We start from the raw sequence: 114404 nt of genomic DNA on the forward strand, positions 1-114404 counted from the left end.
TGATGCGGACGACGGGGTCGAAGGCGCCGGGTTCGGCGGGGTTGGCGGTGCCGAGGAGGCAGACCTCCGGGGCGCGGCTGATGACCAGCTCGGCGGCGCCGGCCGCCGGGGCCGCGGCCGCCAGGACCCGGTGGCCGCGCAGTTTCAGGGCAGAGGCCAGCGCCTCGGCCAGCAGCCGGTGGTCGTCGACCACCACGACGCGTACGCCCATTGAGGAACCCACCCCCCACCCTTCTGCCCCGGCAAGCTACACGCTTGTTCGACGGCGCGAGGGGGATACCGCGCAGAAGCCCCCGATCGGTACGGACCGTTCGGGGGCTCCGGGTGGTGCTGTGCGAATCAGCTCGCGGTGAACGAGACGAACAGGTACTCCGGGTCGGTCGAGTACGGCTTGCTGACGTTCTGCTTGGACATGAAGAGCTTGCCGTTGTGATAGCGCAGCTCGGAGGAGAACTCGGGCGAGAAGGAGGTCTCGGCGCGCCGGACGTCCTTGTCGGCCGGGTTCTCCATGAGGAGGGTCTCCTTCATCGTCTTGCCGTCGATGCTGACGACCTGGCCGCCCTTGTCGTACGGGGGGATCTTGTAGGCGATGATGTTCGACCCGTCCATGCGCAGCGGGTACATGGTGTACCGCTCGCCCGCGTCGGCGCGGTCGGTGGTCTGCTTGCCGGTCTCCAGGTCGAAGGAGAGCAGCTCGTTGGTGCGGCCGGTGGCGGACTGGCCCTGGTGTTCCGCGGAGGGCACGTAGATCTTGCCGTTGCCGACGACCATGTGCGAGCACTTCTCGACGTCGGTCGAGGCGCACTTGGCGGCGAAGTTGCCCGCGGCGAGCGCGATGCGGGCCTTCAGTTCGCCCTTGGGGTCGACGACGAAGAGGTCGCTGACGCCCTTGCCGCCCTTGGCGTTGTCGCCGACGTCGGCCGCGACGACGAACGGCTTGGTGGAGACGATGTGCGCGTACTCGATGCCCTGGGAGAGCTTGTAGGAGGCCGTGGGCGCGCCGGTGGCCGGGTCGAGGATCTGCGCGTTCAGGGTGTAGTTGGGGTGCTGGCCGCACTTGCGGATGACGCCGAGGGCCTCGCCGCCCGCGTAGCCGGTGTCGCGGCAGCTTTCGCCGTCGACCTTGGGCTGCCACAGGTTCTTGCCGTCGGCGAGGTTCCAGGCGGCGCCGCCGCTGGAGACGCCGCCCGCGGCGACGGTCTTGCCGCTGATGGTGATCTCGGAGAACTGGACGGGCTTGTCGCCGCCGTTGGCGCTCTTGACGTTGCCGGACCAGGCGAGCTTGCCGGCCTCCAGGTCGATGACGCCGACCTCGGTGCACGGCGGGTACTTGTTCTCGGCCGACGGCTGGGCGGGCCTGAAGATGACGGCGGTCTTGTTCTCGCTGACGTGGTGGGTGGCGCCGCAGATCTCGCCCGTGAGGGGGACCTCCCACTTCTTGGCGCCGTCGACGAGGTTGTAGCCGACGACCTTGGACACGTCGGACTTGACGTAGGTGGTGTCGGTCAGCCAGGAGCCGTTGACGGAGACCAGGTCGGTGACCGTGGGGGCCGGCTGGTTGTAGAGCGTCTTCGACTTGGGGTTGCCGGGGACCTTCTCGGTGCCGGGCGTGGAGGCCTGGTTCTTGTCGCCGCCCGGGGAGGCGCTGGGGTCGCTCTGCGCGGTGGTCCCGCCGCCACCGCCGTCGCCGGAGGCGTACCAGAGGCCGCCGCCGACGATCAGGACGATGGCCAGGAGGGCCGCGCCGACGATCGTCAGCTGGGTGCGCTTGTCACCGCCGCCGCCACCGCCGGTGGCTGCCGGGGGCTGGGCAGGGGGCGCGGGCGCGCCGTACGGAGAGGGCGCCGGGGGCTGCTGCGGGTAGCCGTAGCCGGGGTCGGCCTGCGGGTAGCCGTACGCGGGCTGGGCGGCCGGCGGCTGCGGGGCGGCCGCGGGCGGTCCGGGCGGCGGCGAGGGCGGCCCGGCGGGGGGCTTGGGCGCTCCGAACCCGCCCGGCGGGGGATCCTGCGGCGCTCCGAAGCCGCCGGACGGCGGCTGGCTGGGGGGCGGCGGGGTACTCATCGGTTGCTGTTGCCTCTCGCTGGGCGGCTCGTTGGGCGGCTCGTCGGGCGGGTCGTTGGACGGGGCGTCGGACGGGGTGTCACTTGCCGAAGACCATCAGGAGCTTCTCGTCGTTCTCCTGGGCGAGCAGGCGGGACGTGGAGATGAAGAAGCGCCCGTCCACGTAGTCGACCTTCGGGGAGAAGAAGGAGCTCTCGATCCGTGGGGAGAGGCCCGACGGGTGGCGCAGGAGTGCGGTGGGGGTGCTGCCGTCGGCCGGGATCGAGAGGACCTCGCCGCCCATGGCGGGCTCGGCCTGGCGGTAGGCGATCAGCTGGCCGTTCGCGGCCTTGACCGGAATGACGGTGCGGCCCTCGCCCGCCGGGACGCGCCACTTGGCCTTGCCGGTGGCGAGGTCGAAGGCGACGATCTCGTTGGCCTTGCCGATGTCCACCGTCGTGGGCAGGTAGAGGGTGCCCGCGTCGACGACGGCGGTGGCGCAGCCCTGCAGGCTGTCGTCGTGGCTCATGCTGCAGTCGACGGAGAAGTTGCCCTCGCCGGAGAGCGTGGTGCGCTGCTTGCCGTCGGGTCCGAGGACCACGATGGAGCTCTCCTTGGTGGTGGCGTTCTTGAGGTGGAGGACGATCGGGTCGAGCGAGTAGACGCGGGCGACCTTCCAGTCCTTGGGGAGCCGGTAGGCCCAGGTCCTCTTGCCGGTGACCGGGTCGGCGTCCTGGACCTCGACGGTCCTGTCGGCGTCGTTGCAGCTGGCGACGCCGATCATCTTGCCGCTGCCGGCGGCGTAGGCGCCGGGCTTGCAGCCCTCGTTGGGGGTGGCGAAGAGCTTGTCACCGGTGCTGATCCGGAAGACGGTGGCGCGGGTGAGCCGGTTGACGGTGACGACGTCCCCGGTCATGGCCAGGCTGGGGTCGACGAAGAGGTCGAAGTCGCTCTCCTTGGTGACCTCCTTCGTCCAGCCCTCCTTGCCCGCCTTGAGGTCGATCATCTTGATCTGGTTGCAGGTGGCGGATTCCGACGTGCCGTCGCGGAACATGACGATGGTCTTGCCGTCGTCTGTGGTCCGGTCGGTGAAGCCGCAGACCTCCGCGGGGAGGGTGATCGTCCACTTGTCCTTGCCGTCGGTGACGGCGTAGCCCTTGATCGTCTTGCCGACGGTCTTGGCCACGGTGTCGCCGAAGACCCACTGCCCCTTGGCGGGCACCCCTGAGCCGGGGCCGTCGATCTTGGTGGTCTTGAGCCAGAGGACCTTGTCCTCGCCCTGCTTGCGGCCGGCGTTGAGGTCGATCTGCTGGTTGCCGCCGGGGCCGCTGCCGTCGCCGACGTCCACGGACGGCGAGGCGGAGGGCTTGGCGTCGCCGGACTCCTGGGCCACGGGCTCCTTGGGGTCCCCGTCGTCCCCGCCCAAGGCGACGTATCCGACGCCCCCGAGGACGAGGAGGGCGGCGACCGAGGCGGCGACGAGCAGCGTCAGCTTCTTCTTCGGCGGCATGCCGGACGCGCCGGGCGCGGGCGGCTGCAGGCCGTGGGCCGGGTACGCCGGGACGGTGGGCGGCTGCTGCGGGTACGGCGGCTGCTGCCCGTACGCGGGCTGCTGCGCGTAGGGGTTCTCGCCGTGCTGCGGGTATCCGTAGCCCTGCTGCGGCGGGCCCGGCAGGTGTCCGTAACCGGAAGGTGTCGGCGGCTGGTTCGGCGGCTGGGGCGGCTCGGTCATCAGCGCACTTTCGGCTTCGGGGGGTCGGGGAGAATGACCTTTCTATCACTGACGCTGTTCATACAACGGACCGGTCCGCCCCCTGTTCCCAAGGGAGGACCGGCCCGTGACGCCCTCGTTATCCGGTCAGTTGACCCCGGGGACCCGCGGAATCTAGGACTCTTCGGCCAGCTCCAGCCAGCGCATCTCCAAGTCGTCACGGTCGGAGAGCAGTTCGCGCAGCTCCGCGTCGAGCTTGGCGACCTTGTCGTAGTCGGTGGAGTGCTCGGCGATCTGGGCGTGCAGGTTCCCCTCGCGGTCGGCGAGCTTGTTCAGCTGCCGCTCGATCTTCTGGAGCTCCTTCTTCGCGGCGCGCGAGTCCCCCGAGGAGCTGGACTTCGCCGCGGCGGAGGCCGGGGCGGGTGCCGGGGCGGCCGCCTCGATCATCCGCTGCCGGCGCTCCAGGTACTCGTCCAGGCCGCGCGGCAGCATCCGCAGGCTCGCGTCGCCGAGCAGCGCCATCACGGTGTCGGTGGTGCGCTCGATGAAGAACCGGTCGTGGGAGATCACGATCATCGAGCCGGGCCAGCCGTCGAGGAGGTCCTCCAGCTGGGTCAGGGTCTCGATGTCGAGGTCGTTGGTGGGCTCGTCGAGGAAGAGGACGTTGGGCTCGTCCATCAGCAGGCGCAGGATCTGCAGCCGGCGGCGCTCGCCGCCGGAGAGGTCGCCGACCGGCGTCCACTGCTTCTCCTTGGTGAAGCCGAACTGCTCGCACAGCTGGCCCGCCGTCATCTCACGGCCCTTGCCGAGGTCGACGCGGTCGCGGACGCGCTGGACGGCCTCCAGGACCCGCAGGGACGGGTCGAGTTCGCCGACCTCCTGGGAGAGGTAGGCCAGCTTGACGGTCTTGCCGACGATGACCTTGCCCGCGGCGGGCTGGGCCTCGCCCTGGGTGCGGGCGGCCTCGGCGAGGGCGCGCAGCAGGGAGGTCTTGCCGGCGCCGTTGACGCCGACGAGGCCGACGCGGTCGCCGGGGCCCAGGTGCCAGGTGAGGTGCTTGAGGAGGGTCTTGGGGCCGGCCTGGACGGTGACGTCTTCCAGGTCGAAGACGGTCTTGCCGAGGCGGGCGTTGGCGAAGCGCATCAGCTCCGACTTGTCGCGCGGCGGCGGGACGTCGGCGATGAGTTCGTTGGCGGCCTCGATGCGGTAGCGCGGCTTGGAGGTGCGGGCGGGGGCGCCGCGGCGCAGCCAGGCGAGCTCCTTGCGCATCAGGTTCTGCCGCTTGACCTCTTCGGTGGCGGCGATGCGTTCGCGTTCGGCGCGGGCGAAGACGTAGTCGCTGTAGCCGCCCTCGTACTCGAAGACCTCGCCGCGCTGGACGTCCCACATGCGGGTGCAGACCTGGTCGAGGAACCAGCGGTCGTGGGTGACGCAGACGAGGGCGGAGCGGCGCGTCTGGAGGTGGCCGGCGAGCCAGGAGATGCCCTCGACGTCGAGGTGGTTGGTGGGCTCGTCGAGGATCAGGAGGTCCTGGTCGGCGATGAGCAGCTTGGCGAGGGCGATGCGCCGGCGCTCGCCGCCGGAGAGCGGGCCGATGACGGTGTCGAGGCCCTGGTTGAAGCCGGGCAGGTCGAGGCCGCCGAAGAGTCCGGTGAGGACGTCGCGGATCTTGGAGTTGCCGGCCCACTCGTGGTCGGCCATGTCGCCGATGATCTCGTGGCGGATGGTCGCGGCGGGGTCGAGGGAGTCGTGCTGGGTGAGGACGCCCATGCGCAGGCCGCCGGACTGGGTGACCCGGCCGCTGTCGGGCTCCTCCAGCTTGGCGAGCATGCGGATGAGGGTGGTCTTGCCGTCGCCGTTGCGGCCGACGACGCCGATCCGGTCTCCCTCGGACACGCCGAGGGAGATACCGTCCAGCAGGGTACGTGTGCCGTACACCTTGCTGACTGCCTCGACATTGACCAGATTGACGGCCATCAGACGCGCTCCAGGGAAAGGGTGTGGATCAGCCCCTCAGCCTAACCCTCCGGGCCGGGGCTGACCGTTCCACCAGCAAGGCGCCTCCCAACGCCATGGCGATCGCGGCGGGTGCGGTGACCGGGAAGGCGATGAGGGTGGCGCTGTGGCCGTCGAGGAGGCCGCCGAGGCCGGTCATGGACAGGCCCAGGACGCCGAGCAGGCACAGGGTGATCCCGAGGGCGGCGACAGGTCCGGCGGCGGCTCCCGCCGGTTCGGCCGGGCGGGCGGGAGCGGGCGCCTCGAAGCGGCGCAGGAGGACGACGAACACGCCGGTCAGCGCGGCCGCGGCCAGGATCCGTACGGGGACCTGCGCCCACCAGGCGGCGGTGGCGGGAGCGGGGAGGTCCATGCCGAGGGCGAGCTGGGCCCCGTACACGGCGAGCATCGCGGTGAGGTGCCAGAGGAAGGCGGTCATGGCGACCCCGTTGGCGGCGACGACCGTACGCCACACGCGCGGGCGCTCCAGCCAGGCGCCGGCGGGCCGGGCGGCGAGCTGTACGGCGCCGACGAGCCACAGGCCGTGGCAGAGCAGGGCCAGGGTGGGCGGGGCCATGTTGGAGACCTTCTCGCCGGGCATCCCGACCATGGACAGCGGGTACGGGCCGCAGGCGACCAGCAGCGCGGCCCCGGCGAGGCCGGCGGCGGCGAGGACGGCGGGCCGGCGGATCCGGCCGTCGGCGCGCAGGAAGCCGAGCTGGTGGACGGCGAGCCAGACGAGGGCGAAGTTCAGGAACTCCACGTACGGCACGCCGAACGCGAAGCGCAGTACGTCGACCAGCGCGGCGGCGCCGGCCAGCGCGGCGAAGGCCGCCCAGCCGTGGCGTTCGTGCAGCTTCAGCAGCGGCGGAGTGAAGGCGACCATGGCCAGGTAGATCCCGATGAACCACAGCGGCTGGGTGACCAGCCGCAGGGCGGCGCCGGTCAGCGTTCCACCGCCGTGGCCGGCGAGCTGCACGGCGAGCGCGACCGCGGCCCACACCAGGACGAAGGCGAGGGTGGGCCGCAGCAGCCGGCGCAACCGGGCCCGCAGGAAGGCGGCGTAGACGGAGCCTTCGCCGCGGCGGGCCAGGGAACGGTAGGAGAGGGCGTGCGAGAAGCCGCCGACGAAGAAGAAGACGGGCATGATCTGCAGCGCCCAGGTGAGCACCTGCAGGGCGGGCACGAGGGCGAGCAGGTTCCCTATGCCGTCCCCGCTGACCGCGGCCATCAGCCAGTGCCCGGCGATGACGGTGCCGAGCGAGGCGACGCGCAACAGGTCGACGTACCGGTCGCGGTCGGCGGGGGTGGCGGCGGCGATGTCGCGTGCGCTGGCTGTCATGGCCCCACGATGTCCGCCGCCCCGCCCCCGCCGACAGGGTGCGGGTACTCAACTCCGGTCTGAGTACGGGCGAGCCGCAGGGTCAGAGCGGCAGGACCGTGGCTCCCGGGGCGGGGGACGAGGCCGTGTGGGTGGCGCGGCAGGTGCCGGAGGCGTCGAGGACGGACGCGACCTTGGCCGCGGCCTCCTCGTCGGCGACCAGGAAGGCCGTCGTCGGGCCCGAGCCGGAGACCAGCGCGGCCAGGGCGCCGGCTCCGAGCCCCGCGTCCAGGGTCGCCCGCAGCGCGGGCCGCAGGGAGAGGGCGGCCGGCTGGAGGTCGTTGGCCAGGGTGACGGCCAGCGCGCCCGGGTCGCCGGAGGCGAGGGCGGCGAGGAGGGCCGGGGAGGCCGTGGGCTCGGGGATCTGCGCGCCCTCGGCGAGGCGGTCGAACTCGCGGAACACCGCCGGCGTGGACAGGCCGCCGTCGGCCACCGCGAACACCCAGTGGAAGGAGCCGGCGGGAACCGGGGTGAGGACCTCGCCGCGGCCGGTGCCGAGCGCGGCGCCGCCGACGAGGCTGAAGGGGACGTCGCTGCCCAGTTCGGCGCAGATGTCGAGGAGTTCCTCGCGCGGGGTGTTCAGGCCCCACAGGGTGTCGCAGGCCAGGAGGGCCGCCGCGCCGTCGGCGCTGCCGCCCGCCATGCCGCCCGCGACCGGGATGTTCTTGGCGATGTGCAGGTGCACCAGCGGGGACAGGCCGTTGCGGGCCGCGAGGATCTCGGCGGCCCGCGCCGCCAGGTTGGTGCGGTCCAGCGGGACCTTGTCGGCGTCCGGGCCCTCGCACGTCACCGTCAGCGCGTCGGCCGCGGTCGCCGTCACCTCGTCGAACAGGGAGACGGCGAGGAAGACGTTGGCCAGGTCGTGGAAGCCGTCGGGGCGGGCCGCGCCCACCGCCAGCCGGACGTTGACCTTCGCGGGGACCCGTACGGTGACGGGCGTCGTGCGCGGGCTCACAGGGCGGGCCTCTCCGGGGCGGGCTTGTGCTCGGCGATCGCGGCGAACTGCTCCACCGTCAGGGACTCCCCGCGGGCCTGCGGGGAGACGCCCGCGGCGACCAGCGCGGCCTCCGCGCCGGCCGCGGAGCCGGCCCAGCCGGCCAGCGCGGCGCGCAGGGTCTTGCGGCGCTGCGCGAACGCCGCGTCGACGACCGCGAACACTTCTTCCTTCGAGGCGCTGGTCCTGATCGGCTCGGTGCGGCGCACGAGGGAGACGAGCCCGGAGTCGACGTTCGGGGCGGGCCAGAAGACCTTGCGGCCGATGGCTCCGGCGCGCTTGACGTGCGCGTACCAGTTGGCCTTGACGGAGGGCACCCCGTAGACCTTGTTGCCGGGCTCGGCGGCCAGCCGGTCGGCGACCTCCGCCTGGACCATGACGAGGGTCCGCTCGATGCTCGGGAAGCGGTCGAGCATGGTCAGCAGGACGGGCACGGCCACGTTGTACGGCAGGTTCGCGACCAGCGCGGTCGGCGGCGGGCCGGGCAGCTCGGTGACCAGCATCGCGTCGGAGTGGACCAGCGCGAAGCGGTCCTTCTTCGCCGGCATGCGGGCCTCGATGGTGGCGGGCAGGGCGGCCGCGAGGATGTCGTCGATCTCGACGGCGACGACCCGGTCCGCGGCCTCCAGCAGCGCGAGCGTCAGCGAGCCGAGGCCGGGGCCGACCTCGACGACCACGTCGTCCGGGCGGACCTCTGCGGTGCGCACGATCCGGCGCACCGTGTTGGCGTCGATGACGAAGTTCTGCCCCTTCTGCTTCGTCGGGCGTACGCCGAGGGCGGCGGCCAGCTCCCGGACGTCGGCGGGGCCGAGGAGGGCGTCGGGGGTGCTGGGGGCGGGGTTATCGGGCTGCTGCTCTGCGGTGCTCACCGGTAAAGCGTCTCAGATCGGCCGAGTGGTCCTGACGACGACGTGAGCCCGCGGTGGAAGACGTGGGGCGGCGGCCTACGAGGTGAGCCTGCGTCCGCAGTGGGGCCACGGGCTCGCGCCCCGCTGCACGTAGAGCTTCTTCGCCCGGTAGGTCTGTTCCGCGGCCGGGGCGTCCTGGGGGCGGCCGCTTCCGCCGAGGCCCTGCCAGGTGCGGACGTCGAACTGGTACAGGCCGCCGTACGTCCCCGACGCGTCGGTGGCGGAGGCCCGGCCGCCGGACTCGCACTGGGCGAGGGCCCCCCAGTTGAGGCCGTCGGCGCCGGAGACGCTGCTCGGCAGCGACCTGGTGCCGACCCGGACGAGCTGGGTGACGGGCTCGCGCACCACCTCGTCGGCGATGGCGCGGGGCCTCTGCCGGACCCCGTTGACGGTGCGCAGGCTGTAGGTGACCCTGCGCGCACCGGGCCGGCCGGCGCGCTCGACGACCTCGGTCCCGGCGAACAGGTCGCCGTCTTTGACCTTCTCGGTCTCGAAGGGGATGCGCTCCTCGCGGACCTCGCGGGTGCCGGTGATCCGGAGCACGGTGACGGTCTGGCCGTCGCGCGGGAAGGCGGTGGGCGGCACGGAGGTGGTGTCCTGCCCCTGGAGGGTGATGCCGGCCTGGTCGAGGGCTTCCTGGACGGTGGCCGCGTTGGTGCGGATGGTGCGTTCGCGGCCGTCGGCCATGAAGGTGACGCTGCGCTCGGTGCGGACGCTGAGGGTCAGGCCGGCGCGCGGTACGGGGGCGGTGCGCGGCGCGGAGAGGTAGGCGCCCTCGGCGCGGATGCCGAACTGGCGCAGGGCGCCGTCGACGGTCCGGGCGGTGGTCCACACCTGGCGCTGCTGTCCGTCGAGGGTGAGTCTCAGGGGGCGGCCGTAGCGGACGACGATCTCCTCGCCGTCGTCGAGGGGTTCACCGGGGGCGGGGGCGACGAGGTCGTGGGGGCCGACGTCGAGGCCTTCCGCGGCGAGCAGTTCCTCGACGTCGCCGGCGAAGGTGTGCAGCTCCCGGGGGACTCCGTCCACGGTGAGGCGTACCGATTTGTCGGCGGCGACGAAGGCGGTCGTGCCGCCGGCGAGGAAGGCGACGACCAGGGCCTGCGGCACGATGCGCCGCCAGTTCCCGCCGGGGGTGCCGGGCGCGGCGGGGCCGAGGAGCACCGGTCCCGCGGCCCGGCGGCGGCCGTGCCCCGCCCCTGCGGGCACGGCGGCGGGGGCGGCGGGCCCGCGGCGCCGGCCGGTGCCGGCCGGGGGCTCCTCGACGGCGGTCCGGCCGCGGGCCCGGCGGCCCGGGGCGGCCGCGTCGGCGATGGTCGGGGTCGGGGTCGGGGTCGGTACGGGGGCGCGGCGGCGGCCGGTTCCCGGGGTCGGGGCCGGTCCGGGCCGTTCGCCGTCCCCGCCGTCGGCGTCCGCCCGGGCACCGGGTTCGGCGGCGCGCCGGCGGCGTCCGGCCCGCCGGTCCTCGGCGCGCGGGGCGGGGAGGGGCACGGCGGGTTCGGTGTCCCAGGAGGAGGGCCCTGCATCGGCCGGCACGAGGTCCCCGGGCCCCGGATCCCCGGTCCCGGGGTCGCCGGGCCGGGCATCGACGGCCGCGGGGTCACCGGCCCCGGGGTCGCCGGACCAGGGATCGGCGGCCCCGGCATCGCCGGACCAGGGATCGGCGGGCCAGGACGGCCAGGCCGGGGTCTCACCCCCGTACGCCTCCGGGAGGGGAGCGCCTCGGCGGTGACTGCCCTGCGTATCGCTCACGACGCTCGCTCCACTGGTGGTCCGGCACCCGCTGGTTGGGGCACGGCACCCTAGCGGAGGAGTCGTCACGGAACAAAGTCGTACGACTACCCTACGTGTCGACCGGGTGGAGGCGGTCAGTAGTCGAAGGCGCGGGCGGTGTTGGCGGCCAGGGCGGTGGCCATCGCGTCCTCGTCGATCCCGCGGACCGCGGCCATCGCCCGCACCGTCAGCGGAATGAGGTACGGCGCGTTGGGCCGTCCGCGGTACGGCGCGGGGGTCAGGTACGGCGCGTCGGTCTCGACGAGGACCAGCTCCAGCGGGGCCACGGCCAGCGCCTCGCGCAGCGGCGCGGCGTTCTTGAAGGTGACGGTCCCGGCGAAGGACATGTAGTAGCCGGCGGCGGCGCACTCGCGGGCCATGTCGGCGTCCCCGGAGTAGCAGTGGAAGACGGTCCGCTCGGGGGCGCCCTCCTCGCGCAGTACGCGCAGCACGTCGGCGTGGGCGTCGCGGTCGTGGATGACGAGGGCCTTGCCCTGCCGCTTGGCGATCTCGATGTGGGCGCGGAAGGAACGCTCCTGCGCGGCCATGCCCTCCGGCCCGGTGCGGAAGTGGTCGAGGCCGGTCTCGCCGACCGCCTTGACGTGGCCGAGGGCGGCGAGCGCCTCGATCTCCGCGAGGGCCTCGTCGAGGGCGGATTCGCCGCCGCCGGCCCGGGCGCCCTGGCGGGACCAGCCGTCGGGGTCCCCGTGCACGATGCGGGGGGCTTCGTTGGGGTGCAGGGCGACGGCGGCGTGGACGTTGTCGTACGCGGCCGCCGTCTCGGCGGCCCACCGGGAGCCCTTCACGTCGCAGCCGACCTGGACGACGGTGGTCACGCCGACCGAGGCGGCCCTGGCGAGGCCCTCCTCGACGGTCCCCGACTGCATGTCCAGATGGGTGTGCGAGTCAGCGACCGCCACCCGCAGGGGTTCGGGCAGCGGCGGCGGTGCGTCCTTGGAGGTGGAGGAAGGGCTCATGGGGCCGATCTTATGACCGGCGGAAGAACCCCATCAGCCGGGAGAACAGGCCCCCGCGCTTCTCGGCCTCGCTGATGGCGACGGGTCCGGGGGCGTCGTGGAGCCCGGCCATCCTGCGGGGCCCGGGGGTGCGGGGGACGTTCGCTCCGGCCGGCACCGGTCCGGCGATGCCGGGGGCGATGCGGTGGTGGTAGAGGTGGTCGATCATTCCGAGCACCGAGGAGACCTGCCCCGCCCGCATGATCCGTACGACGTGTCCGCCGCAGTTCATGCAGGTCGGGTTGGACAGCGGGGAGGGCACCCGCTCGCCGTCGACCGTGTACATGATGAACGGCTCGCCCCGGCCGTCGACGTGGTGCTCGATCCTGTAGTCCTGCTCCCAGCCGTACCCGCACCGCATGCAGGCGAAGGAGTAGGCCTCGTGCACGGTCTGCACGTCGGGGCTGGAAAAACGCGCGGGGGCCGAGGCCTGGACCGGTACCGGGGTGTCTGCGATCTCACTCATGCCAGCTCCTCTTGTTCCACTGGTGCCTCTGCCAGTGGACGCCTCTTCGGGCGGGAGCGCATCAGGTCCTGTCCAGTGTTGGACGGCCTTTGGGCGACTCATGCCCAAAGCGCCCGGCGCACGGTCTGAGCTTTGCTTTTCAGGTTAGCTCTTTACCGGTTTATGGCGCCTTTTGTGCCGCATTCTTTGCCGCCACGACAGCGTCGAAGACGTCGCGCTTGGGTACGCCGGCCTCGGCCGCGACCGCCGCGATGGCCTCCTTGCGGCGCTCCCCCGCCTCCTCGCGCACCCGTACGCGGCGCACCAGCTCCTCGTCGTCCACGTCGCCGGGGCCGGCCGCCGGGGCACCCTCCACCACGACGGTGATCTCCCCGCGCACGCCCTCGGCGGCCCAGGCGGCGAGTTCGCCGAGCCCGCCGCGCTTGACCTCCTCGTACGTCTTCGTCAGCTCGCGGCAGACCGCGGCCCGCCGCTCGGCGCCGAAGACCTCGGCCATCGCCGCCAGGGTGGCGTCGAGCCGGTGCGGGGCCTCGAAGTAGACGAGGGTGCGCCGCTCGGCCTCGACCTCGCGCAGCCGGCCGAGGCGCTCGCCGGCCTTGCGCGGCAGGAAGCCCTCGAAGCAGAACCGGTCCACGGGCAGCCCGGACAGCGCCAGCGCGGTGAGCACGGCGGACGGCCCGGGGACGGCGGTGACCTTGATGTCCTTCTCCACGGCGGCGGCGACCAGCCGGTAGCCGGGGTCGGAGACCGACGGCATGCCGGCGTCCGTCACCAGCAGCACGCGCGCCCCGCCGGCCAGGGCCTCGACCAGCTCGGGGGTGCGGGCCGACTCGTTGCCCTCGAAGTACGACAGGACGCGCCCGGTGGTGTGCACGCCGAGCCCCTGGGTCAGCCGGCGCAGCCGCCGGGTGTCCTCGGCGGCGACGACGTCGGCCCGCTCCAGCTCCGCCGCCAGCCGCGGCGGGGCGTCGGCGAGGTCGCCGATGGGGGTGCCGGCGAGGACGAGCGTGCCCGTCAGGCCTTCGGCCGCGGCGGCTGTGGAGGTGGGCTCGGTGCCGTGGGGCTGGTCAGTTGTCACCCGCCCATCCTCTCAGTCCCACGGCTCGTCACCCCACGCCACTGGGGTGCACACAGATCTCTTCCCTACGATGTGCCGGTGACCAGTACCGCGACGCCGCCGCCCAGCCCCGCGGGGGCCCTGCCCTCCGCAACGGCTGGCGGCGCAGAAGAGCCGTCCACCTGGCTGCGCGACCTGCGCCGCTTCGGCTACGCGCCGCGCGCCGGCGCGGCGCCGCACGTGGACGTCCGCACCCGCCTGGTGCCCCCGTACACGAAGCCGTCCCGGCAGCTGTGGATGACCTTCGGGCTTCCGCCAGAGGTGTGGGGGACCTGGCAGCGCATCGTGTCGTGGGCCGGGCCGCTGCTGGTGGCGCTGGTCGCGGGCGTGCTGCGGTTCGTGCACCTGGGCAGCCCGAAGGCGGTGATATTCGACGAGACGTACTACGCCAAGGACGCCTGGGCCACGATCAAGCAGGGCTACGAGGCGAACTGGCCCAAGGACATCGACAAGTCGATCCTCGCCAACCCGGACGGGGTCGCCCTGCCGGTGGACCCGGGCTACGTCGTGCACCCGCCCGTCGGCAAGTGGGTGATCGGGCTCGGCGAGTGGATGTTCGGCCTCACCCCGTTCGGCTGGCGGTTCATGACCGCCGTGCTCGGCACCCTGTCGGTGCTGATGCTGTGCCGGATCGGCCGGCGTCTGTTCCGCTCGACGTTCCTGGGCTGCCTGGCGGGCGCGCTGCTGGCGGTGGACGGCCTGCACCTGGTGATGAGCCGCACGGCGCTGCTGGACCTGGTGCTGATGTTCTTCGTGCTCGCCGCGTTCGGGGCGCTGCTCATCGACCGGGACCGGACCCGCGCCCGGCTCGCGGACGCGCTGCCGGTGGACGAGGAGGGCCGGACCCGGCCCGACGCGAAGATCGCCGAGACGCTGCGGCTGGGCTGGCGCCCCTACCGGATCCTGGCCGGGGTCTGCCTGGGCCTGGCCGCCGGCACGAAGTGGAACGGCTTCGTCGTCCTGGCCTTCTTCGGCATCCTCACCGTGCTGTGGGACGCGGCCGCCCGCCGCACCGCCGGCGCGGGCGCCCCGTACGCGGCGATGCTGCGCCGCGACGCGCTGCCCGCGTTCGTCTCCACGGTGCCGGTGGCGGTCGTGACGTACGTGGCGTCGTGGTCGGGCTGGATCTTCAGCCCGGACAACGGCAAGGGCGGCTACCTGCGCGACTGGGCGGCCAAGCACGACCAGAACAGCTCGCTGTCGTTCCTGCCGGAATGGGTGCGCAGCCTGTGGCACTACGAGACCGAGGTCTACGACTTCCACGTCGGCCTGACCTCGGGTCACACCTACGAGTCCAACCCGTGGAGCTGGCTGGTGCTGGGCCGGCCCGTCTCGTACTTCTACGAGTCCCCGGAACCGGGCACCGACGGCTGCCCGGCGACGGCGGCCGGCAAGTGCGCCCGCGAGGTCCTGGCCCTGGGTACGCCGCTGCTGTGGTGGGCGGGCTGCTTCGCGCTGCTGTACGTGCTGTGGCGGTGGTTCTTCCGCCGCGACTGGCGGGCGGGCGCGATCGCCTGCGCACTGGGCGCGGGCCTGCTGCCCTGGTTCAACTACCAGGAGCGGACGATCTTCTACTTCTACGCCGTGGTCTTCGTCCCGTACCTGTGCCTGGCGGTGGCGATGATGATCGGCGCCCTGCTGGGCCCGTCGGGCTCGTCGGAACGCCGCCGCGCCCTGGGCGCGATCGGCGCGGGCGTACTGGTCCTGCTGATCGTGTGGAACTTCATCTACTTCTGGCCGATCTACACGGGCCAGACCTTGCCCATGGACTCCTGGCGCGGCCGCATGTGGCTGGACACCTGGGTCTAGCAGCGAAAACGACGGGCCCGGCACCTTCTGGTGCCGGGCCCGTCGGCGTCCGGGTCAGCGGGAGGCCTCGCAGGCGGAGTTCGCGTCGTCCTTGCTCGCGCCGACCGCGACGAGGCTCGAGACGCAGCTGGTCTGGTTGCCGATCTGGCCCTGGTAGCACGCCTCCACGGCGCCGTCCGTGGCCTTGGGGCTGTGCTGGGCGACGTACTGCTCGCAGGCCTTCGCGTCCGCCTGGGCGGACGGGGCGGCGACCACGGCGCCGCCGGCGGCGAGGGCAACGGCGGCGAGGATGCTGGGGATACGAGCCGACGGACGCATGCGGATGCACCTGCTCTCCTGGTCGGTCACGCGATCCGCGGGTGCGCCGGACCACGGGCGGGGCGGCGGCGCGGAGCGGGGGCTCCGGGGGCGGGCGACGGCTCGGCGCACCGGTCGCCCTCGCCCTTCCGACGCTAGAACAGAGCCCCGGCGCATGCATGTCGACCGGTCAGGACGGCTCGTCGTGCCAGGCGGGGGGCGTGGTCGTACCGGTGAGCCAGTCCCGTCGCAGCACGGCGTACCCGACCGCGTCGTGGACCGTGCCGTCGGTGCCGGGCCATCCGTCCCGGTAGTGGGCCTCCTTGACGTAGCCGCACCGCCGGAAGGTGCGGCGCATCGCCGCGTTGTCCTGGCGTGTGGTGCCCTCGATGCGCAGGATCCGCGGGAACTCGGCGAACAGGTACGCCGTCAGCCAGGTCAGGGCGTGGCCGCCGACGCCCCGGCCCCGGTAGCGGGTGCGAATCCGCAGATCGAAGACGGGCGTGCCGTCACCGAGGTCCATCAGGCGGACCAGCCCGAGGGTGTCGTCGCCGTCGCCGATCCAGAAGGTCCTGGTGTCGTCGCCGTCGAAGCGGCCGTCCGCGACCCATTGCCGTGCCTGGTCGGCGTCGACCACGGCCGTGCCGTGGAAGGGCCAGGTGTCCGCGGTGAGGAAGGCGACCAGGGCATCGCCCTCGGAGGGGTCGAACCGTCGGTAAGTGAGCTCCACGGGCGCACCCTAGGGCGAAGACCGGCCGGGCCCAAGCGATTTGGGGCGGGCCCCGGCGGGCGGCCTTCCGCGTATTCCGGTCCGGTAACAACTGCACACCGGGCGACTCCGCAGAGTAAGGTCGGAGCCAAGGGCTCTTTGAACGCGTTCAGGGAGCCGTGACCATGGGGGAGGACGAGAGTGAACGGGGCGGCAAAGGGCGCCATCATCGGCGGGGTGTTCCTCGCGATGGTCGGCGGTGCCGGATACGGGGTGTACGCGCTGGTCGGGGACGGCGGCGGGGACGCGGACGACGTCTCCGCCCTGTCGGAGGGCAGCGGGCCGATCAAGGAGAAGGAGGCCGAGGCGGCCGCGAAGGCCTTCCTCGCCGCGTGGGCGGCCGGGGACGAGCGGGGAGCGGCGGACCTGACCAACAACGCCGCGGCCGCGCAGAGCGCGGTCGGGGAGTTCCGGACGAAGGCCTTCGTCTCCAAGGCCGTGATCACCCCCGGCAGGGCGAACGGCACGACCGTGCCCTTCAAGGTCGAGGCGGAGATCACCTACGAGGGCACGACCAAGCCCCTCGCCTACGACTCCCAGCTCACGGTGGTGCGCGGCCTGACCAGCGGCAAGCCCCTGGTCGACTGGCAGCCCTCGGTGATCCACCCGCAGCTGCAGAAGGACGAGAAGCTGCGCGCCGGCGCGCCCGCGAGCCCGCCCGTCAAGGCCGTGGACCGCAACGGCGAGGAGCTGACCGCGGAGAAGTACCCCTCGCTGCGCCAGGTCCTGGACGAACTGCGCCAGGGCTACGGCAGCAAGGCGGGCGGCAGGGCCGGGGCCGAGGTGTGGATCGAGCCGGCGGCGAAGGACGCTCCCCGGCGGACCCTGCTGACACTGGTCGAGGGCGAGCCGAGCACCCTCAAGACGTACCTGGACGCGAAGGTGCAGGCGGCGGCGGAACAGGCGGTCGCCAAGTTCCCGGAGGCCTCGGTGGTCGCCGTCAAGCCGAGCAACGGGCACATCCTGGCCATCGCGAACAACCGCAAGGACGGCTTCAACGCGGCGATGAGGGGCAACCGGGCCCCCGGATCGACGATGAAGATCGTGACGGCCGCGATGCTGATGGACCGCGGTCTGGTCGCCGCGGACAAGCCGGCGGAGTGCCCGAAGACGGTGACCTGGGACCGCGAGTTCCACAACCTGAAGAACTTCGACCTGCCGCCCGGCACCAGCTTCGCGACCTCGTTCGCCCGGTCGTGCAACACCGCCTTCATCAAGCAGATCAAGCCCGTCGGCGACGACTCCGCCCTGCCGAAGGAGGCCACGGAGGTCTTCGGCATCGGCCTGGACTGGAAGACCGGCATCAAGTCCACCGACGGCAAGGTCCCGCCGGCGACGGGCGCCGCGGCCGCCGCCGCGTACATCGGGCAGGGCCAGATCACCATGAACCCCCTGAACGTCGCGTCGATCACCGCGACCGCCCGCACCGGGGTGTTCCGCCAGCCGTTGCTGGTCTCGCCGGAGCTCGACGGCCGGACGATCGCGACGGCCGAGCGCCGGATGAAGCCCTCCGTGCAGCAGCAGCTCGTCGGCATGATGAAGCTGACGGCGACCAGCGGCACCGCCCGCGAGGCGATGGCCCCGGTCAACGGCTCGGACAAGGGCGCGAAGACCGGCTCGGCGGAGGTCGGCGGCGCCGACGCCAGCCCGGACAGCTGGTTCACCGGCTTCAGCGGCGACGTGGCCGCGGCCGCGATGGTCGAGGGCGGCGGCCACGGCGGCGAGGCGGCCGGCCCGATCGTGGCGACGGTACTGAACGCGGGCTGACGCCCGACCCGAGCCCGGGCGGGCGGCGCCCCGCCCGGGCGACACCCCCCGGCGACACCCGCCCGGGGGGCGCAATCGCCTCGCGGGGCGCGTCCCGGGCGGGCTAACGTCCCGGCATGACGACCACCGCGCACCCCCGTTTCGCCGAGGCGCTGACAGCCCTGGGCATCACCGCCGAGGTACGGGCCTTCCCGGAGGCCACCCGGACCGCCGCCGAGGCCGCGGCCGCGATCGGCTGCGAGCTCGGCCGGATCGTCAAGTCGCTGATCTTCGCTGCGGACGGCGTCCCCGTCCTGGTGCTCATGGACGGTGCCTCCCGCGTGGACGTCGCGGCGGTCGCCCGGGAGCTGGGCGCGGCCCGGGTGACCCGGGCGGACGCGGCCGTGGTCCGGGAGACCACCGGCTACGCCATCGGCGGGGTCCCGCCCTTCGGGCACCGTACGCGGACCCGGGTACTGGCCGACCGGTCACTGCTGGCCCACGAGACGGTCTGGGCGGCGGCCGGTACCCCGCACACGGTGTTCGCGATGGCCCCGGGCGAACTCGTCAGGTACGCCGGCGCCACCGTGGCCGACGTCCGCGAGGGCTCCGGCCCGTCAGAGGGCCCGTCAGAGGGCCCGTCAGAGGGCTGAGCGCAGGGCCCGGACCAGGGCCTGGGCGCGGGGGTCGGCGGTGACCGACTTGGCCAGGGCGTTGGTGACGTAGCCGAAGCCGATGCCGGCCTCGGGGTCGGCGAAGGCCAGGGAGCCGCCGCGGCCGGGGTGGCCGAAGGAGGCGGGCGAGAGCAGCGGCGAGGCGGGGCCGTGCAGCATGTAGCCGGCGCCGAAGCGGGTGTTGACGACCAGGACCCGGTCCGGGCCCGAGGAGTGTTCCCGGGCGGCGAGTCCGGTGGTGGCCGGGGTGAAGATCCGGGCCCCGTCCTCGACCACGCCGATGGTGGCCCCGTAGAAGCGGGCCAGGGCGCGGGCCGTGCCGATGCCGTTGGAGGCGGGCAGTTCAGCGGCCCGGTACGCGGGGGCGTTCTCGTCGGGCAGCGGATCGATGGCGGCGAAGGCGCGGCGGGTGAGGGAGCCGGGGTCGGCGTACGCCTCGGAAACGTTCCTGCGCGGCCTGGTCCGCAGCATCCCGGCGCTCTCCGGCGGGTCGACGGGGGCCACCCGGCCCACCCGGCCGGCCTCGGCCTCCGTCTCCGGCAGGCCGATCCAGAAGTCCAGGCCGAGCGGCTCGGCGATGTCCTCCGCCAGGACGGAGCCCAGCGTGCGCCCCGTCACCCGGAGCACCAGCTCGGACAGCAGCCAGCTGTAGGTCTGCGCGTGGTAGCCGTGGCCGGTGCCGGGCTCCCAGAAGGGGTGCTGTGCGGCGACGGCGCGCGGCCCGGACACCCCGTCCGCGGCCTCGGCGGCGGTCAGTCCGCGGTCCAGGGCCGGTATGCCCGCGCGGTGCGCGAGGAGGTCCCGTACGAGGACCTTCTCCTTGCCGCCCGCCTTGAACTCCGGCCAGTACGTGCCGACCGGCGCGTCCAGGTCCAGCAGCCCGCGCTGGTGCAGGAGCAGCGGGACGGCGGCGGCCACGCCCTTGGTGGCGGAGCGGACGATCTGCGCGGTGTCCTCGGTCCACGGCTCGGTGCCGTCGGCGTCCCGGCTGCCGCCCCACAGGTCGACGACCTTGCGGCCGTCCCGGTAGACGGCCACGGCCGCGCCCCGGTCCCCGAGCACCTCGAAGTTGCGTACGAACGCGTCTCTGACGGGCTCGAAGCCCTCCGCCACCACACCCTGGATGTCCACGTGCGGTCCAACAAACGCGGACGGGTGCTTATGCCACCGATACCGAACGCGGGTCGAAACCGAAGGGCAGCTCCAGCCGGTGGGCCCGCATCAGCTTCTCGTCGCACAGCAGGTCCTGCGTGCGGCCGTCCGCCGCGATGACGCCCTCGCTGAGGATCACCGAGCGCGGGCAGAGCTCCAGCGCGTAGGGCAGGTCGTGGGTGACCATCAGCACGGTCACGTCGAGCGAGCGCAGGATGTCGGCCAGCTCGCGGCGCGAGGCCGGGTCCAGGTTGGACGAGGGCTCGTCCAGGACCAGGATCTCCGGCCGCATGGCCAGTACGGTCGCCACGGCCACCCGGCGGCGCTGCCCGAAGGACAGGTGGTGCGGCGGCCGGTCGGCGAAGTCGGCCATGCCGACCTGGTCGAGGGCGGCCCCGACCCGCTCCTCCAGCTCCGCGCCCCGCATTCCGGCCGCCGCCGGTCCGAAGGCCACGTCCTCCCGGACGGTCGGCATGAACAGCTGGTCGTCGGGGTCCTGGAAGACGATCCCTACCCGGCGCCGGATCTCGGCCAGGTTCCGCTTCTCCACCGGGAGCCCGGCCACGGCCACCGAGCCGACGCCGCCGGCGAGGATGCCGTTGAGGTGCAGCACGAGGGTGGTCTTGCCGGCGCCGTTGGGGCCGAGCAGGGCGACGCGCTCGCCGCGCCCGACGGACAGGTCGACGCCGTACAGGGCCTGGTGGCCGTCCGGATAGGCGTAGGCGAGCCCGGCGACTTCGAGCGAGGGGGTGAGGGCGGGGGTAGCGGTCACAGGGTCCATCCCATCAGACAGACGGCGAGGGCCGTCACCGGGAGCACGGCCGCGTACGCCCACTGGCCGCGCGTGGCCACGGCCTCGTCGATCACCGGCATGGAACCGGCGTAGCCGCGGCTGACCATCGCGAGGTAGACCCGCTCGCCGCGTTCGTAGGAGCGGATGAACAGCGCGCCGGCGGTCTTCGCCAGCACTCCCCAGTGCCGGATTCCGCTCGCCTCGAAGCCGCGCGAGCGGCGGGCGACGGACATCCGGCGCAGCTCGTCGCCGATCACGTCGCCGTAGCGGATCATGAAGGAGGCGATCTGTACGAGCAGGGGCGGCAGCCTGAGCCGCTGGAGGCCCAGCAGCAGGGCCCGCAGCTCGGTGGTCGAGGCGAGCAGGACCGACGCGGCCACGCCGAGGGTTCCCTTGGCGAGGACGTTCCAGGCGCCCCACAGGCCGGAGACGCTGAGCGACATGCCGAGCACCTCGACGCGCTCGCCCTCGGCCACGAAGGGCATGAGCACGGCGAACGCGACGAAGGGGATCTCGATGAGCAGCCTGCGCAGCAGGAGGCCTGCCGGGATCCGGGCCACGGCCGCGACGCCGGCGAGGAGGAGTGCGTACAGGCCGAAGGCCCACACCGCCTCCCGCGGTGTGGACACGACGACCAGGACGAAGCCGAAGGTCGCGGCGAGCTTGCAGTGCGGCGGCAGGGCGTGGACCGGCGAGTGGCCCGGGCGGTAGAGCCTGTGGGCGTGGCCGGCGCCCATGTCAGGCGACCGGGGTGGCGGTGGCGGTGGCGGTCAGGTCGTCGGTGCGGCGGCGGCGCACGACCCAGAAGATCCCGGTGCCGGCGACGACGGTGACGCCGACGCCGATGACGCCGGCGAGTCCGCCGGACAGGCGGGCGTCGTCGACGTCCTTGACGCCGTAGTCGGCGAGCGGCGAGCCGGCGGCGGCGTGCTCCTCGACCTTCTCGTCGATGCCCTTGTCGGCGGCGACCTTCTCCAGGCCGTCGGGGTTGGCGGAGGCGTAGAAGGAGACGAACCCGGCGAGGACGAGGGCGGTGACCAGGCCGGTCACCCACACCTTCTTCGTCGAGCCGGCCGCGGCAGCCGCGGCGGGCGCGGCGGCGGCCGGCGCGTCGACGAGCACGCCGTCGACGCGCAGCTTCAGCGGCGCGGTCAGCCCGCGGGCCCCGTGCACCAGGTCGGGCCGTACGGCGATCACGGCGCCCACGGTCGCGGCGGTGATGAGGGCCTCGCCGATGCCGATGAGGACGTGCACGCCGACCATGGCGGTGAGCACCTTGCCGAGGGGCACGTCGGTGGTGCCGCCGACGGCGTAGAGGGCGGTGAAGGCGGCGGCCGCGGCGGGCACCGAGAGCAGGGCCGCGACGAAGCCGGCGACGGTCACGGAGCGGCGGCCGGCCGGCAGGACGCGGAGCAGGCCGCGGAAGACCAGGTGCGCGGTGACGACGGTGACGACGCCCATGACGGTGATGTTCACGCCGAGGGCGGTCAGGCCGCCGTCGGCGAAGAGGATGCCCTGCATGAGCAGGACGACGGACACGCAGAGCACGCCGGTGTAGGGGCCGACGAGTATCGCCGCGAGCGCGCCGCCCAGCAGGTGGCCGCTGGTGCCCGCGGCGACGGGGAAGTTCAGCATCTGCACGGCGAAGATGAAGGCGGCGACGAGTCCGGCGAGCGGCGCGGTGCGTTCGTCGAGTTCGCGGCGGGCGCCGCGGAGGCTGACGGCGACCGCCGCGGCCGCCGCCACTCCGGCGGCCACCGACACGGGTGCGTTGATGAATCCGTCGGGCACATGCATGGAGTGGGCTCCGCTTCTTATACGGCGGTCTTTAACCGTTCAAGAATAGTGCCCAGTTGCAAACCGTTGGCAAGAGCGAGCGCATCACAAATAGCGTCGCGCGTTTTCGTGGGAATGTGCGAGGCTGGATGGCAAACGGACGGATATGTTCCGATTCGAGGAGTCTGGTCGATGTCAGCCACCGCCGAGAATCTCCCAGCGACCGCGACCGCGGCCCCCGTCGAAGAGCGGGTCCGCGCCCGTGTGATCACGGACGACCCCCTCTACCGGGCGATCCCCGTCGCCCTGCGCTTCGCCCCCGCCGAGCCCCTGGCCGTACGGATCGTGTTCCCCGCCGATCTCTCCCCCGAGGGCACCGACAACGAGTGGGTCTTCCCGCGGGCGCTGCTCGAAGCGGGCCTGCAGGCTCCGACGGGAACCGGGGACGTGCGCGTCTGGCCCTGCGGCCGCGTCCAGGCCGTCGTGGAGTTCCACTCCCCCGAGGGTGTCGCGGTGGTCCAGTTCGACATCGCCGCACTGCGCCGCTTCCTGCGCCGTACGTACGCCGCCACCGCCGCGCGTTAGCCCGCACGGCGCAACCGGCCCGGCCCCGTACTCCCCGGTCGATCGGGGGGTACGGGGCCGGGCCGTGCTGACGCGGTGGTCAGGCGTTGACCAGCTCGCGGTCCTTGTCCGGACCCTCGCCCTGCGCGGACTCGGCGGCGAGGTGCTTGCGCAGGCTCTCGCCCTCCACGTCCACGTTCGGCAGCAGCCGGTCCAGCCACTTGGGCAGCCACCAGGCCTTGTGGCCGAGCAGCGCGAGCACCGCCGGGACGATGGCCATGCGGACCACGAAGGCGTCGAAGAAGACCGCGACGGCCAGGCCGAAGCCGATCATCTTGACCATCTGCTCGCTGGCCCCGATGAAGCCCGCGAAGACCGCGATCATGATGACGGCGGCGGCCACGACGACCCGCGCGCTGTACTGGAAGCCGGTCACGACGGCCTGGCCCGGGCGCTCGCCGTGGACGTACGCCTCGCGCATGCGGGTGACGAGGAAGACCTCGTAGTCCATGGCCAGGCCGAAGACCACGCCGACCATGAAGATCGGCATCATCGACATGATCGGACCGGTCTGCTCCACCCCGAAGACCGAGCCGAGCCAGCCCCACTGGAAGACCGCGACGACCGCACCGAGGGCCGCGACGACCGAGAGCAGGAAGCCGAGGGCCGCCTTGAGCGGGACCAGGATCGAGCGGAAGACGAGCATCAGCAGCAGGAAGGCGAGGCCGACGACGAGTGCCAGGTAGGGCAGCAGCGCGTCGTTCATCTTCTGCGAGAAGTCGATGTTCATCGCGGTGGCGCCGGTGACGAGGACGTCGTCGCCGCTGCCGTCGCGGATCTCGTGGACCAGGTCCTCGGTCTGGGTGGAGGACGGGCGGTCCTTCGGGATGACGGTGATCACCGCGGCGTCGCCGGCCTCGTTGGGGGTCGGCGGGGTGACCGCGGCGACGCCCTCCAGGCCCTTGATCCGGTCGACGGTGGAGTCCGCGAGGGCCTTGTTCCCGTCGACGACCACCATCAGCGGGCCGTTGAAGCCCGGGCCGAAGCCCTCGGACAGCAGGTCGTAGGCCTGGCGCTGGGTGGTGGAGACCGGCTGGGCGCCGTCGTCCGGCAGGCCCATCTCCAGCTTGCTCGCCGGGATGGCGATGACGCCGAGGCCGATCACACCGGCCAGCAGCACCATGACGGGGCGGCGCAGGACGAAGCGGGCCCAGCGGGTGCCGCCGTTGGCCTTCTTCTCGGCGCCGGCGGGCTTGCCCTTGCCGAACAGCTTGCTCTTCTCACCCGCGGGCAGGACCTTCTTGCCGGCGAAGCCGAGGATGGCCGGGACCAGCGTGAGCGCGACGAGCACGGCGATGACCACGGTGCCCGCGGCCGCGACGCCCATCTTGGTCAGCATCGGGATGTTCACGACGGCCAGGCCCACGAGGGCGATGACCACGGTCAGACCGGCGAAGACAACGGCGGAACCAGCGGTTCCGGCGGCCCGGCCGGCGGCCTCGTCCCGCTCGCGGCCCTCGGCGAGCTCCGCGCGGTAGCGGGAGACGATGAAGAGGGCGTAGTCGATGCCGACCGCGAGGCCGATCATCGTGGCGAGGGTGGCGGTGGTGTTGCCGAGGTCCAGCACGTTGGCGAGCGCGGTGATGGAGGAGACGCCGATGCCCACGCCGATGATCGCCGTCAGCAGCGGCAGACCGGCCGCGACCAGCGATCCGAAGGTGATCACGAGGACGATCGCGGCGACGAGGATGCCGATGATCTCGCCGGAACCGGTCTCGGGGGCCACCATCAGCGCGTCACCGCCGATCTGGACGTTCAGGCCCGCGGCCTTGGCGCCGTCGCCGGACTCCTTGAGCGCGTCGCGGGTGGCGTCCTTCAGCTCCATGCCGCTGACGGTGTACTTGGCGCTGATGTAGGTGGTGGAGCCGTCCTGGCTGACCGCCTGCGCCTCGTAGGGGTTGGTCACGGAGGAGATCTGCTCCGCGCCCGGACCGGTCTTCAGCCCGCTCACGATCTTCTCGACCTCGGCCTTGGGGCCGGGGTCGGTGACCTTCGCGCCCTCGGGGGCCTTGACGACGATGCGCGCGGTGGCGCCGTCGGCGGCCATGCCGGGGAACTTCTTGTCCAGCAGGTCGAAGGCCTTCTGGGCCTCCGTGCCGGGTATGGAGAACGATCCGGAGGTGGGGGCGGCGGCGGAGGCCGCGCCGAATCCGGCGGCGAACAGCAGCGCCACCCAGAGGAGGGCGACGAGCCCGCGGCGCCTGAAGGCGCCCCGGCCGAGTCGGTAAAGGAAGGTGGCCACGTCGGTGGTTCTCCCGTTCAGGTCGTGGGATGGATCCGGAGGGATCAGGGCGTGGGGAGCCGGCCCGACGACGAGAGCGGCGTGTCAGGAGCAGCAAGCCGGCAGGGAATGCCGGGGACTGGCAGCGGGGAGGATCAGACGCCGAGGGCGGGGAAGACCACGGCGTCGATGAAGTCACCGAGGAACGCCCGGTCCACCGGCCGGTCCTCGATCAGCGGGAGCGCGATGAACGCCCCGATGAGCATGTGCGGTACGAAGTCCAGGGCCGGGCACCCCGGAGCGATCTCGCCCCGGTCCACCGCGCGCTGCAGCATCACCTGCAGCCCGGTGATCTCCGGGTCGACCAACAGGTCCCGCAGTGCCTTGTGGAGCTCCGGGCTCTCGTGGACGGCATGGGCCAGGCCCCGCATCAGCGCGGTGTCCTTGGCCATCTGCGCGTCGTCCGAGTGCTCCACCATGAGCGCGAAGTCCCCGCGCAGGCTGCCCGTGTCGATTTCGCGCAGCGAGACGGGCTGCGTACATCGCAGGGCCTTGGCGACCAGCTCCGGCTTGCTCCCCCACTGGCGGTAGAGGGTGGCCTTGCTGGACTTCGTACGGGCGGCGACCGCGTCCATGGTCAGCGCCTCGTAGCCGACGTCACGGAGGAGGTCGAGCACCGCCTCGTGCAGTTCGGCCTGCCGTTCGGGGGTGATCCGGCTGCGCCGGGCCGCCATCGCCTCGGTCATCTCCGTGCCTCCATCCGAACGAAACTGTTCCGTACGCTTAAGACGATACCCCTCCGTCAAGCGAAACGAAACCGTTCCGTTTCGCTGAAGGGGGTGGCGTGGATCACCAGTACGAGTTGCCGCGCCCCCCTCACACGGAAAGCATTGGGGGGTGAGTCACGACGTCGCGTACCTCCGGTTCCCGCACCTGCACGACGACCTACTGTGTTTCGCCACCGAGGACGACCTCTGGGTCGCCCCGCTGGTCCCCGACGGGCACACCCCCGGACGTGCCTGGCGGGTCACCGTCGACCGGACCCGGGTCGGCCACCCCCGCTTCTCCCCCGACGGCCGCCACATCGCCTTCACCACCTGGCGCAGCCTCGATCCCGAGATCCACCTGGCACCCGTCGACGGCGGCCCCGCCCGCCGGCTGACCCACTGGGGCGCCACCGACACCCGCGTCTGCGGATGGGACCCCGACGGCAACGTCCTCGCGGTCTCCTCGCACGAACAGCCGTTCTCCTACTTCTCCTGGGCCTACAAACTGCCCACCGACGGCAGCCCCGGCGGGCGCCTGCCCTGGGGGCCGGTGTCGGACATCCAGGTCGCCGACATCGACGGCGAGCACCGCAGCCTGCTGCTCACCGGCAAACCGCCGCACGAGCCCGCCGCCTGGAAGCGCTACCGGGGCGGCGCCACGGGCCGGCTCTGGCTCCACGGGCGCCAGCTCCTGGAAGACCTCGAAGGGCACCTGGACGCCGCGATGTTCGTGGGCGGCCGGATCGCCTTCCTCTCCGACCACGAGGGCATCGGCAACCTCTACTCCTGCCTGCCCGACGGCACCGACCTGCGCCGCCACACCGACCACGACGAGTTCTACGCCCGGCACGCCTCCAGCGACGGCTCCCGGGTCGTCTACCAGTGCGCCGGGGACCTCTGGCTCGTCGACTCCCTGGCCCCCGACGCCACCCCGCGCAAGCTCCAGGTCCGCCTCGGCGGCCCGCGCGCCGGCCGGCGCACCTACCAGGTGCCGGCCGCCAGCCACGTCGACTCGCTCTCCGTGGACGCCACCGGGCGGGCCAGCGCGGTCGTGGTGCGCGGCAGCCTGTACTGGCTGACCCACCGCGACGGGCCGGCCCGGACCATCGCCGACACCCCCGGCGTGCGGGTGCGGCTGCCGGAGATGCTCGGCAGCGGCGGGCAGGTCGCCTACGTCACCGACGCCGAGGGCGAGGACGCGATCGAGATCGCCTACCTGCCCCGGGCCTCCGGGGAGCGGCAGCCGCGCCGGCTGGCGTCGGGCAGGCTGGGCCGCGTGACCGAGCTGCTCTCGGACCCCGACGGGGAGCGCCTCGCCATCGCCTCGAACGACGGGCGGCTGCTGCTCGTCGACGCGACGGAGGAGTCCGACGGCGAGGTCACCGAGCTGATCCGGTCCATCAACGGCCCCGTCACCGACCTGGCCTTCTCCCCCGACGGGGCCTGGCTGACCTGGTCGCACCCGGGCATCGGGCGCTCGCTGCGGCAGATCAAGATGGCCCGCATCTCCGGGCCCGGCGCGCGCGCCGTCGTCGACGTCACCAACGGCCGTTTCGCCGACGAGAACCCGGTCTTCACCCGGGACGGCCGCTACCTGGCCTTCCTGTCCTGGCGCGGTTTCGACCCCGTCTACGACGTGCACACCGGCGACCTGTCCTTCCCGCTGGGCTGCCGCCCGTACCTGGTGCCGCTGTCCTCCGCGACCCCCTCACCCTTCGCGCTCTCGGCCGAGGGACGGCCCGCGGCGGGCGGACTGGACCCGGCCGAGAGCGACGCGGAGAACTCGGGCGAGGGCGGCGCCGTGACGGTGGAGGTGGAGGGACTGGAGAGCCGGGTCACCCCGTTCCCGGTGAGCGCCTCCAAGTACTCGGCCCTGTACCCGGTGAACGGCGGCGGACTGGTCTGGCTGCGCTGGCCGATCTCGGGCGCACTCGGCGAGACCTTCGCCAATCCCAACGACATCAGCGGCAAGCCCACGCTGGAGCACTTCGACCTGACGAAGGCCCGCAAGAGCGAACTGGCTTCGGGACTGGACTGGTTCGCGGTCAGCGGCGACGGCACCCGGCTGGTGATCAACGACGACGGGGACCTGCGCGCGGTCCCCGCCACCGAATCGGGCGACGGCGACTCGACGGTCTACCTGGACCTGCGGCGCATCCTGCACGAGGTGGACCCGGCGGCCGAGTGGCGCCAGGCCTTCGAGGAGGCCGGGCGGATCATCCGCGCGTACTTCTGGGAGCCGAACATGTGCGGCATCGACTGGGACGGCGTACTGCGCCAGTACCGCCCCCTGGTCGAACGGGTCGCCTCCCCCGACGAGTTCGCCGACCTGCTGCGCGAGGTCCTCGGCGAACTCGGCACCTCGCACGCCTACGTCTCCCCCGCCCGCCGCAACGAGGGGCCCCCGCACTACCAGCGGGCGATCGGCCTGCTCGGCGCCAACCTGGTCCCCCGGGACGGGACATGGGTGGTGAGCAAGATCCTGCCCGGTGAGTCCTCCGACTCCAAGGCCCGCTCCCCGCTGGCCGGAACGGGCATCCGGGAGGGCTCGGTGCTCACCCACGTCGACGGCCGGCCCGTGGACCCGGTCGCCGGCCCCTACCCGCTGCTGGCGGGAGCCGGCGGCACCACGGTCGAGCTGACCTTCCAGCCGGCGGAGGACTCGGGCCGCTCCCGCCGGGTCGCCGTCGTCCCGCTGATCGACGAACGGCCGCTGCGCTACCAGGACTGGGTGTCCAAGCGCCGCCAGGTGGTCCGGGAACTCAGCGGCGGCCGGTGCGGCTACCTCCACATCCCCGACATGGGCGGCTCGGGCTGGGCGCAGTTCAACCGCGACCTGCGCATGGAGATGTCCCGGCCCGCGCTGATCGTGGACGTACGCGGCAACGCGGGCGGCCACATCAGCGAGCTGGTGGTGGAGAAGCTCACCCGCTCCATCCTCGGCTGGGACCTGACGCGCGACGCCCAGCCCGTCAGCTACGCCTCCAACGCCCCCCGCGGCCCGATCGTCGCACTGGCCGACGAGGCGACCTCCTCGGACGGAGACATGATCACCGCGGCCTTCAAACTGCTGGGGCTGGGACCGGTGGTGGGCCAGCGCACCTGGGGCGGCGTGGTCGGCATGACGGGCCGGCACACCCTCGGCGACGGCACGGTGATCACGGTGCCGATGAACGCCGCCTGGTTCCCCGAGTACGGGTGGTCGGTGGAGAACCACGGCGTGGAACCGGACTTCGAGATCCTGCGCACCCCGCTCGACTGGGCGGAGGGGCGGCACGCCCAGATGGACGACGCCGTGCACCTGGCGCTGGAGCTGCTCGAACAGGACCCGGCCGCGATGCCGCCCGGCTACACCGACGTACCGGACCGGCGTCGTCCCAAGCTGCCGCCGCGGGAGTGAGCGGCGGACGCGGCGCAAGGGGCGCGGCCGTCCGTGACGGTCGCGCCCCTTGCGGGCGTCAGGTGCCGGTCGGTCAGTGGCTGCGGGTGCGCTCCTGCTCGTCCGCGGCGCCGCCCGCCCCGACGAGTCCCTTGGAGACACCGGACAGCCGGGGCTCGAAGTGCCTCATCTCGCGCTGCCCGACCGTCGCGATGATCCCCGGCAGGTAGCCGCGCACTCCCTGCATCCCGCGCAGCCACCACTGCGCGTACACGTGCGGGGAGCGCCGCTCGATGCCCGCGACGATCCGGTCGACGGCCGGCCCGAGCGGGTAGGTGCGGTTCGAGGGCCACGGCAGCCGCTGGCGCAGCTCCCGCATGACCTCGTCCTGGTCGGCGCCGCGCACCATGTCCGTGTCGGTCCACGAGAGGTAGCCGACTCCGACGCCCACGCCCTTGTGGCGGACCTCGGCGCGCAGGCAGTGCGCGAAGGCCTCGACGCCGGACTTGGAGGCGCAGTAGGCGGTCATCATCGGCGCCGGGGTGATGGCGGCGAGCGAGGCGATCTGGAGGAAGTAGCCGCGGCTCTCCGTCAGCACCGGCAGGAAGGCCCGCGCGGTGACGGCCCCGCCGATCAGGTTGACCTCGATCACCCGGCGCCAGGCGTCGGGGTCCGAGTCCGCGAACGGGCCGCCCGCGGCGACGCCCGCGTTGGCGACGACGATGTCGACCTTCCCGAAGCGCTCCTTGACCTCCTGCGCCACGCGCGCCATCGCCTCGTGGTCGGTGACGTCGGCGTACCAGTGTTCGCTGTCGGTGTGGAGCCGCTCGGAGACCTCCTTGAGGGCCTCCGGCTCCAGGCCGACGAGCGCGATCCGCGCGCCGCGTGCGGACAGTTTGCGGGCGAGCAGCTCGCCGACCCCGCGGGCGGCCCCCGTGACGACGGCGACCTGGCCTTCCAGACTCCTGCGAGCACTCACGGTGTCTTCTCCTTCTCGGTGGTGTCGAGATAGCGCGCGGTCAGCTCCCGCACGGCGCCGGTGACGGCCTCGGGAGCCTCGACGGGGGTCATGTGCCCCATGCCGGTGAGCTCGGTGAGGCCCGCGCAGTCCGGCAGCGCCGCGGCGAGCCCGCGGGCGTGCACGATCGGCGTGAGCCGGTCCGCGGTGCCGCCGATCACGGCGGTGGGGACGTTCAGCCGCGCCACGTCGGCGTCGAGGTCCAGGGCGGCCAGCACCCGGGACCAGGCGTGCCGCACCCCGGTGGGGCAGGCGTGGACGATTGCGGCGCACGCCTCGACCTTGTCGGGCGCGGAACCGGGGCCCATGGTGGCGTACTTCAGGACCGAACGGGCCATGGGCGTGACCGGCCCGAGCGGGGCGCACGATCCGAGGAACGCGCCGGTGACACGGGTCCGGGCGCGCCCGGCGCGCACCGGCAGCACCCGCGCCTGCGCGACCAGGGCGGAACTGCCGGTGCTGCACAGCAGCGCGGCCGCGGCGTGCTCGGTGAACTCCGGCCGGGCCGCGGCCGCCATGATCGTCATGCCGCCCATGGAGTGCCCGGCGACGACCGCGCGCTCCCCCGGGGCGAGGGTGGCGCCGAGCACCGCCACGAGGTCGTCGGCGAGTGCGGTGGTGCTGTGCTCCCGCGCGGCGGGGCTGCGCCCGTGTCCGCGCTGGTCGTAGGCGACGACCCGGTGGGTGGCGGCCAGGGCCCGTATCTGCGCGGCCCAGAACGCGGTGGAGCAGGTCCAGCCGTGGGACAGCACCACGGCCGGCGCCCCCTCGTCCCCGTGCACCTCGACGTGCAGGCGGGACCCGTCGGCGGAGACGGCGACGAGCTCGCGCCGCGCGGCGGGCGGGGCGTAGGGACCGGAGGTGACGTGCGCCGGCCGGCTCACGCGGCGCCCTCCGCCTGCGCGGCGAGCGGTGCCGACTCGGCGGCGGGCAGCGGCGCGGGATCGGCGGCGGGCAGCGGCGCGGCCGCCGCGATCCGGTCGCGCTCGCGCCCCCGTACCCGTACGACCTCGTACTCGGCGAGGTCTACCGTCCGGGTCTCGCGGCGGAACTCACCGGTCGTGCCGGGCCAGACGGTGGTGTTGCGCCCGTTCTCGTCCAGGTACCAGCTGGTGCAGCCGCCGGTGCTCCACACGGTCCGCTCCATCCGCGCCTGCACCTTGCGGTTCCAGGCGTTCACCGCGGAGGGGCGGGCGGCCAGGGCGACCCTCCCGGCCTTGCCCGCCGCGCCGTTCCCGCCGAGCACGGTGAGCTGGCGCAGGTAGTCGGCCATGTAGTTGAGCTGCGACTCGATCATCAGGATCATCGAGGTGTTCCCCAGCCCGGTGTTCGGGCCGATGATCGTCATCCAGTTGGGGAAGCCGGCCGCGGTCGCGCCGCGCAGCGAGGCCATCCCGTCCTTCCAGGTGTCCGCGAGGGAGCGGCCGTCGGCGCCCACGACCCGCTCGGCGATCGGCAGGTCGGTGACGTGGAAGCCGGTGCTGAAGACGATCGCGTCGACCTCGGCCTCGGTCCCGTCGGCGGCGACGAGGACGGAGCCGCGGACCTCCTTCAGCCCGGAGGCGACCAGGTCCACATTGGGCCGGGCCAGCGCCGGATAGAAGGTGCTGGAGAGCAGGATCCGCTTGCAGCCGATCCGGTAGGAGGGCGTCAGCCTGGCGCGCATCGCCGGGTCCTTGATCGACCGGGCCATGTTGGCCTTGGCCAGGGCTTCGACGAAGCCGAGCTGGTTCGGCCGCTTGGTGAAGGCGCCGACCTGGAGGTCCCGGATCGCCCAGGTCAGCCCGCGGCGCGCCGCCTGGGTGAAGGGCAGCTGGCGGTGCATCCAGCGCTCCACCGCCGTGATGGCCCGGTCGGTGCGCGGCATCACCCATGCGGGGGTCCGCTGGAAGAGGGTGAGGCGCTGCACGTCGGGGGCGATGGCGGGCACGATCTGGATGGCGGAGGCGCCCGTACCGATCACGGCGACGCGCTTGCCGCGCAGGTCGTAGTCGTGGTCCCAGCGCGCGGAGTGGAAGACCTTGCCGGGGAAGCCCGCCAGACCCGGGATCTCGGGGAGCTTCGGCTCGGAGAGCGGGCCGGTCGCCGACACCACGACGTCGGCGGTGAGCTCCCCCTGCGCCGTCTCGATCTCCCAGCGCAGTTCGCTCTCGTCCCAGCGCATCATCCGGACCTCGGAGTCGAGCCGGATGTGGGGGCGCAGTCCGAAGGTGTCGGCGACGTGCTCCAGGTACGCCCGGATGTGCGGCTGCCCGGAGAAGGAACGGGGCCAGTCGGGGTTGGGCGCGAAGGAGAAGGAGTACAGGTGCGACGGCACGTCGCAGGCGCACCCGGGATAGCTGTTGTCGCGCCACGTGCCGCCGACCGACCCGGCCCGTTCCAGCACGACGAAGTCGGTGATCCCCTCGCGCCGCAGCCGTACGGCGGCGCCCAGTCCGCTGAACCCGGACCCGATCACCGCCACGCGCACGTGCTCGCGCGCCCGCCCCGTGCCGCCCGTGTCACCCATGTCCGCCGCCTTCCGCTCCATCGCAGTCCCAGCCACGCAACGCCGCACACAACATCGAAACACTGCCAGCAATCACTGGCACAATCGGGAGGGTAGAGCAGCTCCGTACTCATGGGTAGGGGGCGGACCCGGAAAGTTACCGCCGGTACCTCATAGGCTGCATCCGTGGCGAAGGATGAGATGCAAGCGAAGCCGGTGCGCGAGTACCGCACCGAGGAGCTGGCCGAAGCGGCCGGCATACCCGTGCGCACCCTGCGCTTCTACCGCGAGCGCAAACTGCTCCCGCCGCCCCGCCGCGAGGGCCGCATCGCCTGGTACGACGACCACCACCTGGCCCGGCTGCGCACCATCGCCGGCCTGCTGGAGCGCGGCCACACCCTCGGCGGCATCGCCGAGCTGACGGCCGCCTTCGAGAAGGGCCGCGACGTCGGACAACTGGGCGAGCTGCTCGGCATCGGCTGGTCGGAGGAGACCCCGGTCCGGCTCACCCCGGAGGAACTGGCCGACTACTTCGAGGGCGAGGTCACCCCGGAGAACCTGGCGGCCTCCCTCGACCTGGGATACCTCGCCGTCGACGGCGACGCGATCGTGCACGTCAGCCGCCGCCTGCTGGACGTCTCCTCGGCGCTGGTCCGCGGAGGGGTGCCGCTGGCGGCGGTCCTGGAGACGGGGCGCCGCGTCCGCGAGCACGCGGACGCGATGGCGCTGCTGTTCACCGAGCTGATCTCGGACCACATCTCACCGGACGCGCTCACGCGGCTTCGCCCGCTGGCCAAGAGCGTGGTCGAGGCGGAGCTGACGATGGCGATGGACCGCCTGCTGGCTTCCGCGCCGGGTCAGACGCCGAGCTCGTAGACGACCGTGACGGGCGCGTGGTCGGACCAGCGCTCGGGGTGCGTCTCGGCGCGCTCGACGAAGGCCTTCACGGCCTTCGCGGCCAGCCCCGGGGTCGCCACCTGCAGGTCGATCCGCCAGCCGGCGTCGTTGTCGAAGGCGCGGCCGCGGTAGGACCACCAGGAGTACGGCCCCTCGGTGCCGGGGTGCAGCTCGCGCACCACGTCGACGTAGCCGGCCTGCGTGTAGACCTTCCCCAGCCACTCGCGCTCCTCGGGGAGGAAGCCGGCGTTCTTGCGGTTGGTCTTCCAGTTCTTGAGATCGGCCTCCTGGTGACAGATGTTCCAGTCACCACAGACCACGACCTCGCGCCCGTCGGCGGCCGCCCGCACCTTCAGCTCGGCGAGGTAGGTCAGGAACTCCCCCATGAACCGGTACTTCTCGTCCTGCTTCTCCGTCCCCGCCTCACCGGAGGGCAGGTAGAGGCTGGCCACGGTCACGCCGGGCAGGTCGATCTCCAGGTACCGCCCGGAGGCGTCGAACTCCGCGCTGCCGAACCCGACCCGCACCTGCTCGGGCGCGCGCCGCGTGTACAGCGCGACCCCGGCCCGCCCCTTCACGGCGGCCGGAGCGAAGACGGTGTGCCAGCCCTCGGGAGAGCGCACCTCGTCCGGGATCTGCCCTTCCTCGGCCCGTACCTCCTGCAGACAGACCACATCGGCGTCGGATCCCGCGAGCCACGCCCCGAAGCCCTTCTTGGCGGCGGCCCGAATCCCATTCACATTCACGGAGGTCACAGTGAGCATCCCAGCACCATAGCGGGATGGTTCCGTACGATGTTCGGATGTCTCATGGGATCGACCTCCGCACCGTGCCGTACGACCACCCGGACGCGGTCAAGCTCAACGACCAGGTCCAGCTCGAATACCAGGTGCGGTACCAGGGCGAGGGCGACGCCACCCACCTGGACCCGGCGATGTTCGCGCCGCCGCGGGGCCTGTACATCGTGGCGTACGACACCACGGGCGCCCCGGTGGCGACCGGCGGCTGGCGCAGCCAGGAGCAGAACGACGAGGGCTACTCGGACGGCGACGCCGAGCTCAAGCGGATGTACGTCGTCCCGGAGGCCCGCGGCCTGGGCCTGGCCCGCCGCATCCTGGCCGTCCTGGAGGAGGACGCCCGCGCGGCGGGCCGCCTGCGGATGGTCCTCGAAACGGGCGACCGGCAGCCGGAGGCGATAGCCCTCTACCTCTCCACGGGCTACACCCCGTCGCCGAAGTTCGGCTTCTACCGCTTCTACGACTCCAGCCGCTGCATGGCCAAACCCCTCCAGACCTCCAGCCCCACCACCCCCTCCAGCCCCGCCGGCGTCTGAGGCGCGGGGCTCGGGGCGGCGCCCCCGGCAGCGGCGCCGCGGCGGCCCTACCGGGGGAGCCAGACGGCCCGGTCCGTGCCCCACCGCGACGGCCCCCCGGCCCACTCCCCGAACGGGCTCACGGCGTGCCGCAGCACCCCGTACCCCGACCCGGTCTCCCGCAGCCACGGCTCCGCCGAGTAGGCGGCCCCGCCGCCGGTGGCCCGCGCGCCCCCGGCCAGCCCCCGCACCAGCCACGACCCCGTCCCGGCCAGGGAGAACCTCAGCCGGCACCCGCCGCCCCCGGCCAGGGCCCGCATCACGCCGGCCGCCACCAGGTACCCCGTCCCGTGGTCCAGCGCCTGCGCCGGCAGCACGCCCGGCGTCCCGTCGGGCCCCGCGCACGCGGCGGCGATCCCGTAGCCCGCCTGTACCAGCGAGTCGAACCCCCGCCGCCCGGCCCACGGCTCCGGCGCCCGCCATCCCCACGCGCACAGCTCGGCCACCACCAGCCCCGGCCGGCGTTCCAACAGCTCCCGTGCCCCGAGCCCGTGGCGCTCCAGCGCCCCCGGCCGGTACCCGGTCACCACCACGTCGGCCTCGGCCAGCAGCCCTTCGAAGACCTCCCGGTCACCGGCTCGCGCGAGGTCCAGCAGCGCCGACCGCTTCCCGAAGCCGGTGTCCGCGTAGGCGTCGTCCGCCTCCGGCAGGCCCGGGGCGTCGATCCGCAGCACGTCCGCGCCCAGCAGCCCGAGCGTGCGCGTGGCGACGGGCCCGGCGATGACCCTCGTGAGGTCCAGCACCCGCACCCCCGCGACGGGCCGCCCCGGCGGAGCCTCACCGAGCACCCGCCCCCGCCCCCGCTCCCGGTCCCCTGTCGTGCGTACGGTCTCCACCAGCGGCTGGGGATCCCCGTACCGCTCCGCCACGGCGACGGCGAGACCGCCCGCCCCGTACGCGAGTTCCTGCACCTCGACGGCCGTCCGCCCGGCGACCGCGGCGCGCAGCGCCTCCGGCGCCGGGGACGGCAGCCCGAGCGCCCGTACGAGCGCGGCTTCGTGGTGCGGGTAGTTGGCGTGCGTGCGGACCCAGCCGTCGGCGGCCTGCCAGAAGCCGGAGAGCGGGGCGAAGGTCACCGGAGCGCGGCCGCGGACCCTGAGGTGGCGCTCGCTGACGAAGGCCGTGGCGACCGCACCCTCGTCCACCACGAGGGGCGGACGATCCCCTGTCGTCTTCCCGGCCCGCACCGCACCGAGCTCCCCCGCCGCCAGTGCGCAGACCGCGACGGTCGCGCGCGCCAACTCCCGCACCGGGAGCGGCCCGTCCCCCAGGTTCCCGCTCCCCGCGTACCGGACCCGTTCGACGAGCTCCGGCGCGCCACCGAGCGCCTCCCAGGCCTGGGCCGTCCCGAAGTCCCGTTCCCCACCGATCGTCATGAACGCATCCTCGCCCAACGGCCCCCGGAAACGCCGAAATCCCGCCCGGTCTTTCGACCGGACGGGATCTCGTGACGTTCACGAGAGCTACTCGCGAACTGTCGTCTGTGGACCTGTGGGGATTTGAACCCCAGACCCCCTCGATGCGAACGAGGTGCGCTACCAGACTGCGCCACAGGCCCTTGCGACGTGTGAAACATTAGCACCCCTGCGCCGGTGCTCCAAAACGCGTTTCCGCGAAGGTCCGCGCAGGTCACCGATCACTCGTTCGCCGCCCGCGGGCGGTCCTCGCTCTCGTACTGGTCGAACAGCGGGGTGCGGCCGCGGCCCTGGCCGCGGGGGCGCTGGGCGGTCCGGTCCGGGTCGTCCTCGCCTGCGGCCGGGGCGGGGACCGCCGGCTGGGCGCGCAGGCGGGGCTCCGTCGGCTCGGCGGTGCTGGAGCGGGTCGAGCTCCAGGCGTCCGGGGTCACGGGGCCGGTGGCGCGGGGGGCGACCGGGGCCGTCACGTACGTCGGCAGCGGGACCGGGACCGGCTCCCAGCTGTCACCGCGGACGGGGCCGCGTTCGCGCTCGCGCTGCTGGTCCACCCACTCGGCGTGGTCGGTCTGCTCGACCAGCGCGCGCCGTCCGGCCTCCTGCGGGGAGACCGGTGGAGCAGGGTCCGGTTCGCTGGCCGCGTCCGCGCCCTCCTCGGGGTGGCGGCGGCGCGGGCGGTCCTCCCGCAGCTGCCGCGCGGCCGCCTCGGCACGCCGCCGGTCCATGGTGAACTCGTAGCGCCGCCGCTCCTGGACCCGCAGGTGGGCGATGTACGCGCTCAGCAGGAGGGCGGGCACGGCGGGGGCCCACAGGTAGCGCAGGCCGCCCACCGCCGCGACGACGGCGCCGGCGGTGAAGACCAGGAAGAGGAGTGCCGTGGTGCGCCGACGGCGCGCGAGGACCTGGAGGCGTTGTTCGCGCCGGGCGCGCTCCGCCCGGTGCTCCCGCTCGGCGGCCGCGGTTCGCGGCTCGGCCCTGGTCGGGGACACGCCGAGGGCCCGGGCGTCGGCGTCGACGGAATTCACCGTTTCCGTCGCGACGTCCGGGTCCGCGTGGGGCTGGGGCTCCGCCTCCTCGTCACCGCGCTCACGCAGCCCCTTGGCGTAACGGCGCTCCATTCCCGCTCGGCCGGAAAGCAGCCGAATGGCAGTGGAGAAGCGTTCCGTCGGACGGGCTTCGTTCAGCTCGTCCTGCCTCCGGAGCCACATGGGCACCAAGTAGGCGGCCCAGGCCCCGACAATGACTGCGTAGATGAGGCCGCTGCTGCTCACACCTCACACCGTAGAGGGGCGCGGGCGAGGGGATCGGCCAATTGGGCCGGTGTGTCGCGCGATCTCGCTGATATCACGGACTTTTTTTGTGATTCTTCGGATCAGGTTATGGGCGAATCGGTTACCTCGGGCCATTAATTCGAACAGATATTCGTTTATCGCCGCAGCCGGGCACGGTCGGCGGGCATCCCTATTTCGGCGGGGACGGCGAGTGGCGCGACCGGTGCCAGCGGCGCAGCAGCCCCTCCGGCACCTCCTCCGCGGTGATCGCGTACACGAGGTGGTCGCGCCACGCCCCGTCGATGTGGAGGTAGCGCGGACGCAGTCCCTCCTCGCGCAGGCCCAGTTTCTCCACGACCCGTCGGCTCGGCCCGTTCTCGGGGCGGATGCACACCTCGATCCGGTGCAGGCCGACCTTGCGGAAGCAGTGGTCGATCGCCATCGCGACCGCCGTCGGCATCACGCCGCGGCCCGCCACGTCGCGGTCCACCCAGTAGCCGACGTGCCCCGCGCACATCGAGCCCCAGGTGATCCCGGCGACCGTCAGCTGGCCCACCAGCCGCCCCTGGTACTCGATGACGAAGGGCAGCATCCGGCCCGCGTTCGCCTCCGCCCGCAGGTGACGGACCATCTGGCGGTACGTGGGCCGCTGGATCACCGGCCCCCACGGGGCGGGCGGCGGGATCGTGGCCTCCCACGGCCGGAGCCAGTCGCGGTTGCGCTGGTTGACCTCGCGCCAGTCCTTCTGGTCGCGCAGTTTTATCGGCCGGAGCGTGACATCGCCGTCGGTCAGGACCACGGGCCAGGTGGGGCCGTTCAGCTCGCGCTCCCGGAGGGTCCCGCCGGTCTGGGGTGGTCGCCCCCGCGGATCTGGTCCACCGCGTGCGGCAGGATGCGGGACAGGACCGCGAGGCCGTCGCGCACCCCGCCCGTGGAACCGGGGAGGTTGACGATGAGGGTGCGTCCCGCGACGCCCGCCAGGCCCCGCGACAGCGCCGCGGTCGGCACCTTCGCCAGGCCCTCGGCGCGGATCGCCTGCGGGATCCCCGGGATCTCGTAGTCCAGCACCCGCGCGGTGGCGTCCGGGGTGCGGTCGGTCGGCGAGATCCCGGTGCCGCCGGTGGTCAGGATGACGTCGTACGCGGCGGCCACGCCCTCGCGCAGTGCCCGCTCCACGGGATCGCCGTCCGGCACGACCCGCGGGCCGTCCACCGCGAAGCCGAGCTTCTCCAGGGCCTCGGCCAGCAGCGGCCCGCCCTTGTCGGCGTACACGCCCTGCGAGGCCCGGTTGGACGCCGTGACGACGAGCGCCCTGCCGAGGGGCTCCGCGGCCCCGGCCGGGGCCGCGCCGGCCTCCGGCGCCGCCACCGCGTGGTGGCTGTGCACCTCCCCGCCGCGCGGGGCGTTCACGAGCGCGCCCAGTCGCCGGACTTGCCGCCGGTCTTCTCCTCCACCCGGACGTCCGTGATGACGGCGCCCTTGTCGACCGCCTTCACCATGTCGATCACGGTGAGTCCGGCGACGGCGACGGCGGTCAGCGCCTCCATCTCGACGCCCGTGCGGTCGGTCGTCTTCACGGTGGCGAGGATCTCCACGGCGTCGTCGGCGACCGACAGGTCGACCTTCACGCCCGAGACGGCCAGCGGGTGGCACAGCGGGATCAGGTCGGGGGTCTTCTTCGCCCCCATGATCCCGGCGATGCGCGCGGTGGCGAGGGCGTCCCCCTTGGGCACGCCCTCGCCGCGCAGCAGCTCGATCACCCGGGGGGAGACGAGTACGCGTCCACTGGCGCGCGCCGTCCGGGTGGTGACGTCCTTCGCGGAGACGTCGACCATCCGGGCCGCACCGGCCTCGTCGATGTGGGTGAGCCTGCTCTCGGTACTCATTGCTGTGCCGCTCCGCTCTGGGCCCCCGGGGGCCTGTGTGGTGCGACACACGCTACCCGCACGGGCCGCGGGAGGGGCGCCCCGGGGGAACGGCTCCGGGTGCGCCCCGACCGGCGACGCGGCTCAGCCGAGCAGGACCACTTCCAGCTCGGTCCCGGGCTCCACCGAGGTGACGTCCTCCGGTACGACCATCAGCGAGTCGGCGTGCGCCAGTGCGGCGATCAGGTGGGAGCCCGATCCGCCGACGGGACTGACCGTGCCGGTCTCGGCGTCGTACTTGCCGCGCAGGAACTGGCGGCGGCCGGCCGGGGAGCCGAGCGCCTTGTCGGCCTTGAGCACGGCCCGCACGCTCGGCCGCCGGACCTCGGACTCCGGCAGCCCCATGAGGGCGCGGATCGCGGGTCGCACGAACAGCTCGAAGGAGACGTAGGAGGAGACCGGGTTGCCGGGCAGCGCCAGCAGGGGGGTGTGGTCCGGACCGATCGTGCCGAAGCCCTGCGGCTTGCCGGGCTGCATGGCGAGCTTGCGGAAGTCGATCCGGGTCGCGTCCACCTCCACGTCCGGGTCCGCGTCGCCTTCGCCGTCGCCCGAACCGGACGAGCCGGACGGGATGGACGAGCCGACCGAGGACAGGGCCTCCTTGACCACGTCGTACGCGCCGACGCTGACGCCGCCCGTGGTCACCAGCAGGTCGGCCCGGATCAGCTGGTCCTCGATGGTGGAGCGCAGGGTGTCCGCGTCGTCGGCGACGGCGCCCACCCGGTAGGCGATGGCGCCGGCGTCCCGCGCGGCCGCCGCCAGCGCGAAGCTGTTGGAGTCGTAGATCGTGCCGGCGGTGAGCGGCTCGCCGGGCTGGACCAGCTCGCTGCCGGTGGACAGGACCACCACGCGCGGGCGCGGCCGCACCCGGACCGTGCCGCGCCCGATGGCGGCGAGCAGGGCGATCTGCGGCGGGCCGAGGACCGTTCCGGCGGCGAGGGCGAGGTCGCCCGCCTGGACGTCGCTGCCGCGCGCGCGGACGTGCGCCCGCGCCTCGGCCGCGCGGTGCACCCGTACCTCGCCGCCCGCCTGCTCGGGAGCGGCGCTGGCCGGGGTCATTCCGGCGGCGGCGCCGCCTCCGGTGCCGCCGTCGGTCCACTCCACCGGTACGACGGCTTCCGCGCCGGGGGGCAGCGGGGCCCCGGTCATGATCCGGGCGGCCTCGCCGGGGCCGACGGTGGGCAGCTCGCCGCTGCCCGCCGCGACGTCCCCGACGACCGTCAGCACCGCGGGGAACTCCTCGCTCGCACCCTGGACGTCGGCCGTGCGGACGGCGTAGCCGTCCATGGAGCTGTTGTCGAAGGGCGGGAGGGCGACGGGCACGGTGACGTCTTCGACCAGGACACAGCCCTGGGCGTCCAGCAGCTGGAGCTCGATCGGCTCCAGGGGCCGGACGGCCCCGAGGACGTCCGCGAGGTGCTCGTCCACGGACCACAGACGGTGGCCGGTGTCCTGCGGTGCGGAACTGCTCAAGGTGCTACATCTCCTCCGTGACGTAACGGTGAAGCCAGGTGCGGAACTCGGGGCCCAGGTCCTCGCGCTCGCACGCGAGGCGGACGATGGCCCGCAGGTAGTCGCCGCGGTCCCCGGTGTCGTAGCGACGGCCCCGGAAGACCACGCCGTGCACCGGGCCGCCGACGCTCTCGTCGGCGGCAAGCTTCTGCAGGGCGTCGGTGAGCTGGATCTCCCCACCGCGGCCCGGCTCGGTCTCCCGCAGTATGTCGAAGATCGCGGGGTTGAGGACGTAGCGTCCGATGACCGCGTAGTTGCTGGGGGCGTCCTGCGGCTCCGGCTTCTCCACGAGGCCGGTGATGCGGACGACGTCCGCCTCGTCGGTGGCCTCGACGGCGGCGCAGCCGTAGAGGTGGACGCTGGCCGGGTCGACCTCCATGAGGGCGATGACCGTGCCGCCGGTGCGGGCGTGGATGTCGGCCATCTGACGCAGCAGCGGGTCGCGCGGGTCGATGAGGTCGTCACCGAGGAGGACGGCGAAGGGCTCGCGGCCGACGTGCGGCTCGGCACACAGCACCGCGTGGCCCAGGCCCCGCGGGTCGCCCTGACGGACGTAGTGCATGGTCGCGAGGTCGCTGGATTCCTGGACCTTCTTCAGCCGGTCGTCGTCGCCCTTGGCGATGAGGGCCGACTCCAGCTCGTAGTTGCGGTCGAAGTGGTCTTCCAGGGCACGCTTGTTACGCCCAGTGATCATGAGGACGTCGTCGAGCCCGGCCGCGACGGCCTCCTCGACCACGTACTGGATGGCCGGCTTGTCCACAACCGGGAGCATTTCCTTCGGGGTCGCCTTGGTCGCCGGAAGGAAGCGGGTACCGAGGCCAGCAGCCGGAATGACGGCCTTCTTGATCACGGGGTGCAACATAGTCATGGCCAGAACGATAGTGGGTCCTGCCGAACGCCCGACGAGTTGGCGGTTGGTAGGTCCGTATATGCCCTGATTCGAAGGAAATTTGATTCTCGTGGCAGAGAAACCGCCCACAGCGTCCGCCAAGTCCGAGCTGCGCCGCAGACTCCTCGCGGCCCGTCGCGCCCTGTCCCCCGACGCCCGCCGCACGGCGGCCGCGGCACTCGCCGCCACCGCCCTCGAACTGCCCGAACTGGCCGGTGCGCGCACGGTCGCGGCGTACGTCTCGGTCGGCGGCGAGCCCGGCACCCGCGAACTCCTCGACGCCCTGCGCGCGGCCGGCAAGCGCGTGCTGCTGCCCCTCCTGCTGCCGGACGACGACCTCGACTGGGCGCCCTACGAGGGCCCGGGCAGCCTCCGCGAAGCGGCGCACCCGGGGAAGATGCGACTGCTGGAGCCGTCCGGCCCGGCGCTCGGACCGGACGCGGTGACGCGGGCCGACGCGGTGCTGCTGCCCGGGCTCGCGGTGGACGGGCGCGGCATGCGGCTGGGCCGCGGCGGGGGCAGTTACGACCGGGTGCTCCAGCGGCTGGAGCGGGCCGGGGCGCATCCGGCGCTGGTCGTGCTCCTCTACGACGACGAGGTGGTCGCGCGGGTCCCGGAGGAACCGCACGACCACCCCGTCCAGGCGGTGGCCACCCCGTCGGGGGTGCGCCGCTTCAGCTCATGAGGCAGCCGGTCAGGAGGCCGCCGGCCTGAGGGTCAGGGTGTCGACCGTGGCCTTCTCGACGGCGTCCTTGCCGAAGGGCCACTCCAGCAGCTCGCCCTTGGCCCACATGTGCGTCTGGTCCGTGTAGTGGGAGTTGTACGCGTGGCCCGAGGCTCCCGTGAGGTTGATCCAGCGGGACTTGTCGAGGTCGTTGAGGTTGACGACCATCCGCATCGACGGCACCCAGGTGACGCCGTAGCCGCTGGAGGCGTTCCAGCCGGTGGCGTTGACGGTCGCCTCGCCGCCGCCCACGTCCCACGGGCCGCGGTTGAGGAGCCACTGCATGAAGCCGGGGCCCTCGGTGCCGATCGTCTGGTTCTTCAGGTTCAGCTGGTGCAGCCGCCCCCAGCTCCACGTCGACTGGTCCTTGCCGAGCTTGGCGGTCAGCTCCCAGCGGGCGTCCGCCATGGCCCGCGCGAACAGCTCGTCGCGAGTGGTGGTGGCCGGCTTGTTCAGGCCCTTGGCGGGCGCGCTCCACCACGCCGACTTCTCGTCCTTGACCAGGCGGCGGACCACCTCGAACCAGCGGTCGCCGCCGTCGGGCTGCGCCGAGTCCGCGTCACGGGTGCCGCACTCGCGGACCGTCTTGGACAGGTCGTCGGCCGGGCCGGTGCCGTTGCCGAGGACGTTCATGCAGCTGCCCTCGATCCGCAGCTCCTTGGGCATCTTGTCGCCGAAGGACAGCTTGAGGATGTTGCGCCAGACCGCGTTGAAGTAGGCCGCGGCGGCCGAGTCGGACTCCTGCGTGTAGTTCCAGCCGTCCAGCAGCTTCTGGGCGGCGCGCACGCCCGGGTCCGAGATCTGGATCTTCGACAGCATCGGGGTCAGCAGCGCGGCGATCTCACTGCTGTTGTCCATCTGCATGGTGCGCATGTCGTCGGTCGAGATCTTGCCGCCGTCCTTGATCTTCGCCTCGATGAGGTCGTTGATCCGCTGGCTGCGGGCGCCGTAGCCCCAGTCGGTGGTCAGCAGGTGCGGGTACTTGCCCGCGCCGGTACCGCCCTCGGCGACGGCCTGGTTGGCGGTGACGATGTAGCCGCGCGAGGGGTTCTGGTCCCAGGGCAGCTCGTTCTGCGGGATGTAGCCGGTGTTGCTGTCCCGGCCGCCCTTCCAGGCGTACTTGGAGTCCCAGCCCGGGGCGGGCATCCTGCCGTCGCCCTGGCCGCGCACCGGGATGCGGCCGGGGGCCTGGTAGCCGATGTTGCCGTTCTGGTTCTTGTTGTCGGCGTAGATCAGGTTCTGGGAGGGCACGTCGAAGTCGGCGGCCGCCTTGCGGAAGTCGTCGAAGTTCTTGGCCTGGTCGAGCTTGAAGACCGCGTCCATCGTCCTGCCCGGGTCCAGCGCGGTCCAGCGCAGGGCGATGGCGTAGCCGTCGCCGCGGTCGGGGGCGGAGACGTCCACGGGGGCGCGGGTGCCGACCGTACCGAGCTCCTCGCTGCGGTCGGAGACGAGCGGGCCGTTGTTGGTGGTGCGGACCGTGATCTTCTTGCTGGCGCCGCCCGCGACCTTGATGACCTCTTCACGCAGGCCGAAGGGGAGCACCCGGTTGTCGTAGACGTAGCCCTCGGGCTTGATCTGCTCGAGGTAGAGGTCGGTGACGTCGGCGCCGAGGTTGGTCATGCCCCAGGCGATGTCGGTGTTGTGGCCGATGACCACGCCGGGCATGCCGGAGAAGGTGAAGCCGGCCACGTCGTACTTGCACTGGGCCGAGACGGTGCGGCAGTGCAGGCCCATCTGGTACCAGACCGAGGGCAGTTGCGGCGACAGGTGCGGGTCGTTGGCGAGCAGCGGCTTGCCGGTGGTCGTGTACTTGCCCGAGATGACCCAGGAGTTCGAGCCGATGCCGCTGCCGTTGGGGCCGAGGATCGCGGGGACCTTCTCCAGGGTGTCGGCCAGGGCGCTCAGCTGGGTGCGCAGGCCCACGGTCGCGCCCTGGGCGGTGGCGTTGCCGGCGAGGCCGGTGGGGTCGCCGGCGCCCGCGGCGGTGGAGGCCTGGGAGGCGACCGTCCCGCCCGAGCCGCTGCCGGAACCGGAGCCGCTGCCGCTGCCGCTGCCGCTGCCGGAGTTTCCGGTCTGGCCCTGGGGGGTGTACTTCCCGCCGTCGACCTTGCCGCCCTCGACGACCGGCTTGTTCCGGTCGAAGGGGTACGGCGGGTAGAGCTCGGCGATCTGCGCCTGCGAGAGCTTGCCCGTCATCAGCGCGCGGTCGATCTCGTCCTGCATGTTGCCGCGCAGGTCCCAGGCCATCGCCTTGAGCCAGGCCACCGAGTCCACCGGGGACCACTTCTCCGGGGCGTAGTCGTCACTGAGCTTGAGAGCCGCGTGCTCGACGGAGAGGTCCTTGCCGGACTTCCCCTTCAGGTACGCGTTGACCCCGTCGGCGTAGGACTGCAGGTTCTTCTTCGTCTCGGCGGAGAGCTTGGTGTCGTACTCCTCCTGCGCGACCTGGCGCCAGCCCAGCGTGCGCAGGAAGGCGTCGGTCTCGACCTGGCCGGCGCCGAACATCTCCGAGAGCCGCCCCGCGGTCATGTGGCGGCGTACGTCCATCTCCCAGAAGCGGTCCTGCGCGTGCACGAAGCCCTGCGCGCGGAAGAGGTCGCCGTCGTTGTCCGCGTAGAGCTGGGGAATGCCGTTGGCGTCGCGCTTCACCTCGACCGTCCCGGTCAGGCCGGGCACGTCGAGGGAGCCGGTCGTCTGGGGGAAGGAGGCGCGCACGCCGTCCACGCTCCAGTACGCCCCGTAGCCGAGGCCCGCGACGAGTCCCAGGACCAGTACGAGCACGATCAGACGGGCGCGTCGTCCCTTCTTCTTGACGGGAGGAGCGGTTTCGTTGGCGGGCATCGCTGTCCTTAGAGGGGCAGGGTGGTCCTGGGAGTGCTGGGAGCAACCATAGGCGCAGGACCGACTCCGGTGATCCGCCAGGGGTGGAGGCCGTGTGGAGGGCCTGTATCCCGCGACCGTCGGGAGGCGGCCCGCAAACGATCTACCGGCGACTCCGGCGGTCCCGAGGACAGGGGCGGAGCGTCGTTTCACAATGTGGTTATCGCGTAAAGGGCGCGTCAAAGATTAGGTAAGGTAACGAACTACTTGCCGAACTTGTCGCCGGGAGGATCGATCCGCCGGGCGCATTGAGGAGGGCCGCCCGCTGACTGTCCACACGCTCAATGAGCTGCTGCTGGTCTGCTCGCTCGTACTGCTCGTCGCCGTGGCCGCGGTGCGAGTCTCGTCACGCAGCGGCCTGCCCAGCCTGCTCATCTACCTCGGCATAGGCGTCGCCATAGGCCAGGACGGCATCGGGAACGTCGTCTTCGACAACGCCGAGCTGACCCAGGTCATCGGCTACGCCGCCCTCGTCGTGATCCTCGCCGAGGGTGGTCTGGGCACCAAGTGGAAAGAGATCAAACCGGCCCTGCCGGCCGCGATCATGCTGTCACTGGTGGGCGTCGCGATCAGCGTGGGCGTGACGGCGGCGGGGGCGCACTACCTCGTCGGGCTGGAGTGGCGCCAGGCGCTGCTGATCGGCGCGGTCGTCTCCTCGACCGACGCGGCGGCCGTCTTCTCCGTGCTGCGGAAGGTCCCGCTGCCCTCCCGGATCACGGGTGTCCTGGAGGCCGAGTCCGGCTTCAACGACGCACCCGTCGTCATCCTGGTGGTGGCCTTCTCCACGGTCGGCCCGGTGGACGACTGGTACGTCCTGCTCGGCAAGATCGCCCTGGAACTCGCCATCGGCGCCGCGATCGGCCTGGCCGTCGGCTTCCTCGGCGCCTACGGCCTGCGGCACGTGGCACTGCCCGCCTCCGGCCTCTACCCGATCGCCGTGATGGCCATCGCGATCGTGGCGTACGCGGCCGGCGCGATGGCGCACGGCTCCGGCTTCCTCGCGGTGTACCTGGCTGCGATGGTCCTGGGCAACGCCAAGCTCCCGCACTGGCCGGCCACGCGCGGTTTCGCCGACGGGCTCGGCTGGATCGCCCAGATCGGCATGTTCGTGCTGCTGGGCCTGCTGGTCACCCCGCACGAGCTGGTCCGCGACTTCTGGCCCGCGGTCGTCATCGGCCTGGTGCTGACGATGGTGGCGCGGCCCCTGGAGGTCTTCGTCAGCCTGCTGCCCTTCCGGCTCCCGTGGCAGGAGCAGGTCCTGATGTCGTGGGCGGGCCTGCGCGGCGCCGTGCCCATCATCCTGGCGACCATCCCGATGGTCTCCGGGATCGAGGGCAGCGACCGCGTCTTCAACATCGTCTTCGTGCTGGTCGTCGTCTACACCCTGGTGCAGGGGCCGACCCTGCCCTGGCTGGCGCGCAAGCTGGACCTCGGGCGGGGCATGGAGACCGCGTCCGACCTCGGCATCGAGTCGGCGCCGCTGGAGAAGCTGCGCGGTCACCTGCTGTCCTTCGCCATCCCGCCGGCCTCGCGGATGCACGGCGTGGAGGTGAGCGAGCTGCGGCTGCCGCCGGGGGCCTCGGTCACGCTGGTCGTCCGGGACGCCAAGAGCTTCGTGCCGGCGCCGTCGACGGTGCTGCGGCGCGGGGACGAGCTGCTGGTGGTGGCCACGGACCCGGTCCGGGACGCGGCGGAGGCGCGGCTGCGGGCGGTGGCCCGGGGCGGCAAGCTGGCGGGCTGGCTGGGGACCGGGAACGGATCCGCCCCCCATTAGAGCGGCGTTCTAATTCAGCCGGATTAGGGGAGATCTGCCCGTTCTTATCCGTATATATAGGTGTCTTCATCTGCGAAGTTCCCGTTAATCGCAGGTGAAGACACGGCTTGTCGGCGCAATCACAGGGCGTGGTGTCGGCTTCCCCTGTACGATGAAGGCACAACAGATCGAACCAACTCTGCCTGACGCAGAGCTGGCGCGACCGCAAAGCGGCCGTGGCACCCCCCGCAGTGGGCGCCCAGGTATCACTCGGTTATGCGCAAGAGGACAGCTCTCGGGGCTCCCAACACGTACGGGTGCGACCGCTCACAAAGCACGGCACCGTCCGCAGACGGGGAGTTCTACCAGGCAGCGGAAAGGCAAGGCCGTGACATCCGCGGTCACGACCGACAAGTCCGCCCGCCCCGGCTACGGGCAGCTCCTGCGCACCCCCGGCGCCCTCGGCTTCGTACTCCCCGGCTTCGCAGCCCGGCTCCCCTTCGGCATGCTGACCATCAGCATCCTGCTGCTGGTCCAGCACACCACCGGCTCCTACGGCAGCGCCGGCATCGTCGCCGCCGTCACCGGCATCTCGATGGCCCTCTCCGCCCCGCTGATGGGCATCTTCACCGACCGGTTCGGCCAGAGCGCCGTGCTGGTGCCCGTGGTCCTCGCGCACGCCGCCGCCGTCACCGGCCTCGCCGCCCTGGCGCTGGCCGACGCCGACGTCTGGTTCCTGGCGCTGGCCGCGATCCCGGCCGGCGCCTCGGTCCCGCAGGTCGGACCGATGGTCCGCGCACGCTGGGCCGCCAGGCTGGAGGGCTCCCCGCTGCTGCCGACGGCCGCCGCCTTCGAGTCCGTCACCGACGAGTTCACCTTCGTCGTCGGCCCGGTCCTGGCGACCGCGCTGTGCACCGGCGTCCACCCGGCGGCCGGCCTGGTCACCGAGGCCACGCTGACCCTGCTCGGCGGACTGCTCTTCGCGGCCCGGCGGGCCTCGCAGCCCAAGACGCACGCCCCGTCGGCCAACGGCGAGAAGCGCGCCTTCGCACTGTCCTACCCGGGCCTGCGCGTCCTGATCTTCGCCTTCCTCGGGATCGGCGCCGTCTTCGGCGGCATGCAGGTCTCGCTCGCCGCCTTCTCCAACGAGATCGGCAACCCCGGCGCCAACGGCCTGCTGTACGGCGTCTTCGCGGCCGGCAACATGATCGCCGGCATCGCCATGGGCGCCGTCGCGTGGAAGATCGGCCCGCGCCGCCGGCTGATCCTCGGCTACGTCGGCCTCACCGCCGCCGCGTCCGTCCTGTGGGCCGCGAACTCGGTGCTCCTGCTGGGCGGCCTCGGCCTGGTCGTCGGCCTGTTCATCGCCCCGGCCCTGATCACCGGCTACACGATGGTCGAGCAGCTGGTCCCCGCGAACGCCCGGACCGAGGCCTTCACCTGGCTGACCGGTTCGATCGCCTTCGGGCAGGCCCTCGCGGTCATCCTGGCCGGCCGACTGACCGACGCGCACGGGTCCTCGTACGGCTTCCTGGTGCCGATGGCGGCCACCGCGCTGGCGCTGGCCACCCTGCTGGCGCTGCGGGCGAAGCTGGCCCCGAAGGCCCCGAGCCGGATCGTGAACTCGTCCGCGCCGGAGAGCGAGGCCGCGGCGGCCGCCGCCGTCGCCGTGGCGGCCGGGGCAACCCCCGCCGCCACCCCCTCGCAGACGCCCCGTAACCGGGTGAACGAGCGTGGGATGGGTCACCGCGTGCCGGTGACGGTGGACTGATCCGCCGGAATACGTCACCATGGAGCGTCGTTAGCACTCATTGAGTCAGAGTGCCAGGAGGAAATTCGTGCCGACCTACCAGTACCAGTGCACCGAGTGCGGTGAGGGCCTTGAGGCCGTGCAGAAGTTCACCGATGACGCGCTGACCGTGTGCCCGAACTGCGACGGACGCCTGAAGAAGGTGTTCTCCGCGGTCGGCATCGTCTTCAAGGGCTCCGGTTTCTACCGGAACGACAGCCGTGGCGCCTCGTCGAGCAGCACCCCTGCATCGAAGCCCGCCTCCAGCTCGTCGTCGTCCTCGACGTCGACCGCCGCCGCTCCCGCCGCTTCGTCCTCCTCGACGTCGTCGAGCACGAGCAGCAGCTCCACGTCGGCCGCCTGACCGCTCTTTCCCGAGGCCCCGCCCGCCCCCACCGGGCAGCGGGGCCTCAGGCATGCCCGGCTATGGGGTGTCCGACGGATCATGGTCGGGCCCGGCCCCCGGGCTGTCCGACCCTGATCCGCCGGACACCCCCTAGGGTGAGCGGCATGGTGAACGCAGAGATCGGTGTCATCGGCGGCTCGGGCTTCTACTCCTTCCTGGAGGACGTCTCAGAGGTCCAGGTGGAGACCCCGTACGGGCCGCCGAGCGACTCCCTGTACGTGGGTGAGCTGGCCGGCCGCTCGGTGGCCTTCCTGCCCCGGCACGGGCGCAGCCACACGGTCCCGCCGCACAAGATCAACTATCGGGCGAACCTCTGGGCCCTGCGCTCGGCCGGTGTCCGCCAGGTACTCGGTCCGTGCGCGGTCGGGGGCCTGCGGGCCGAGTACGGGCCCGGCACGCTGCTCGTCCCCGACCAGCTGGTCGACCGTACGAAGTCCCGCACGCAGACCTTCTTCGACGGGGAGCCGCTCCCGGACGGCTCCGTACCGAACGTCGTGCACACCACCTTCGCCGACCCCTACTGCCCGGTGGGCCGGTCCGTGGCGCTGGCGGCGGCCCGGGGGCGGGACTGGGAGCCGGTCGACGGGGGCACGATGGTCGTGATCGAGGGGCCGCGCTTCTCCACGCGGGCGGAGTCGCAGTGGCACGCGGCGGCGGGCTGGTCGGTGGTCGGCATGACGGGTCACCCGGAGGCGGTCCTCGCCCGTGAGCTGGGGCTCTGTTACACCTCGATGGCGCTGGTCACGGATCTGGACGCGGGTGCCGAGACCGGTGAGGGCGTCTCCCACACGGAGGTGCTGAAGGTGTTCGGCGAGAACGTCGGCCGCCTGCGCGAGGTCCTCTTCGACGCGGTGGCCGCGCTGCCGCCCACCCAGAGCCGCGACTGCCTGTGCACGCACGCGCACGACGGCTGGGACCTGGGCATCGAGCTCCCGTAGTCCGGCGCCCGGCCGCGCCGCCGGAGCGGCCGGTCGTGGGTTGTCTTGGGTTGTCGGTCGCCGGTCGGCGGTCGGCGGTCGGCGGTTGTCACATCCGGGGCGGCTGTCCTGTCTTCCTCCGTGAAGGCCCAGTCGGGACAGACCGCTCCGGGAGATGACAGTCGTGCCTCGTATCTCGCTCACCCCGCCCCGCACCCTGCTGACGCGCATCGGCGCCTGGTACTCGCGACGCACCTACGGCAAGGTGCTCGACCCCGGCCAGGCCTACGGGCACAACGCGCGCGTGCTGTTCTCGTACGTCCGCCTGGAACAGCGGGCGGCGAAGTGGAACGCGCTGGACGCCGGCCTCAAGCACCTCGCCGTGATGGCGGCGGCGGCCCGGATCAACTGCTCGTGGTGCCTGGACTTCGGCTACTGGGAGGGCCGCGAGCAGGGGATGGCGGCGGAGAAGATCGAGCGGGTGCCGCGGTGGCGGGAGGCCCGCGAGGTGTTCAGCGAGCTGGAGCAGCTGGTCATGGAGTACGCCGAGGCCATGACCGAGACCGAGCCGACGGTCACGGACGAGCTCGCCGCGGCACTGGTCGCGCGGCTCGGGGAGGCGGCGTTCGTCGAGCTCACGGCGGTGGTCGCGCTGGAGAACTGGCGCTCGCGCGTCAACAGCGCGTTCGGTCTGACCGGTCAGGGCTTCTCGGATTCCTGCCGGGCGCCGGCCGAGCGGCCGGTGACGCCGACGACGGCGGCGTGAACCGTCACTCCGGCGGGTGAGGAAGTTTTCCACAGGCTGGGGACCGTCCACAGGCGTGGGCGGGATCCGGGGGGAAACCGGATCGTGGGGTGTGTCCGGGCGGTGGGTCCGGGCACAGGAACTCACTCCGTCTGGTGGTGCTCGTCATGTCCCGTACGTCCATGCCCTCTTCGTCCTGCTCCGCGGCCTCGGCCGTCCCTGCCGGTCTGCCTGCACGCCCCCTCTCCGTGTGCGCGACCTCCACCACGTGTCCGCCCCTGCGTCCCGTCCCGTCGTTCCCGCCGCTGCGGGTGGGCCGGGGCTCGGGCCGGCTGCGCCGGGCCGTGCGCCGCCGGCGGCGGGCCGTTTCGGCTGCCCTGGCCGTCGTGGCGGCGGCGCTGGCCGTGGGAGGCACCGAGGCGCAGGCCTCGCGGGGCGCGCCGCCGCCCGTGGTGAAACCGCCACCGGTGGCGGTGCGGATGGTCTCCGCGCCCGTGCGCATCGCGGACGCCGCGACGGTGCGGCTGCTGCGGCCCGGGGACCGGGTCGACGTGGTCGCGGCGGAGCGGGCGCAGCCGCCCAGGGTCGTGGCGGCGGGGGCCAGGGTCGCCGAAGTCCCCGTCGCGGAGCAGGGGGTCGGGGACGGCGGGGCGCTGGTCGTGCTGTCCGTGCCGCGGGAGACCGCGCAGGCCCTGGTGGGGGCGGGCGCGATGACGCGACTGGCGGTGACGTTGTGCTGACTCGCACGCACGATCAGTCAATTCACCTCAAAGTGACGCCCGATTGGACACACCGCGCCCGGACTGCCGTAACTTTCGGAACCGTTGGCTCCGTGTTCGGCTCCTGTGAAGAAGGGCTCAGCGATGAGCGAGAAGAAGGAAAGCGTGCTGGCGGGCTTCAAGGCCTTCCTGATGCGCGGCAACGTGGTCGACCTGGCGGTGGCCGTGGTGATCGGCGCCGCGTTCACGAACATCGTGAACTCGGTGGTCAAGGGGATCATCAGCCCGGTGGTGGGCGCGGTGGGCACGAAGAGCCTCGACGGCTACAAGTCCTGCCTGAAGTCGCCCTGCGCCATCGGCCCCGACGGCCAGCCGACCGGTGTCGAGATCCTCTGGGGGTCCGTGCTGAACGCCACGCTGACCTTCGTGATCACCGCTGCCGTCGTGTATTTCCTCATGGTGCTGCCGATGGCGAAGTACCTGGCGCGGCAGGAGGAGCGCCGCAAGGCCCGCGAGGGGGTCCAGGAGATCGTCGAGATCACCGAGCTGGAGGTCCTCAAGGAGATCCGGGACACCCTGGTCGCGCAGCGCGCGGGCGGCGGCGGTGTCGGCGGCCAGGCGGGTTCGCGCGACGGGTTCTGACCGGGCCGGCCGACCCGGCCGGTCAGATGTGGTGCGGTGGCTTCTCGTCGAGGAAGCGGGCCAGGTCGGCGGCGCTGCCTCCGGTGGGCGGCCCCTCGCCCCAGCCGCGGTCCGTGTCGTCGGACGACTGCTGGTCCAGCGGGTCGTCGAAGTCGATCCGCGGCTTCGGCCGGGGCTGCCGGGCCTCGGGGGCGGGGCGCGGGGGCTGCGGGTCGGAGGCGGGGGTGCTGCTCATGCCTCCAGGGTACGGCCGCCCGTGGTGGTGGCCCGGACGTGATCACCGGTCCTTCGGGTCGAGGAGCCACAGGCCGATCACCACGAGGAACGACAGGATCAGGAATCCCGCTCCCCACCAGGCCGTCCCGGTGTTGCCCTCCATCCACTCGTTGACCGCGACGGTCAGCGCCCAGAGCTGTCCGACGACGACGGTGAGGGCCAGCACCAGACGGGCGTTCAGCTTCGAGGACCGCTCAGGCTCCTGCTCGGTGCCGGCGCCAGGGCCGGGGCCCGTGTGCCGGATCCGCGGGTCTCCGTAGCCGCTGGTGGCGCGGATCTGCGGATAGCGTTCCCGGACCGGCCGGTTCAGCCTCGGCTGGGCGCTGCCCGGCCGGTAGTCAGGGCGCGGGGGGATCGGCTGGTCGCTCATGTCCGTCCCCTCTGGTTCGCGGCGGCCCGGCCGGCGCCGGGGCAGCCGAGCTGCCGGGTCATCTCGGGGTGGGAGTCGCCGAGCTGCCGGCAGAGGGCTTCCCTGGCAGGCTCCCCCGACCGGGCGGTGGCGATGGCCCAGACGCTGCCGTCGGGCTGCTCGGTCAGGAAGATCCTGGGGAGCGGGCGGGGTGGCGGGCCGGCGGTGACCTCGCCCGTGCGGGCGTCGAAGACACCCTCGTGGCAGGGGCAGTACAGCTCTCCGTCGGCGCCCCGGTCCTCGCGCCAGAGCACGGCGCAGGCCAGGTGGGTGCAGACGGCGGAGTAGCCGACGAGGGTGCCGTCGGGGAGGCGGACGGCGAGGGCGCGGTCCTCGTCGCCGGGGAAGCGGAAGGCCACGGACTCGCCGGGGGCGAGTGCGTCGGTGACCTTCCTGGCCTCGGGCATGGACTCGCTGTCGCCGTGGCGGTGCAGGATGCCGGCGGCGACGCCGACACCGCCGACGGCCAGGCCGCCGGAGACGGTGGCGACGATCCGCAGGTAGTCGCGGCGGGTGGTGAGGGAGTCGGCGCTGATCCGGTCCCGCAGCCGTTCCGCGGCCTCGTCGCCCGCGGGTTCGGGTCCCGGTGCGGGGGCGGGCTGTTCGGTGACGCTCATCGGACGTCGACTCCATTCACCTCTACGACGGGCAGGCCGCCGGGGACGGGCCACTGGACCTTGTCGGCGGGGACGACCATCGCCACTCCGGTGCTGACCATCACGTCACCGAAGGCGAAGGAGTCGGCGACCTGGACACCGGGGCGCTCCGCCTGGAGTTCTTCGAGGGTTCCGTAGAAGAGGGCGCCGGTGGGGCAGACGGTGGCGCACATCGGGGCCAGGCCGTAGGCGGTGCGGTCGTAGCAGAGGTTGCACTTCATCTGCAGCTTCGCCTGGAGGTCGATCTTGGGGACGCCGAAGGGGCAGGCGTTGACGCAGTTGGAGCAGCCGATGCAGCGGGTGGTGTCGGCCTGCTGGACCACTCCGTCGGCGGTCACCAGGATCGCGTCGGCGGGGCAGACCTCGGCGCAGGGCGCGACCGGGTCCTCACAGTGCATGCAGACGGTCGGGAGGGAGGCGACGGACGTGCCGGGTTCGGTGTAGTCCAGGTGGATCATCGACTTGCCGCGGTGGGAGTCGCATTCGCGGCAGGCGGAGACGCAGGCCTGGCAGCCGATGCAGCGACCCGGGTCGATGAAGATCGTGCGGCCCATCATGGCGGGTCAGCTCCTCTCCGCCGTGCCACGGCCCTGGGAGGACGTGGGGGGCAGGGGGTCGGTGCGGGAGACCTGGGCTGCGGGGTAGGCCTCGTGGCCCGGGGCGGTGGGCGGCGCCGGGACCTCGTCGATCTTCTCGGCGGGCTCGATCCGGGCGGCGCAGACCTTGTACTCGGGGATCTTCGAGCGCGGGTCGAGGGCGTCGATGGTCAGGGCGTTCGCGGCCGTCGGCACGGGCCAGTGGTACGGGATGAACACGGTGTCCGGGCGGATGGCCTCGGTGACCAGTGCGGGAAAGACCTCGCTGCCGCGGCGGGTGACGACCCGGACCGGGTCGCCGGTGCGGTAGCCGTGCGAGGGGTGGACCTCCACCCAGGGGCGCGGGGTCTGTTCGACGAGACCGCCCAGGCGGCGGGTCTGGTTGCCGGAGAGGAAGTGCGCGACGGTCCGGCCGGTGGTGAGGGAGAGGGGGTACTCCTCGGTGTAGGGGTCCATCGGCGCGTGCCACTCGACGACCTGCATGTGGACCTTGCCGTCGGGGTGGTAGGTCCGGCCGCCCTCGAACAGCCGGGGCGTGCCCGGGTGCTCGGTGCTGGGGCAGGGCCACATGATGCCGCCGGTCTCCTCCAGCCGCTCGTAGGTGATGCCGTAGTAGTCGTTGACCGTGCCGGCCGAGGCGACGCGGAGTTCCTCGAAGACCTCGCGGGAGCCGGCGAAGTCGAACTTGTCGCCCGCGCCGAGCCGCCTGGCGAGTTCGCACATCACCCAGGTGTCGGTGCGCACCCCGGCGGGGGGCTCCTGGGCCTTGTTGTGCTTGACCACGCGGGCCTCGGTGTTGGCCATGACGCCCTCGTCCTCGGCCCAGACCGTGACGGGGAAGACCACGTGGGCGTTGGTGGCGGTCTCGGAGAGGAAGAAGTCGAACTGGGCGTGGAATTCGAGGTTGTCGTAACCCTGCTTGACCGCGCCGTAGTTGGGGAGGGAGACGAAGGGGTTGTTGCAGATGCCGATCAGGCCGCGGATCTCGTGGCGCTGCATCTGCCAGACCATCTCCATCATGGAGGTTCCGGCGGACGGGAGTTCGGACTCCTCGATGCCCCAGATCTCACAGATCTGGCGGCGGTGCTCCGGGTTCGTGATGGACCGGCCGCCGGGGAGGAGGTCTGCCTTCTGGCCGTGCTCGCGGCCGCCCTGGCCGTTGCCCTGGCCGGTGATGGTGCCGTAGCCGGCGCCCGGCCTGCCGAGGTTCCCGGTGGCCACGCACATGTTGATGATGGACAGGCAGTTCTCGACGCCCTGGGAGTGGTGTTCGACCCCGCGGGCGTGGAAGGCCATGGCCTTGGCCGCTCCGCCGAACATCCGGGCCACCTGGACGATCTGCTCGGCGGGGACGCCGCAGATGCCGGCGGCGCGCTCGGGCGGGTAGTCCCGGACGGTCTCCTTGACCTGCTGCCAGCCGGTGGTGTGGGCGGCCAGGTACGTGTCGTCGGTCAGCCCTTCGGCGACGATCACGTGGAGCACGGCGTTGAAGAAGGCCGAGTCGGTGCCCGGCTTGAGGGCGACGTGGACGTCGGCGGTGCGGGCGACGGCCGTCTCGCGCGGGTCCACGACGATCAGTGAGGCGCCCCGGTCGCGGGCGCCCCACAGGTACTGGGTCATCACCGGGAAGCACTCCCCCACGTTCGAACCGGCGATCAGCAGGCAGTCGGTGAGGAGGATGTCGGAGAAGGGGTTGGCGGCCCGGTCGATGCCGAAGGAGAGCTTGTTGGCGCCCGCGGCGCTGACCATGCACAGCCGGCCGTTGTAGTCGACGTGCCGGGTCCTCAGCGCGACCCGGGCGAACTTGCCGACCAGGTAGGTCTTCTCGGAGTAGAGGCTGGCGCCGCCGAGCAGGCCGAAGGCGTCGTTGCCGTGGGCCCCCTGGATGCGCCGGATCTCGGAGACGGTGAAGTCCAGCGCCTCGTCCCAGGACACCTCCTTGAAGGTGTCCTCGCGGGAGCGGCGCATCAGCGGAGCGGTCAGCCGGTCGGGGTGGTTGACCTGCTGGTAGGCGTTCAGGCCCTTGGGGCACAGCCGCATCCGGTTGATGTCGTGGTTGCGGGGCTCCACGCCGAAGACCTTGCCGCCCGCGTCGACGCGCAGGTACATCCCGCACTGCACGCCGCAGAAGCAGCAGTGGGTGGGGACGAGGGTCTCGCCGTTCTGGTCGGCGTGCCACCGGTCGGCCGGGATGCCGCCCGCGTCCCGGAAGTTGCGGGTGCCGGGCGGCGCGATCGAGGGGTCGAGCGGGATCGGCGCGGGCCGGGACCCGGCCTCGGCGGGGTCGGTCGCGGTCACTTGAACCCCTTCTTGACCTGGCTCAGGTAGGCGTTGCCGCGCAGGACCCGCTTGCAGCGCGGGCAGTATTCGACGAAGGCGTTGTAGTCGAGCCCGAGGTCCTGCATGGTGCCGCGCAGGTTCTCCACGTACGGGGTGGTGTCGATGGGCTCCCCGCAGCGCTTGCAGGCGAAGAGCTGCTCGTCCCGGCGGGCCGTGTACTTGAACAGCTGCATGCCGACGGCGGCCGGGCGCTGGACGATGTGGAAGAACTTCCCGAAGGGGATGTAGATGAGCGTGAAGACCACCGAGACCATGTGCAGGATGGCCAGGAACTCGTAGCCTCCGCCGTGCAGGAAGATCGACGAGAAGGTCAGCAGCAGCCCGGTCACGGAGATGACGATCAGGCAGATCAGCGGCAGCAGGTCGTAGGCGAAGCGCTGGCCGGTGATGGCGCCGCGGTCCTTCATCCTGCGCCACAGGAAGTAGCAGGCGCCGGGGATGACCAGCACAGCGGCGACGTCCAGGCCGTGGAACATCAGCCAGCCCACGATGTTCAGCGCGTTGAAGCCGAGGACCTTGAACCCCCAGATCCGCATCTCGTAGCCGGGACCGGAGCCGCTGTCGGAGGTGAAGGTGAACCAGCCCCAGGTCAGCGGGAAGGTGATGAGGGCGGCCAGGATGCAGCCCCAGAAGATGAGCTGGTGGGCGATCCAGCGGGAGCGGGAGCGGGCCCCGAGGAACTTCTGGAAGCCGAGGTAGGTGGCGGTCATCCTCGGCAGGGCGGTGGGAGCCCTTCGGAAGTTCTCGGCGGAGAAGAAGCTGCCGAAGCCCTTGCGGAACAGCCGGCGCGCACCGGGCGCGGAGACCCAGACCGTGTAGCGGTAGGCCACGCCGAAGGCCAGGAAGACGGTGGCGACGGCGTACGGCAGCAGCGCCGAGTCGAAGTCCCTCAGCAGCCTGCTGCCCAGCACGATCGCGGCGACGAGCAGGAGCGATACGAGGGTGCCGGCCAGGGTGGCGCGCGCGGTCACCGACCGCCGTCCGCCCGGTTCGGGCGGGGGCGCGGCCGGCCGGGTATCCGTGGCCCCGGCGGTGCCTGCGGACCCGGGGGGCGGGGGCGGGACGGCGAGGGCTTCTGATGGCTCGGGCACAGCCCCACGCTAAGTGATCTATACCGATTCAGCCCGTTGTGTCAGGTTTACGATTGCGCCGAACGAGGCCGGGTGACGTCACACCGCCGTCAGGCCCCGCGCCTCGAAGAGGGCCCTGGCCCCAGCCGTCTGCTCCGCCGTCGGCGGCGGGGTGTCGCGCAGGGTGAAGTCCGTGCCCAGCGCCTGCCACTTGCCGGCGCCCAGCGTGTGGAAGGGCAGGACGTCGACCCGTGAGACGTTGCCGAGGGACTCGGCGAAGGCGGCGACGCCGTCGACGTTCTCACGGGCGTCGGTCAGACCGGGCACCAGCACGAAGCGCAGGTGCACCTCCTTGCCCAGGTCCGCGAGGCGCCGTGCGAAGGCGAGGGTGGGCTCCAGCGGGCGGCCGGTGAGATTCCGGTAGGTCTCGCGGTCCCAGGACTTGATGTCGAGCAGCACCAGGTCCACGTCGCGCAGCAGCGCGTCGGTGGCCCGTGCGCCGAGGAAGCCGGAGGTGTCCAGGGCCGTGTGCAGGCCCAGCTCGTGCCTCAGCCGGTGCAGCAGCTCGCCCGCGAAGACGGGCTGGAGCAGGGGCTCGCCGCCGGAGACGGTGGCTCCGCCGCCGGACGCGGCGATGAACCTGACGTACTTGGCGGCTTCGGCGATCACGTCGTCCGCCGAGGTCCGAGTGCCGGCGCGCATCTTCCAGGTGTCGGGGTTGTGGCAGTACAGGCAGGTCAGCGGGCAGCCGGAGAGGAAGGTGACGAAGCGCGTACCCGGTCCGTCCACACCGGTGGACAGGTCCCAGGAGTGCACCGAGCCCTCGCTGGGACGTCGGGTCACGGCGCTTCCGGCCGCCGGCCTACCGCACCCCCGCCGACCTGGCATTTCGCGGGGGTCGAAAGCCCTTCCCGCGCTCGTGAAGGCGTTCACAAGATGGCGCGGGCGTCGACCCGAGGGGCTGGAGCCCCGGGACGGGTCAGCTGGGCGCCTCGGCGCCGGGGCGGGCGTAGAACCACCAGGCCACCACGACGCAGGAGGCGTAGAAGGCCACGAAGCCCCACATCGCGCTCGTCACCGAGAAGTTGGCGAACATCGCCGGGATGAAGAAGAAGCCGTAGGCGGCGATGCCCGCCGTGAAACCGGTGACCGCACCGGACTCGATCTCCGCCTGCCTCAGGGCGTCCGCGTACTGCGGGGTGCCCTCCGCCAGGCCCTTCAGGTGCTGCCCCCGGAAGATGACGGGGATCTGCCGGAAGGTCGAGCCGTTGCCGACGCCCGAGAAGAAGAAGGCCGCCAGGAAGCAGAGGAAGAAGCCGGTGAAGGAGCCCCGGTCGGATCCGGCCGGCAGGAAGGCGGTCACGCCGGTGATCGATCCGGCCATGCCCACGAAGGACAGGATCGTCACGCGGGCGCCGCCCAGCTTGTCGGCGATCCAGCCGCCCGCCCAGCGGGCCAGCGCGCCCAGGGCCGGCCCCATCCAGGCGTAGGTGGCCACGGAGTACGCCGGGAAGGTGGTCTTGATCAGCAGCGGGAGGGCCGCCGCGAAGCCGATGAAGGAGCCGAAGGTGCCGACGTACAGGTAGGTCATCAGCCAGTTGTGCTTGCGCTTGAAGATGCTCTTCTGCCGGCTGAAGGGGGTGGAGGCGACCTTCAGGTCGTTCTGCCCGAACCAGGCCACCGCCGCCAGCACGCCCAGGACGGGCACCCACACGAAGGCGGCGTTCTGGAGGTAGGTCTCCGAGCCGTTCGCCTTCTTCTGGCCGGCGCCGACGGCCAGGACGGAGGAGGTGATCAGGACCGGGGTGAGGAGCTGGACCACGCAGACGCCCAGGTTGCCCAGGCCGCCGTTGATCCCGGTCGCGTTGCCCTTCTCCTGCTTCGGGTAGAAGAAGCCGATGTTGGCGAGCGAGGAGGAGAAGTTGGCGCCGCCCATGCCGCACAGCGCGGCGATCATGACCATCGTGGCGTACGGGGTGGAGGTGTCCTGGACCGCGAAGCCCAGCCACAGCAGCGGGACGATGAGGACGACCGTCGAGAGCGCGGTGAAGCGGCGCTGGCCGATCCGCGGGCCGAGGAAGGTGTAGAAGATGCGGGCCGTACCGCCGGTGAGGCCGGGGACCGCCGTCAGCCAGAAGAGCTGGGACTGCGAGAAGCCGAAGCCGACGTCCTGGAGGTTGGTGGCGGTGATGCTCCAGACCTGCCAGACGACGAAGGCGACCAGCAGCGCCGGCACCGCGATCCACAGGTTGCGGGTGGCGACCCGCTTGCCCGTGGAGCGCCAGAAGGCCGGGTCCTCCGGCGACCACCGGGTGATGGTGCGGCCGGGGCGGTACTGCGCCGGATCGGCCGGGGGCGGCCGGTGGACTGCTTCCTGCGTGGCGGTACTCATGGCGGGGTCCTGAACTGCGAGGGGAGTCCTGACGTATCCACCTTCCGGTCCCGGCCCCCACCCGCGGCAGAGGAGAAGGCACCGGGGGCGACGGAACAAGGTCCCGTACCGCGCAGTGCGTTGGTCCGCACGGCCGCCCGGCGCACGGCCGCCCGGCCCACGGCCGCCGCCCGGGGCACCGCCGCCGCCCGGACAGCGCGCCCGACCTGCCGGAAGCCGGTTCCTCTGGTCTTCTGGCCGGTATGGCCTACTCCCCCATGACCGCCCGCAGCCGCGAAGAGGACCACCGCACCTCGACGCCGCTGGAGCTGTTCTTCGACCTCTGTTTCGTCGTCGCGATCGCCCAGGCCGGCGCCCGGCTCGTGCACGCGCTCGCGGAGGGCCATCCCGGGACCGGGGTGATCGGCTACTTCTTCGTCTTCTTCGGCGTGTGGTGGGCGTGGATGAACTTCACCTGGTTCGCCTCCGCCTACGACTGCGACGACGTGCCGTACCGGATCGCGACCCTCGTCCAGATCGCCGGCGTCCTCGTCTACGCGGCCGGGGTCGGCGAGGCCTTCGACGAGAACGACTGGACGGTCGCCGTCGTCGGCTACATCATCATGCGCGTCGCACTGACGGCCCAGTGGCTGCGGGCCGCCGCCGGGGAGAGCGGCGCCGCCCGCACCTCGGCCCTGAAGTACGCGGCCGGGCTGGTGATCTGCCAGGCCGGCTGGGTGGCGCTGCTGTTCGCACCCGAGGACGCCAAGCGCTGGCTGTTCCTGGTGCTGGTCGCGGCCGAACTGACGGTCCCGGTGCTCGCCGAGCGCGGCCACCAGACGCCCTGGCACGCCCACCACATCGTCGAGCGGTACGGGCTGTTCACCATCATCGTGCTCGGCGAGACCATCGCCGCGAGCACGGTGGCCGTGAAGTCGGCGCTCGACGAGCACGAGGCCCTCGGCCTGCTGCTCCCCATCGCCGGGGGCGGGCTGCTGATCGTGTTCGCCGCGTGGTGGATCTACTTCGCCGTACCGATGCACGAGCACCTGACGTCCAACCGGGAGGCCATCCCGTGGGGCTACGGCCACCTGCTGATCTTCGCGTCCGGAGCGGCGATCGGGGCGGGCATCGAGGTCGCGGTCGAGCACGCGGTCGGCAAGGCGCACATCTCCCAGGTCTCCGCGAACGCCGCCGTCATGGTCCCGGCCGCGGTCTTCCTGTTCATGGTGTGGTTCCTGCACTCGCGCCACTTCAAGCGCGGCCTCGCCCAGCAGCTCGTCCTCCCGGTGGCCGCCCTGGTCACCCTCGCCTGCACCTGGACGGGTGCCTACGCCGTCCTCTACGCGGGCCTCGTCGGGGTGGTCACGGTCGCCGTCGGCGTGATCCTGGCCGAGCGGCCGGGCACCGCGGCCGTCTAGCGGCAGGGGCGGCCGTCACTCCCGCGCCCCCGCCGCCGTTCTCCAGCGCAGAACGAGCAGGACGAACCGCACCGACTGGAGGCCCGGCCCCATGACTCTCCCGGCGCAACGCCACGGCACCGACCCCGGCAGGGAGTTGGCCGAGCCCGGCTTCTGGCAGCAGCCGCCCGCCCACCGGCTCGCCGCCTTCGCCCGTCTGCGCGCCGCCGAAGGCCCCGTGTTCGTGCCCGAAGGGGCCGGGCACTGGGCCCTCGTCCGGCACGCCCACGTACAGGAGGCCAGCCGGCTGCCCAAGGTCTTCGCCAGCGCCCCCGGCGTGACCACCCCCGAACCGGCCCGCTGGGTGCGCGCCCTGTTCGGCGACTCGATGGTCAACCTCGACGGACCGGACCACGCCCAGCTCCGCAAGATCGTCCAGCGGGCCTTCACCCCGCGCCTGCTGGCGGCGGCCGAGGCCGACATCCACGCCGTCGCGGCCCGCATCGTGGACGACGTCCTGGCCGATCGCCCCGACGAGTTCGTCTCGGCGGTGGCCTCCCGGCTTCCGCTGGAGGTCATCTGCAACATGATGGGGATCCCCGAGCGCCACCGCGCCGAGATCGCCGACCGGGTCAACCACGCCTCCGAGAACATCGGCGTGGAGCGCGCTCTGGCCTCCCGGCTGCGGATGCCCGGCCGCGGGCTGCGCGCGCTCGCCCGGATGCAGCGGATGGTGGCGGGCATCGGCCGGGAGCGGCGCAAGAACCCCACCGACGACCTGATCTCGGCGCTGGTCTGCGCGAACGTGGACGGCCAGGCGCTCGGTGCCCGCCAACTCGGCGCCTTCTTCTCCCTCTTGATGGTCGCCGGGGTGGAAACCACCCGCAACGCCATCACGCACGGGCTGACCCTGCTGACCGACCACCCGGACCAGCGGGATCTGCTGCTGTCGGACTTCGAGAAGTACGCGGACGGCGCGGTGGACGAGATGATCCGGCACTCGACGCCGATCATCCAGTTCCGCCGGACGGTGGTCGCCGAACACACCCTGGGCGGACGCGACTTCCGACCCGGCGAGAAGGTGGTCCTGTACTACGCCTCCGCCAACCGCGACGAGGCGGTCTTCCCCGACCCCGACGCCTTCGTCATCACCCGTTCGCCCAATCCGCACCTGGGCTTCGGCGGCGGCGGTCCGCACTTCTGCCTGGGCGCGCACCTGGCCCGGGTGGAGATGAAGGCGCTCTTCCGCGAGCTGCTGACCCGGCCGGTCGGGCTGCGGGCGGTGGGCCTGCCGGACCTGGCGGGCTCGAACTTCGACAACCGGGTCCGCTCGCTCAGGTTCGCCTTCGAGCGGCCCTGAAGGGCGACGCCGAGGGAGCCCCCGGGAAGGGGGACCGGCCACCGGGCAGGCTGGGAGCCCGGCGGCCGGAGCGGGTGGGGCGGGCGCCCGGCCCAGCGGCTACTTCTGCAGGCGCCGCACGGAGAGCACGCAGTGGGCGCTGCCCGTGAGGACCTCCTCGTCGCCCGCGAAGGCCTGCAGGGTCTTCGCGTCGACCGGCTGCCCGGGGACCGCCTCGGGCCAGGCGCGCGTGGCGAAGAGGAAGTACGCCTGCCCGCTCTCGTCCGCCGCGGCGACCCACTCGTCGGGGGCGGTGCACTGCGCGTTCATCCCGGGCAGGGTGAGCGCGATCTGGTTGCCCTCCAGCAGGATCTGCACCGGGAAGCCGGCCGGGTTGCGGGTGCCGTCCATGACGACGTCGCCGATGGGCAGGCCGATCTCCTCCAGCAGCCCGCGGGCCGCCGCCTCACCGGCCTCCCGGCCACCCGGGCCGTCGCCCAGGGTGTAGGCGAGGAGGTACGGGATGTCGTGCGCCTCGGAGGGGTCGCCGATCCAGGCGAGCACCGAAAGGGTGCCGAGCTGGGACCGGTCGATTTCGGCTTGAGTAGAAGTCATGCGCCGCACCCTAGTGGTCCCGCGCCCGGGCCCTTCACGGCCTTTCACCCGGGCGGGCTAGACCGCCCAGAATCCCTCTCCGGAATTCGCCCTGATGTTCGCGTCCTGGTATTCGAGCCGCACAATGCGCGCGTTTTCCGGGATTTCGAACACCACCCAGCCCTCTGCCCGCTCACCGACCTCCAGGGAATCGAAGACGATCGGTTTGCCGGTCGTCAGCTCACCGGTGGGCACCACCGGGTGGCGCTGCCCCGCGCCGTCGTGCGCCCACATGCGTCCGAGCGCCCCGTACGAGGCACCGCCCACGTTGACGAAGGACATCGAGGCGGCCACCCAGCGCTTGCCGGCGGACGGGGCGAAGTTCTTGTCCGCGCTGATCGCCGGGTTCACGAAGGCGCCGAGCACGACCTCCAGATGGCGGCCGACCTGCGTGCCGTGCACCCGTACGGCGTCACCCACATGGGCATCCTTCGCCCCGGGCCGGACGGGGGCGCCCTCGCCCCCCGGAGCCCCGTCGTCCACCGGGACGGCCGGCGCCGCGGCCGGGGCGAGGGCTCCCCCGTCGGGAACGCTCTGGCAGGCGGTGGCACCGAACAACAGCAACGGGAGCAGGGCGAGGACTGGAAGGGCGGGGAGGGCAGGGAGGGCGGGCTGGCGCATGCGAGATCCCTTCGGGCACGTATTTCGGCCAGTTTCACGCGCCCGGGCAGGCAATTGCACCCAACGACACGAGTGCGCGGAGCGAGTGCGTACGGCCACCTGCCAGCACAATGCGTTCCGGCGGAATCCCGCCGTCCGCACCCCTTGGAGGAAGAATGCGCATCCCCGCCCGCCGAATGGCCCTGGCGGCCTTCTCCGCACTGGCCGCCACCACGCTGTTCGGCGCTCCGGCCGGCGCCACCGTTTTCAATCAAGGTATTTCCGTACACCACGACGCGTACGTGGCGGCGGACGGGACCGTCACCCTTTCCGGTTCGTACCACTGCGAGCAGGCGTCACCCACGGGGGCGATGCAGATCAAGGCGACCGTCGAGCACGAGGGCGGCCGGCTGAGCGTCGGCGCGGAGCAGCCCGTCTGCGACGGCAAGGAGCGCCGGTGGGTGGCCACTGCCCCGGGCCGCTGGGTGAACGTGCGCCCGGGCCACGCGGTGGTCACCGCCGAACTCCAGGAGGTCCGCCTCTCGGGCCTGATGCCGAGGTCGGTCACCACGGTCGCCGAGGCCACGGCGGACGTCGAGGTCCGCGGGCACTGAACGGTGCGGGAGACGGGGAAAGCGCCCTCCCGGTAGCCGCCGCTACCGGGACCGGCACTCGGGGGCGACGCCCGTCATCGACATGAAGGCCACCGCCTGGCAGCCGGGGTCCGCGTGCGGTCGCCCCGTCGCCCAGTCCACGACCGTCGGCACCCCGGCGGCCAGCAGGAGCACGGCGAGGATGCCCGTCACGGCACCCTTGCTCAGCCTGCGCACAGCACGTTCCGTTCCATGGTCGGCATCATCGCCCCGGCCCCCGCCGCCCACAACTCGGCGTGGCCGGCCGGTCACCCCGTGCTGCGGGGGCTGCCGCCGACGTCGAACTCGCACCACACCGCCTTGCCGTCGCCCCGGGACTCCACGCCCCAGTGCGTGGCCAGGGCGTCCACCAGCAGCAGCCCGCGCCCCGTGGTGGCCGCCTCGCCCGGGCTGCGCCGGCGCGGCCACACGCTGGAGCGGTCCTTGACCCACAGCCGGATCCGGCGCACCGGCTCCGGCAGCACCTCCATGGTCAGCACCGCTCCGCCGTCGGTGTGCAGCAGGGCGTTGACCAGCAGTTCCCCCGCCGCGACCTCCACGTCGTCGGCCAGCTCCGGCACGCCCCAGTCGCGCAGCGCCTGGCGCAGGGCGTAGCGGGCCTCGGAGAGGCCCTCCGGGTCGGCCTGGTGGATGTACTGGTGGATGCGCGGCGCCCGGTGGGTGCCGGGGTCGGGGGCCCTGCGCAGCACCAGCAGGGCCACGTCGTCCCCGGAGCCCCAGCGCTCCCACAGCCGGTCCGAGAGGTGGTCGGCGAGCGCCCCCGCGCCCTGGGGGCCGCTGCGCACCGCGTGGGCGAGGGCGTCCATGCCCGCGGTGATGGTCGTACCGGGCTCCTCCACGAGGCCGTCGGTGCACAGCACCAGCGTCTCGCCGGGGACCAGGTCGAGCTGGGTCTCGGGGAACTCCTCCTGCTCGAAGGCCGAGGCCAGCCCCAGCGGCAGCCCGCCGCGCACGTTGGGCCAGCCCGTTCGCCCGTCCGTGTGGCGGATCAGCGGGCCGAGGTGGCCCGCGCGGACGGCACGGACACCGCCCGTCTCCAGGTCGACCTGCGCGTACATGCAGGTGGCGAACCGCTCGGTGTCGAGCTCGGCGAGGAAGCGCGAGGCCCGCGCCAGCACGGTGGACGGGGGGTGGCCCTCCCCCGCGTACGCCCGCAGCGCGATCCGCAGCTGGCCCATGATGGCCGCCGCGTGCGTGTCGTGGCCCTGTACGTCGCCCACGACGATGCCGACCCGGTTGCGGGGCAGCGCGATCACGTCGTACCAGTCCCCGCCGACCTCCCGCCCGCTCCACGCGGCGTGGTAGCGGACCGCGATCTCCCCGCCGGAGATCTCCGGGATCCGGCGCGGCAGCATGGCCGCCTGCAGGCCCGTCGCGAACTCCCGCTCCTGGTCGAAGAGGAGCGCCCGCTGCAGCGACTGGGCCACGATGCCCGCGAGGCCCAGGCACAGGTTGCGCTCCTCCGGGCTGAACTCCTCGCGCTGCCGGTAGAAGAGCACCAGCCCGCCGATGGCCTTGGCCTGTGCGATCAGCGGCAGGTAGGCGGCGGCGTCGAACCGGATGCGGCCCAGGTAGTCCGCGAGGAGCGGGAACTCGCTGCCGAGTTCGGTGAGCGAGGTGACGAAACGTGCCTGCCTGGTCAGCACGGCGTGCGAGAGCGGCAGCGACCCGTCCATCCGGGTGAAGCGGCGCTCGCTGAGGATCTCCAGGGACTCCCCGCTCAGCGCGATGATCTTCATGGTGCCGCCCTCGACCAGCCCCAGGGCCAGCCCGTCGGCGCCGAGCCGTTCCAGGGCGCCCGCCCCGGTCAGCGCGGCCGTGACGTCGTCGACGGTCACCGCCCGCGACAGGGCCTCGGTGGTCCGCTGCACGATCGTCGTCTGCTGGGCGCGCGCCGCCTCCAGCTTGCGCAGCAGCGTCGCGTGGGCCAGCTCCGCCGCCGCGTCCCGGACGATCCCGGCGATGTGCAGCGCCTGGCCGTCGGCGTCCCGCACCACCCGGCCCGTGGTGTGCGTCCACTGGTCGCGGCCGTCGCGCCGGTGCACGGTGAAGTACGCGCCGAACGTCTCCCCGCCCTCCGCCAGGACGCGGGCGATGGTCTCGCGCAGCCGGGCCGCGTCCTCGGGCCGCACCCGCAGCGCGGCGCCCTCCGCGGTGCCGTCGTACTCCTCCGGCTCCAGGTCGAACACGGCCATCGCGGCCGGGTCCAGCGCCACCGTCCCCGAGCCCAGGTCCCACTCGAAGCTGCCCATGCCGTTCAGCGCGAGCCGCTCCCCGGCGTCGGTCACGGGGGTCCGCCGGGCCGGCCCGGGTCCGTCGCGCTCCGCCGCTGCCACCTTCCGCACCCCCTTAACGGCCGGGCCAGCAAGGCTGGGAGATCAGCCGCTCCCACTCCTCGTCGGGATGCCCCGGAAGGGTGCGCCCGGCCTCCCGCCAGCGCTTGACGACGGAGAGGTAGATCGTGGGCTGGTCGGCGGCGGACGCCGTCGCGTACGGGCTCGCGTACGGCGCCGCGTACGGGCTCGCGTACGGCGCCGCGTACGGGGGCCGCTCGTGCCCGGCGGTCCGGGCCGTGGCGGACTGTTCGCCGCGGCTGGCGGGAATGCGTACCCAGCCGCGGCCCTGTGCTCGCTCCGCGCTCATCACAGACCCCTTCTCCCCGCGGATCTCACCGCAGGTACGTCTTCGGATGCCCCGGGGGTTGTGCCCCCGGACCCGGCCCGGGGGAAGCAGCCCGGACGGGCCGGGCCGCACCGGGGGAGCCCGGCCGCGGCCCCCGGGCACCGAGGCGCTTGCGGACTCCTCTCACCAGTCTCCCCGCCGTGAAGCCCGCACCGTGCACGAATCGCATGGAAGGGCCGAATGAGGGAGCCGCCAGCAGCCCCGCGAAGAACAGCCCGGGCCACGAGGACTCGAAGCCGGGACCCAGCTCCGGGGCCCTGCCGTCGCCGACGGTCGTCAGCGCGGCGCGCAGCCCCGCGTCGAGCATCTCCAGCCGGTCCAGGTCCGGGGCGAAGCCGGTGGCCGCGATGACGTGGGCGACGTCCACGACCACCGATTCCCCCTGGGGTGTGGTCAGCCCGAGCCGTGTCCGCTCGCCCACCGCCGTCGCCCGGTGCAGCGCGTGCCCGAGCAGCGCGGGCACGCGCCGCTCGAAACGGTCCCGCAGCCACCAGGCGCCCGCCGGACCCAGCGCGGTCGCCGCGATCCGCTCCCGGGTGTGCGCGGGCAGCCGGCGCACCGCCCAGGGCAGCTCCGACCACACCCAGCTGCGCCAGCCCGTGCCGAGGCCGCTGTGCGGATCGCGCAGGGCGCGCAGCGGTGGCCTGCTCAGCGGCTGCGGGACGGTGTTCCAGTTCAGCCGGGAGCGCCGGGCGACCAGGCACGGCCGGGCACCCTGCTCGGCCAGCAGGGCGGCGGTCTCCAGGGCCGCCTGCCCGGCACCGAGCACGGCCACCTCGCGGCCGGCGAAGCCGGACAGGTCCCGGTGGCCGCTGCTGTGCGAGTAGTGGCCGGGCGGGAGCCCCCGCAGCGCCTCGGGGTGCCGGGTGAAGGGCATCACCCCGACCGCGACGGCGACCGTACGGGCGAGCAGGGGCGGTCCCTCGGCGGTGCGGACGCGGAAGCCGTCGCCCTGCGGGGTCACCTCCGTGACGGTCACCTCCTCCACCTCCGGCCCGGCGTGCCGGGCGAACCACATCCCGTACGCGCTGAACGTGCCGATGGGCAGCGGAGTGCCGTGCTCCGCGACCGTTCCGAGGGAGGCGCAGTATTCGGCCAGGGTGTGCCGCCCGTCCGGCGCGGACAGGTTGGAGGACCACGGCTCCGACTTCAGGTACATGCCGTCGGGCATGTGGTCGCGCCACGAGGCCATGGGCCGCCCCAGCAGCCGTACGCCCAGACCCGCGCCGGCCGCGTGCGCGGCGATCGACAGCCCGTACGGGCCCGCGCCGATCACCACGAGATCGTCGATCCGCGTCACGGCCGCTCCTCCAACTCCGTCGTCACCTGCGGGTCACCTGCCCGGCCCCGCCCGCCGGGCCGGTCCCGGTCAACGGCTCACCAGTTCGTCCGGCTCGGGCGAGGCCTCCGGCGGGGCGGGGCGGGACACCGACCCGGCGGAGGTCACGCCCGGCTGTTCCCGCCCGCGCTGCCGGGGCGCGCGGACGACCGCGCGCGCGGTGCGGCGGCCCTGCGCCGGGACCCCGCGCAGGGCCCTCGCCCCCTTGGCCGCGCCGCGTCCCAGGAACGCCGCGAGCATGGCCAGGAACGGCCAGACGTCGTCCGCCGCGAACCAGGCCGCCTCGACGCGTCCCCGCTCGGCGGCCGGTCCCGGCCCGGGGGGCGCGGCCTGCGCCGCCGGGCGGTGGCGCGGCAGGGACCGGCCCCGGACCGCCGCCAGCAGCGCGTAGTTCTCGGCGACGAACACCCGGCCCGCGCCGCCCGAGGGCTGCGGGACCCGTTGGCCCGTCAGATCCAGGTACATCGCCTGGACCACGTCCAGGCCGGCCGCGTCCGTGAACAGCCTGAACTGCGCGCCCGGGCGCGGGTTGAAGTCCACCAGCCGGAAGACCCCGCGCTCGTCCCGGCGGAAGTCAAGGTCCAGGATCCCCTGGTAGCCCAGGCGTTCGGCGAGCCTGAGCGCCGCCTCCTCCACCGCCGCGTCCGGCAGCCAGCGCCCCACCGCCGTCAGGCCCGTGCGCACCGGCCAGGACAGCTCCTTGCGGCCCGAACCGGCGAGCAGCGGAAGCCCGCCGCGGGTGAAGGCGCCGTGGAAGAACCAGTCGGTGTCCGGCCCGGCCGGCAGGAACCGCTGGAGCAGCAGCCTGCTCCCGGCCTCGGCGGAGCGCTCGTACAGCCGTCGCGCCTCGGCGGTGGTGTGCACGAGCGTGGTGCTGCGCAGCCCGTCCGCCCCGCTGGGCAGCAGCCAGGGCCGGCTCCACTTGGCGACCACGGGCAGGCCCAGCCGCCAGGCCGCCTCCGCCGCCTCCGTTCCGCTGGCCGGGACCACGGTCTCCGGGTGCGGGACGTCCCACCGCGAACAGAGCCGCGACAGCTCGGCCTTGTCGGCCACGCGGGCGGGCAGGTTGTCGGGCTGATGGGGGATCCGGAAACGGTCGCGCAGCATCGGGGCGACCCGGGACACGGCGATGGCGCTCAGGTCGTCCATGGCGACGAGCACGGCCGGGCGGCCGATCCGCTCCGACACCCGGGCCAGGCACTCCAGCAGGGCCTCCGGCGCCTCCGGGTCCAGTCCGCCGACGGGCCCGGGATGAACGGCCCGCAGGTACCGCGAACGCCCCATGGGACCTCCCCCGGCCTCGACGACGGCATGGACCTCCACGCCCTTGCGGCCAAGGGATCTGACGGCGCCGAGGGTTCCGTGGTGGAACGGGTTGCGGTCGAGTCTGAGCACAACGGCGGGCACATGGTTGGCGAACGCGTGCATGGCAAGGGTGTCTTTCACCTAGTCGGACCAAGCGGGGGTGGTGTGCAGCTGCTAATGGCCTACGCGGCAGGCACCGAACAGGCCGTTCGTCAGATGTGATGCCTAACGTCTTTGGCAAGCACACCGATTCAGGAAAGCTCGGGAGACGCCATGCCCAGACCACGCCGCCGACTGGTGAGCACCTGCATCGGCTCGGTCACGGCCGGACTGCTCGCCACCGGTGCCGCCCTCGCGGCGCCGGAGGAGAACCGTGCCGAGGACTCCGGCATCGCCATGGGTGCCTATCTCGACTACGGGCCGAACGGGGTGGCCCGCATCCGGCAGCTCTCGCGCTGGCTGGGCGGCAAGGACATCCGGGTCGGCCACACCTATCTCCCCGGCGACCAGTGGGCCGGCATCGAGGGCCGGGTCTCCTTCCTGGAGGACTGGGCGCGGTGGCGTCTCGCGGACGACGACCGGATGTTCGTCCTCAACGTGCCCATGCAGGCGCGCAACGAGGCACGGGTGTCCGACCAGCAGGTGGGCCGGCTGATCCGGGCGGGCGCGCGGGGCCTGTACGACGAGCACTTCCGCAGGCTCGCCGAGCGGCTGGTGTCGCTGGGCGTCCCGGACACCGTCATCGTGCTCGGCTGGGAGATGAACGGCGTCACCTACACCCACCGCTGCCGCCCCGACCCGGCGAACTGGAAGGTGTACTGGCGGCGCATCGTCGACGTGATGCGCACCGTGCCCGGCCAGAAGTTCAAGTTCGACTTCGCGCCGAACAGGGGTACGGACGCGATCGGCTGGACCAAGTGCTATCCGGGCGACGACCACGTCGACATCATCGGCATGGATTCGTACGACCAGGATCCCGGGCAGACCTTCGACGACCAGATCTCCCAGCCGTACGGGCTCCAGAAGCACGTCGACTTCGCGCGGGCGCACCGCAAGGCGATCTCGTACCCGGAGTGGGGGCTGTTCCGGCGCGGTGACAACCCGGAGTACATGCGGCGCATGCTGCGGTGGATCGAGCAGAACAAGCCGCTCTACCACACCATCACCGACTACTGCCCGCACGGCGTGTGGCAGTGCAAGCAGAACCCGGAGTCCACGAAGGTCTTCCGGTCGGCTCTGACGCCGGCGGTCCCCGTCCCGGTGACCCCGACGCCGGTCGTACCGACGCCGGTCGTGCCGACACCGGTCGTGCCGACACCCGTGGTGCCCACTCCGGTCGTTCCCACGCCGCAGATCCCGACCCCGGACGTCCCGACCCCGCAGGTCCCGACCCCGCAGGTCCCCACACCGCAGGTCCCGACTCCCCAGGTCCCGACTCCCCAGGTCCCGACGCCGCAGGTCCCGACGCCGGCGGTACCCACGCCGCAGGTCCCCACACCACAGGTGCCGACCCCGCAGGTGCCGACGCCGCTCCCCGAGCCCTCGACCACCGAACCGAGCCCGGTCGTGCCGAGCCCCGAGGTCCCGACACCCGTCGGCCCCAGCCCCAGCCCGCTGGAGCCGGAGCCGGAGCCGAGCCCCGAGGTCCCGGAGCCCGGCACCCCGAGCCCCGCAGTGCCGAAGCCCTCGCCCACCGCGCCCTCGCCCGTGGGACCGGCACCCGTCACGCCGGGCCCGGCCGTGCCGAAGCCCGAGCCCACGCCGGCCAAGCCCCTGCCGCAGCCGCAGCAGCCGCCGCTCAACAGCATGCAGTGGTGCGTGCCGATCAACTTCGGCGAGTGGCTGTCCAAGCTCGTCGGCAAGCAGTCGGTCTGCGTCAAGATCGACCTGGGCGAGGACTTCGGCTTCTGGCCCTTCTAGGAACCGTCCGCAACCTGGACGGGTCATCGCACCCGCAGTTCGTTGAGCCGCGCCCGCCAGTCCCTGGCGGCCGGCAGCGCCTCCCGCAGCACGTCCACCGCCCGCTCGCGCCCCGCCACCTGCGACTCGTGCAGCCGCAGCAGGGGCGCGAGCGCGCTCGTGGCCATCAGGAAGCGCTGGTTGACGACCGTCGCCGGCCGCCAGTGGTTCTTGTACGGCTCGTTGCCCCGCAGGAAGCTCACCACCGGCCGGCCCTCCTCCAGCGCCCGCCCGGCCTCGTAGCGCAGCAGCAGCGTCGCCACGTCCACCTTGCGCGCCCGCAGGTCCGGGTCCGCCCCGTAGAGGTAGCCGCCGCTCAGTCCCGCCGACAGCAGCGTGACGTTGGCGGCCACCACCTTCCCGTCCAGCCGGAACTCCGTCAGCCGCCCCTCCCCCGCCCGCACCATCCGGCGGGTGGCCCGGGTCAGGTGCTCGGCGAAGCGGGGCCGCAGGTGCTCCGGCGTCACACCGCGCCCGCGCCACTGCTTCTCGTGCAGCCGCAGCAGGTTGCGCACCGCACGCGGCACCTCCTGCTCGGTGGCCTCGTGCTCCTCGATCCCGGCCGCGTCGGTCTTGCGCAACTTCGCCCGCACCCGCTGGGCTCCGGAGGCCGGCATCCGCTTGACCAGTTCGTCGAACGGCAGGGTCGGCAGTTCCATGCACGTGGAGTCGGCGAGCCTGGTGCCGATCCCGGGCCACTGCCGGTACAGCTCCTCGGCGGCGGCCCCGGGGCGGACCTCCCGCAGGTCGACCACCGCGCCGCGGGCCGCCCGGTGCAGCCCGTGGGCCAGCGCCGGTACGACCTGGCCCGCGTGCTCGGCGGCCACCAGCACGTCGAAGTAGTCCGTGATCGGACCGCCGAGGGGCACCAGCAGCGGAATCGGCCGGTGTACGAGCATCAGGGCCGCCGCGCCGACCAGTTCCCCGCCGCGCCGGACGAGGACGATCCGCAGCCGGCCGTCCTTCCCGTACGTCAGCCACCAGGAGTGCAGCCAGGCGTGGCTCTGGAAGGGGGTGGCGCTGGGACAGGCGCGGACGAGCCGGTTCCACGGCTCCTCCAGCGCGGCGAACTGCCGGGGGTCGCGGCACAGCGTCACCGACAGGGCCCCGGCGGAGCCCGAACTCATCGAACGGACTCCTTCTCCTTGGCCGAGGCCGGCTCACCCTGCGCGGGGAGGGTGGCGTACTCCTCGGCCGGGGCCCCGGCCACGTGCTCCGCCACGGGCCGGTCCACGGGACCGGCGGCGGGCGCGGCCGCACCCTCCTCGGGGCGCCGCGCGCGGCCGGGCCGGGCCAGCAGCCACAGGCCGCCCAGCAGCCCGCCGGCGCACATCCCGACGGCACCGCTGATGGCGGCGGACGGGGAGGCGGGGTCGGCGGGGGCCACGGCCTGGTTGAAGAGGAGCAGCTGGACGCCGGTGTTCTTGGCGGCCTGGTTGCTGCTCAGCGACAGGGCGTCGGCGACCGCGTTCGCGATGTCGGCGGCCTCGGAGGGGCTCGTGGAGGTACCGGTGATGGCGATCATCGGGGACTCGGGGGAGGTCTCGGCCCGCACCTGGGTGCGCAGCTGACGCGCCGTGAGGCCCGCGCGGGGCTGCGCGTAGGCAAGGGTGGAACTGCTGGTGGCGATCCGGGCGTACGCCTGCGCGAAGCCGAGGGCGGTGGCGGGCTCGGTGGTGTCGTCGGGGACGGCGACGACATAGCTGGTGGCGGCGTACTCGGGGGCCTTGAGCACCCCGTACGCCCCGCCGGCGGCGAGCCCCAGCACGGCGCAGACGGGCAGCGGCCACCACACGGGGGGACGGGTGAAGCGCCGCCTGGGCCTCTTCCCGGAGCGGTGGTCCGCCTTCTTCTCCGGCTTCTCGGACTTCTTCTCGGACTTCTTCTCGGCGCTGTCGGCCATGGTCGTGCTCGCTTCCTGGAGGGAGGTGGGTTCCTGTGGGTCCCGGCCGGGACCCTTCGGGTGTGGGGGGTCAGCCGCCGGCGCCGGGCGTCTGCCGGGGGGAGCCGGGCCCGGGCACCGTCAGCCCCGCCGGCGACCGCTGTGCGGGGCCCGGCGCGGGGTCCTGCGCCTGCGGATCCGGCGCGGAGCCCCGGCCCGTCCCCGCCGCGCGCGGCGCGGCCGAGAGGGCGAGGTCGTACACGTCCAGCAGCCGGCGCGCGCTGCCCGCGATGTCGTAGCGGCGCACGACCGGCGGTGGGGGCAGCCGGCGCACGCCCGCCTCCATGTGGCCGCGCAGCGCGGCGACGAGTTCCTCGGTGCCGGTGCCGATGCGGCGGGCTCCGGGGGCCTGGGCGGCGGGCAGGTCGTCGATGGCCGGGCAGGTCACGTGCAGGACGGGAAGCCCGGCGGCCAGGGCCTCCACGACCGCCAGCCCGAAGGCCTCCTCCCGCGACGGCGAGACGAAGACGTCCATGGCGGCCAGCAGGGCCGGGATGCCGGGGGTACGGCCGTCCGCGCTGTCGCCCAGCGGGTCCCGCTCCCCCAGCAGGTGGATCCGGCTCTGCGCGCCGAGCTCGGCGGCCAGCCGGCGCAGCCCCGCCCGCTGCGGACCGTCCCCTGCCAGCAGCAGGTGGGCGCCGGGCAGCGCCGCCACGGCCCGGACCAGCACGTCGAAGCGTTTGCCCGGGACCAGCCGGCCGACCCCGCCGACCACGAAGGCCCGCTCGGGCAGCCCGGTGCGGGCGCGGGTGGCCCGCCGGACGCCCTCGTCGAAACGGAAGCGGACGGCCTCGATCCCGTTCGGTACGACGTGGACCCGCGCGGCCGGCACCCCCCACCCCTCCAGCCGGGCGGCGACGGTGTCGGACACGGCCACGGTCGCCGCGCCCAACCGTTCACTGGCCAGGTACAGGGCCCGGACCCCGCCCGAGAGGGGCCGGCCCTCGATCTCGCCCTCACCGAGGGAGTGCTCGGTGGCGACGGTCGCCGCGGTGCCCGCGAGGCGGGCCGCGATGCGCCCGTACACGCAGGCCCGGTACAGGTGCGTGTGCACCAGGTCGTACTGGCCGCGCCGGATGAACCGCACGAGCCGGGGCAGCGCCCCCAGGTCCCGGTTGCCGCGCATCCCCAGGTGCACGACCCGTACCCCGTCGGCGCGCAGGCCTTCGGCCACCGGGCCGGGGTTGGTCAGCGTCAGCACGTCGCACCGCATCGGCATGTGCCGCAGCAGCAGCCGCAGTTGCTGCTCGGCGCCGCCGACTCCGAGGCCGGTGATGACGTGCAGCGCCCTGACCGACTCCATCGCCTTCACCGGTACACCGCCCGCCACAGCTCCCGGACCTGGTGGCGCAGGTGCTTGGCCCGCAGCCGGACACCGCCGTCGGCCTGGCTGACGTGCGTGCGGGGCAGGGCGTGCGGGCCGGCGAGCCGCCCGGGGTCGATGGCGCAGGCGTAGCCGTAGCCGGCCGCCCGCGTCGCGTCGACGACCCGGGCGTCGAGGTGCCCGTACGGGTAGCAGAATCCCTCGGGCAGGGTTCCGGTCAGCTCGCGCAACAGGTCGCGGCTGCCGCGCAGTTCCTGCAGGAGCACGTCGTCGGCGGCCGCGGTGAGGTCCTGGTGGAGCAGGCCGTGCGAACCGATCTCCTGCCCGGCGGAGGCGACTTCGCGGATGCCTTCGGCGGTGAGCAGGGACTTGCGGGGGCCCAGCGGGTCCCACACGTTGTCCACGCCGAGCCGTCCGGGCAGCACGAAGAGGGTGGCGGTGCAGTCGTGGCGCTGGAGCAGCGGCACCGCGTGGGTCAGGAAGTCGGTGTAGCCGTCGTCGAAGGTCAGTCCGACCAGCCCGGCTCCCCGGCCGGCCGCCCGGGCCCGCAGCAGCTCGCCGACGGAGACCCCGCGCAGGCCCCGGGAGCGCAGCCACAGCAGCTGGGCCTCCAGGGCGAGGGGGGTGACGGTGATCCCGTACGGGTCCTCGGCGGGGTCGGTGAACTCGGCGACCGAGTGGTACATCAGGACCCACGGTGGAGCGGTCCGGCGGGCGGGGACCACCACGGCGGCGGGGGCCGTGTCGGTGTCAGCGGACATTGCGGAACCTCTGCGTGAACTGGGAGATCTGAGCGGGCAGGGCGGTGACTTCGAGGGCGCGTATGGCGGTGCCGGTGGCGCAGAACATGGCCGGGACGAGCAGGCATCCGAGGCCGGCGCTGAGCAGCGGATCGGGGATCATCGGACCGGCGATCCATCCGGTGGCGCAGGCGGCGCTGGCGGCCACCGCGAGCCGTCCGATGCCGGTGGCGACCCGGCGGACGTGGATGGCGATGATCCGCGGGCCGAGGCCGGTGAGGAGCAGGGCGGCGGCGGTGGAGATGCCGGCGGCGTTGGCGGCGGCGATCCCGTAGGTGCCCCACCAGCGGACGGCGAAGGCTCCGGCCACGATGTTGACGAGCAGTCCGGCACCCATCGCGAGCGCCGGGAACCAGGTGGGCCGGGCGGTCGAGAAGAAGGGCCGGGACAGTGCCCCGACGAGGCAGTGGCCGAGCAGTCCGAGTCCGTAGACCCGCATGACGGAGGCGGTGGCGAGGGTGTCCTGGTGGGTGAAGGCGCCGCGTTCGAAGAGGACCTGGATGATCTGGGGGGCGTATCCGATGACGAGTGCGGTGCCCATCAGGACGGCGAGGGAGGCCAGTGCCAGGTCCCGTTCCACCCGTCGGCGGGCCTTCTCCCGCTCGCCGCCGGCCATGGCCTGGGCGACGACGGGGAAGGTGACGGTGCAGATCATCAGCGACAGCACCATCGGCATCTGCGCGACCTTCTGCGCGTAGTTGAGGTGCGAGATCGCCCCGGACGGGAGCGAGGCGGCCAGGAACCGCTCGACGAGCACCTGTGACTGGCGGAAGACCGCGAAGAGGACGACGGGGGCGATGACCCCGAAGGCGATGAGGGTGGGGCGGTCGCGGTCGCGCTGGCTGCGCGGGGCGGCGGCCCGTTTGGCGCGGGGCGGGCCGAAGCCCACGTGGCGGATGAAGGCGGGGAGTTGGACGAGCGCCATCAGCAGCCCGCCGGCGGCGACGCCCGCGGCGGCGGCCCGCACGCCCCACAGGGTGTGCAGGGCCACCATGGTGGCGATGATGCCGATGTTGTACGAGACGTAGATCGCGGCGGGCGGTACGAAGGAGCGGTGCGCGCGCAGCGCCGCGCTGAAGTAGCCGGCGATGCCGAAGGAGAGCACGGTCAGTGCGGTCAGGCGGGTGCATTCGACGGCCAGCCCGGGGTCGGGCAGGCCGGGGGCGAGCACGGCGACGACGGCCGGCGCGGCGACGACGAGGACGGAGGCGACGACGGCCAGGAACACCAGCAGCCGCGGCAGGGTCGCCCCGACCAGCAGCCGTACGGGGTCCTGCGCGCGGGCCTCGCTGCGGGTCAGCCCGGCCCGGCTGGCGGCCCGGCGGGCCAGGGCGTGGCTGAAGGCGGGGACCATCAGCAGTGCCATGGCGTCCTCGATCAGCAGCGTCGAGGCCATCTCCGGCAGGGTCCAGGCGATGAGGAAGGCGTCGCTGGCGTGCCCGGCGCCGTAGAGGTGGGCGATGGTCTGGTCGCGCACCAGCCCGAGCAGGGACCCGGCGGCGGTGAGCCCGGCGGTGACGGCGGCGGCCTTGGCCAGGAACCGCCCCAGCGGTGCCCCTGCGCCTGGGGCGGGCTCGGCGGGTACGGCGGGCTCGCCGCGTCGGCGGCCACGTCCGAACCGGCTCGCCCCGGAGGTGGCGGGACCGGCCGACCCGGCCGGGTCGCGGTCGCGGCGGACACCGCCGACCCGCTCGCCACCGGGGGTGGAGCGTACGGAGGCCGCGCCCCGGCCGTGCGCGGCACGGGGCTGTCCCCCGCCCGGCCCGGCGGAACCGTCCTCGCGGCGGACATCGCCGAGCCCGTCGGCCGATGCCCGGGCTCCGGGCGCGCCGGCGGTTGCGCTCGTGGTGCGCGCCGCCACCCGCACGCCGAGCCCCGCCGGGGCGCCGCCGGGATACCCGGCGGCGCCGAAGAGCGGCTCCCGAACGGCGGACTCGCCGCCCGGCAGGCCTCCGGCGACGAACCCCGGGTCCGCCGGAACCGGTGTGGCCGCACGGCGGGGCAGCCGGGCTCCGCCGCCGAACCGCGTGGCGGCCGCCACCGGCACGGCCGGATCCGGTGTCGCCCCGTGGCCGGGACGGCCCGGCCGGCCGGAGGCCGTCGGGTCCGGCTCGCCCCCGGGCGCGCCGGCCGCGGGCGCGTCCGGTACGTACCCGGCGGTGAAGACGGGGCCGGTCGGCGGGACACGGGTGGGGCCCGCCCCGGCCGGGGGGCCGGGGGCGGGCCGCCGGGGCGTGGCGCCCGTCACCGGCCGCTCGAACTCTCGGGGGCCCGGCCCCCGCGCAGCGGACCCGCATGGCCCGGGGAGGCGCCCGGGGAGGCGAGCGCCCACCAGGCCGCCAGACCGATGATGACGCCGGTCAGGACGGTGGACGGGCCGCCGATGTCCGCGTAGAGGAAGTCGGTCAGCTGCCACACGAACAGCCCGGTGGCGATCAGCCCGCAGTCCCGCATCCGCGCCGCCGTGCCGGAGGCGAGCCGTCGCAGCCCCGCGACCAGCAGCGCCGCCCAGCCGCCCACCAGCGCGATCAGCCCGATCAGGCCCTGCTCGCTCAGGATCAGCAGGTACATGTTGTGCGGGGAGAGCAGCGGCTGGCGGACGTACGCCTGTCCCGCGCCGGCGGTGTCGCTGCCGGAGGAGAGCCCGAGCGAGGCGTGGCCGTCGCGGTGGGCGGGGAAGCCCTTGAGGCCCACGCCCGCCGCCGGCCGTTCGCGCCACATCGACTCGGCGGCGGCCCACATCGTGTAGCGGTCGGTCACCGACTGGTCGGGGGCGCTGGAGACCTGCGTGATGGAGGTCAGCCGCTCGGCGACCATCTCGGAGCCGACGCCGAGCCCGCCCACCAGGACCACCCCGGCGGCGGCCAGCGCGGCGAGGACGGTGAGGGCCCGCCGGATCCCGGCCAGCGCCATCACCAGCAGGGCCGCGCCGAGGGTGGCGATCCAGGCACCCCGGCTGAAGGACAGCACCAGCGGCAGGACCAGCACCAGGGCGCAGCCCGCGGAGATCCGCCGCAGGCGCGGCGGCAGTCCGGGGGCGAGGGCGGCCGCGGTCGCGACGACCAGCCCGTAGGCGACGACCGTGGCCATGCCCATGACGTCGCCGGGGCCGAAGGTGCCCACAGCCCGGATGTCCTCGCCCTGGTAGGAGGCGCCGGTGTGGGTCGCGTACTGCACGACCCCCACCGCGCCCTGCACCAGCGCCAGGACCACGAAGCAGCCGGCCGCGATCCGGAACTCCCGCGCGTCGCGGACCAGCAGCACCACGGCGGCCGGGACGAGCACGAAGACCTGGAGGTAGCGGACGAAGCCCGGGAGGGCCGCGTACGGGTCCCCCGCGGTCACCGTCGCGACCGCGAGGCCGACGGCCGGTGCCCCGAGGACGAGGACCCCCAGCGGGGTCAGCGCCCGTACCCGGCCGCGCAGCGCCTGCACGGCGCAGACGAGGACGAGGAGCAGCGAAGCGGCGTCGGCCGGGCCGACCTTGCCGGAGGCGGTCGCGTCCCCGGCCGGGAGCGGGGCCAGCAGGAACAGCACGGTCGCGGCGAGCGGCAGCAGCGGCCAGTGCCGGCGCACCATGCCCGGTACGTCCGGCCGGGCCCGGAGGCCGGGGGCGGCGAGGCTCATCAGCTGCCCCCCAGCCGGAAGCGGAAGAAGGAGGCCGCGGTGCGGGCGAGGATCCACAGGTCCTGCCACAGCGACCAGGTGTCGATGTAGTGGTTGTCGAAGCGGGCCCGGTCCTCGATGGAGGTGTCCCCGCGCAGGCCGTTGATCTGGGCGAGGCCGGTGATGCCGACGGGCATCCGGTGGCGGGCCTCGTAGCCGGGGTGGACGGTGGAGAACTTGGCGACGAAGAACGGCCGTTCCGGGCGCGGTCCGACCAGGCTCATGTCACCCCGGACGACGTTCCACAGCTGCGGCAGTTCGTCGAGGGAGGACTTGCGCAGGAAGGAGCCGACACCGCTCATCCGGCAGTCCCCGGCGACGGTCCAGCGGGTGGCGGACTCGTGCGCGTCGGCGCGCAGCGTCCGGAACTTCAGCAGGGTGAAGGGGCGCCCGTACAGGCCGACCCGCTCCTGCCGGAAGATCACCCCCGGCCCGTCCCAGAGGCGTACGGCCGCCGCGCAGAGCAGCATCACGGGCGCGGCGGCGACCAGGGCGACGAGGGCGAGCGCGGAGTCGATCAGGCGCTTGGCCCAGCGCTCCAGCGGCCGGGCCGGGCGCGGCAGCAGCGGCTGGACGGCGTACCCCCACAGCTGGTCGGCGGGATGGGCCAGCCGCATGCCGGTGACCTTGGCGGTGCCGGCCGGGTCCGCGAGCCACAGCCGGCAGCCGTGGTCGTGGAAGAGCCGGACCAGGGAGGCGGTGCGCTCGTCGGCTTCGGGCGGCCGGGTGAACACCGCGTGCCGGACGGAGTTCTGGATGACCGCGCGCCGGATGTCCTCGTGGGTGGCGAGGAGCGGGAGGGCGCCGGTGTCCGTGTCGGCGGCGGCCGCGGTGTCGGCGAGCCCGACCGGGCGCAGACCGAACTCGGGGCGGCTGTGCAGGGCGGCGGCCACCGCGCTCGCCCCGGCGCCGGGTCCGACGACGAGGGTGGAGGCGGGCCGGCGCAGGGCCGCGCGGCGGTGCAGCTGGTTGGCGATGCCGCGGCCCGCGCAGACCAGTACGGCCTGCAGGCACACGGCGGTCAGCAGCACGCTCCAGCCCATGGCGCGGGCGGGCGCCAGGGCGGCCGTGACGGCGGCCGCCGCGCACCACAGGACGGCGGAGCGCCCCACCAGCGCGGGCAGTTCGAGGACGGCGGAGGGGGCGAGCCGTGGCCGGTAGAGGCCCGCCTGCGCGTGCAGTGCGACGAGCAGGACGGGCAGCGCGGCGACGGCGGGCGCGGCCGCCGGGGCGGGCAGCGCCGGTCCGGGCAGGGTGGCCGCGGTGAGTACGGCGGCCAGCGCGTCGGCGGTGAGCAGCGGGAGCACCCGGCTGCGGCGGCGGACGCGCCGCGGGCGTACGGCGGACCGGGCCTGCTCGGCCCTGGGCCCGCGCGGCGGGTGGATGGCGGTCGCGGAACGGCGGGCTGCCGCGTGGGGCGCGGGCGCGAAGGCGCTGCCGCCGGGCCCTGTGCCGCCCTGCCCGGTGTGCCGGGCGGGTGCGCTGTCCATCGTCATCGGCTGATGCGCTCCTGGTTCAAGGGCCGGGGCCTGCCCAGCAGTTCGTGGTACAGGCCGCTGACCGCGTCCGTGGTCCGCCGCACGTCGAAGTCGGTCCTGGCGTGCTGCCGGGCCTGCTCCCCGAGTTCGGCGAGGAGCCGCGGCTCGGCGAGCAGCCGTCCCAGGGCCTTGGCCAGTGCCGTCGGGTCCCCCGGCGGTACCAGGCACTGGCGTCCCTGGCCGGGCGGCAGGCTCTCCCGGGCACCGCTGACGTCGGAAACCAGGACCGGTCGGCCACAGGCCATGGCTTCGAGCGGGGCGAGCGCCATGCCTTCCCACCGCGACGGCAGTACAACGAGATCGGCGGCCCGAAGCCACGGTCGGATGTCGGCGGCGGTGCCCGCGAAGTGCACTCGGGGCGGGGCCGTGCGCCGCAGCCGTTCGGTGTCGGGTCCGTCGCCGACGAGGGCGAGGCGGGCCGTGGGGACGGTCGCGAGCACCTCCGGCCAGGCCCGCAGCAGGACGTCCTGCCCCTTCTGGGGGCAGATCCGGCCGACGCAGACCGCGAGCGGCCCGTCGGCCGGGAAGGACGGCGGGAGCGGCAGGGCGGCGCGGGACTCGGCCCGGTCGCGGCCCGGGTCGGGTGCGCCGGGCCGGAAGTGGTCGAGGTCCACGCCGTTGCGGATCACCGTCCAGTGGGCGCTGATGCCCTCGGTCTCGCCCGCGCGGCGTTCGGCCTCGCTGACGCAGAGCACCCGGTCGGCCCAGCGGGCCCCGTACCGCTCCCAGCGCAGGGCGAGCGCGGCGGTGGCTCCGCCGACGGCGTCGAAGGACCAGGCGTGGGGCTGGAAGACGGTGGGCAGCGTCCCGCGCGCCGCGAGCCGTCCGGCCAGTCCGGCCTTGGCGCTGTGGGCGTGCAGGAGGTCGGGCCGGACGCGGCGCAGCAGCCCGCGGGCGCCGGCCAGTTCGGCGGGGAGGCGGGGGCCGGGGGACCGGCCGGCCCGCCAGGTGAACACCTCGGCCCCGGCCGACCGGGCCGCGTCGCCGAGCGTGCCGCCGGGCGGGCAGCCGACGACGGCGCGGATGCCCTCGGCGGTCTGGGCGCGGACGAGGTCGGTGACGACCCTGGCCACACCGCCGTCGACGGGCTGTACGAGATGGAGGACGGTCGTGGGCTGTGCCGCCCGGGGTTGCGTGGGCACGTGGAGTGGTCTCCTGCGTTCAGCGGCGCGCGTCTGTCTGAACGAAGAGCACACCGAGGAAATGACCCTGACTTTCGCCCGTGAACGTGAAGTTCAGGCTGCGGGCGCCACCGGACAGGGCGGGACTCAGGTCGAGCACGTCCGCGTCATATCCGAGATTATTCATATGATCTGGCTGCCGTACGAACGGCTGGCCTCCGAATTCCGTGATGGTGGAATTCATAACATCATTAAAAGGATTTTCTCCGTCACTGAGGCTCACCCGGCGACCACTGTCGGCCGTCACGATGAGTGAGTCCCCGAGGGTGCCGCGGTCCCCGTCGTAGCCGACCACGCCGACCTTGCCCCCCGCGCCGGCCGGCGCGTCCAGGCCCTCGATCTCCACCGTCCCGTCACCGGCCCGGGCGGCGAGCGACTCGAAGCCCTCCCACAGCGAGATCCGGCGCAACGGCTCCTGCGGGTGCTCGTAGGCGACGACCAGCGTCCAGCCGCCCCAGGCGCCGACCTCGGAGTGCCCCATGGCGATGTTCAGCTGCGAGACCGTCCACATCCCGGCGCCGCCCTTGCGCACCAGCGGGGTCACGTCCGCGGACGCCTGGTAGGCGTCGCTGCCGGCGTCCGTGCGGTGGCCCATCACCGTGTCGGCGAGGACCTCCTTGTACGCCCCGCCCGGCTCGGCCACCAGCACCCGGCCGTTGTCCTCCGGCGGCTTCTGCTCGCCCACCCGCAGGTTCCCGCCCCAGTAGAGCCGGGCGTACGAGACCTTCGCGCCTTCGGGGACCTTGAGCTCGGCCCGGGTGGAGTTGTAGGTGTCCGGGTCCTTGTCGACCTCGCTGTAGAACATCTCGAACTCGCCGTTGACCCCCGCCGCACCCCGCTTGACCTCGGCGCACGGCTCCGCCTGCGGGGACTGCTCCTTGCGGCAGCTGATGCCGGAGTTGGAGGCGCGGACCAGCCCGCCGTGCTGCACGGCCTGGTAACGCTGGGTGAACGGGACCCGGGGCAGCTCCTTGGGGGCGGGCGCGGCCGCGGAGGCCGCAGGGGCGTTCACGGAAAGTGCGAGGCAGGACATCAGACCGAGCGCGCCGAGGATTCTGCCGGAGGAACCCATGACCCTGCCTCCATTTTCGATCAAGGGAACAAAACAGGAGTGAACTTTGTCAGAAATCGGGCTGGAAATCACGTCGGACTCGCTCGTACGGCCTTTTGGGCGATGGCACGCACCCTCGCAACGGGCGGGTCGTTATGAGGTGCACCATTGTTCGAACCGAAAGGAAATACGCAGATGAAGAAGAGGCTGGTGCGCGGCACCACCATCGCCGCCGCGGGTGTCGCCGTGCTGATGGGCGGCGCGGGCCTCGCCTCCGCGCACGGGGGCGGCGCGACGGCCGACGGCCTCGCCGCCGGGTCCCCGGGCGTACTGAGCGGCAACCTCGCCCAGGTCCCGGTCCACGTCCCGGTGAACGTCTGCGCCCTCACCGTGAACGTGGTCGGCGCACTGAACCCCGCGTTCGGCAACACCTGCGTGAACGCCTGAACGTCAATCGCGCCGCCCGAAACGGCTGCATCCGAGTGAAGCCACGCAACCCGAGCCGGGTCGCGGCCGTTGATCCGGGTGCTCCACTACCGGGCAATCCTGCAAAAAAGGGACGACAATGATCAAGAAGATGATGGCCTCGGCCGCGGTTGCCGCCTCGGTCGTGGGCATGGGTGCCGCGATGGCGCCGCAGGCGATGGCGGTCGGCAACGACAACGGCATCAACACCGTCAACGGCAACAACTCCGCGCAGATCTACGGCAACCAGGCCACCTACGGCAACATGAGCCCGCAGATGGCGCTCATCCAGGGCTCCTTCAACAAGCCCTGCATCGCGCTCCCCGCGAAGGCCAACGTCCAGTCCGTGCTGGCCCTGGTCAACGTCGGCGTCCAGGACATCCCGGTCCTGTCCAGCCCGCAGAACCAGCAGTGCACCGAGAACTCCACGCAGGCCAAGGGCGACGAGGCCCTCTCGCACATCCTCAGCAACATCCCGGTCCTCTCCGGCAACGCCTCCGCCGGCAGCTGACCGCTCCCCGCGCACGCGAGGCCGCCGCACCTTCGGGTCGCGGCGGCCTCGCCGCATATCTCGCGGAACCGCATCACCGGAATTGGCGACGCAAATAGCCGGAAGGCCGGCCGACCGAATTCCGGCGGAGCATCGGGGTGAATTACCGGACGACCGCCGAAAAGGCGCGGTTTCTTTTACCCCGGCGGCTCGTTGTTAATTCTGCAGTGGATACGCCTCTGCGGGAAGGATCGAAACGAAATGACGTACAAGAAGGCCGTGGTACTGGCCGCCGGCGCTCTGATGGCAGCTGGTGCCGCCTCCCCCGCCATGGCCGACTCGGTGGCCGACGCCAAGGCCGCGGGCTCCCCCGGTGTCCTCTCCGGCAACGCGGTGCAGGTCCCGGTCAACATCCCGGTCAACCTCTGCGGCAACAGCGTGAACGTCGTCGGGCTGCTGAACCCCGCGTTCGGCAACACCTGCGTCAACGCCTGACGCAGCGCGTGCGCCCGCGAGGGCAGACCTCCTCGCAGGTGGCCTCGGAGTGCACGGCGGTGCACTCCGAGGCCACCTCCGATTCACCACCGGCGCCCGCCGGTAGACAGGGTAAGGACCCATGCGACAGGTACTGAGCCGACAGGTTCTGGGCAAGGGCATGCTCACGGCGGCAGCCGCGTCGAGCCTGCTGTCGATCGCGACCGGTGCGGCCTGCGCGGCTTCCGGGGCGGCCGAGGTCTCGCATTCGCCGGGCGTGCTCGCCGGCAACAGCGTCTCGGTACCGATCACCCTCTCGCCGAACGTGTGCGGCAACAGCGTGGACGGCGGCGCGGCGCTCAACCCCGCGATGGGGAACACCTGCGCCACCGGCTCCGGCGCGCACACCGACGAGGGCCACGACTACGGGCGCTACCTGAGCCCCGAGCACGCCGAGGCCTTCGAGCGCTACCTCGACGAGCGCTCGGGCCGCCACGCCGTCCCGGAGCAGCGCCAGGAACCGCGGCGCTACGAGGTGCCGCGGCAGGAGGTGCCGCAGCAGCAGGCCCCCCGGAAGGAGGGCCCCCGCCACGCCAAGCCGCGCCACGAGGAGCCGCGCCACGAGGGCGGCTACGGCGGCCCCGGCGAGCAGCGGCAGGGCCCGGAGGAGGAGTGCGACGACCACCCCGCGCCGCCCCCGCCGGCGCACCACGCCCCGCCCGCGCCCGAGCACCCGCACCCGATGCCGGAGCCGGTGGAGGACCACCCGGCCCCGCTGCCCGGCCCGGGGCCGGTCCAGGAGGCGCCCGCGCCGCCCGCCGAGCAGCCCGTACCGCTCCCGGCACCCGCACCCGCCCCGCAGCCTCAGCCGCCGGCCGGGGAGGAGGCCCCGCACACGCTCCCCGCCCCGGCGCCCGGCCCGGCCCCCGTGACCGAGGAGGAGGCGCCGCCCGCGCCGCCGCACGGCAGCCACCCCGTGGAGCGCCCCGCTCCGGCCCCCGGCCCGGAGGCCGCACCGCCCGCGGACCAGCCGCCGGCCGCCCCGACCGGTGACACCCCCGTCCACCTGCCGCCGGCACCTGCCCCGGCACCGGCTCCCGCCCCCGCGCCGCTGCCCGCCCCGGCTCCTGCTCCGGCCCCTGCTCCGGCCCCCGCCCAGGTCGGCGCGCCCGTACTGGCCGAGACCGGCGCGGGCCAGCCCGCGGCCGCGGCCGTCCTCGCATCGGCCCTGATCCTGGGCGGCGCCATTCTGTACCGGCGCTCGCGCGTCGCCTGACCGGCAATACCGGTAATCGGAAGAAATATCGGCCGGAGAATCCTCGTCGGATTCTCCGGCCGCTGTCATGTACCCGCGTTCCGTTTCCACCGCGCCCGGGAATCGTTACGCAGGGAGAAAGCGGCGCGCCGGTCGCCGCTCATGCCTCTGTCCACGAAAGAAGAGGATTTCGATAATGAAGCTCACGAAGGTCGCCGCTGTCGTCGTCGGCTCCGTCGCCGCCCTCGGCGCCTCCGGTACCGCGTTCGCCGCCGAGCCGGCCGCCGCGATGCCCCCCATGAGCCTGACCGGTGGGGTGACGGAGACCCTGGACGCCGTCGCCCCCGTCACCGAGAACCTTCCGCAGACGGTGGGCAACGGGCTGGCCGAGCAGGGGGACACCGTCAACAAGGTCGTGGGCACGGCCCAGAAGGTCAACAAGGTCCGCAACGACGTGCCCGGCACCGTCCTCGGCCTCGCGAACGGCGCCACCCAGGCGTCCCCGATGCTGGGCGGCGTACAGCTCAACGGCGGCAAGGGCTGAACCGCCCCGGCCGGGCTGCGGCCGGCCGGGAACCGTGCGGCAGCTGCCGACACGACTGTGGGCGCCACCGGCAAGGCCGGGGCGCCCACAGTCAGTTGTGCAACCGACCTCAGTTGTTGACGCAGGTGTTACCGAACGCCGGGTTCAGCAGGGCGATCACGTTCACGGTGTTGCCGCAGACGTTGACCGGGACGTGGACCGGGACCTGCACCAGGTTGCCGGAGAGGACGCCGGGGGAACCCACGGCCGCGCCCTCGGCCGACGAGTCGGCGACGGCGGAGCCGGCGGCGCCGGCCGCGGCGAGACCAGCGGTGGCCAGGACCAGGGCGGCCTTCTTGGCAGAGTTCATGGGAAGTGCACCTTCTGTTCGACGTTCCGCCCCGCTCCGGGGCTCACACCGAGCGAAACGGTCCACACTCCCAGACGACACGGTTCTGCGCACGATCAGACCTGTTCGGCTCAATCGCCGTCGCCGTGTTGCCGTTCGGCGGCCGTTACGGGAGGGCGGGGAGCTGGAGGTCGGGGAGTTCGACCTCGGGGACCTCCACCTCGGGGACCTCCACGTCGGGGACCTCCGGCACGAGTTCCACGGGAGCCGCCGGATCGGGCAGCGCCGGCGGGGTGAGCGGCGGCAGTTGCGGGATCTCGACCCCCGGGATCTCGGGGAGTTGCACCCCCGGGATGCTCGGCAGGTTGATCTCCGGGAGCTTGATCTCGGGCAGCTTGATCTCCGGGATCTTGATGTCCGGCAGGGTGACGCCCGCCGGGAGCAGGGCCTTGATCTGCTCGAGGAGGCCGTTGAGGAGGTCGTCGATCGGACCGGCCGGGGCCGCCTTGGTGGACACCGCACCGGAGCCCGAGTCGACGGCGCTCGCGGGTGCCGCCGCGCCGGTGAGTATGACGACGGCGAGCGCCGAGGGGACGAGGAGGCGGGCGCGGGACGGCTTCGTGCGGTGCATGGGAGTTCCTTCGCGTGGGGACACGGGGACACGTGAGCGCACCCGGTCGGGCCGCTCCTTACTCACCGTGGGAACACCTCTTACAGAGCGCAACAGGAACGGGGGCGACTGGGGCCACGTGCGGGTCTCGCGCACGTGTCCGCAGGCGGCTCACCCGGGGTGGGGAAAACTTCGCGGCGCGCGGGCCGTTTGAGTGAAGCAGCGGAACCAACCCCCTGGCCGGGCGGTTGATCAGGGCGCTCCATCAGCGGGCACTCGTGCGACAAAAGGATCAAGATGTTCAAGAAGTTCATGACCGCCGCCGCGGTTTCCGCCGTTGCAGTCGGCGCGGGCGCTGCTGCCGCGGCCCCGGCCATGGCCATCGGCAACGACAACGGGGTCAACACCGTCAACGGCAACGGTGCCCAGCAGATCTACGGCAACCAGAAGACCCACGGCGACCAGAGCCCGCAGCTCAGCCTCGTCCAGGGCTCCCTGAACAAGCCCTGCATCGGCCTGCCGGCGAAGGTCAACGCCCAGTCGCTGATCGCCGCGCTCAACATCGGTGTCCAGGACATCAACGTCCTGTCGAACCCGCAGAACCAGCAGTGCACCGAGAACTCCACCCAGGCCAAGGGCGACGAGCCGCTCTCCCACATCCTGGACAACATCCCGGTCCTGTCCGGCAACTGTGTGACAGGGCCCCGGCAGCGTCCAGCTGCCGGGGCCCTCGCACGTGCCGCGAACGCGGCGGTCAGCCGGTCCAGAAGTCCCACCACCGGGTCAGGACCAGCATCCCGATCACCCCGATGTGCAGGGCGGGCGGGGCCCAGCCGAACTCGGTGAAGAAGACCCGCAGCGGGCCGGGGGCGGGGAGCACGCCCGTACGGACGTTGTGCGCGGTGACCGCCCAGAACATCAGCAGGGTCGCGACCCAGGCCAGGCAGCACCACAGGCAGAGCGCGTTGATCTCGTAGAGCGACTGGGTCATGAGCCAGCTGCAGAAGCCGACGCCGAAGACCGTGCCGGCGTTCAGTCCGAGCCAGAACCAGCCGCGGTAGCGGGCACCCGCCAGCAGGCCCGCGCCGACGCAGACGACGACGGCGTAGGCGACCAGTCCCAGCACGGGGTTGGGGAAGCCGAAGGCCTGCGCCTGCTCGCTCTGCATCACGCTGCCGCAGGAGACCACCGGGTTGAGACTGCAGGCCGGCTTGAAGTTCGGGTCCTCCAGCAGGAGGAACTTGTCGAGGGTGATCACCCAGGAGGCCAGCACCCCGGCCGCGCCGGTGGCGGCCAGCAGCCACGCCAAGCCCCTTGGGGCGGCGTCCCGTTCGTCCTCGTGTCCGCTGCGGGGCCGCCCCTGCTGACGCGGGACGCCCACTGTATTCGTTGCCATGTGGCCCATAGTCTCCCGCCTCCACCCAGAGCGGGTCCAACCATGCCCATCCGTACGCAAGTTGACCTGAAGGTGTGGCGGGAACCCCCGATGCTTCCCGGACGTTTTACCGAACCCCGGACGTGATGTCAGAGCCAGGGGTTACGTTGAGCTTCCGCGAAGTGACAAGCTGCGACGGCCTGGAGACCCACCTTGAGCGATCCGTACGAGACAACCGAGGCGCACCTCGACCGACTCCTCGGCCGCGCCCTCAACTCCTTCGACCTGCCCGACCGGCTGGTCGAGCGCCTCGGTACGGCGCTCGCCCACAGCTCTTCGCTCTGCACCACCCACCACAACCCGGCGGCGGGCGTCTGGCGGGAGACGCGCCGGCACACCTACCTGCTGGCCGACGGCGGTTCGGTCTCGCTGTGGGAGCTGTCGTACCGGCTGGAGGGCGACCGGGCCGTGCGGCACGAGGTCTTCGCGGGCAAGGCGGAGACCTGCCTGGCCGTGGCCCGGCTGTTCGGCGAGGCCGCCGCCGGGGCGGTCCCCGATCCGCTGCCGCTCCCCGGCGAGGAGGAGCACGACGACGACCCGGCGGCGTTCGGCGCGCTGTTCGCCGCCCGGGGGCCGGCGGCCCGGCACCGGGAGTACGTGGTGGAGGAGTCCGCCGACCACGCCCGGCGGGTGCTGCGCCGCGCGGAGAACCCGGACCGGCCCGGCGAGGAGGTGGCTGCGCTGCTGCGGGCGGCGTACGCGCACCACATCACGCAGGCGTTCGGTACGCGGCAGTTCCTGCCGAACGGGCGGGGCGCGGGCTTCAGCCTGTACGAGCACGCCTTCGTGCTGCTGGACGGGACCGAGCTGAGCCTGTGGGAGGTCGAGCACACGGCGACGCCCGACGGGCGGCACATGTGCGAGGTGTACGAGAGCGAGGCCGCCGCGCGCGGGGCGATGGAGCTGCGCGCCCGCGTCGGCTGACCCCGTCCCGGTTCCCGGCCGCGTCAGGGCGTCCCGGGCTCGGCGAGGGGGAGGTCCAGGGGCAGGTCCCGCGTGATGCGGACCTCGGCCTGCCGCAGGTCCGAGGGGGCGGGCATGACCGGTCCCGGGAGCCGGTCCGCGGCCGCGCCGTGGGCCAGGGCGGAGCGGAGGGCGCCGGGTCCGTCGCCGCCGGCGATCAGGAAGCCGGCGAGGGCGGCGGAGCCCGAGCCCACGGTGCTGCGGGCGGCCACGGACGGCGCGGTCCCGTGGCAGGCGCCCTGCTCGCCCACGAGGAGCAGGCCGTCCCGGCCGAGGCAGGCCAGTACCGTCCCCGCGCCCAGCGCGCGGAGCTCCTGCGCCGCCTGGACGGCGTCGCCCAGGGTGGACAGCGGGCGGCCCGCGGTCGTCGCGAGTTCCGAGGTGTTCGGCTTGATCACGTCGGGGCCGGCGGGCAGTGCCGCGCGCAGGGCCGAGCCCGGGGCGTCCAGCGCGACGCGGGCGCCCGCGGCGCGGCCCGCGGCCACCAGGTCTGCGTACCACTCGGGCCCGAGGCCGCCGGGGAGGCTGCCGCAGCCTGCGATCCAGGAGGCGTCGGCGCGGGAGGTGCGGACGGTGTCCAGGAGGAGGGCGGACTCCCGCGGCGAGAGCTCCGGCCCGGTCGCGTTGATCTTGGTGAGGGTGCCGTCCGGTTCGGCGAGCGAGATGTTCGAACGGGTCCGGCCGGTGATGGAGACGGCCGTGACGTCCACGCCCTGCCCGCCGAGGAGTTCGGCGAGGAGGACGCCGGGGGCGCCGCCGAGAGGGAGGACCGCCGTCGTGGGGACGCCCGCGGCGGCCGCCGCGCGGGAGACGGTGACGCCCTTGCCCCCGGGGTCGACCCGGTCCCCGGCGGCGCGCAGCACCCGGCCCCGGTCCAGCGAGGGCAGCTCGTAGGTCCGGTCGAGGGAGGGGTTGGGCGTGACGGTGAGGATCATACGAGCACGACTTCCGTACCGGCGGCCTCGACGGCCGCTCTGTGAGCGGGGGCGAGCCCCGTGTCCGTGAGGAGGAGGTCCACGTCCGCGAAGGAGCCGAAGCGCGCGAAGTGCTCCTGGCCCGCCTTCGTGGAGTCGGCGAGGAGGACGACGCGGCGGGCGGCGGCGATCGCGGCGCGTTTGACGGCGGCCTCGGCGAGGTCGGGGGTGGTCAGGCCGCCTTCGGCCGAGAAGCCGTTGGTGGCGAGGAAGAGGACGTCGGCGCGGATCTCGGCGTACGCGCGCAGCGCCCAGGCGTCGACGGCGGCGCGGGTGCGGTGGCGGACGCGGCCACCGACGATGTGCAGGTCGATGCCGGTGTGGTCGGCGAGCCGGGCGGCCACGGGCAGCGCGTGGGTGACCACGGTGAGGGCGAGGTCGACGGGGATCGCGGCCGCCAGGCGGGACACCGTGCTGCCGGCGTCGAGGACGACGCTGCCGCCGTCGGGGAGCTGCGAGAGCGCGGCGGCGGCGATGCGGTCCTTCTCCCCGGCGGCGGTCGCCTCGCGCTCGGTGAGGTCCGGCTCGAAGTCGAGGCGGCCGGCGGGGATGCCCCCGCCGTGCACCCGGCGCACCAGACCGGCCCGGTCCAGGGCGGTGAGGTCGCGGCGCACGGTCTCGGCGGTGACCTGGAAGCGGTCGGCGAGGGAGAGCACGTCGACGCTGCCCGCCTCGCGGGCGAGGCGGAGGATCTCCTGGCGGCGCTCCTGTGCGTACATGTGGTTCTGCGTCCGTTCCGTGCCCGGGGTGGTCGGTTTCCCCCACCGTACGCATATTTACGGACAGAAACAAAGAAAAACGGACATGCCCACCCATGAAGGGCGGGCATGTCCGCAGGAGAAGGCGGGGCCGCGGCCCCGGGAGCGGGCACGACCTCAGTGGGCGGGAACCTTCTCCGGGGACTCCGGGGCGGCGCCCGTGTGCTCGGCGGCGCCTTCGCGCTCCTCCATCGGGATCGCCTTGCGCGGCAGCATGAACATCACCATGGAGATCACGACCAGCACGCCCACGACCCACCAGAGCGCGCCGCGGAAGGCCTCGACGTAGGGCGGGCCGAAGACCATGTCGTCCTCGATCAGCCCGAAGAAGACGACCGAGGTCAGGGCGAGGCCCAGCGCATTGCCCATCTGGCCGGTGGTGTTGATCAGCCCGGAGGCCGAGCCGGCGTCGCGGCGGGGCACCTCGGACAGCGTGGTGTCGTTGAGCGGGGCGACGATCAGACCCATGCCGACGCCCATCAGGATCAGCGGGGCGGCCATCTGCCAGGACGCTATCTCCATGCCGTAGTGCTCGGACTCCCAGATGTAGAGGATCAGCCCGGCGGCCATGACCAGGGCGCCCGCCTGGAGCACCTTGCGGCCGAAGCGCGGGACGAGCTTCTCGACCGACAGGCCCGCGGCCACCGAGACGGCGATGGAGAAGGGGATGCCGGTGGTGCCCGCACGCAGGGCGCTCCAGCCGAGGCCCATCTGCATGTAGAGCGTCCAGACCAGGAAGAAGATGCCGGTCGCGATGCCGAACGTCAGCTGGACCGCGATGCCGCCGGCGAAGCTCTTGACCTTGAAGAGGGAGAGCTCGACGAGCGGGGAGCCGTCCTTCTTGATCTTGTACTTCTCGTAGGCGATGAACGCGGCGAAGACGAACGGCGACGCGATCATGAGGGCGAAGCCCCACAGCGGCCAGCCGTTCTCGCGGCCCTGGGTGAGCGGGAAGATCAGCATGACGAGGGCGAGGGTCGCGAGGACGACGCCGACCAGGTCCAGCCGCAGGGCCTGCGGGGCCTTGGACTCACTGATGAACTTGCGGCCCAGGATCACGCCCGCGATGCCGACGGGCAGGTTGATCAGGAAGATCGGGCGCCATTCGAGGCCGAAGAGGTTCCACTCGGTGAGCAGCGCGCCGAGCATGGGGCCGGAGACGGCGCCGAGGCCCACGATCGCGCCGAACATCCCGAAGACCTTGCCGCGTTCCTGGGGCGGGAAGGTGACGTGGATGATGGCCAGCACCTGCGGCACCATCATGGCGGCCATGCCGCCCTGGAGGATGCGGGAGGCGACGAGCATGGCCGGGTCGGCCGCGATCCCGCAGAGCAGGGAGGCGGCGGTGAAGCCGGATATGCCGATGAGGAAGAGGCGCTTGCGCCCGTAGATGTCACCGAGACGGCCGCCGGTGATGAGACCCGCGGCGAAGGCGAGCGCGTAGCCGGCGGTGATCCACTGGATCGCGCTGGTGGAGGCGCCGAAGTTCTGGCGCATGGTGGGTATCGCGATGTTGACGATCGTGACGTCGACCAGGTCCATGAAGGCCGCGGTCATCACGATGGCGAGCGCCAGCCAGCGGCGGCGGTCGGGGGGTGAGCTGGGTGCGTCGTGGGCTACGTCGTTCCGCTCTTCTTGTACGGGCCCGTTCTCTCTTTCGGGCGATGTCTTGGACGTCTCGGTGGTCATGAGGAGAAACCTAGACGGGATGTAGGTCAGTGAGTGTCCTATTTCGCTGGCAACCTGGATCACATGACCGACACACCGGCACGGCTGCTGTCCCTGCTGTCCCTCCTCCAGACCCCGCGCGAGTGGCCCGGGAGCGAGCTGGCGGAGCGGCTGCGGGTGAGTTCGCGGACCATCCGGCGCGACATCGAGCGGCTGCGTGAGCTCGGCTACCCGGTGGAGGCCACTCTCGGCGCCGAGGGCGGATACCGGCTGGTGGCGGGTGCGGCGATGCCGCCGCTGCTGCTCGACGACGAGGAGGCCGTCGCCATCGCGGTCGGGCTGCGGGCGGGGGCCGGGCACGCGATCGAGGGGGTCGAGGAGGCCTCCGTACGCGCTCTGGCGAAGCTGGAGCAGGTCCTTCCGTCGCGGCTGCGGTACCGGGTGGGGGCGCTGCAGTCGGCCACGATCGCGCTGACGCGCGGGGACGGGGCCAGCGTGGACCCGCGGACGCTGACGACCATGGCGTCGGCGGTGGCGGGGCCGGAGCGGCTGCGGTTCGCCTACCGGGCGCGGGACGGGGCCGAGTCACGGCGGCTGGTGGAGCCGTACCGGCTCGTCAGTACGGGCAGCCGGTGGTACCTGGTCGCCTACGACATGGAGCGGGAGGACTGGCGGACCTTCCGGGTGGACCGGGTGGCCGAGGCCTTCGCGACGGGCGCCCGGTTCGCACCGCGGGAGCTGCCGATGGACGCGCAGGAGTTCGTCCGGCGGGGGCTCGGCTCGCACGGCGCGCAGACGTACGCGGTGGAGGTCGCCTTCGAGGCGGGGGCCGCGGAGCTGCCGGAGTGGCTGAGGGCGGCCGCGGCGCCGGGCGGGGGGACGCCGACCGTGGTCCGATTCGACAGCAGGGACGCGCCGGAGTGGCTCGCGGCCCGGCTGGCGCTGACGGGCCTGCCCTTCACGGTGCGGGAGCCGAGTTCCTTGGCGGAGGCGGCTCGGCTGCTGGGGGCGCGCCTGAGCGGAGCCGGCTCTTTCCGGGCGGCTGACGGCTAGGGCGTGCCTTTCGGACCTTGCCGGATCGGGCCGGACGGACAGGGGGAGCCCCGGCGCCTGGGGGGGATAGGCACCGGGGCTCGTTCAGGGGGCTCGACGGCGGACGGTCAGGCGACCGCGTCGAAGCCGGTGTCGTGCGCCATCCGCTTGAGCTCCAGCAGGGCGTGCTTCTCGATCTGGCGGATCCGCTCGCGGGTCAGGCCGTGCTGCTTGCCGACCTCCGTCAGGGTCCGCTCACGGCCGTCGTCGATGCCGTACCGCATCTTGATGATCGACGCGGTGCGCTGGTCGAGCTTGCCGAGCAGGTCCTCCAGCTCCTCGCTGCGCAGCAGCGAGAGCACGGACTGCTCGGGGGAGATCGCCGAGGTGTCCTCCAGGAGGTCGCCGAACTGCGTGTCGCCCTCGTCGTCCACCGACATGTTCAGGCTGACCGGGTCGCGCGCCCAGTCCAGTACGTCGCCGACGCGCTTCTCCGTCGTGTCCAGCTCGGCGGCGATCTCGGCGTGCTCGGGGTCGCGGCCGTTCTCGCGGTTGAACTCGCGCTGGATCCGTCGGATCCGGCCGAGCTCCTCGACCAGGTGGACGGGGAGGCGGATGGTGCGGGACTGGTCGGCGATGGACCGGGTGATCGCCTGGCGGATCCACCACGTGGCGTACGTGGAGAACTTGAAGCCCTTGGTGTAGTCGAACTTCTCCACGGCGCGCACCAGGCCGGCGTTGCCCTCCTGGATCAGGTCGAGGAGGGGCAGGCCGCTGCGCGGATAGCGGCGGGCGACGGCGACGACGAGGCGGAGGTTGGAGCGGATGAAGACTTCCTTGGCCCGCTCCCCTTCGGCGGCCAGCGCCTCCAGTTCCTCGCGGGTGGGGGTGTCCCCGTCGCGCTCTATCGCGCCTTCGAGGATCTGCCGGGCGTAGACACCGGCCTCGATGATCTGGGAGAGCTCCACTTCCCTGGCGGCGTCGAGGAGCGGGGTGCGCGCGATCTCGTCCAGGTACATGCCGACCAGGTCGCGGTCTGCGATCTCCCCGCCCACAGCGCGTGCGCTGCTCGTGGACTGACGGCGGGCGACGGCGCGGGTTGCCATGCGTGCTCCCTTGCGATGAGTTCGGTCGCGGTGCGGCTGCCGGACGGCCACCGGTGGTGCGGTGGTGCGCCCTCGGACACTCTCCCGAGTGCCCGCTTCCGAAGGAAACAACGACTGGAAACGGGACAGAATTCCCACGCTGATCCCTCTTTTCCGAGATCTTGCAGTATCCTGCCCCGCCACGAGAGGGAGCCGGATCACGCGGAACCTCGAAGAGGTGCAGGTCAGACCGGGAACGGGGGCCGATCCGACGTCGCCCACGGACCCGTGAGGGTCACCGGTCCGTGAGACGGCCGTCACGCTCGGCGCACCGTGTTCACTCCGGAACAGCGCCGCTCTTGGCTGCACTCTGCCCCTGAAGACGACCTCCACCGGCTTCTGGTTGCCTGGACACCCGTTCGGGTGAGCCTCGGGCATATTTCGCCGGCATGGGACGCGTCCTCCGTGGCGTCGAGGGCGTCGACGAGTCGATCACCGGCGCCCTGAAGGACACCCGCTAGCCGAACTGGAGGCTGCGCTTCGACAGGCCCATCCAGAAGCCTTCCACCGGGTCGCGGCGGGCCGTGAGGTCACCGGCGGCTTCGGCCGCGCCGAGGGTGACGAAGAGCGGGGCGAAGTGTTCCGTACGGGGGTGGGCCAGGCGGCCGGAGGGGGACTTGGCCTCGAAGTCGAGCAGCGAGTCCAGGTCGCCGGCGGCCAGCGCCTCGTGGCCCCACGCGTCGAACTCCGCGGACCAGGCGGGGACGCCCGGGCCCGTGTGGCGCAGTGCGGCCAGGTTGTGGGTGAAGAAGCCGCTGCCGACGATGAGGACGCCCTCGTCGCGCAGGGGGGCGAGCTTGCGGCCGATGTCCATCAGGCGGCGCGGGTCCAGCGTCGGCATGGATATCTGGAGGACCGGTATGTCGGCCTCCGGGAACATCTCCACGAGCGGGACGTACGCGCCGTGGTCCAGGCCGCGGTCCGGGATGTCCTGGACGGGGGTGCCGGGGGCCCGCAGCAGCGCCCGGACCGAGGCGGCGAGCTCCGGGGCGCCCGGGGCGTCGTAGCGGACCCGGTAGTAGTGCTCGGGGAAGCCCCAGAAGTCGTAGACCAGCGGGGCGGGTTCGGTGGCGCCGAGGGCCAGGGGGGCCTCCTCCCAGTGGGCGGAGACCATGAGGATCGCCGTGGGGCGGGGCAGGCCGGCCGACCAGGCGGACAGCTCGCCCGGCCAGACCGGGTCGTCCGCGAGCGGCGGCGCACCGTGGCTGAGGTACAGCGCCGGCATGCGCGTCCCTCCGGTGGCCGTGGGGGCCTGTGCTGCGGGGGCCGGGGTCATGGGGGCGCTCCTCCGTCGTCGTACAGGGCTGCCTCGAAAAGACTAACCCCGCTTGGTTCAAATTTGAACCAAGCGGGGTGTCCAGTCATTCCCGCGGACCTGCGGCCGGGGTCAGTGGGCGATCACCGGGATCTTGAACTCGGCGTCCTCGGCGGAGCCGGACCCGGAGGCCACCGGGTCGCCCGCACCCGGACGGCCGGTGTTGATCAGCGTCAGGGCGATGGCCGCGCTGGCGGCCAGGATGCCGACCGCCCACCAGATGGCGGAGGCGTAGCCCTCGACCATGGCCTGCGCCTGCACCAGCTGGGCAGCGGCGCCGCCGCCGGCGGCCTCGGCCGCGTGGTCGGTCAGGTACGCCGTGGTGGCCGAGGCGGCGATGGTGTTCAGCAGCGCCGTACCGATGGCGCCGCCGACCTGCTGCGAGGTGTTGACCATGGCGGAGGCGACACCGGCGTCGGCCGGGTTCACCCCGTGCGTGGACAGGGACATGGCCGGCATGAAGGCCGTGCCCATGCCGAGGCCGAGCAGCAGCTGCGCCGGCAGGATCAGCGCCGGGTACGAGGAGCCGACCTCCAGCTGGGTCAGCAGCAGCATGCCGGCGGCTGCGACCAGGAAGCCCGGGCCCATCAGCAGGCGCGGTGCGACGCGGGTCATCAGGCGGGCGCCGATCTGGGTGGAGCCCAGGATCATGCCCGCGATCATCGGCAGGAAGGCGAAGCCGGTCTTGACGGGCGAGAAGCCCTTCACGACCTGGAGGTAGTAGGTGAGGAAGAGGAACAGGCCGAACATCGCGATGACGGCCAGGCCGAGCGAGAGGTAGACACCGCCGCGGTTGCGCTCCAGCAGGACGCGCAGCGGCAGCAGCGGGGACTTCACCTTGGACTCGACGAAGACGAACGCCGCCAGGAGGAGGGCCGAGGCGATGAACATGGCAACGGTCACCGTGTCCGACCAGCCGGCCGACTCGGCGCGGGTGAAGCCGTACACGAGGGCCACGAGACCGGTGGTGGACAGGACCACGCCGGGGATGTCCAGCGGGGCGCGGTTGCGGGAGCCGGCGGGCTCGCGGATGACCATCCAGGCGCCCACGGCCGCGACGATCGCGAACGGGATGTTGACGAAGAAGGTCCAGCGCCAGTTGAGGTACTCGGTGAGGAAGCCGCCGAGGATCAGGCCGACGGCGCCGCCGCCGCCCGCGATCGCGCCGTAGATGCCGAAGGCCTTGGCGCGCTCCTTGGCGTCGGTGAACATCACCGCGAGCAGGGAGAGGGCCGCCGGTGCGAGCAGCGCGCCGAAGGCACCCTGCAGGGCGCGGGCGCCGAGCATCATGGCCTCGCCGTTCGCGGCGCCGCCGAGCGCGGAGGCCAGGGCGAAGCCGATGAGACCGACGACGAAGGCGTTCTTGCGGCCCCACTTGTCGGCGATGCGGCCGCCGAAGAGGAGCAGTCCGCCGAAGGCCAGTGCGTACGCGGTGATGACCCACTGGCGGTTGCCGTCGGAGATGCCGAGGTCGGTCTGGGCCGAGGGCAGGGCGATGTTCACGATGGTCGCGTCGAGGACCACCATCAGCTGGGCCAGGGCTATGAAGACGAGCGCCTTCCAGCGGCTGGGATCGGCAGCCGACGGGGATGTCGCGGCTGTTTTCGGCATGGGGATACCCACTTCACTGTGCGGAATGACTGAAAAAGGCTAGTTCGTAAGCTTTGGCGGTGTCACATGGTTTTCAGCGTCAGATCTTCCAAAGTGGCTGCCGAACCGGGGAGTTCGGAACGGGCCGGGGCCCGCAGCCCGTCGAGGAAGAGCTGGAGGTGGCGGTGGGCGAAGCTGTCGGTGTCGAAGCAGGCGGTGCCCGGGAGGGGGCGGCTGAGCTGGGACAGGGCGACCATCAGGTCGCCGGCGCCGATGTCCGCGCGGACCAGTCCGGCCTCCTGGCCGGCGGCCAGCAGGGTCTCGACGGCAGCCGCCAGGGCCGTGCTCGCCGCGAGGAGTTCGGGGTGGTCGCGGTCGAAGCCGTCGGCGAGCATCGGGCACAGGGCGCCGATCCGCTCGTCGGCGGCGGCGTGCGTGAACCGGCACAGCGCGGCGAAGGCGTCGGGCTCCTCGGCGAGGGAGGCCTCGGCCGAGGCCGTGACCCGCTCCGTGGTGAAGAGCACGACGTGGTGGACGAGGGTCTCGCGGTCGGGGAAGTGCCGGTAGAGGGTGGCGTTGCCGATGCCCGCCCGGCGGGCCACCTCGTCGAGGGGGGCCGACGAGCCGAATTCGACGAAGGCCTCGCGGGCCGCCGCCAGGATCCGCTCGCGGTTGCGGACGGCGTCGGCGCGCGGCCGAGGCACGGCGCCCTCGCGGGAGGCGCGGGAGCGGCCGGACTCCGGGGCCGCCGGTTCCACGGCCGCCTTCGGGGCGGGCGGGGCCGCCACGGCGGTCGTGGTGGGGCGCTTCATCGCGGGGCCTCCCTGGGGCGGTGACGAGCGGATCGGACGTACGGACCGGCCCACCAAACGGGGAGCCGTTCCCCGCTTGGCGGGACTCACGTACAAACGGGGAACCGCTCCCCGGTTATTTCACCCCTCCGTGTGAGCCGGGTCACGCTGTCGAGGGCCGCCCGTCACCGTTTGGCCTCTTCCGACGCGCGGGCGCGGCGCGCCCGGCGGAGGGTGAGCGCACAGGGCGCAGACCGGACAGGGCCGGCTGCCGCGGACCCGAAGGCGATCTCCATGACGCAGACCCGCCACCGGATACGCAGACCACGCCTCACCGGCGCGTACATCGGCCTGACCGCGCTGGCGATCGGCGTCACCGCGACCGCGAGCACGGGGATATCCGGCCGCGGCCAGTCCGCGGCCGGACCGGTGGCCACGACCGTCGAATCGGCGCTCGCGCCGTGCCGGATCGCCGGGACGATGGGTGTGCAGATGTCCGAGGGCATGCCGACCCCGCCCGGGTACTCGCGCTCGACGGGAGAGGTCCGGGCGCTGAACCTGATGATCGACTTCCCCGACGCCAAGGGCGAGGGCACGGCCCTGGACCGGCTGGCGGAGTTCTTCCCCCAGACCTCCGACTGGTTCCGCACCAGCTCCTACGGCCGGCTGGCCTACCGGGCCGAGGCGCCGATAAGGACCTGGCTGCGGATGCCGATGCCCTTCGCGGCGTACGGGATCGAGCGCGGGTCCTCCTACGAGCCGGGCTACCGGCAGCTCGTCGAGCACATCGCGAAGGCCGCCGACGCCGAGGTGGACTTCAGCCGGTACGACCTGATCAACATCCTGGTCACCCCGAACGCCGGGCCCTCCGCCCTGGACACCGTCCTGTCGGTGACCTTCTCGGGCAACGGCGAGGCGCCGATGGCGGACGGGGTCCCGCTGTCCAACACGTCCTTCGTCTACAGCCGGCAGGACGACGGCTCGGGCACCTACCGGGAGACCGGCTACCGGGTGCTCCCGCACGAGAACGGGCACGTCTTCGGGCTGCCCGACCTCTACACCTCCGACGGCGGGAACACGGTCGGGCACTGGGACATCATGAGCGAGGACTGGGGTGCCAACAACGACCTGATGGGCTGGCACAAGTGGAAGCTGGGCTGGCTGGACAGCACGCAGATCTCCTGCGCGTCGAAGTCGGGCACCAGCGACCACGTCCTGACGCCGCTGGCGGTGGAGGGCGGCATGAAGCTGGCCTTCGTCCCGCTGTCGGAGAGCGTCGGGTACGCCGTGGAGGTGCGGACCCGGGCCGGCAACGACGAGGCCGTCTGCAGGCCCGGCGTCCTCGTCTACAAGGTGGACTCCGACGTGGACACCGGCCACGGGCCGGTGACCGTCTCGGACAGCTCGGGCGCGAGCGGCGGCTGTACGCGCCGGCCCAACGTGCACGCCGAGCTGTCGGACGCGCCGTTCCGGCCGGGTGAGACCTTCACCGACGACAAGGCCGGCATCAGCATCTCGGTGGTGGGCGAACTGCGCGACGGCAGCTACCAGATCCGCGTCACCCGCCCGTAACGCCCTCCCGGGGGTACGGATCGCGCTCCGGAGCCGGGGCCACGCCAGGCGTGGCCCCGGCTCCTCGGCATGCCCGCGGCCGGAAGGTACGTGGTCCACGCAACTAAGCTTTGGCTAAAGCCGGTTCGTGCATGCTGGTTAAATTCCGGACGCCTGGCGACGGTATGTCCGTTATGCAGACATCCTTCCGGAATCGGCGTTGGTAGCTTCCCCATAAGCGATCGTCGGAGGGGGGCCGGCTTTCCGAGCCGTACGGCGGACCGCTCCTCCTGACCCGCATCACTTACGGGACGTTCATGAGGAGTGACCACCCCATGTCGATGAAGACCACCATGCGCATCACCCTGGCCACCGCGACCACCTTCGCGGCGCTGGGCGTCGCCGCCCCGCAGGCCGCCGTGGCCGACACCCCCGGGCGCCATTTCACCGTCGCCTCCCAGGCCTCGGCCTCGACCCAGAGCCTCGTGGCGGCGAACGCGCAGGCGGCCGCAGCGGGCGCCACCGCCTGCGGCGCCGGCTACACCGAGATCATCCTGGCGGAGCGGCTGCCGAGCGCCACCACCCGCTACGCCACGGTGTACGTCTACACCAACGGCCAGGAGTCCGGCCCGCGGATCTACGACAAGCCGACCTGCGCCGTGCTCCACAACGAGACCGGCTCGGCCCAGTACATGGGTGTCCGCCTGAAGGACAACTACACCGACACCCCGGACACCGAGGACTTCGGCACCTTCTCGTCCTACGCCGGCCCCGTCTACCAGAACAAGGGCTGGTGCGGCCAGGTGTACTCGTACATGAAGAAGTCCGGCAAGGTCGTCGTCGACCACCTGCGCGGCGTCGGCTCCTGCAACTGACCGCAGCGACGCCTTTCGACCCGCCACCACCCGGCACCTCCGTCCCGGCGCTCCGCCGGCCGGGAGACCGGGCCCTCCGGCGTGCAGCGATCTGACATGAGCATCACAACTCTGGCCCCGGTGTCCGTCCCCGGGCCCGGTCGGATCCTGCCGCCGGCTCCACCGCGAGAGAGCGAAGAGTGAACCGAAGTAGCCTGAGGCGTGCGCGGATACCCGTGACCGCCGCCATCACCCTGTCCCTGGCCGCCGGCGTCTCGACGTCGCAGGCCTTCTCGGCCCCGGCGCCGACCCCGCCCACGAACGCGAGGGCCGACCCGGCCGCCCCCGCCACCGGCGCCGAGGCGCCCAAGCCCGAGGCCGTTCCGGAGAAGGACCGCTCCGCGACCCTCGGGAAGGACTACCGCGGGTCCAAGGACCGCGCGTGGACCACGTCCGGCGACGGCACGGGCTTCCACGTCCTGCTCGCCGACGAGAAGGACGGCTACAAGTGGCGCACCGCCGCCACGCTGGCCGAGCCCGGCTTCGACACCGACACCTGGATCGGCAACGCCTGTCTGACCCAGTCCGGTACGCACGCCGCCGTCGCGTACGCGCCGCGCACCTTCACCAACAAGCCGGAGCTCATGGCGCGCGGTGCCTTCACCGCGATCGTCGACCTGAAGACCGGTCAGGTGACCAAGCTGCCCGTGCAGGCCAGCCTCGGCTACTTCTCCCCGGGCTGCGGCACGGGCGACACGGCCGTCTTCTCGCAGTTCGCGGACGAGACGGCCCCGAAGAACGAGACGCGCCTCGTCACGATCGACGCCCCGACGGCCAAGTCCGACATCCTGACCGTGCCCGGCCAGGTCACCTCGGCCATCCCGGTGGGCGGCGAGATCGTCGCCGCCCAGGGTCCGACCCTGGTCAAGGTGTCCAAGGGCGCCGGGGTCCGGCCGATCAAGAAGACCTCGGCCGTCCCGTTCCAGCTGATGGCGGACGCCGAGGGCGGCGTCACCTACATCGACCGCGTCCAGCCCGGCGCCAAGAACGCCGGCAAGCCCGGCAGCGGCCTGCTCGCCCCCTCGGCGAAGGGCGGCCCCGCCGCCCCCGAGCCCACGGGCGAGGTCAGCCGGATCACCGCGGACGACGTGAAGAAGGCCGACGGCACGGCCGCGGGCACCCAGGTGGCCACCGGCCGGCTGGAGGCCTTCGACCTGGCCCGCACCCCGTCCGGCACCGTCTTCGTCACCGGTACGGCCACCACCACCGGCAGCCTGCCGGGCACGGTGAAGAACCCGGGCGGCCTCGCCAAGGACTCCTCGGTCTCCAGCGAGGGCCAGGCCTCCGTCATGACCCGCTGGGCCGACGGCAAGGACTCCCGCCTGCGCCCCGAGGACGCGCTGAGCGCCCGCGCCGCGCGCACCTCGGTCAAGGCACTGGACACGGGCAGGACCGTCGAGCTCGACGCCCTCCCGACCTCGGACCCGATCGGCGGCGAGAAGTCCCTCAAGGACGGCCAGGCCACCTCCCCCGCCCTGGAGAACGCCGCGGGCGGTTCGGCCCCGGCCCCGAAGCCGGCCGCCAAGAACGCCCCCTCCGCCGTCTCCTCGGCAGCGGCGGCGGCTCCGGCCAACGACACCGTCGACGCGGACCGCTACTGCTCCGTCCCGCGCAACGACCCCCGCAAGCAGGCCTTCCAGCCGACGCCGCGGCAGGTCGAGTGGGCGGTCAACCAGACCGTCATCGGCCAGCTCAACAAGGGCGCCAGCCGTCCGGCGAACTGGAAGAACACGGGCATGGCGGCGTACGCGCCGCAGTCCCTCTTCCCGCTCACGGTGCTGGACGGCGACCCCAACGGCACTCCGGACCGCGGTGACGAGTGGCACGTGCCCTCGCAGGTGATGCTGGGCATCACCGCGCAGGAGTCCAACATGTGGCAGGCCACGCGCTACGCCGTGCCGGGTGTCACCGCCAACTCGCTGATCGGCAACTTCTACGGCGTCAAGTACGCCTCCAACGGCCAGCAGCAGGACCCGTGGGCCATCGACTGGGCGGACGCCGACTGCGGTTACGGCATCACCCAGGTGACCGACGGCATGCGCGTGCACGGCAAGGAGAAGAAGGACGAGAAGCCCAAGACGGCCGTCCAGCAGGAGGCCGTGGCCCTCGACTACGCCGCCAACATCGCCTCCGGCGTCAACATCCTGATCGAGAAGTGGAACTCCACCCGCCGTGACGGGCTGGTCATCAACGACGGCCACCCGAAGTGGATCGAGAACTGGACGTACGCCCTCTGGGCCTACAACGCCGGCTACCACCCGAAGTCGACCGCCGGCGCCAACAGCGGCAAGTGGGGCGTGGGCTGGACCAACAACCCGGCGAACCCGCTGTGGAAGGCGAACCGGACCCCGTTCCTGGAGGACGCGCTGGGCAACAGCGCCTACTACCACGCGGCCAGTCCGCAGCACTGGCCGTACCAGGAGAAGGTGATCGGCTGGGCGGCCCGCCCGATCGAGGCCATGGAGAAGCCGGGCAAATTCGGCGCCGGCTTCCGCGAGGCCTGGTGGCTCAACCCGGGTGACCGCACCCGCGCGATGCCCCCGATCGGGCTGTTCTGCGACGCCTCCAACGACTGCGACAAGTCGAAGATCGGCGAGAGCGACTCGAACAAGACCGGCCAGGGTGCCTGCCTGCTCCCGGGTGACCCGGACACCAAGAACCCGCTCTACCTGAAGTGCTGGTACAACAAGCCGGCCACGTGGAAGAACTGCAAGGACGCCCAGTGCGGCACCCCGGTGCACCGGTTCAACGACACCTACCCCGAGCAGCCTGACGAGGCCTCGTACCCGCCGCGCTGCACCATCGGCCTGCCCGAGGGCACGCTCATCGTCGACGACATGCCGAACGGCGCCTATCCGGCGGGCGGGGCGCGCAACTGCGCCAACGCCGAGTCGGCCGGATCGTTCCAGTTCACCTTCAGCGGGTCGGGCGGGGTCTACCCGAGCAAGATCGACACGCACCAGATCGGCGCGGGCTTCCGCAACCACTTCTGGTTCACGCACACGCGTGACAAGGACACCGCCGAGGGCGCCAGGCTGGCCGCGTCCGGTACCTGGACGCTGAACAAGCCCAACCGCGGCTGGATGCGCGTCTGGGTCCACATCCCGGACCACGGGGCGCACACGCGCCAGGCCTCCTACCAGGTCAAGGGGACCGACTCCAGCAGCCCGGTGCGCGTGCAGCCGCAGCGGGTGCTGGAGAACAAGTGGGCCGACCTCGGCGTGTTCAACTTCGTCAACACGCCCCAGGTCATCCTCGACAGCCACTCCCGCGACGGTGACGGCAGCGAGGACATCGCCTGGGACGCCGTCGGCTTCCAGCCGCTCGGCGCCAAGCCGGCGAACTTCGTGGTCGCCATGGGTGACTCGTACTCCTCCGGCGAAGGCGCCTCCGTCTCGGGCGGCGGCGACTACTACAAGGAGACGGACCTCCTCGGCAAGGACGAGAAGCTCCGCAACGCCTGCCACCGCTCGAAGCACGCGTGGTCGCGTCAGGCCACCCTGCCAGGGCACTCCAAGTCGATCGGCGCCATGTCGGACGACCGTGACGGCAACATGGACTACCACCTGGTCGCCTGCTCCGGCGCGCAGACGGAGAACATCCTCTCCGCCAACGACCAGGTCGGGCCGGTGAAGGGCGCCAAGAACGCCGAGGGCCAGTCCGGTCAGTCCTCCTACGGCGAGCTCCCGCAGCTGGACAAGGGCTACCTGGACCAGAACACCACCCTGGTGACGATGTCGATCGGTGGCAACGACGCCCGCTTCACGGACGTCATCACCGAATGCATGATCATGGCCGGTCTCAAGAACTGCCAGGACGCCGAGCTCAGCGACCAGTCGGAGCCCCTCAGGATCACGGAGCCGCGGCTGATCAAGGAGAAGGTGCGGCCCTCGATCGTCACCACGCTGAAGGAGATCGCAGAGAGGGCACCCAAGGCCAAGATCGTGCTGATGGGTTACCCCAAGCTCCTCGAGGGCGAGGTCTGCGTCCCGGGCATCCACAAGGAGGAGCAGCCCTGGGTCAACAGCATCGGCGCACTGCTCACCGAGCAGATGGCCGGCGCCGCCGCCGACGCCCGGGCAGCCGGTGTGAAGGCATGGTTCTCCGACCCCACTGCCGCGTTCAAGGGCCAGGGGATCTGCGGTAGCCCCGAGACGATCCACGGCATCGTCACGGACAAGACCCCGGGCGACAAGGACGACCTCAAGCCTTCCGCCCAGTCCTTCCACCCCAAGATCGCCGGCGCCAGGCTGTACGCCAACTCCCTGCAGAGCACGCTCAACAGTCCGGAAATGAAGTAACAGCCTCCGGCTGAAGGGGCCCTGAGTATCCGTACTCAGGGCCCCTGACCGTTCCTCTGAAAGGCTTCCCCCATGGACAAGACCTACCGGGCGGTCGGGGCCCTCGTCGTCGGCGCCTTCACCGGGTGGCTGGCGCTCGGCCTGTGGGAGTGGGCCGACGGCGAGCAGAAGCGCAGCTGCGCGAACGACACGGCGGTCTGCGTCACCCCGTATCCGCTGATCGGCATCGGCCTGTGGGTGGTGCTGGCCGTGGTGGTCCTCGCCGTCGCCCTGCCCCTGCTGGGGGTGCGGCCGCGCAAGACGGTGACGGTGGCCGCCTTCTCCCTCCAGGCGTACGCGATCGCGATCCTCGGTTCCCTCGCGCCCCGCGACGTGCCCGCCACGGACGCCCCGAACCTGATCGCCCTGGCGCTCGGTCCGGCGCTCGTCGCCGTCTGCACGGTGCCGGGGTGGCGCCAGGCCGGTTTCATCGCCACCGCCGTGCTGGTGGTGGCGGCGTTCATCACGCTGGGTGTCCTGGACGGGTTCTAGGGGGTGTCTCGCCGACACCGATGGGCCCCCGCTTCGCGCGGGGGCCCATCGGTGTTTCCGCAGGCCGCCGGGAGGGTCAGCGGCCCGTGGCTCTGGGCCAGAAGGCGTCCAGCCAGACGAGGGTGTCCCGCATGACGTAGTGGTCGGCGTTCGGGCGCAGCGCGGAGAGCAGGAAGGAGCGTGCGCCCTCGGAGGGCACCCCGAGGACGGTGAGCCGGGGGTCCGGGGTGCCGTCCGGGGCGACGGGGTGGAACTGCGGGGTCAGGTCGAGGCCGCCCGGCCGGAAGACCTCGCCGTCCGCCGACTCGTTGCACCACAGCCGCACCAGGCCCCGGTCGAGGAGGTTGCGGTAGAGCGGCAGGACGTCGAGCCGCGGGTCGAAGCCGTGCATGCGGGCCTCGACCAGGACGTCGACGGGCCGGGACAGGCCGGTGTGCGGGCCTTCGACCACGGTCTTCCCGGTGGCCTCGTCGAGCCGGGCGCGCGCTCCCGGTCCGGCACCGACGTCGAGCAGCCCGCAGTCGACGAGGGCGGCCATCTTCGCCATGATCTCGGCCGCGGCCCCGTTCGCCAGCCGGTTGTGGTGGCGAACGTAGGTCCCCAGGAAGTGGCGCTGGGAGGCGGGGGTCAGGCCCGCGTGGTCCACGGCGTACGAGATGACGTGGCGCAGGTCGCGCCAGACGCCGTCGGCGGCGGCCTTGTGGGGGTTCCTCAGGTTGCCCTGCCGGGCCCACAGCTGGTCGCGGGCCATGAACGCGGCGACGGACGCGCGGAACTCCTCGGGCGAGGCGCCGGGCGGGACCGGTGAGACGGCGCGGTGCCAGTCGAAGCGGTTGCCGTGGAGGTAGGTCTCCAGCCCCCATGCGGAGTCGAGGGGGTCGGTGACCGGGCCGGGCGGCAGGGACCGGTCGACGCACCGGCGGACCTCGGCCTCGGCCGAGGGCCCGTACACGGTCCTCGTCCAGTGCAGCAGCACGTCGCGGACCGGCCAGGACACGGTGGCCTGGGCCCCGAACAGCGCGCACTTGCCGCGCAGTACGCCCTCCAGGACGTCGGCGATCTCGTCCACGGCGCGTTCCAGCGGGGCGGTCAGGGCGCCGGGCCCGTCGGCGGGCGTGCCGGTCACGAAGGCCAGGTAGCCGGGGAGCGCGCGCTGGGTCAGCAGCAGCGCGGCGGCGGGGCCGAAGAGGGTGACGTAGTGCAGGTGGGCCATCTCCAGGACGACCAGCGGCAGGAGGTCTCGTTCGAAGTCCAGCTGCCGGCGGCCGGTGGCGTCGCCGCCCGGCGGCCGGCCGGCGTGGGCGCGCAGCTGGTCGACGGCCTCGCGCGTCAGGAAGGTGCCGGGGTGGTCGCCGCCGCCGTCGCTGGGCTTGTGGTTGTCGGGGCGGGCGAAGGTGAACAGGCCGGAGCCGCTGAACGCCACGACGGCCGCGGGCTCCCGGCCGGAGGGCCGGTAGACCAGGCGCGGGCCGTCCTGGTGGAAGGTGCCGCCGCGGCCCTCGGTGAGGTGCAGGACCGTGTCGATGGCGGTGAGGCCCATGCCGGCGCAGCCGACGACCGTGTCCGGCCCGCAGCTGTCGGCGTCGAGCTCCTCCTCCAGCGGGTACGGGTGGGGTACGTGGCGGGTCGCGCCGCCGGCGGCCGGGCGGTCCGCGGCGGAGCGGCCCGGGTCGTGGTACGAGTGGCCCGTCAGCAGGAGCACCTCGTCGGCGGTGCGGCGGCCGCCGTCGGCGGTGACGACCTCCAGCCGGTCGCCGGCGGCGGGGGCGATGTCCACGACCTCGGCGTGGTGCAGGTGGAGTTCGGCGCCGGGGTGGCGGCGCAGGTCCGCGGCGAAGGCGTCGAACATGTCGCGCAGGGCCAGTCCGTGGACGTAGCGCTTGGGCCAGTCCTCGGGGCCGAGGTCGAAGTCCGGGTCGCCGGTCTCCTCGAAGCGGCGGCGGCACCACTGGTGCAGGGTGGGCCGCTCGGCGGGCGGGCGCAGCGGTCCGGCGCCGGTCACCGTCTCGTCGGCGGCGAAGCCCACCTGGGCGCCGATGCGGTTGAGGTAGCTGGTGCGTGCCTGGTCGGGGGCGTGCGCGCGGCCGGCGCCGAACGCGCCGGTGCGTTCGTAGAGGTGGACCTCCAGGCGGTGCCCCTCCCCCAGCCGGTCGATCGTCGCCGACAGCCGCTCCAGGGCGTACGTGGCCCTGGGCCCGCCACCCACCACGGCGAGCCGGTAGGGCTCGGGCGTTGCCGCGGGTCGGCCGGATGCGTCAGCTCGGGGGGTGGTCACGGGCACCTCATTCAGGGGTCGGAGGAGATCTGCCGGGGCGCGGGGCCGGCCGGCCCGTCGGTCGCGGGCGGTCCGGCCGCCGGCCGTCGGTGGCGGGCCGTCGGCCGAGGCGGTCAGCCGCGGGCCGTCAGGATCCGGGTGAGCGCGGCGAGGAAGCGGTCGATGTCCCGCTGCGTCATCTGCCCCATCGTGGAGAGCCGGAAGAAGTCCGCCGCCAGCTGTTCCTGGGCGCTGTAGATGACGAAGCCCTCCGCGCGCAGCCCGCCGTGCAGCTCGGCGTAGCCGCAGCCGGCCGGGATGCGGACGGCGGTCAGGGAGGCGGCCCGCTGCTCCGGCGGGAGCAGGATCTCCAGGCCGAGCGTCTCCAGGCCGTCGCGCAGCCGCCGGGCGAGGGCGGTGTAGCGGGCGTGGCGGGCCTCCCAGCCTTCTGCGAGGGCCAGGTCGAGGGCGGCGTCGAAGGCGTAGAAGCCGGGGATGGCCGGGGTGAACGCGGGGGCCTGGGCCTTCTCCTGGGCGGCGTAGTGCCGGTGCAGGTCGAGGTAGTAGCCGCGGCGGGGGTGGCCCGCCAGGGCTTCGAAGGAGGTCCTGGCGGCGCTGACGAAGCCGAGGCCGGGGGCGCCTTCGAGGCACTTGTTGGCGGAGCCCGCCAGCCAGTCGACGCCGTCGGCGGCCAGGGAGATGCGTTCGGCGCCGATGCTGCTGACGGCGTCCACGACGACCTCGCGGCCGTGGGCGTGGGCGATCCGGGTCACGGCGGCGACGTCGTTGAGCATGCCGCTGCTGGTCTCGTGGTGGACCACGCCGACGTGGGTCAGGCCGGGGTCCGCGGCCAGCGCCCGGTCGACGGCGTCGAGGTCCACGGGCGTGGCCCAGCCCAGTTCGAGCCGGTGAGCGCGGATGCCGTGGGCGTCCGCGATGTGCCGGAACCGTTCGCCGTAGTGCCCGTTGTCGATGACCAGCAGGCCGCCGCCGTGGGGCACGGCCGAGCTGACGGCGGCCTCCACCGCGGCGGTGCCCGAGCCGGTGAGGACGACGGAGGTGTGCCGCCCGTCGCCGCCCGCGGCGAGGGTGGTCTTGTGCCGGACGCGGGTGAGGAGGTCGGAGAACTCCGGCTCGCGGTGGCACATGTCGGGTCCGGCGAGCGCCGCGCGCACCCGGTCGTCGGTGATGACGGGGCCGGGGTTCATCAGGACGAGGCGCTCCGGGCGCGGCGCCGTGCTGTCGTTCATCGGGCGATCGCTTCCTTGAATCGGGCCGCCGAGGCGGGCGGGGCGAGGGCCGGGCGGCCGAGGTTCGGGTCCGATCCGGGGGCGATGCGGACGCGGACCAGGTGCGCGCCGCCGTCCTGTTGTGCGCGCAGGACGGCGGCGCGCAGGGCGTCGGCGTCGCGCACGTCGTGGGTGGACCGGTAGCCGCAGGCCGCGGCGATCCCCGCGAAGTCCACCCCGGCGGAGGCGGTGGGCTGCCCGCCGGTGGATTCGTAGGACTCGTTGTCCAGCAGGAGGTGGCACAGGTCGGTGCCGGAGTGGCGGCCGATGGTGGCCATGGCCTCCAGCCGCATCAGGGCCGCGCCGTCGCCGTCGAGTACGGCGACCCTGCGGTCGGGGGTGTTCAGGGCGACGCCGAGGGCCACGCTGGAGGCGCAGCCCATGGAGCCGACGACGTACAGGTTCTGCGGGCGGTCCCAGTCGCGTTCCAGTTCCCGGGCCGTCTTGCCGGTGGTGGCGACGAGCAGGGTGTCGGGGTCCATGGCGGAGACGATGTGGCCGATCGCCTCGGCCCGCTTCATCAGCGGCGGGCCGGCGGCCGGGGCGGGGGCCGCGGCGGCGGCCTCGTAGGGGGCGACGGCCCCCTTGGGCACGATGAACGCGAAGGGCAGTCCGGTGGTGTCCATGTGCCCGGCGGCCACGTCGAGGCGCTCGGCGAGGAGCGCGGGGTCGTCGGGGAGCACCTCGTTGCGCACGCCCATGGACGTCAGCATGTCCTGGGTGATCCGGCCCATCAGCTCGTGCTGCGGCTCGTCGGGGCGGCCGGGGCGGCCGCGCCAGGTGACCAGGAGCAGGACCGGCAGGCGCAGGGTGTGGCAGAGGGAGGTCAGCGGGTTGACGGTGTTGCCGAGGCCGGAGTTCTGGAGGATGACCACCGGGCGGCGCCCGGCGAGGACGGCGCCGGCGGCCAGGGCCACGGCCTCGCCCTCGTTGGCCGCGATGACGTACTCCTGCGGGTGTTCGGCTTCCAGGCAGGAGATGACCGGGCCGAGGAAGGAGCAGGGCACGCCGGTGAACGGGCCGTGCCCGTGTTCCCTGAGCAGTTCGACCAGGGTGCGCGCCTGGAGGGCTCCGGTGCTCACTGGCCGCCCTCCCGGGTGGCGAACAGCTCGGTGGCGCGGGCGATGTCCTGCGCGGTCCGCAGTTCCAGCCAGCCGGAGCCGATCTCGACCGCGCCGACCCGGTGTCCGGCGGCGAGCAGGTCGGTGAGCAGGTCGGCCAGCGTGCCCTCGGTGCCGTCGGCGCGGCGCTTCTCGGCGACCTGGCGCAGTGCGGCGAAGCCCTGGGCGGAGAAGGCCGCGGCGCCGGCGAACTCGCCGTCCGCCTCGGGGCCGGCGACGGCGAGGACCTCGCTGCCGGAGGCGCCGCCGAGCCGGCGGCCGCCGCGGGCCGTGGAGTCCAGGGTCAGCGGCAGGGCGTCGGCGCGGCGCTCGACGCCGGGTCCGTCGGACACGTCGACGAGGACGGCGATGTCGCCGCCCGCCGCGAGGAGGCGGCGCAGCGGCTCGCCCTCGACGAAGACGTCGCCGGAGACCAGCACGGTGCCGCTCAGGGCGTCGTCGTCCAGGGCGAGTACGGCGCCGGTGGCGTCGGCCTGGGCGGGCAGGAGCGTGACGTCCTGCGGGGCCCGTGCGGCGTCGTCGCCCGCGGTGGCGGACACCGACTCGATGTCCGCCCGGCGCAGTGCGGCGCTCTGCTCGGCGAGCAGGCCGGCGGCGGGGGCGGTGGGCCGGCCGGGGACCACGACGGCCCGGGCGCGGCCGGCGTACGGGGTGATGAACTCGGCCTCGTGGCGCTTCTGGAGGGGCATGCCCTGGAGGTCGAACACGGTGGACAGGGGGGCGATCCGGTCCTCGATGCCGGTGGTGCGGTCGTCGCGCAGGATCGAGGCGAAGGTCTCGGTGACGGCGGCGATGCCCGCGCGCAGACCGTGGTTGGCGTAGATGACCATCTTGGCGCCGGCTTCGGCCAGTTCGGTGGCGGTGATGGTGTGGTAAGTGGTGGGGACGACGACCACGGGGGTGGGCAGGGTCCAGCGTTCGAGGAAGCGCAGGACCGGCTCCGGGGAGGTGCCCTTGGCGTGGATCAGTACGGCGTCCGCGCCGGCGGCCGCGTAGGCCTCGCCGCGGCGCAGTGCCTCGTCCATGCCCCATCCCGCGATGAGGGCCTCGATCCGGGCGATGACCATGAGGTCCGGGGTGGTCTGGGCGGCCTTGGCGGCGCGCAGCTTGCCGCAGAACTCGGCGATGGGGGCCAGTTCCTGACGGCCCGGGATGAAGCTGTTGACCTTCGGGAACCGCTTGTCCTCGATGGACACGCCGGCGATCCCGGCCGCCTCGTAGCGGCGGATCATGTTCATGACGTTGTGGGCGTTGCCGTAGCCGGCGTCGCAGTCGGCGACGACGGGGACGTCGACGGCGGCCGCCAACGAGGTGGCGGTGGCGAGGAGTTCGCTCATGGTCAGGATGTCGGTGTCGGGGACGCCCTGGGAGGCGGAGACCTCCAGACCGCTCGACCAGACGCCGTCGAAGCCGGCCCGCTCGGCGAGGCGCGCACCGAGCGGGTTGTGCGCGCCGATGATGCGTACGGTGCCCGGGCGGGCGAAGAGGTCGCGGAGCTGCCGGGCTCCGGTCGTCCTGTGGTCCCCGCGTGCCTCTGTCGTCCCAGTAGTCATGCCGATTCTCCTGTTGTCCGCATTCGTGCGTGAGGGGGCGCAGCATCATCGGGGCGGCCCACATAATGCAATTGCCGGTAATTCAAATTGGTCGGGGTGGAGGGAGGTGCCGGATATGCGGCCCGCGGCCCGCGGGACCCGGTCATACGGTGACGGCCGTGAATACCAGGCCGTCGGCCACCAGCCAGCGTCCGTCGAAATGCCGGACGGTGCGGCCGGCCACCTCGGGGCCGTCGACCAGGAGGCGGGCGTGGAACTCGCCGTCGGTGGTGGCCGGGCCAGGTTCCGGGTGGAACCGCAGTTCGGCCTGGGTGAAGTCGAGCCAGCGCCCGGTGAGCGGGAACCACGTCTTGTAGACGGACTCCTTGGCGCTGAAGAGGACCGTGTCCCAGTGCAGACCCGGCCTGGACCGGGCCAGCGTCCGGAGCCGGACGCGCTCGTGCGGGAGCGCCACCGCCTCCAGGACCCCCGGGGGGAGCGGGACGTGCGGTTCGGCGTCGATGCCGAGTCCCGTCAGATCGGTGGACCGGGCGGCGGCCGCCGCCCGGTAGCCGTCGCAGTGGGTGATGGCGCCGGCCACTCCCGGGGGCCACAGCGGCTCTCCGGAGCCGCCCACGGGGACGGGCCCGGCGGGCACCCCCAGGTGGTCCAGTGCGCGGCGGGCGCAGAGCCGTCCGGTGGCGAAGGTCCGTCTGCGTCCTTCGGAGGCGCGCGCCACGGCCGCCCGTTCCACGGGGTGGAGGCGAAAGACGGCGCCGGGCGGGTCCGCGTACTCCGCCGAACTGGCCACGCACGCGGGCAGGATCCGCTCGATCACTTCGTGCGCCCCCCGCCCGCGCGCTCCGCGTCCGCGTGTTCCGGTTGCGCGTGTTCCGGTTCGGCGTGTTCCGTGCCCGCCCGGCCGGGGCCCGCGAAGAGGCCTGCCACCGCGCCGAGGGCGGCCACCGCCGCGGTGGCGAGCAGGGCGTGCTGCATGCCCTCCAGGAACACGGTCCGGGAGATGTCCGTGAGGGTGGAGCGCGCAGCGTCCACGGTCCCGGGATCCGGTGCGAGGCCCACGGCCACGGCGCGTACGGCCGCGTCCAGGGCGCCGGGGGCGATCTCGACGCCCTGCGCGGCGAGGCGTCCGGGCAGGGCG

General features: G+C 72.9%; 101 protein-coding genes, 1 tRNA gene and 1 pseudogene (2 of these 103 cut by a window edge). 31 read left to right on the forward strand and 72 right to left on the reverse strand.

Going from position 1 to position 114404, the window contains the following annotated elements; genetic code table 11:
* The 11 genes from IG86_RS0119410 to rsmI all read right to left on the reverse strand — a co-directional run.
* A protein-coding gene (locus tag IG86_RS0119410; RefSeq protein ID WP_030827517.1) for a response regulator transcription factor crosses the window boundary here: on the reverse strand, positions 1-211 show its start. Its footprint begins 482 nt before the window's first position; 211 of the gene's 693 nt are visible here — the first part of the coding sequence; its start codon is at positions 209-211; the stop codon falls past the left edge of the window.
* Positions 212-339: 128 nt separating this feature from the next.
* Positions 340-2061, reverse strand: a complete 1722-nt coding sequence (locus IG86_RS0119415) for an outer membrane protein assembly factor BamB family protein (RefSeq protein WP_030827514.1) — start codon at positions 2059-2061, stop codon at positions 340-342.
* A 79-nt stretch (positions 2062-2140) separates the two neighbouring features.
* Complete coding sequence (locus tag IG86_RS0119420) at positions 2141-3772, reverse strand: outer membrane protein assembly factor BamB family protein (protein ID WP_051785275.1); 1632 nt, start codon at positions 3770-3772, stop codon at positions 2141-2143.
* Between the two features lie 153 nt (positions 3773-3925).
* Positions 3926-5728 carry an ABC-F family ATP-binding cassette domain-containing protein gene (locus IG86_RS0119425; RefSeq protein ID WP_030827507.1) on the reverse strand — a complete coding sequence of 601 codons (1803 nt, stop codon included), beginning with the start codon at positions 5726-5728 and terminating at the stop codon, positions 3926-3928.
* 28 nt (positions 5729-5756) lie between these two features.
* On the reverse strand, positions 5757-7088 hold the full coding sequence (locus tag IG86_RS0119430; RefSeq protein WP_030827504.1) for an acyltransferase family protein: 1332 nt from the start codon (positions 7086-7088) through the stop codon (positions 5757-5759).
* 82 nt (positions 7089-7170) lie between these two features.
* On the reverse strand, positions 7171-8082 hold the full coding sequence (locus IG86_RS0119435) for a 4-(cytidine 5'-diphospho)-2-C-methyl-D-erythritol kinase (RefSeq protein WP_030898279.1): 912 nt from the start codon (positions 8080-8082) through the stop codon (positions 7171-7173).
* The gene (gene rsmA, locus IG86_RS0119440) at positions 8079-8990 is read right to left on the reverse strand and encodes a 16S rRNA (adenine(1518)-N(6)/adenine(1519)-N(6))-dimethyltransferase RsmA (protein ID WP_030827501.1); all 912 of its coding nucleotides are present in this window, start codon (positions 8988-8990) and stop codon (positions 8079-8081) included. The genes IG86_RS0119435 and rsmA overlap by 4 nt, the downstream gene beginning before the upstream one ends.
* A 75-nt stretch (positions 8991-9065) precedes the next feature.
* The gene (locus IG86_RS0119445; protein WP_078905965.1) at positions 9066-10340 is read right to left on the reverse strand and encodes a ubiquitin-like domain-containing protein; all 1275 of its coding nucleotides are present in this window, start codon (positions 10338-10340) and stop codon (positions 9066-9068) included.
* A 554-nt stretch (positions 10341-10894) separates the two neighbouring features.
* Positions 10895-11776 carry a TatD family hydrolase gene (locus tag IG86_RS0119450; protein ID WP_030827496.1) on the reverse strand — a complete coding sequence of 294 codons (882 nt, stop codon included), beginning with the start codon at positions 11774-11776 and terminating at the stop codon, positions 10895-10897.
* 10 nt (positions 11777-11786) lie between these two features.
* Complete coding sequence (locus IG86_RS0119455) at positions 11787-12281, reverse strand: hypothetical protein (RefSeq protein ID WP_030898284.1); 495 nt, start codon at positions 12279-12281, stop codon at positions 11787-11789.
* Positions 12282-12441: 160 nt separating this feature from the next.
* Positions 12442-13299, reverse strand: coding sequence for a 16S rRNA (cytidine(1402)-2'-O)-methyltransferase (gene rsmI, locus IG86_RS0119460; protein ID WP_030827490.1), 858 nt, complete (start codon positions 13297-13299; stop codon positions 12442-12444).
* Between the two features lie 138 nt (positions 13300-13437).
* Here rsmI and IG86_RS0119465 point away from each other — a divergent pair, with 138 nt between their 5' ends.
* Positions 13438-15207, forward strand: coding sequence for a dolichyl-phosphate-mannose--protein mannosyltransferase (locus tag IG86_RS0119465; RefSeq protein ID WP_030898286.1), 1770 nt, complete (start codon positions 13438-13440; stop codon positions 15205-15207).
* A 54-nt stretch (positions 15208-15261) separates the two neighbouring features.
* On the opposite strand, the gene IG86_RS0119470 is transcribed toward IG86_RS0119465, so the two are convergent.
* Together IG86_RS0119470 and IG86_RS0119475 are read right to left on the reverse strand one after the other, a co-directional pair.
* Positions 15262-15525 (reverse strand): hypothetical protein, encoded by a 264-nt coding sequence (locus IG86_RS0119470; RefSeq protein ID WP_030827484.1) that lies wholly within the window; start codon positions 15523-15525, stop codon positions 15262-15264.
* A gap of 169 nt (positions 15526-15694) precedes the next feature.
* Positions 15695-16234 carry a GNAT family N-acetyltransferase gene (locus IG86_RS0119475; RefSeq protein WP_030827482.1) on the reverse strand — a complete coding sequence of 180 codons (540 nt, stop codon included), beginning with the start codon at positions 16232-16234 and terminating at the stop codon, positions 15695-15697.
* A gap of 180 nt (positions 16235-16414) precedes the next feature.
* Here IG86_RS0119475 and IG86_RS0119480 point away from each other — a divergent pair, with 180 nt between their 5' ends.
* Together IG86_RS0119480 and IG86_RS0119485 are read left to right on the forward strand one after the other, a co-directional pair.
* Positions 16415-18040, forward strand: a complete 1626-nt coding sequence (locus IG86_RS0119480) for a penicillin-binding transpeptidase domain-containing protein (protein WP_030827480.1) — start codon at positions 16415-16417, stop codon at positions 18038-18040.
* Positions 18041-18156: 116 nt separating this feature from the next.
* Positions 18157-18672 carry a YbaK/EbsC family protein gene (locus tag IG86_RS0119485; RefSeq protein WP_051785276.1) on the forward strand — a complete coding sequence of 172 codons (516 nt, stop codon included), beginning with the start codon at positions 18157-18159 and terminating at the stop codon, positions 18670-18672.
* Here IG86_RS0119485 and IG86_RS0119490 read toward each other — a convergent pair.
* The 4 genes from IG86_RS0119490 to IG86_RS0119505 are packed head-to-tail and all read right to left on the reverse strand — an operon-like array spanning position 18661 to position 22435.
* Positions 18661-19824: a serine hydrolase domain-containing protein gene (locus tag IG86_RS0119490; RefSeq protein ID WP_030898291.1), complete on the reverse strand. Its 1164-nt coding sequence runs from the start codon at positions 19822-19824 to the stop codon at positions 18661-18663. The genes IG86_RS0119485 and IG86_RS0119490 overlap by 12 nt on opposite strands.
* Positions 19825-19852: 28 nt before the next feature.
* Positions 19853-20626 carry an energy-coupling factor ABC transporter ATP-binding protein gene (locus tag IG86_RS0119495; protein WP_030898294.1) on the reverse strand — a complete coding sequence of 258 codons (774 nt, stop codon included), beginning with the start codon at positions 20624-20626 and terminating at the stop codon, positions 19853-19855.
* Positions 20614-21375, reverse strand: a complete 762-nt coding sequence (cbiQ, locus tag IG86_RS0119500) for a cobalt ECF transporter T component CbiQ (protein ID WP_030827470.1) — start codon at positions 21373-21375, stop codon at positions 20614-20616. The genes IG86_RS0119495 and cbiQ overlap by 13 nt, the downstream gene beginning before the upstream one ends.
* A gap of 1 nt (position 21376) precedes the next feature.
* Entirely contained in the window at positions 21377-22435 is a 1059-nt protein-coding gene (locus tag IG86_RS0119505; protein ID WP_030898297.1) for an energy-coupling factor ABC transporter permease, read from the reverse strand.
* Between the two features lie 171 nt (positions 22436-22606).
* Between IG86_RS0119505 and IG86_RS0119510 the strand changes: the two genes are divergently transcribed.
* A complete protein-coding gene (locus IG86_RS0119510) occupies positions 22607-22999 on the forward strand; it encodes an SsgA family sporulation/cell division regulator (RefSeq protein ID WP_030827466.1) in 393 nt (130 codons plus the stop codon).
* A gap of 79 nt (positions 23000-23078) precedes the next feature.
* Here IG86_RS0119510 and IG86_RS0119515 read toward each other — a convergent pair whose 3' ends face one another.
* Together IG86_RS0119515 and IG86_RS0119520 are read right to left on the reverse strand one after the other, a co-directional pair.
* Positions 23079-25280: an MMPL family transporter gene (locus tag IG86_RS0119515; protein ID WP_030898301.1), complete on the reverse strand. Its 2202-nt coding sequence runs from the start codon at positions 25278-25280 to the stop codon at positions 23079-23081.
* Positions 25281-25414: 134 nt separating this feature from the next.
* On the reverse strand, positions 25415-26005 hold the full coding sequence (locus IG86_RS0119520; RefSeq protein WP_030827458.1) for a TetR/AcrR family transcriptional regulator: 591 nt from the start codon (positions 26003-26005) through the stop codon (positions 25415-25417).
* Positions 26006-26156: 151 nt separating this feature from the next.
* On the opposite strand from IG86_RS0119520, the gene IG86_RS0119525 reads away from it, so the two are divergent.
* Complete coding sequence (locus IG86_RS0119525) at positions 26157-29426, forward strand: S41 family peptidase (protein WP_030898304.1); 3270 nt, start codon at positions 26157-26159, stop codon at positions 29424-29426.
* A 73-nt stretch (positions 29427-29499) separates the two neighbouring features.
* Here IG86_RS0119525 and IG86_RS0119530 read toward each other — a convergent pair whose 3' ends face one another.
* Genes IG86_RS0119530 through IG86_RS0119540 form a run of 3 tightly spaced genes read right to left on the reverse strand, consistent with a single transcriptional unit; the run spans position 29500 to position 32932 of the window.
* The gene (locus IG86_RS0119530; protein WP_030827452.1) at positions 29500-30384 is read right to left on the reverse strand and encodes an SDR family oxidoreductase; all 885 of its coding nucleotides are present in this window, start codon (positions 30382-30384) and stop codon (positions 29500-29502) included.
* Positions 30381-31307 (reverse strand): alpha/beta fold hydrolase, encoded by a 927-nt coding sequence (locus tag IG86_RS0119535; protein ID WP_030898307.1) that lies wholly within the window; start codon positions 31305-31307, stop codon positions 30381-30383. Before IG86_RS0119535 ends, IG86_RS0119530 begins: the two co-directional genes overlap by 4 nt.
* Positions 31304-32932, reverse strand: a complete 1629-nt coding sequence (locus IG86_RS0119540) for a flavin-containing monooxygenase (RefSeq protein ID WP_030898311.1) — start codon at positions 32930-32932, stop codon at positions 31304-31306. Before IG86_RS0119540 ends, IG86_RS0119535 begins: the two co-directional genes overlap by 4 nt.
* Before the next feature lie 180 nt (positions 32933-33112).
* Between IG86_RS0119540 and IG86_RS0119545 the strand changes: the two genes are divergently transcribed.
* On the forward strand, positions 33113-33787 hold the full coding sequence (locus tag IG86_RS0119545; protein WP_030898316.1) for a MerR family transcriptional regulator: 675 nt from the start codon (positions 33113-33115) through the stop codon (positions 33785-33787).
* Here the strand turns inward: IG86_RS0119545 and IG86_RS0119550 are convergent.
* Positions 33769-34572: an exodeoxyribonuclease III gene (locus IG86_RS0119550; protein ID WP_030827440.1), complete on the reverse strand. Its 804-nt coding sequence runs from the start codon at positions 34570-34572 to the stop codon at positions 33769-33771. The genes IG86_RS0119545 and IG86_RS0119550 overlap by 19 nt on opposite strands.
* A 38-nt stretch (positions 34573-34610) precedes the next feature.
* Between IG86_RS0119550 and IG86_RS0119555 the strand changes: the two genes are divergently transcribed.
* Positions 34611-35141, forward strand: a complete 531-nt coding sequence (locus IG86_RS0119555; RefSeq protein WP_107051920.1) for a GNAT family N-acetyltransferase — start codon at positions 34611-34613, stop codon at positions 35139-35141.
* A gap of 47 nt (positions 35142-35188) precedes the next feature.
* On the opposite strand, the gene IG86_RS0119560 is transcribed toward IG86_RS0119555, so the two are convergent.
* The 8 genes from IG86_RS0119560 to galU all read right to left on the reverse strand — a co-directional run bounded on the left by IG86_RS0119560 (position 35189) and on the right by galU (position 42168).
* Complete coding sequence (locus tag IG86_RS0119560) at positions 35189-36556, reverse strand: CoA transferase (RefSeq protein ID WP_030898319.1); 1368 nt, start codon at positions 36554-36556, stop codon at positions 35189-35191.
* 108 nt (positions 36557-36664) lie between these two features.
* A tRNA-Ala gene (locus IG86_RS0119565) sits at positions 36665-36738 on the reverse strand.
* 78 nt (positions 36739-36816) lie between these two features.
* On the reverse strand, positions 36817-37863 hold the full coding sequence (sepX, locus tag IG86_RS0119570) for a divisome protein SepX/GlpR (protein ID WP_030898323.1): 1047 nt from the start codon (positions 37861-37863) through the stop codon (positions 36817-36819).
* Between the two features lie 190 nt (positions 37864-38053).
* The gene (locus tag IG86_RS0119575; RefSeq protein ID WP_030827427.1) at positions 38054-38662 is read right to left on the reverse strand and encodes a GNAT family N-acetyltransferase; all 609 of its coding nucleotides are present in this window, start codon (positions 38660-38662) and stop codon (positions 38054-38056) included.
* Positions 38663-38679: 17 nt separating this feature from the next.
* Entirely contained in the window at positions 38680-39231 is a 552-nt protein-coding gene (locus IG86_RS0119580) for a MogA/MoaB family molybdenum cofactor biosynthesis protein (RefSeq protein ID WP_030827424.1), read from the reverse strand.
* A gap of 38 nt (positions 39232-39269) precedes the next feature.
* A complete protein-coding gene (moaC, locus tag IG86_RS0119585) occupies positions 39270-39749 on the reverse strand; it encodes a cyclic pyranopterin monophosphate synthase MoaC (protein ID WP_030662516.1) in 480 nt (159 codons plus the stop codon).
* 123 nt (positions 39750-39872) lie between these two features.
* Entirely contained in the window at positions 39873-41261 is a 1389-nt protein-coding gene (glp, locus tag IG86_RS0119590; protein WP_051785277.1) for a molybdotransferase-like divisome protein Glp, read from the reverse strand.
* Positions 41262-41265: 4 nt separating this feature from the next.
* Positions 41266-42168: a UTP--glucose-1-phosphate uridylyltransferase GalU gene (galU, locus tag IG86_RS0119595; RefSeq protein ID WP_030028537.1), complete on the reverse strand. Its 903-nt coding sequence runs from the start codon at positions 42166-42168 to the stop codon at positions 41266-41268.
* Positions 42169-42259: 91 nt separating this feature from the next.
* Between galU and IG86_RS0119600 the strand changes: the two genes are divergently transcribed.
* Positions 42260-42874, forward strand: coding sequence for a 5-formyltetrahydrofolate cyclo-ligase (locus IG86_RS0119600; protein ID WP_030827417.1), 615 nt, complete (start codon positions 42260-42262; stop codon positions 42872-42874).
* 9 nt (positions 42875-42883) lie between these two features.
* Here the strand turns inward: IG86_RS0119600 and IG86_RS0119605 are convergent, their stop codons facing one another.
* Positions 42884-45754, reverse strand: a complete 2871-nt coding sequence (locus tag IG86_RS0119605) for a penicillin acylase family protein (RefSeq protein ID WP_030827414.1) — start codon at positions 45752-45754, stop codon at positions 42884-42886.
* Positions 45755-46040: 286 nt separating this feature from the next.
* Between IG86_RS0119605 and IG86_RS0119610 the strand changes: the two genes are divergently transcribed.
* From IG86_RS0119610 to mscL, 7 genes are all read left to right on the forward strand, one after another.
* Positions 46041-47567, forward strand: a complete 1527-nt coding sequence (locus tag IG86_RS0119610; protein WP_234348863.1) for a potassium/proton antiporter — start codon at positions 46041-46043, stop codon at positions 47565-47567.
* A 367-nt stretch (positions 47568-47934) separates the two neighbouring features.
* Positions 47935-49317: an MFS transporter gene (locus tag IG86_RS0119615; protein ID WP_030898335.1), complete on the forward strand. Its 1383-nt coding sequence runs from the start codon at positions 47935-47937 to the stop codon at positions 49315-49317.
* Positions 49318-49384: 67 nt separating this feature from the next.
* Complete coding sequence (locus IG86_RS41320) at positions 49385-49699, forward strand: FmdB family zinc ribbon protein (RefSeq protein WP_030662497.1); 315 nt, start codon at positions 49385-49387, stop codon at positions 49697-49699.
* A gap of 146 nt (positions 49700-49845) precedes the next feature.
* Positions 49846-50679 (forward strand): S-methyl-5'-thioadenosine phosphorylase, encoded by an 834-nt coding sequence (locus IG86_RS0119625; RefSeq protein ID WP_030827405.1) that lies wholly within the window; start codon positions 49846-49848, stop codon positions 50677-50679.
* A gap of 163 nt (positions 50680-50842) precedes the next feature.
* Entirely contained in the window at positions 50843-51424 is a 582-nt protein-coding gene (locus tag IG86_RS0119630) for a carboxymuconolactone decarboxylase family protein (RefSeq protein ID WP_037942731.1), read from the forward strand.
* A 146-nt stretch (positions 51425-51570) separates the two neighbouring features.
* Positions 51571-52143, forward strand: a complete 573-nt coding sequence (locus IG86_RS0119635; protein ID WP_030827399.1) for a hypothetical protein — start codon at positions 51571-51573, stop codon at positions 52141-52143.
* 123 nt (positions 52144-52266) lie between these two features.
* Positions 52267-52764 (forward strand): large conductance mechanosensitive channel protein MscL, encoded by a 498-nt coding sequence (gene mscL / locus IG86_RS0119640; protein WP_030662486.1) that lies wholly within the window; start codon positions 52267-52269, stop codon positions 52762-52764.
* Between the two features lie 22 nt (positions 52765-52786).
* Here the strand turns inward: mscL and IG86_RS0119645 are convergent, their stop codons facing one another.
* From IG86_RS0119645 to IG86_RS0119680, 8 genes are all read right to left on the reverse strand, one after another.
* Positions 52787-52999 (reverse strand): hypothetical protein, encoded by a 213-nt coding sequence (locus IG86_RS0119645; RefSeq protein ID WP_030827396.1) that lies wholly within the window; start codon positions 52997-52999, stop codon positions 52787-52789.
* 42 nt (positions 53000-53041) lie between these two features.
* Positions 53042-53410 (reverse strand): DUF6755 family protein, encoded by a 369-nt coding sequence (locus IG86_RS0119650; RefSeq protein ID WP_030827394.1) that lies wholly within the window; start codon positions 53408-53410, stop codon positions 53042-53044.
* Positions 53407-54066, reverse strand: a complete 660-nt coding sequence (locus IG86_RS0119655) for a QcrA and Rieske domain-containing protein (protein WP_030827392.1) — start codon at positions 54064-54066, stop codon at positions 53407-53409. Before IG86_RS0119655 ends, IG86_RS0119650 begins: the two co-directional genes overlap by 4 nt.
* A complete protein-coding gene (locus tag IG86_RS0119660; RefSeq protein WP_030827390.1) occupies positions 54063-54662 on the reverse strand; it encodes a 4Fe-4S dicluster domain-containing protein in 600 nt (199 codons plus the stop codon). Before IG86_RS0119660 ends, IG86_RS0119655 begins: the two co-directional genes overlap by 4 nt.
* A gap of 6 nt (positions 54663-54668) precedes the next feature.
* The gene (locus IG86_RS0119665; RefSeq protein ID WP_030827388.1) at positions 54669-56999 is read right to left on the reverse strand and encodes a molybdopterin oxidoreductase family protein; all 2331 of its coding nucleotides are present in this window, start codon (positions 56997-56999) and stop codon (positions 54669-54671) included.
* The gene (locus tag IG86_RS0119670; RefSeq protein ID WP_030827386.1) at positions 56996-58132 is read right to left on the reverse strand and encodes a hypothetical protein; all 1137 of its coding nucleotides are present in this window, start codon (positions 58130-58132) and stop codon (positions 56996-56998) included. The genes IG86_RS0119665 and IG86_RS0119670 overlap by 4 nt, the downstream gene beginning before the upstream one ends.
* 78 nt (positions 58133-58210) lie before the next feature.
* Positions 58211-58999 carry a pyruvate formate-lyase-activating protein gene (gene pflA, locus IG86_RS0119675; RefSeq protein WP_045936430.1) on the reverse strand — a complete coding sequence of 263 codons (789 nt, stop codon included), beginning with the start codon at positions 58997-58999 and terminating at the stop codon, positions 58211-58213.
* A gap of 91 nt (positions 59000-59090) precedes the next feature.
* Positions 59091-60503 (reverse strand): NarK family nitrate/nitrite MFS transporter, encoded by a 1413-nt coding sequence (locus IG86_RS0119680; RefSeq protein WP_030898341.1) that lies wholly within the window; start codon positions 60501-60503, stop codon positions 59091-59093.
* Positions 60504-60745: 242 nt separating this feature from the next.
* Here IG86_RS0119680 and IG86_RS0119685 point away from each other — a divergent pair, with 242 nt between their 5' ends.
* Together IG86_RS0119685 and IG86_RS0119690 are read left to right on the forward strand one after the other, a co-directional pair.
* On the forward strand, positions 60746-61903 hold the full coding sequence (locus IG86_RS0119685; protein WP_045936431.1) for a low temperature requirement protein A: 1158 nt from the start codon (positions 60746-60748) through the stop codon (positions 61901-61903).
* Between the two features lie 91 nt (positions 61904-61994).
* Complete coding sequence (locus tag IG86_RS0119690; protein ID WP_030827373.1) at positions 61995-63242, forward strand: cytochrome P450; 1248 nt, start codon at positions 61995-61997, stop codon at positions 63240-63242.
* Positions 63243-63341: 99 nt separating this feature from the next.
* Here IG86_RS0119690 and IG86_RS0119695 read toward each other — a convergent pair whose 3' ends face one another.
* A complete protein-coding gene (locus tag IG86_RS0119695) occupies positions 63342-63836 on the reverse strand; it encodes a DUF5949 family protein (RefSeq protein WP_030827370.1) in 495 nt (164 codons plus the stop codon).
* Positions 63837-63893: 57 nt separating this feature from the next.
* On the reverse strand, positions 63894-64496 hold the full coding sequence (locus IG86_RS0119700; protein ID WP_107051919.1) for a DUF4352 domain-containing protein: 603 nt from the start codon (positions 64494-64496) through the stop codon (positions 63894-63896).
* 155 nt (positions 64497-64651) lie between these two features.
* On the opposite strand from IG86_RS0119700, the gene IG86_RS0119705 reads away from it, so the two are divergent.
* On the forward strand, positions 64652-65089 hold the full coding sequence (locus tag IG86_RS0119705) for a DUF6299 family protein (RefSeq protein WP_157854850.1): 438 nt from the start codon (positions 64652-64654) through the stop codon (positions 65087-65089).
* Positions 65090-65131: 42 nt separating this feature from the next.
* Here IG86_RS0119705 and IG86_RS43015 read toward each other — a convergent pair whose 3' ends face one another.
* The 5 genes from IG86_RS43015 to IG86_RS0119730 form a co-directional block, all read right to left on the reverse strand.
* Positions 65132-65305 (reverse strand): hypothetical protein, encoded by a 174-nt coding sequence (locus IG86_RS43015; RefSeq protein WP_157854851.1) that lies wholly within the window; start codon positions 65303-65305, stop codon positions 65132-65134.
* A gap of 71 nt (positions 65306-65376) precedes the next feature.
* A complete protein-coding gene (locus tag IG86_RS0119715) occupies positions 65377-67464 on the reverse strand; it encodes a SpoIIE family protein phosphatase (RefSeq protein WP_037942748.1) in 2088 nt (695 codons plus the stop codon).
* Between the two features lie 13 nt (positions 67465-67477).
* Complete coding sequence (locus IG86_RS0119720; protein ID WP_030827358.1) at positions 67478-67771, reverse strand: hypothetical protein; 294 nt, start codon at positions 67769-67771, stop codon at positions 67478-67480.
* Positions 67772-67796: 25 nt separating this feature from the next.
* Complete coding sequence (locus IG86_RS0119725; RefSeq protein ID WP_045936438.1) at positions 67797-69101, reverse strand: NAD(P)-binding domain-containing protein; 1305 nt, start codon at positions 69099-69101, stop codon at positions 67797-67799.
* A gap of 78 nt (positions 69102-69179) precedes the next feature.
* The gene (locus tag IG86_RS0119730) at positions 69180-70595 is read right to left on the reverse strand and encodes a carboxylate--amine ligase (RefSeq protein ID WP_399793596.1); all 1416 of its coding nucleotides are present in this window, start codon (positions 70593-70595) and stop codon (positions 69180-69182) included.
* A gap of 132 nt (positions 70596-70727) precedes the next feature.
* Here IG86_RS0119730 and IG86_RS45390 point away from each other — a divergent pair, with 132 nt between their 5' ends.
* Entirely contained in the window at positions 70728-72374 is a 1647-nt protein-coding gene (locus tag IG86_RS45390) for a glycosyl hydrolase (protein WP_030898351.1), read from the forward strand.
* 23 nt (positions 72375-72397) lie between these two features.
* Here IG86_RS45390 and IG86_RS0119740 read toward each other — a convergent pair whose 3' ends face one another.
* From IG86_RS0119740 to IG86_RS0119780, 9 genes are all read right to left on the reverse strand, one after another.
* Entirely contained in the window at positions 72398-73540 is a 1143-nt protein-coding gene (locus tag IG86_RS0119740; RefSeq protein WP_030827345.1) for a GNAT family N-acetyltransferase, read from the reverse strand.
* Positions 73537-74316: a YveK family protein gene (locus tag IG86_RS0119745; protein ID WP_030827340.1), complete on the reverse strand. Its 780-nt coding sequence runs from the start codon at positions 74314-74316 to the stop codon at positions 73537-73539. The genes IG86_RS0119740 and IG86_RS0119745 overlap by 4 nt, the downstream gene beginning before the upstream one ends.
* A gap of 70 nt (positions 74317-74386) precedes the next feature.
* Positions 74387-75658 carry a glycosyltransferase gene (locus IG86_RS0119750; RefSeq protein ID WP_030898355.1) on the reverse strand — a complete coding sequence of 424 codons (1272 nt, stop codon included), beginning with the start codon at positions 75656-75658 and terminating at the stop codon, positions 74387-74389.
* A 5-nt stretch (positions 75659-75663) separates the two neighbouring features.
* Entirely contained in the window at positions 75664-76440 is a 777-nt protein-coding gene (locus IG86_RS0119755; protein ID WP_030898358.1) for a polysaccharide deacetylase family protein, read from the reverse strand.
* Positions 76430-78727: a lipid II flippase MurJ gene (murJ, locus tag IG86_RS0119760; protein ID WP_420894100.1), complete on the reverse strand. Its 2298-nt coding sequence runs from the start codon at positions 78725-78727 to the stop codon at positions 76430-76432. Before murJ ends, IG86_RS0119755 begins: the two co-directional genes overlap by 11 nt.
* A complete protein-coding gene (locus tag IG86_RS0119765; RefSeq protein WP_030898366.1) occupies positions 78724-80106 on the reverse strand; it encodes an O-antigen ligase family protein in 1383 nt (460 codons plus the stop codon). The genes murJ and IG86_RS0119765 overlap by 4 nt, the downstream gene beginning before the upstream one ends.
* Positions 80106-81641, reverse strand: a complete 1536-nt coding sequence (locus tag IG86_RS0119770) for an exopolysaccharide biosynthesis polyprenyl glycosylphosphotransferase (protein ID WP_398224947.1) — start codon at positions 81639-81641, stop codon at positions 80106-80108. Before IG86_RS0119770 ends, IG86_RS0119765 begins: the two co-directional genes overlap by 1 nt.
* Positions 81638-82825 carry a glycosyltransferase gene (locus IG86_RS0119775; RefSeq protein ID WP_030827322.1) on the reverse strand — a complete coding sequence of 396 codons (1188 nt, stop codon included), beginning with the start codon at positions 82823-82825 and terminating at the stop codon, positions 81638-81640. Before IG86_RS0119775 ends, IG86_RS0119770 begins: the two co-directional genes overlap by 4 nt.
* 19 nt (positions 82826-82844) lie before the next feature.
* Positions 82845-84008: a DUF3344 domain-containing protein gene (locus tag IG86_RS0119780; protein WP_030827319.1), complete on the reverse strand. Its 1164-nt coding sequence runs from the start codon at positions 84006-84008 to the stop codon at positions 82845-82847.
* Between the two features lie 102 nt (positions 84009-84110).
* Here IG86_RS0119780 and IG86_RS0119785 point away from each other — a divergent pair, with 102 nt between their 5' ends.
* From IG86_RS0119785 to IG86_RS0119805, 5 genes are all read left to right on the forward strand, one after another.
* The gene (locus tag IG86_RS0119785; RefSeq protein ID WP_030827317.1) at positions 84111-84362 is read left to right on the forward strand and encodes a chaplin; all 252 of its coding nucleotides are present in this window, start codon (positions 84111-84113) and stop codon (positions 84360-84362) included.
* A 118-nt stretch (positions 84363-84480) separates the two neighbouring features.
* A complete protein-coding gene (locus IG86_RS0119790) occupies positions 84481-84891 on the forward strand; it encodes a rodlin (protein ID WP_030031071.1) in 411 nt (136 codons plus the stop codon).
* Between the two features lie 240 nt (positions 84892-85131).
* Entirely contained in the window at positions 85132-85365 is a 234-nt protein-coding gene (locus IG86_RS0119795) for a chaplin (protein ID WP_030827314.1), read from the forward strand.
* A 121-nt stretch (positions 85366-85486) separates the two neighbouring features.
* Positions 85487-86620, forward strand: coding sequence for a chaplin (locus IG86_RS45065; RefSeq protein ID WP_030827312.1), 1134 nt, complete (start codon positions 85487-85489; stop codon positions 86618-86620).
* A 175-nt stretch (positions 86621-86795) separates the two neighbouring features.
* A complete protein-coding gene (locus tag IG86_RS0119805; RefSeq protein ID WP_030649263.1) occupies positions 86796-87143 on the forward strand; it encodes a hypothetical protein in 348 nt (115 codons plus the stop codon).
* A 109-nt stretch (positions 87144-87252) separates the two neighbouring features.
* Here IG86_RS0119805 and IG86_RS0119810 read toward each other — a convergent pair whose 3' ends face one another.
* Together IG86_RS0119810 and IG86_RS40025 are read right to left on the reverse strand one after the other, a co-directional pair.
* Positions 87253-87492, reverse strand: a complete 240-nt coding sequence (locus IG86_RS0119810; protein WP_030649260.1) for a chaplin — start codon at positions 87490-87492, stop codon at positions 87253-87255.
* A 145-nt stretch (positions 87493-87637) separates the two neighbouring features.
* Positions 87638-88102 (reverse strand): hypothetical protein, encoded by a 465-nt coding sequence (locus IG86_RS40025; protein ID WP_051785283.1) that lies wholly within the window; start codon positions 88100-88102, stop codon positions 87638-87640.
* A 276-nt stretch (positions 88103-88378) separates the two neighbouring features.
* Between IG86_RS40025 and IG86_RS41325 the strand changes: the two are divergent.
* A pseudogene (locus IG86_RS41325) lies at positions 88379-88771 on the forward strand (rodlin); the annotation flags it as partial.
* Positions 88772-88835: 64 nt separating this feature from the next.
* On the opposite strand, the gene IG86_RS0119825 reads toward IG86_RS41325, so the two are convergent.
* A complete protein-coding gene (locus IG86_RS0119825) occupies positions 88836-89477 on the reverse strand; it encodes a vitamin K epoxide reductase family protein (RefSeq protein ID WP_030898377.1) in 642 nt (213 codons plus the stop codon).
* A gap of 192 nt (positions 89478-89669) precedes the next feature.
* Here IG86_RS0119825 and IG86_RS0119830 point away from each other — a divergent pair, with 192 nt between their 5' ends.
* A complete protein-coding gene (locus IG86_RS0119830; RefSeq protein ID WP_030827305.1) occupies positions 89670-90440 on the forward strand; it encodes a DUF6227 family protein in 771 nt (256 codons plus the stop codon).
* A 23-nt stretch (positions 90441-90463) separates the two neighbouring features.
* Here the strand turns inward: IG86_RS0119830 and IG86_RS0119835 are convergent, their stop codons facing one another.
* The 3 genes from IG86_RS0119835 to IG86_RS0119845 all read right to left on the reverse strand — a co-directional run bounded on the left by IG86_RS0119835 (position 90464) and on the right by IG86_RS0119845 (position 93900).
* A complete protein-coding gene (locus IG86_RS0119835; protein WP_030827302.1) occupies positions 90464-91414 on the reverse strand; it encodes a 1-phosphofructokinase family hexose kinase in 951 nt (316 codons plus the stop codon).
* Positions 91411-92172 carry a DeoR/GlpR family DNA-binding transcription regulator gene (locus IG86_RS0119840; RefSeq protein WP_030827300.1) on the reverse strand — a complete coding sequence of 254 codons (762 nt, stop codon included), beginning with the start codon at positions 92170-92172 and terminating at the stop codon, positions 91411-91413. The genes IG86_RS0119835 and IG86_RS0119840 overlap by 4 nt, the downstream gene beginning before the upstream one ends.
* 156 nt (positions 92173-92328) lie before the next feature.
* Positions 92329-93900: an MFS transporter gene (locus IG86_RS0119845; RefSeq protein WP_045936440.1), complete on the reverse strand. Its 1572-nt coding sequence runs from the start codon at positions 93898-93900 to the stop codon at positions 92329-92331.
* A 63-nt stretch (positions 93901-93963) separates the two neighbouring features.
* On the opposite strand from IG86_RS0119845, the gene IG86_RS0119850 reads away from it, so the two are divergent.
* Entirely contained in the window at positions 93964-94932 is a 969-nt protein-coding gene (locus IG86_RS0119850) for a helix-turn-helix transcriptional regulator (protein WP_030827295.1), read from the forward strand.
* Between the two features lie 107 nt (positions 94933-95039).
* Here IG86_RS0119850 and IG86_RS0119855 read toward each other — a convergent pair whose 3' ends face one another.
* From IG86_RS0119855 to IG86_RS0119870, 4 genes are all read right to left on the reverse strand, one after another.
* Complete coding sequence (locus IG86_RS0119855; protein WP_030827293.1) at positions 95040-96017, reverse strand: sigma-70 family RNA polymerase sigma factor; 978 nt, start codon at positions 96015-96017, stop codon at positions 95040-95042.
* A gap of 496 nt (positions 96018-96513) precedes the next feature.
* A complete protein-coding gene (locus IG86_RS0119860; protein WP_045936442.1) occupies positions 96514-97332 on the reverse strand; it encodes a dioxygenase family protein in 819 nt (272 codons plus the stop codon).
* Positions 97333-97443: 111 nt separating this feature from the next.
* A complete protein-coding gene (locus IG86_RS0119865; RefSeq protein WP_030898390.1) occupies positions 97444-98982 on the reverse strand; it encodes an MFS transporter in 1539 nt (512 codons plus the stop codon).
* A 62-nt stretch (positions 98983-99044) separates the two neighbouring features.
* Positions 99045-99773: a TetR/AcrR family transcriptional regulator gene (locus IG86_RS0119870; RefSeq protein ID WP_078848149.1), complete on the reverse strand. Its 729-nt coding sequence runs from the start codon at positions 99771-99773 to the stop codon at positions 99045-99047.
* Between the two features lie 273 nt (positions 99774-100046).
* Between IG86_RS0119870 and IG86_RS0119875 the strand changes: the two genes are divergently transcribed.
* From IG86_RS0119875 to IG86_RS0119890, 4 genes are all read left to right on the forward strand, one after another.
* Positions 100047-101324, forward strand: a complete 1278-nt coding sequence (locus IG86_RS0119875) for a M6 family metalloprotease domain-containing protein (RefSeq protein WP_030827283.1) — start codon at positions 100047-100049, stop codon at positions 101322-101324.
* Between the two features lie 314 nt (positions 101325-101638).
* Positions 101639-102178: a hypothetical protein gene (locus IG86_RS0119880; protein ID WP_234316007.1), complete on the forward strand. Its 540-nt coding sequence runs from the start codon at positions 101639-101641 to the stop codon at positions 102176-102178.
* 215 nt (positions 102179-102393) lie between these two features.
* Entirely contained in the window at positions 102394-106518 is a 4125-nt protein-coding gene (locus IG86_RS0119885; RefSeq protein ID WP_234316008.1) for a golvesin C-terminal-like domain-containing protein, read from the forward strand.
* 72 nt (positions 106519-106590) lie between these two features.
* Positions 106591-107049, forward strand: a complete 459-nt coding sequence (locus tag IG86_RS0119890; protein ID WP_030827274.1) for a hypothetical protein — start codon at positions 106591-106593, stop codon at positions 107047-107049.
* A gap of 76 nt (positions 107050-107125) precedes the next feature.
* Here IG86_RS0119890 and IG86_RS0119895 read toward each other — a convergent pair whose 3' ends face one another.
* The 6 genes from IG86_RS0119895 to IG86_RS0119920 form a co-directional block, all read right to left on the reverse strand.
* A complete protein-coding gene (locus IG86_RS0119895) occupies positions 107126-109324 on the reverse strand; it encodes an FAD/NAD(P)-binding protein (protein WP_045936443.1) in 2199 nt (732 codons plus the stop codon).
* 113 nt (positions 109325-109437) lie between these two features.
* A complete protein-coding gene (locus tag IG86_RS0119900; RefSeq protein WP_030827268.1) occupies positions 109438-110553 on the reverse strand; it encodes a 2-aminoethylphosphonate aminotransferase in 1116 nt (371 codons plus the stop codon).
* On the reverse strand, positions 110550-111674 hold the full coding sequence (gene aepY, locus IG86_RS0119905; RefSeq protein ID WP_030827265.1) for a phosphonopyruvate decarboxylase: 1125 nt from the start codon (positions 111672-111674) through the stop codon (positions 110550-110552). Before aepY ends, IG86_RS0119900 begins: the two co-directional genes overlap by 4 nt.
* A complete protein-coding gene (locus IG86_RS43955; RefSeq protein ID WP_045936444.1) occupies positions 111671-113266 on the reverse strand; it encodes an isocitrate lyase/phosphoenolpyruvate mutase family protein in 1596 nt (531 codons plus the stop codon). Before IG86_RS43955 ends, aepY begins: the two co-directional genes overlap by 4 nt.
* 142 nt (positions 113267-113408) lie before the next feature.
* Complete coding sequence (locus IG86_RS0119915) at positions 113409-114083, reverse strand: 4'-phosphopantetheinyl transferase family protein (RefSeq protein WP_030827259.1); 675 nt, start codon at positions 114081-114083, stop codon at positions 113409-113411.
* Positions 114080-114404 carry the final stretch of an MFS transporter gene (locus IG86_RS0119920; RefSeq protein WP_078848150.1) on the reverse strand. It continues 1325 nt past the right edge of the window, so the window shows 325 of its 1650 coding nt (coding positions 1326-1650); its start codon lies beyond the right edge, outside the window; the stop codon is at positions 114080-114082. The genes IG86_RS0119915 and IG86_RS0119920 overlap by 4 nt, the downstream gene beginning before the upstream one ends.

The sequence above is a fragment of the Streptomyces virginiae genome (assembly GCF_000720455.1).
Taxonomy (GTDB): domain Bacteria; phylum Actinomycetota; class Actinomycetes; order Streptomycetales; family Streptomycetaceae; genus Streptomyces; species Streptomyces virginiae.

What these genes read in the sequence shown, in the direction of transcription:
- IG86_RS0119415 (WP_030827514.1), bottom strand. Translation starts at nt 2,061, where the DNA reads ATGAGTACCCCGCCGCCCCCCAGCCAGCCGCCGTCCGGCGGCTTCGGA.
- IG86_RS0119420 (WP_051785275.1), bottom strand. Translation starts at nt 3,772, where the DNA reads ATGACCGAGCCGCCCCAGCCGCCGAACCAGCCGCCGACACCTTCCGGT.
- IG86_RS0119425 (WP_030827507.1), bottom strand. Translation starts at nt 5,728, where the DNA reads ATGGCCGTCAATCTGGTCAATGTCGAGGCAGTCAGCAAGGTGTACGGC.
- IG86_RS0119430 (WP_030827504.1), bottom strand. Translation starts at nt 7,088, where the DNA reads ATGACAGCCAGCGCACGCGACATCGCCGCCGCCACCCCCGCCGACCGC.
- IG86_RS0119450 (WP_030827496.1), bottom strand. Translation starts at nt 11,776, where the DNA reads ATGAGCCCTTCCTCCACCTCCAAGGACGCACCGCCGCCGCTGCCCGAA.
- IG86_RS0119455 (WP_030898284.1), bottom strand. Translation starts at nt 12,281, where the DNA reads ATGAGTGAGATCGCAGACACCCCGGTACCGGTCCAGGCCTCGGCCCCC.
- IG86_RS0119470 (WP_030827484.1), bottom strand. Translation starts at nt 15,525, where the DNA reads ATGCGTCCGTCGGCTCGTATCCCCAGCATCCTCGCCGCCGTTGCCCTC.
- IG86_RS0119485 (WP_051785276.1), top strand. Translation starts at nt 18,157, where the DNA reads ATGACGACCACCGCGCACCCCCGTTTCGCCGAGGCGCTGACAGCCCTG.
- IG86_RS0119495 (WP_030898294.1), bottom strand. Translation starts at nt 20,626, where the DNA reads ATGGACCCTGTGACCGCTACCCCCGCCCTCACCCCCTCGCTCGAAGTC.
- cbiQ (WP_030827470.1), bottom strand. Translation starts at nt 21,375, where the DNA reads ATGGGCGCCGGCCACGCCCACAGGCTCTACCGCCCGGGCCACTCGCCG.
- IG86_RS0119505 (WP_030898297.1), bottom strand. Translation starts at nt 22,435, where the DNA reads ATGCATGTGCCCGACGGATTCATCAACGCACCCGTGTCGGTGGCCGCC.
- IG86_RS0119510 (WP_030827466.1), top strand. Translation starts at nt 22,607, where the DNA reads ATGTCAGCCACCGCCGAGAATCTCCCAGCGACCGCGACCGCGGCCCCC.
- IG86_RS0119520 (WP_030827458.1), bottom strand. Translation starts at nt 26,005, where the DNA reads ATGACCGAGGCGATGGCGGCCCGGCGCAGCCGGATCACCCCCGAACGG.
- IG86_RS0119540 (WP_030898311.1), bottom strand. Translation starts at nt 32,932, where the DNA reads ATGGGTGACACGGGCGGCACGGGGCGGGCGCGCGAGCACGTGCGCGTG.
- IG86_RS0119545 (WP_030898316.1), top strand. Translation starts at nt 33,113, where the DNA reads ATGCAAGCGAAGCCGGTGCGCGAGTACCGCACCGAGGAGCTGGCCGAA.
- IG86_RS0119550 (WP_030827440.1), bottom strand. Translation starts at nt 34,572, where the DNA reads ATGCTCACTGTGACCTCCGTGAATGTGAATGGGATTCGGGCCGCCGCC.
- IG86_RS0119555 (WP_107051920.1), top strand. Translation starts at nt 34,611, where the DNA reads ATGTCTCATGGGATCGACCTCCGCACCGTGCCGTACGACCACCCGGAC.
- IG86_RS0119560 (WP_030898319.1), bottom strand. Translation starts at nt 36,556, where the DNA reads ATGACGATCGGTGGGGAACGGGACTTCGGGACGGCCCAGGCCTGGGAG.
- moaC (WP_030662516.1), bottom strand. Translation starts at nt 39,749, where the DNA reads ATGAGTACCGAGAGCAGGCTCACCCACATCGACGAGGCCGGTGCGGCC.
- galU (WP_030028537.1), bottom strand. Translation starts at nt 42,168, where the DNA reads ATGACTATGTTGCACCCCGTGATCAAGAAGGCCGTCATTCCGGCTGCT.
- IG86_RS0119605 (WP_030827414.1), bottom strand. Translation starts at nt 45,754, where the DNA reads ATGCCCGCCAACGAAACCGCTCCTCCCGTCAAGAAGAAGGGACGACGC.
- IG86_RS0119625 (WP_030827405.1), top strand. Translation starts at nt 49,846, where the DNA reads ATGGTGAACGCAGAGATCGGTGTCATCGGCGGCTCGGGCTTCTACTCC.
- IG86_RS0119635 (WP_030827399.1), top strand. Translation starts at nt 51,571, where the DNA reads ATGTCCCGTACGTCCATGCCCTCTTCGTCCTGCTCCGCGGCCTCGGCC.
- mscL (WP_030662486.1), top strand. Translation starts at nt 52,267, where the DNA reads ATGAGCGAGAAGAAGGAAAGCGTGCTGGCGGGCTTCAAGGCCTTCCTG.
- IG86_RS0119645 (WP_030827396.1), bottom strand. Translation starts at nt 52,999, where the DNA reads ATGAGCAGCACCCCCGCCTCCGACCCGCAGCCCCCGCGCCCCGCCCCC.
- IG86_RS0119650 (WP_030827394.1), bottom strand. Translation starts at nt 53,410, where the DNA reads ATGAGCGACCAGCCGATCCCCCCGCGCCCTGACTACCGGCCGGGCAGC.
- IG86_RS0119655 (WP_030827392.1), bottom strand. Translation starts at nt 54,066, where the DNA reads ATGAGCGTCACCGAACAGCCCGCCCCCGCACCGGGACCCGAACCCGCG.
- IG86_RS0119660 (WP_030827390.1), bottom strand. Translation starts at nt 54,662, where the DNA reads ATGATGGGCCGCACGATCTTCATCGACCCGGGTCGCTGCATCGGCTGC.
- pflA (WP_045936430.1), bottom strand. Translation starts at nt 58,999, where the DNA reads ATGCCAGGTCGGCGGGGGTGCGGTAGGCCGGCGGCCGGAAGCGCCGTG.
- IG86_RS0119680 (WP_030898341.1), bottom strand. Translation starts at nt 60,503, where the DNA reads ATGAGTACCGCCACGCAGGAAGCAGTCCACCGGCCGCCCCCGGCCGAT.
- IG86_RS0119685 (WP_045936431.1), top strand. Translation starts at nt 60,746, where the DNA reads ATGGCCTACTCCCCCATGACCGCCCGCAGCCGCGAAGAGGACCACCGC.
- IG86_RS0119690 (WP_030827373.1), top strand. Translation starts at nt 61,995, where the DNA reads ATGACTCTCCCGGCGCAACGCCACGGCACCGACCCCGGCAGGGAGTTG.
- IG86_RS0119695 (WP_030827370.1), bottom strand. Translation starts at nt 63,836, where the DNA reads ATGACTTCTACTCAAGCCGAAATCGACCGGTCCCAGCTCGGCACCCTT.
- IG86_RS0119700 (WP_107051919.1), bottom strand. Translation starts at nt 64,496, where the DNA reads ATGCGCCAGCCCGCCCTCCCTGCCCTCCCCGCCCTTCCAGTCCTCGCC.
- IG86_RS0119705 (WP_157854850.1), top strand. Translation starts at nt 64,652, where the DNA reads ATGCGCATCCCCGCCCGCCGAATGGCCCTGGCGGCCTTCTCCGCACTG.
- IG86_RS0119720 (WP_030827358.1), bottom strand. Translation starts at nt 67,771, where the DNA reads ATGAGCGCGGAGCGAGCACAGGGCCGCGGCTGGGTACGCATTCCCGCC.
- IG86_RS45390 (WP_030898351.1), top strand. Translation starts at nt 70,728, where the DNA reads ATGCCCAGACCACGCCGCCGACTGGTGAGCACCTGCATCGGCTCGGTC.
- IG86_RS0119740 (WP_030827345.1), bottom strand. Translation starts at nt 73,540, where the DNA reads ATGAGTTCGGGCTCCGCCGGGGCCCTGTCGGTGACGCTGTGCCGCGAC.
- IG86_RS0119745 (WP_030827340.1), bottom strand. Translation starts at nt 74,316, where the DNA reads ATGGCCGACAGCGCCGAGAAGAAGTCCGAGAAGAAGTCCGAGAAGCCG.
- IG86_RS0119750 (WP_030898355.1), bottom strand. Translation starts at nt 75,658, where the DNA reads ATGGAGTCGGTCAGGGCGCTGCACGTCATCACCGGCCTCGGAGTCGGC.
- IG86_RS0119755 (WP_030898358.1), bottom strand. Translation starts at nt 76,440, where the DNA reads ATGTCCGCTGACACCGACACGGCCCCCGCCGCCGTGGTGGTCCCCGCC.
- IG86_RS0119765 (WP_030898366.1), bottom strand. Translation starts at nt 80,106, where the DNA reads ATGAGCCTCGCCGCCCCCGGCCTCCGGGCCCGGCCGGACGTACCGGGC.
- IG86_RS0119770 (WP_398224947.1), bottom strand. Translation starts at nt 81,641, where the DNA reads ATGACGATGGACAGCGCACCCGCCCGGCACACCGGGCAGGGCGGCACA.
- IG86_RS0119785 (WP_030827317.1), top strand. Translation starts at nt 84,111, where the DNA reads ATGAAGAAGAGGCTGGTGCGCGGCACCACCATCGCCGCCGCGGGTGTC.
- IG86_RS0119790 (WP_030031071.1), top strand. Translation starts at nt 84,481, where the DNA reads ATGATCAAGAAGATGATGGCCTCGGCCGCGGTTGCCGCCTCGGTCGTG.
- IG86_RS0119795 (WP_030827314.1), top strand. Translation starts at nt 85,132, where the DNA reads ATGACGTACAAGAAGGCCGTGGTACTGGCCGCCGGCGCTCTGATGGCA.
- IG86_RS45065 (WP_030827312.1), top strand. Translation starts at nt 85,487, where the DNA reads ATGCGACAGGTACTGAGCCGACAGGTTCTGGGCAAGGGCATGCTCACG.
- IG86_RS0119805 (WP_030649263.1), top strand. Translation starts at nt 86,796, where the DNA reads ATGAAGCTCACGAAGGTCGCCGCTGTCGTCGTCGGCTCCGTCGCCGCC.
- IG86_RS0119810 (WP_030649260.1), bottom strand. Translation starts at nt 87,492, where the DNA reads ATGAACTCTGCCAAGAAGGCCGCCCTGGTCCTGGCCACCGCTGGTCTC.
- IG86_RS40025 (WP_051785283.1), bottom strand. Translation starts at nt 88,102, where the DNA reads ATGCACCGCACGAAGCCGTCCCGCGCCCGCCTCCTCGTCCCCTCGGCG.
- IG86_RS0119825 (WP_030898377.1), bottom strand. Translation starts at nt 89,477, where the DNA reads ATGGCAACGAATACAGTGGGCGTCCCGCGTCAGCAGGGGCGGCCCCGC.
- IG86_RS0119835 (WP_030827302.1), bottom strand. Translation starts at nt 91,414, where the DNA reads ATGATCCTCACCGTCACGCCCAACCCCTCCCTCGACCGGACCTACGAG.
- IG86_RS0119840 (WP_030827300.1), bottom strand. Translation starts at nt 92,172, where the DNA reads ATGTACGCACAGGAGCGCCGCCAGGAGATCCTCCGCCTCGCCCGCGAG.
- IG86_RS0119845 (WP_045936440.1), bottom strand. Translation starts at nt 93,900, where the DNA reads ATGACCACCGAGACGTCCAAGACATCGCCCGAAAGAGAGAACGGGCCC.
- IG86_RS0119850 (WP_030827295.1), top strand. Translation starts at nt 93,964, where the DNA reads ATGACCGACACACCGGCACGGCTGCTGTCCCTGCTGTCCCTCCTCCAG.
- IG86_RS0119855 (WP_030827293.1), bottom strand. Translation starts at nt 96,017, where the DNA reads ATGGCAACCCGCGCCGTCGCCCGCCGTCAGTCCACGAGCAGCGCACGC.
- IG86_RS0119860 (WP_045936442.1), bottom strand. Translation starts at nt 97,332, where the DNA reads ATGACCCCGGCCCCCGCAGCACAGGCCCCCACGGCCACCGGAGGGACG.
- IG86_RS0119865 (WP_030898390.1), bottom strand. Translation starts at nt 98,982, where the DNA reads ATGCCGAAAACAGCCGCGACATCCCCGTCGGCTGCCGATCCCAGCCGC.
- IG86_RS0119870 (WP_078848149.1), bottom strand. Translation starts at nt 99,773, where the DNA reads ATGAAGCGCCCCACCACGACCGCCGTGGCGGCCCCGCCCGCCCCGAAG.
- IG86_RS0119875 (WP_030827283.1), top strand. Translation starts at nt 100,047, where the DNA reads ATGACGCAGACCCGCCACCGGATACGCAGACCACGCCTCACCGGCGCG.
- IG86_RS0119880 (WP_234316007.1), top strand. Translation starts at nt 101,639, where the DNA reads ATGTCGATGAAGACCACCATGCGCATCACCCTGGCCACCGCGACCACC.
- IG86_RS0119890 (WP_030827274.1), top strand. Translation starts at nt 106,591, where the DNA reads ATGGACAAGACCTACCGGGCGGTCGGGGCCCTCGTCGTCGGCGCCTTC.
- IG86_RS0119900 (WP_030827268.1), bottom strand. Translation starts at nt 110,553, where the DNA reads ATGAACGACAGCACGGCGCCGCGCCCGGAGCGCCTCGTCCTGATGAAC.
- IG86_RS43955 (WP_045936444.1), bottom strand. Translation starts at nt 113,266, where the DNA reads ATGACTACTGGGACGACAGAGGCACGCGGGGACCACAGGACGACCGGA.